General features: G+C 54.8%; 122 protein-coding genes, 1 pseudogene and 1 riboswitch (1 of these 124 only partly in view). Of the genes and pseudogenes, 32 read left to right on the top strand and 91 right to left on the bottom strand.

Annotated features, from left to right (window positions below; translation table 11 throughout):
• From uvrC to F1381_RS23435, 5 genes are all read right to left on the bottom strand, one after another.
• On the bottom strand, positions 1 to 1687 hold the 5' portion of the coding sequence (uvrC, locus tag F1381_RS23455) for an excinuclease ABC subunit UvrC (RefSeq protein WP_151737266.1). The gene continues 368 nt to the left of window position 1, outside the view; 1687 of the gene's 2055 nt are visible here — the first part of the coding sequence; the start codon lies at positions 1685 to 1687; its stop codon lies off the left edge, out of view.
• A gap of 132 nt (positions 1688 to 1819) precedes the next feature.
• A complete protein-coding gene (gene trxA / locus F1381_RS23450; RefSeq protein ID WP_151737265.1) occupies positions 1820 to 2137 on the bottom strand; it encodes a thioredoxin in 318 nt (105 codons plus the stop codon).
• A gap of 144 nt (positions 2138 to 2281) precedes the next feature.
• The gene (dnaI, locus tag F1381_RS23445; RefSeq protein ID WP_151737264.1) at positions 2282 to 3244 is read right to left on the bottom strand and encodes a primosomal protein DnaI; all 963 of its coding nucleotides are present in this window, start codon (positions 3242 to 3244) and stop codon (positions 2282 to 2284) included.
• Between the two features lie 21 nt (positions 3245 to 3265).
• Complete coding sequence (locus F1381_RS23440; protein ID WP_151737263.1) at positions 3266 to 4792, bottom strand: replication initiation and membrane attachment family protein; 1527 nt, start codon at positions 4790 to 4792, stop codon at positions 3266 to 3268.
• 220 nt (positions 4793 to 5012) lie between these two features.
• Positions 5013 to 5318 carry a YuiB family protein gene (locus tag F1381_RS23435; RefSeq protein ID WP_187355536.1) on the bottom strand — a complete coding sequence of 102 codons (306 nt, stop codon included), beginning with the start codon at positions 5316 to 5318 and terminating at the stop codon, positions 5013 to 5015.
• 242 nt (positions 5319 to 5560) lie between these two features.
• Between F1381_RS23435 and hemQ the strand changes: the two genes are divergently transcribed.
• The gene (gene hemQ / locus F1381_RS23430) at positions 5561 to 6310 is read left to right on the top strand and encodes a hydrogen peroxide-dependent heme synthase (protein ID WP_151737262.1); all 750 of its coding nucleotides are present in this window, start codon (positions 5561 to 5563) and stop codon (positions 6308 to 6310) included.
• 155 nt (positions 6311 to 6465) lie between these two features.
• Here hemQ and F1381_RS23425 read toward each other — a convergent pair whose 3' ends face one another.
• Positions 6466 to 6723 (bottom strand): hypothetical protein, encoded by a 258-nt coding sequence (locus F1381_RS23425; RefSeq protein WP_151737261.1) that lies wholly within the window; start codon positions 6721 to 6723, stop codon positions 6466 to 6468.
• A gap of 1 nt (position 6724) precedes the next feature.
• Positions 6725 to 7918 (bottom strand): NAD(P)/FAD-dependent oxidoreductase, encoded by a 1194-nt coding sequence (locus F1381_RS23420; RefSeq protein WP_151737260.1) that lies wholly within the window; start codon positions 7916 to 7918, stop codon positions 6725 to 6727.
• Positions 7919 to 8237: 319 nt separating this feature from the next.
• On the opposite strand from F1381_RS23420, the gene F1381_RS23415 reads away from it, so the two are divergent.
• Complete coding sequence (locus tag F1381_RS23415; RefSeq protein ID WP_151737318.1) at positions 8238 to 9212, top strand: NAD(P)/FAD-dependent oxidoreductase; 975 nt, start codon at positions 8238 to 8240, stop codon at positions 9210 to 9212.
• A gap of 122 nt (positions 9213 to 9334) precedes the next feature.
• On the opposite strand, the gene sda is transcribed toward F1381_RS23415, so the two are convergent.
• The 7 genes and pseudogenes from sda to F1381_RS29150 form a co-directional block, all read right to left on the bottom strand.
• Positions 9335 to 9478 (bottom strand): sporulation histidine kinase inhibitor Sda, encoded by a 144-nt coding sequence (gene sda / locus F1381_RS23410; protein ID WP_151737259.1) that lies wholly within the window; start codon positions 9476 to 9478, stop codon positions 9335 to 9337.
• 365 nt (positions 9479 to 9843) lie between these two features.
• Positions 9844 to 10506, bottom strand: coding sequence for a YheC/YheD family protein (locus F1381_RS23405; protein ID WP_151737258.1), 663 nt, complete (start codon positions 10504 to 10506; stop codon positions 9844 to 9846).
• 582 nt (positions 10507 to 11088) lie between these two features.
• Entirely contained in the window at positions 11089 to 11625 is a 537-nt protein-coding gene (locus F1381_RS23400) for a GNAT family N-acetyltransferase (RefSeq protein ID WP_151737257.1), read from the bottom strand.
• 285 nt (positions 11626 to 11910) lie between these two features.
• On the bottom strand, positions 11911 to 12279 hold the full coding sequence (locus F1381_RS23395; protein WP_151737256.1) for a hypothetical protein: 369 nt from the start codon (positions 12277 to 12279) through the stop codon (positions 11911 to 11913).
• A 120-nt stretch (positions 12280 to 12399) separates the two neighbouring features.
• Positions 12400 to 12498 (bottom strand): annotated as a pseudogene (locus F1381_RS28990) (iron-sulfur cluster assembly accessory protein); the annotation flags it as partial.
• A gap of 272 nt (positions 12499 to 12770) precedes the next feature.
• Positions 12771 to 12980: a hypothetical protein gene (locus tag F1381_RS23385; RefSeq protein ID WP_151737255.1), complete on the bottom strand. Its 210-nt coding sequence runs from the start codon at positions 12978 to 12980 to the stop codon at positions 12771 to 12773.
• A 4-nt stretch (positions 12981 to 12984) separates the two neighbouring features.
• Complete coding sequence (locus F1381_RS29150) at positions 12985 to 13110, bottom strand: stalk domain-containing protein (protein ID WP_151737254.1); 126 nt, start codon at positions 13108 to 13110, stop codon at positions 12985 to 12987.
• 144 nt (positions 13111 to 13254) lie between these two features.
• On the opposite strand from F1381_RS29150, the gene F1381_RS23375 reads away from it, so the two are divergent.
• The gene (locus F1381_RS23375; protein WP_151737253.1) at positions 13255 to 13479 is read left to right on the top strand and encodes a hypothetical protein; all 225 of its coding nucleotides are present in this window, start codon (positions 13255 to 13257) and stop codon (positions 13477 to 13479) included.
• A gap of 307 nt (positions 13480 to 13786) precedes the next feature.
• Here F1381_RS23375 and F1381_RS23365 read toward each other — a convergent pair whose 3' ends face one another.
• From F1381_RS23365 to F1381_RS28460, 38 genes are all read right to left on the bottom strand, one after another.
• Positions 13787 to 14323, bottom strand: a complete 537-nt coding sequence (locus F1381_RS23365; protein ID WP_151737251.1) for a hypothetical protein — start codon at positions 14321 to 14323, stop codon at positions 13787 to 13789.
• A gap of 109 nt (positions 14324 to 14432) precedes the next feature.
• Complete coding sequence (locus F1381_RS23360; protein WP_425495291.1) at positions 14433 to 16430, bottom strand: phage tail protein; 1998 nt, start codon at positions 16428 to 16430, stop codon at positions 14433 to 14435.
• A gap of 199 nt (positions 16431 to 16629) precedes the next feature.
• A complete protein-coding gene (locus F1381_RS23355) occupies positions 16630 to 18621 on the bottom strand; it encodes an SGNH/GDSL hydrolase family protein (RefSeq protein ID WP_151737249.1) in 1992 nt (663 codons plus the stop codon).
• 15 nt (positions 18622 to 18636) lie between these two features.
• Positions 18637 to 19434: a phage tail domain-containing protein gene (locus F1381_RS23350; RefSeq protein ID WP_151737248.1), complete on the bottom strand. Its 798-nt coding sequence runs from the start codon at positions 19432 to 19434 to the stop codon at positions 18637 to 18639.
• Positions 19434 to 23021 carry a hypothetical protein gene (locus tag F1381_RS23345; RefSeq protein ID WP_151737247.1) on the bottom strand — a complete coding sequence of 1196 codons (3588 nt, stop codon included), beginning with the start codon at positions 23019 to 23021 and terminating at the stop codon, positions 19434 to 19436. Before F1381_RS23345 ends, F1381_RS23350 begins: the two co-directional genes overlap by 1 nt.
• The gene (locus F1381_RS23340; protein WP_151737246.1) at positions 23018 to 23416 is read right to left on the bottom strand and encodes an HK97 gp10 family phage protein; all 399 of its coding nucleotides are present in this window, start codon (positions 23414 to 23416) and stop codon (positions 23018 to 23020) included. Before F1381_RS23340 ends, F1381_RS23345 begins: the two co-directional genes overlap by 4 nt.
• 6 nt (positions 23417 to 23422) lie before the next feature.
• The gene (locus tag F1381_RS23335) at positions 23423 to 23722 is read right to left on the bottom strand and encodes a hypothetical protein (RefSeq protein ID WP_151737245.1); all 300 of its coding nucleotides are present in this window, start codon (positions 23720 to 23722) and stop codon (positions 23423 to 23425) included.
• A 2-nt stretch (positions 23723 to 23724) separates the two neighbouring features.
• On the bottom strand, positions 23725 to 24147 hold the full coding sequence (locus tag F1381_RS23330) for a hypothetical protein (RefSeq protein WP_151737244.1): 423 nt from the start codon (positions 24145 to 24147) through the stop codon (positions 23725 to 23727).
• A gap of 56 nt (positions 24148 to 24203) precedes the next feature.
• A complete protein-coding gene (locus F1381_RS23325; RefSeq protein ID WP_151737243.1) occupies positions 24204 to 24734 on the bottom strand; it encodes a hypothetical protein in 531 nt (176 codons plus the stop codon).
• A gap of 56 nt (positions 24735 to 24790) precedes the next feature.
• Positions 24791 to 25168, bottom strand: coding sequence for a minor capsid protein (locus tag F1381_RS23320; protein WP_151737242.1), 378 nt, complete (start codon positions 25166 to 25168; stop codon positions 24791 to 24793).
• A complete protein-coding gene (locus F1381_RS23315) occupies positions 25168 to 25488 on the bottom strand; it encodes a hypothetical protein (protein ID WP_151737241.1) in 321 nt (106 codons plus the stop codon). The genes F1381_RS23320 and F1381_RS23315 overlap by 1 nt, the downstream gene beginning before the upstream one ends.
• Positions 25488 to 25883, bottom strand: coding sequence for a hypothetical protein (locus F1381_RS23310; RefSeq protein ID WP_151737240.1), 396 nt, complete (start codon positions 25881 to 25883; stop codon positions 25488 to 25490). The genes F1381_RS23315 and F1381_RS23310 overlap by 1 nt, the downstream gene beginning before the upstream one ends.
• Before the next feature lie 15 nt (positions 25884 to 25898).
• The gene (locus F1381_RS23305; RefSeq protein ID WP_151737239.1) at positions 25899 to 26123 is read right to left on the bottom strand and encodes a hypothetical protein; all 225 of its coding nucleotides are present in this window, start codon (positions 26121 to 26123) and stop codon (positions 25899 to 25901) included.
• A 17-nt stretch (positions 26124 to 26140) separates the two neighbouring features.
• Positions 26141 to 27067, bottom strand: a complete 927-nt coding sequence (locus F1381_RS23300; RefSeq protein WP_151737238.1) for a major capsid protein — start codon at positions 27065 to 27067, stop codon at positions 26141 to 26143.
• A gap of 57 nt (positions 27068 to 27124) precedes the next feature.
• Positions 27125 to 27772, bottom strand: coding sequence for a phage scaffolding protein (locus F1381_RS23295; protein ID WP_151737237.1), 648 nt, complete (start codon positions 27770 to 27772; stop codon positions 27125 to 27127).
• Positions 27773 to 27857: 85 nt separating this feature from the next.
• On the bottom strand, positions 27858 to 28694 hold the full coding sequence (locus tag F1381_RS23290; protein ID WP_151737236.1) for a phage minor capsid protein: 837 nt from the start codon (positions 28692 to 28694) through the stop codon (positions 27858 to 27860).
• On the bottom strand, positions 28694 to 30145 hold the full coding sequence (locus F1381_RS23285; RefSeq protein WP_151737235.1) for a phage portal protein: 1452 nt from the start codon (positions 30143 to 30145) through the stop codon (positions 28694 to 28696). Before F1381_RS23285 ends, F1381_RS23290 begins: the two co-directional genes overlap by 1 nt.
• Before the next feature lie 13 nt (positions 30146 to 30158).
• Positions 30159 to 31814 carry a phage terminase large subunit gene (gene terL / locus F1381_RS23280; RefSeq protein ID WP_343043462.1) on the bottom strand — a complete coding sequence of 552 codons (1656 nt, stop codon included), beginning with the start codon at positions 31812 to 31814 and terminating at the stop codon, positions 30159 to 30161.
• A gap of 208 nt (positions 31815 to 32022) precedes the next feature.
• The gene (locus F1381_RS23275; RefSeq protein WP_151737233.1) at positions 32023 to 32235 is read right to left on the bottom strand and encodes a hypothetical protein; all 213 of its coding nucleotides are present in this window, start codon (positions 32233 to 32235) and stop codon (positions 32023 to 32025) included.
• Between the two features lie 569 nt (positions 32236 to 32804).
• The gene (locus F1381_RS23270) at positions 32805 to 33206 is read right to left on the bottom strand and encodes a phBC6A51 family helix-turn-helix protein (RefSeq protein WP_151737232.1); all 402 of its coding nucleotides are present in this window, start codon (positions 33204 to 33206) and stop codon (positions 32805 to 32807) included.
• A gap of 112 nt (positions 33207 to 33318) precedes the next feature.
• Positions 33319 to 34704, bottom strand: a complete 1386-nt coding sequence (locus F1381_RS23265) for a TOTE conflict system archaeo-eukaryotic primase domain-containing protein (RefSeq protein ID WP_151737231.1) — start codon at positions 34702 to 34704, stop codon at positions 33319 to 33321.
• On the bottom strand, positions 34688 to 34885 hold the full coding sequence (locus tag F1381_RS23260) for a hypothetical protein (RefSeq protein WP_151737230.1): 198 nt from the start codon (positions 34883 to 34885) through the stop codon (positions 34688 to 34690). Before F1381_RS23260 ends, F1381_RS23265 begins: the two co-directional genes overlap by 17 nt.
• The gene (locus F1381_RS23255) at positions 34867 to 35550 is read right to left on the bottom strand and encodes a PDDEXK family nuclease (RefSeq protein ID WP_151737229.1); all 684 of its coding nucleotides are present in this window, start codon (positions 35548 to 35550) and stop codon (positions 34867 to 34869) included. The genes F1381_RS23260 and F1381_RS23255 overlap by 19 nt, the downstream gene beginning before the upstream one ends.
• A 139-nt stretch (positions 35551 to 35689) precedes the next feature.
• Positions 35690 to 36064 (bottom strand): alkaline phosphatase family protein, encoded by a 375-nt coding sequence (locus F1381_RS23250; protein WP_151737228.1) that lies wholly within the window; start codon positions 36062 to 36064, stop codon positions 35690 to 35692.
• Between the two features lie 65 nt (positions 36065 to 36129).
• Positions 36130 to 36969 carry a hypothetical protein gene (locus F1381_RS23245; protein ID WP_151737227.1) on the bottom strand — a complete coding sequence of 280 codons (840 nt, stop codon included), beginning with the start codon at positions 36967 to 36969 and terminating at the stop codon, positions 36130 to 36132.
• Between the two features lie 104 nt (positions 36970 to 37073).
• Complete coding sequence (locus tag F1381_RS23240; RefSeq protein WP_151737226.1) at positions 37074 to 37895, bottom strand: BRO family protein; 822 nt, start codon at positions 37893 to 37895, stop codon at positions 37074 to 37076.
• A 5-nt stretch (positions 37896 to 37900) separates the two neighbouring features.
• Positions 37901 to 38344, bottom strand: coding sequence for a hypothetical protein (locus F1381_RS23235; RefSeq protein WP_151737225.1), 444 nt, complete (start codon positions 38342 to 38344; stop codon positions 37901 to 37903).
• A 2-nt stretch (positions 38345 to 38346) separates the two neighbouring features.
• Entirely contained in the window at positions 38347 to 38772 is a 426-nt protein-coding gene (locus tag F1381_RS23230) for an RNA polymerase sigma factor sigma-70 region 4 domain-containing protein (protein WP_151737224.1), read from the bottom strand.
• 28 nt (positions 38773 to 38800) lie between these two features.
• On the bottom strand, positions 38801 to 39124 hold the full coding sequence (locus F1381_RS23225) for a hypothetical protein (RefSeq protein ID WP_151737223.1): 324 nt from the start codon (positions 39122 to 39124) through the stop codon (positions 38801 to 38803).
• A gap of 84 nt (positions 39125 to 39208) precedes the next feature.
• Positions 39209 to 39619: a hypothetical protein gene (locus F1381_RS23220; protein WP_151737222.1), complete on the bottom strand. Its 411-nt coding sequence runs from the start codon at positions 39617 to 39619 to the stop codon at positions 39209 to 39211.
• 712 nt (positions 39620 to 40331) lie between these two features.
• Positions 40332 to 40589: a hypothetical protein gene (locus tag F1381_RS23215; protein WP_151737221.1), complete on the bottom strand. Its 258-nt coding sequence runs from the start codon at positions 40587 to 40589 to the stop codon at positions 40332 to 40334.
• A gap of 152 nt (positions 40590 to 40741) precedes the next feature.
• The gene (locus tag F1381_RS23210; RefSeq protein WP_151737220.1) at positions 40742 to 41062 is read right to left on the bottom strand and encodes a hypothetical protein; all 321 of its coding nucleotides are present in this window, start codon (positions 41060 to 41062) and stop codon (positions 40742 to 40744) included.
• Positions 41040 to 41489, bottom strand: a complete 450-nt coding sequence (locus F1381_RS23205; RefSeq protein ID WP_151737219.1) for a hypothetical protein — start codon at positions 41487 to 41489, stop codon at positions 41040 to 41042. The genes F1381_RS23210 and F1381_RS23205 overlap by 23 nt, the downstream gene beginning before the upstream one ends.
• Before the next feature lie 113 nt (positions 41490 to 41602).
• A complete protein-coding gene (locus tag F1381_RS28465) occupies positions 41603 to 41770 on the bottom strand; it encodes a hypothetical protein (protein ID WP_187355535.1) in 168 nt (55 codons plus the stop codon).
• 13 nt (positions 41771 to 41783) lie between these two features.
• On the bottom strand, positions 41784 to 41954 hold the full coding sequence (locus F1381_RS23200; protein WP_222850479.1) for a hypothetical protein: 171 nt from the start codon (positions 41952 to 41954) through the stop codon (positions 41784 to 41786).
• A 137-nt stretch (positions 41955 to 42091) separates the two neighbouring features.
• Entirely contained in the window at positions 42092 to 42415 is a 324-nt protein-coding gene (locus tag F1381_RS23195) for a hypothetical protein (RefSeq protein WP_151737217.1), read from the bottom strand.
• Positions 42412 to 42903, bottom strand: coding sequence for a hypothetical protein (locus F1381_RS23190; RefSeq protein ID WP_151737216.1), 492 nt, complete (start codon positions 42901 to 42903; stop codon positions 42412 to 42414). Before F1381_RS23190 ends, F1381_RS23195 begins: the two co-directional genes overlap by 4 nt.
• Entirely contained in the window at positions 42900 to 43064 is a 165-nt protein-coding gene (locus tag F1381_RS28460; RefSeq protein WP_187355534.1) for a hypothetical protein, read from the bottom strand. The genes F1381_RS23190 and F1381_RS28460 overlap by 4 nt, the downstream gene beginning before the upstream one ends.
• Before the next feature lie 139 nt (positions 43065 to 43203).
• On the opposite strand from F1381_RS28460, the gene F1381_RS23185 reads away from it, so the two are divergent.
• Positions 43204 to 43413 carry a helix-turn-helix domain-containing protein gene (locus tag F1381_RS23185; RefSeq protein ID WP_222850478.1) on the top strand — a complete coding sequence of 70 codons (210 nt, stop codon included), beginning with the start codon at positions 43204 to 43206 and terminating at the stop codon, positions 43411 to 43413.
• Positions 43414 to 43772: 359 nt separating this feature from the next.
• Here F1381_RS23185 and F1381_RS23180 read toward each other — a convergent pair whose 3' ends face one another.
• Positions 43773 to 44720 (bottom strand): tyrosine-type recombinase/integrase, encoded by a 948-nt coding sequence (locus tag F1381_RS23180; RefSeq protein WP_187355533.1) that lies wholly within the window; start codon positions 44718 to 44720, stop codon positions 43773 to 43775.
• Between the two features lie 221 nt (positions 44721 to 44941).
• On the opposite strand from F1381_RS23180, the gene F1381_RS23175 reads away from it, so the two are divergent.
• From F1381_RS23175 to F1381_RS23165, 3 genes are all read left to right on the top strand, one after another.
• Positions 44942 to 45340 carry a YhjD family protein gene (locus F1381_RS23175; protein WP_151737214.1) on the top strand — a complete coding sequence of 133 codons (399 nt, stop codon included), beginning with the start codon at positions 44942 to 44944 and terminating at the stop codon, positions 45338 to 45340.
• A 74-nt stretch (positions 45341 to 45414) separates the two neighbouring features.
• Complete coding sequence (locus F1381_RS23170; RefSeq protein WP_246188165.1) at positions 45415 to 45609, top strand: hypothetical protein; 195 nt, start codon at positions 45415 to 45417, stop codon at positions 45607 to 45609.
• A gap of 409 nt (positions 45610 to 46018) precedes the next feature.
• Entirely contained in the window at positions 46019 to 47170 is a 1152-nt protein-coding gene (locus F1381_RS23165) for a DUF4062 domain-containing protein (protein WP_151737213.1), read from the top strand.
• Between the two features lie 135 nt (positions 47171 to 47305).
• Here F1381_RS23165 and F1381_RS23160 read toward each other — a convergent pair whose 3' ends face one another.
• A complete protein-coding gene (locus F1381_RS23160; protein WP_151737212.1) occupies positions 47306 to 48343 on the bottom strand; it encodes a tyrosine-type recombinase/integrase in 1038 nt (345 codons plus the stop codon).
• Between the two features lie 224 nt (positions 48344 to 48567).
• Complete coding sequence (locus F1381_RS23155) at positions 48568 to 48927, bottom strand: HesB/IscA family protein (protein ID WP_151737211.1); 360 nt, start codon at positions 48925 to 48927, stop codon at positions 48568 to 48570.
• Positions 48928 to 49560: 633 nt separating this feature from the next.
• Here F1381_RS23155 and mqnE point away from each other — a divergent pair.
• Both mqnE and F1381_RS23145 read left to right on the top strand, forming a co-directional pair.
• On the top strand, positions 49561 to 50667 hold the full coding sequence (gene mqnE / locus F1381_RS23150; protein ID WP_151737210.1) for an aminofutalosine synthase MqnE: 1107 nt from the start codon (positions 49561 to 49563) through the stop codon (positions 50665 to 50667).
• 48 nt (positions 50668 to 50715) lie between these two features.
• Entirely contained in the window at positions 50716 to 51777 is a 1062-nt protein-coding gene (locus F1381_RS23145) for an NAD(P)/FAD-dependent oxidoreductase (protein ID WP_151737209.1), read from the top strand.
• A gap of 182 nt (positions 51778 to 51959) precedes the next feature.
• Here the strand turns inward: F1381_RS23145 and F1381_RS23140 are convergent, their stop codons facing one another.
• Positions 51960 to 52214 carry a YuzB family protein gene (locus F1381_RS23140; protein WP_151737208.1) on the bottom strand — a complete coding sequence of 85 codons (255 nt, stop codon included), beginning with the start codon at positions 52212 to 52214 and terminating at the stop codon, positions 51960 to 51962.
• 83 nt (positions 52215 to 52297) lie between these two features.
• On the opposite strand from F1381_RS23140, the gene F1381_RS23135 reads away from it, so the two are divergent.
• The gene (locus tag F1381_RS23135; protein WP_151737207.1) at positions 52298 to 52546 is read left to right on the top strand and encodes a NifU family protein; all 249 of its coding nucleotides are present in this window, start codon (positions 52298 to 52300) and stop codon (positions 52544 to 52546) included.
• A 273-nt stretch (positions 52547 to 52819) separates the two neighbouring features.
• Here the strand turns inward: F1381_RS23135 and F1381_RS23130 are convergent, their stop codons facing one another.
• The 12 genes from F1381_RS23130 to F1381_RS23075 all read right to left on the bottom strand — a co-directional run bounded on the left by F1381_RS23130 (position 52820) and on the right by F1381_RS23075 (position 66009).
• On the bottom strand, positions 52820 to 53698 hold the full coding sequence (locus tag F1381_RS23130; RefSeq protein ID WP_151737206.1) for a MetQ/NlpA family ABC transporter substrate-binding protein: 879 nt from the start codon (positions 53696 to 53698) through the stop codon (positions 52820 to 52822).
• 53 nt (positions 53699 to 53751) lie between these two features.
• A complete protein-coding gene (locus F1381_RS23125) occupies positions 53752 to 54420 on the bottom strand; it encodes a methionine ABC transporter permease (RefSeq protein ID WP_151737205.1) in 669 nt (222 codons plus the stop codon).
• Complete coding sequence (locus tag F1381_RS23120) at positions 54417 to 55430, bottom strand: methionine ABC transporter ATP-binding protein (RefSeq protein WP_151737204.1); 1014 nt, start codon at positions 55428 to 55430, stop codon at positions 54417 to 54419. Before F1381_RS23120 ends, F1381_RS23125 begins: the two co-directional genes overlap by 4 nt.
• Before the next feature lie 111 nt (positions 55431 to 55541).
• A riboswitch (SAM riboswitch) is annotated at positions 55542 to 55684 on the bottom strand.
• Between the two features lie 100 nt (positions 55685 to 55784).
• Entirely contained in the window at positions 55785 to 56528 is a 744-nt protein-coding gene (locus tag F1381_RS23115) for a Cthe_2314 family HEPN domain-containing protein (RefSeq protein ID WP_151737203.1), read from the bottom strand.
• A gap of 49 nt (positions 56529 to 56577) precedes the next feature.
• Positions 56578 to 56922: a thioredoxin family protein gene (locus F1381_RS23110; protein WP_151737202.1), complete on the bottom strand. Its 345-nt coding sequence runs from the start codon at positions 56920 to 56922 to the stop codon at positions 56578 to 56580.
• Positions 56923 to 56962: 40 nt separating this feature from the next.
• Positions 56963 to 58588 carry a putative polysaccharide biosynthesis protein gene (locus tag F1381_RS23105; protein ID WP_151737201.1) on the bottom strand — a complete coding sequence of 542 codons (1626 nt, stop codon included), beginning with the start codon at positions 58586 to 58588 and terminating at the stop codon, positions 56963 to 56965.
• A gap of 26 nt (positions 58589 to 58614) precedes the next feature.
• Positions 58615 to 59100 (bottom strand): DUF456 domain-containing protein, encoded by a 486-nt coding sequence (locus F1381_RS23100; RefSeq protein WP_151737200.1) that lies wholly within the window; start codon positions 59098 to 59100, stop codon positions 58615 to 58617.
• 33 nt (positions 59101 to 59133) lie between these two features.
• Positions 59134 to 59913, bottom strand: a complete 780-nt coding sequence (locus F1381_RS23095; protein WP_151737199.1) for a Cof-type HAD-IIB family hydrolase — start codon at positions 59911 to 59913, stop codon at positions 59134 to 59136.
• Between the two features lie 44 nt (positions 59914 to 59957).
• Positions 59958 to 62093: a peptidoglycan D,D-transpeptidase FtsI family protein gene (locus F1381_RS23090; RefSeq protein WP_151737198.1), complete on the bottom strand. Its 2136-nt coding sequence runs from the start codon at positions 62091 to 62093 to the stop codon at positions 59958 to 59960.
• A 24-nt stretch (positions 62094 to 62117) separates the two neighbouring features.
• Entirely contained in the window at positions 62118 to 64196 is a 2079-nt protein-coding gene (locus tag F1381_RS23085; RefSeq protein WP_151737197.1) for a peptidoglycan D,D-transpeptidase FtsI family protein, read from the bottom strand.
• Positions 64197 to 64374: 178 nt separating this feature from the next.
• Positions 64375 to 65520, bottom strand: a complete 1146-nt coding sequence (locus tag F1381_RS23080; RefSeq protein WP_151737196.1) for a transglutaminase domain-containing protein — start codon at positions 65518 to 65520, stop codon at positions 64375 to 64377.
• Positions 65521 to 65562: 42 nt separating this feature from the next.
• Positions 65563 to 66009, bottom strand: a complete 447-nt coding sequence (locus F1381_RS23075) for a hypothetical protein (protein WP_151737195.1) — start codon at positions 66007 to 66009, stop codon at positions 65563 to 65565.
• Positions 66010 to 66264: 255 nt separating this feature from the next.
• Here F1381_RS23075 and F1381_RS23070 point away from each other — a divergent pair, with 255 nt between their 5' ends.
• Entirely contained in the window at positions 66265 to 67437 is a 1173-nt protein-coding gene (locus tag F1381_RS23070) for an MFS transporter (protein ID WP_151737194.1), read from the top strand.
• A gap of 258 nt (positions 67438 to 67695) precedes the next feature.
• Positions 67696 to 68052: a toprim domain-containing protein gene (locus F1381_RS23065; protein WP_151737193.1), complete on the top strand. Its 357-nt coding sequence runs from the start codon at positions 67696 to 67698 to the stop codon at positions 68050 to 68052.
• A gap of 87 nt (positions 68053 to 68139) precedes the next feature.
• Here the strand turns inward: F1381_RS23065 and cyoE are convergent, their stop codons facing one another.
• Entirely contained in the window at positions 68140 to 69069 is a 930-nt protein-coding gene (gene cyoE, locus F1381_RS23060) for a heme o synthase (RefSeq protein ID WP_151737192.1), read from the bottom strand.
• A gap of 258 nt (positions 69070 to 69327) precedes the next feature.
• On the opposite strand from cyoE, the gene F1381_RS23055 reads away from it, so the two are divergent.
• Positions 69328 to 70329, top strand: coding sequence for a metal-dependent hydrolase (locus F1381_RS23055; protein WP_151737191.1), 1002 nt, complete (start codon positions 69328 to 69330; stop codon positions 70327 to 70329).
• A gap of 146 nt (positions 70330 to 70475) precedes the next feature.
• Positions 70476 to 70670 carry a DUF5325 family protein gene (locus F1381_RS23050; protein ID WP_151737190.1) on the top strand — a complete coding sequence of 65 codons (195 nt, stop codon included), beginning with the start codon at positions 70476 to 70478 and terminating at the stop codon, positions 70668 to 70670.
• Here the strand turns inward: F1381_RS23050 and trpS are convergent.
• The gene (trpS, locus tag F1381_RS23045) at positions 70667 to 71656 is read right to left on the bottom strand and encodes a tryptophan--tRNA ligase (RefSeq protein ID WP_151737189.1); all 990 of its coding nucleotides are present in this window, start codon (positions 71654 to 71656) and stop codon (positions 70667 to 70669) included. The two genes, F1381_RS23050 and trpS, sit on opposite strands and share 4 nt — an antisense overlap.
• A gap of 457 nt (positions 71657 to 72113) precedes the next feature.
• On the opposite strand from trpS, the gene F1381_RS23040 reads away from it, so the two are divergent.
• Both F1381_RS23040 and F1381_RS23035 read left to right on the top strand, forming a co-directional pair.
• Positions 72114 to 73085: an aldose 1-epimerase gene (locus tag F1381_RS23040; RefSeq protein ID WP_151737188.1), complete on the top strand. Its 972-nt coding sequence runs from the start codon at positions 72114 to 72116 to the stop codon at positions 73083 to 73085.
• Between the two features lie 102 nt (positions 73086 to 73187).
• The gene (locus F1381_RS23035) at positions 73188 to 73424 is read left to right on the top strand and encodes an alpha/beta-type small acid-soluble spore protein (protein ID WP_150268944.1); all 237 of its coding nucleotides are present in this window, start codon (positions 73188 to 73190) and stop codon (positions 73422 to 73424) included.
• 117 nt (positions 73425 to 73541) lie between these two features.
• On the opposite strand, the gene F1381_RS23030 is transcribed toward F1381_RS23035, so the two are convergent.
• Together F1381_RS23030 and F1381_RS23025 are read right to left on the bottom strand one after the other, a co-directional pair.
• The gene (locus tag F1381_RS23030) at positions 73542 to 73958 is read right to left on the bottom strand and encodes an O-methyltransferase (RefSeq protein WP_151737187.1); all 417 of its coding nucleotides are present in this window, start codon (positions 73956 to 73958) and stop codon (positions 73542 to 73544) included.
• Between the two features lie 345 nt (positions 73959 to 74303).
• On the bottom strand, positions 74304 to 76103 hold the full coding sequence (locus F1381_RS23025) for a M3 family oligoendopeptidase (RefSeq protein ID WP_151737186.1): 1800 nt from the start codon (positions 76101 to 76103) through the stop codon (positions 74304 to 74306).
• Positions 76104 to 76218: 115 nt separating this feature from the next.
• On the opposite strand from F1381_RS23025, the gene F1381_RS23020 reads away from it, so the two are divergent.
• Positions 76219 to 76407 carry a YycC family protein gene (locus tag F1381_RS23020; RefSeq protein ID WP_151737185.1) on the top strand — a complete coding sequence of 63 codons (189 nt, stop codon included), beginning with the start codon at positions 76219 to 76221 and terminating at the stop codon, positions 76405 to 76407.
• Entirely contained in the window at positions 76404 to 76634 is a 231-nt protein-coding gene (locus F1381_RS23015) for a hypothetical protein (protein ID WP_151737184.1), read from the top strand. Before F1381_RS23020 ends, F1381_RS23015 begins: the two co-directional genes overlap by 4 nt.
• Before the next feature lie 99 nt (positions 76635 to 76733).
• On the opposite strand, the gene F1381_RS23010 is transcribed toward F1381_RS23015, so the two are convergent.
• A complete protein-coding gene (locus F1381_RS23010; RefSeq protein ID WP_151737183.1) occupies positions 76734 to 77432 on the bottom strand; it encodes a DUF2225 domain-containing protein in 699 nt (232 codons plus the stop codon).
• A 33-nt stretch (positions 77433 to 77465) separates the two neighbouring features.
• Positions 77466 to 77849 carry a globin domain-containing protein gene (locus F1381_RS23005; protein ID WP_151737182.1) on the bottom strand — a complete coding sequence of 128 codons (384 nt, stop codon included), beginning with the start codon at positions 77847 to 77849 and terminating at the stop codon, positions 77466 to 77468.
• A 510-nt stretch (positions 77850 to 78359) separates the two neighbouring features.
• Here F1381_RS23005 and ylbJ point away from each other — a divergent pair.
• From ylbJ to F1381_RS22985, 4 genes are all read left to right on the top strand, one after another.
• Complete coding sequence (gene ylbJ, locus F1381_RS23000; protein ID WP_151737181.1) at positions 78360 to 79601, top strand: sporulation integral membrane protein YlbJ; 1242 nt, start codon at positions 78360 to 78362, stop codon at positions 79599 to 79601.
• Between the two features lie 101 nt (positions 79602 to 79702).
• Positions 79703 to 80506, top strand: a complete 804-nt coding sequence (locus tag F1381_RS22995; protein ID WP_151737180.1) for an NAD kinase — start codon at positions 79703 to 79705, stop codon at positions 80504 to 80506.
• A 162-nt stretch (positions 80507 to 80668) separates the two neighbouring features.
• Complete coding sequence (locus F1381_RS22990; protein ID WP_187355532.1) at positions 80669 to 81835, top strand: copper amine oxidase N-terminal domain-containing protein; 1167 nt, start codon at positions 80669 to 80671, stop codon at positions 81833 to 81835.
• 38 nt (positions 81836 to 81873) lie between these two features.
• Entirely contained in the window at positions 81874 to 83313 is a 1440-nt protein-coding gene (locus F1381_RS22985; RefSeq protein ID WP_151737178.1) for a S41 family peptidase, read from the top strand.
• 77 nt (positions 83314 to 83390) lie between these two features.
• Here F1381_RS22985 and F1381_RS22980 read toward each other — a convergent pair whose 3' ends face one another.
• A complete protein-coding gene (locus tag F1381_RS22980) occupies positions 83391 to 83990 on the bottom strand; it encodes a YutD family protein (protein WP_151737177.1) in 600 nt (199 codons plus the stop codon).
• 365 nt (positions 83991 to 84355) lie between these two features.
• Between F1381_RS22980 and F1381_RS22975 the strand changes: the two genes are divergently transcribed.
• Entirely contained in the window at positions 84356 to 85441 is a 1086-nt protein-coding gene (locus tag F1381_RS22975) for a M23 family metallopeptidase (protein ID WP_151737176.1), read from the top strand.
• Between the two features lie 10 nt (positions 85442 to 85451).
• Here F1381_RS22975 and F1381_RS22970 read toward each other — a convergent pair whose 3' ends face one another.
• From F1381_RS22970 to F1381_RS22960, 4 genes are all read right to left on the bottom strand, one after another.
• Positions 85452 to 87152: an alpha amylase N-terminal ig-like domain-containing protein gene (locus F1381_RS22970; protein WP_151737175.1), complete on the bottom strand. Its 1701-nt coding sequence runs from the start codon at positions 87150 to 87152 to the stop codon at positions 85452 to 85454.
• 83 nt (positions 87153 to 87235) lie between these two features.
• Positions 87236 to 87460: a hypothetical protein gene (locus tag F1381_RS28455; RefSeq protein WP_187355531.1), complete on the bottom strand. Its 225-nt coding sequence runs from the start codon at positions 87458 to 87460 to the stop codon at positions 87236 to 87238.
• A gap of 170 nt (positions 87461 to 87630) precedes the next feature.
• The gene (locus F1381_RS22965) at positions 87631 to 88218 is read right to left on the bottom strand and encodes a hypothetical protein (RefSeq protein ID WP_151737174.1); all 588 of its coding nucleotides are present in this window, start codon (positions 88216 to 88218) and stop codon (positions 87631 to 87633) included.
• A gap of 19 nt (positions 88219 to 88237) precedes the next feature.
• The gene (locus F1381_RS22960) at positions 88238 to 88774 is read right to left on the bottom strand and encodes a hypothetical protein (RefSeq protein WP_151737173.1); all 537 of its coding nucleotides are present in this window, start codon (positions 88772 to 88774) and stop codon (positions 88238 to 88240) included.
• A gap of 276 nt (positions 88775 to 89050) precedes the next feature.
• Between F1381_RS22960 and F1381_RS28980 the strand changes: the two genes are divergently transcribed.
• From F1381_RS28980 to F1381_RS22940, 4 genes are all read left to right on the top strand, one after another.
• A complete protein-coding gene (locus F1381_RS28980) occupies positions 89051 to 90355 on the top strand; it encodes a DUF6385 domain-containing protein (RefSeq protein ID WP_246188164.1) in 1305 nt (434 codons plus the stop codon).
• Between the two features lie 159 nt (positions 90356 to 90514).
• Entirely contained in the window at positions 90515 to 92545 is a 2031-nt protein-coding gene (locus tag F1381_RS22950; RefSeq protein ID WP_281349950.1) for a glycosyltransferase, read from the top strand.
• Positions 92542 to 94170, top strand: coding sequence for a tetratricopeptide repeat-containing glycosyltransferase family 2 protein (locus F1381_RS22945; RefSeq protein WP_151737171.1), 1629 nt, complete (start codon positions 92542 to 92544; stop codon positions 94168 to 94170). The genes F1381_RS22950 and F1381_RS22945 overlap by 4 nt, the downstream gene beginning before the upstream one ends.
• Before the next feature lie 7 nt (positions 94171 to 94177).
• Entirely contained in the window at positions 94178 to 96343 is a 2166-nt protein-coding gene (locus F1381_RS22940) for a glycosyltransferase family 2 protein (RefSeq protein WP_151737170.1), read from the top strand.
• A 57-nt stretch (positions 96344 to 96400) separates the two neighbouring features.
• On the opposite strand, the gene yunB is transcribed toward F1381_RS22940, so the two are convergent.
• Positions 96401 to 97585 (bottom strand): sporulation protein YunB, encoded by a 1185-nt coding sequence (gene yunB, locus F1381_RS22935; RefSeq protein ID WP_343043458.1) that lies wholly within the window; start codon positions 97583 to 97585, stop codon positions 96401 to 96403.
• A gap of 265 nt (positions 97586 to 97850) precedes the next feature.
• Here yunB and F1381_RS22930 point away from each other — a divergent pair, with 265 nt between their 5' ends.
• Together F1381_RS22930 and F1381_RS22925 are read left to right on the top strand one after the other, a co-directional pair.
• Complete coding sequence (locus F1381_RS22930) at positions 97851 to 98831, top strand: TIR domain-containing protein (RefSeq protein WP_187355530.1); 981 nt, start codon at positions 97851 to 97853, stop codon at positions 98829 to 98831.
• Positions 98828 to 99013 (top strand): hypothetical protein, encoded by a 186-nt coding sequence (locus tag F1381_RS22925; RefSeq protein ID WP_151737168.1) that lies wholly within the window; start codon positions 98828 to 98830, stop codon positions 99011 to 99013. Before F1381_RS22930 ends, F1381_RS22925 begins: the two co-directional genes overlap by 4 nt.
• A 160-nt stretch (positions 99014 to 99173) precedes the next feature.
• On the opposite strand, the gene F1381_RS22920 is transcribed toward F1381_RS22925, so the two are convergent.
• The 4 genes from F1381_RS22920 to F1381_RS22905 form a co-directional block, all read right to left on the bottom strand.
• Positions 99174 to 99785, bottom strand: coding sequence for a TVP38/TMEM64 family protein (locus tag F1381_RS22920; protein ID WP_151737167.1), 612 nt, complete (start codon positions 99783 to 99785; stop codon positions 99174 to 99176).
• A 161-nt stretch (positions 99786 to 99946) separates the two neighbouring features.
• A complete protein-coding gene (locus F1381_RS22915; RefSeq protein ID WP_425495290.1) occupies positions 99947 to 100843 on the bottom strand; it encodes a glycine betaine ABC transporter substrate-binding protein in 897 nt (298 codons plus the stop codon).
• A 19-nt stretch (positions 100844 to 100862) separates the two neighbouring features.
• Positions 100863 to 101696 (bottom strand): ABC transporter permease, encoded by an 834-nt coding sequence (locus tag F1381_RS22910; RefSeq protein WP_151737166.1) that lies wholly within the window; start codon positions 101694 to 101696, stop codon positions 100863 to 100865.
• Positions 101683 to 102891 carry a quaternary amine ABC transporter ATP-binding protein gene (locus F1381_RS22905; RefSeq protein WP_151737165.1) on the bottom strand — a complete coding sequence of 403 codons (1209 nt, stop codon included), beginning with the start codon at positions 102889 to 102891 and terminating at the stop codon, positions 101683 to 101685. The genes F1381_RS22910 and F1381_RS22905 overlap by 14 nt, the downstream gene beginning before the upstream one ends.
• 256 nt (positions 102892 to 103147) lie before the next feature.
• Between F1381_RS22905 and F1381_RS22900 the strand changes: the two genes are divergently transcribed.
• Both F1381_RS22900 and F1381_RS22895 read left to right on the top strand, forming a co-directional pair.
• The gene (locus tag F1381_RS22900; protein ID WP_151737164.1) at positions 103148 to 103705 is read left to right on the top strand and encodes a GbsR/MarR family transcriptional regulator; all 558 of its coding nucleotides are present in this window, start codon (positions 103148 to 103150) and stop codon (positions 103703 to 103705) included.
• Positions 103706 to 103842: 137 nt separating this feature from the next.
• A complete protein-coding gene (locus F1381_RS22895; protein ID WP_151737163.1) occupies positions 103843 to 104865 on the top strand; it encodes a LacI family DNA-binding transcriptional regulator in 1023 nt (340 codons plus the stop codon).
• Between the two features lie 213 nt (positions 104866 to 105078).
• Here F1381_RS22895 and F1381_RS22890 read toward each other — a convergent pair whose 3' ends face one another.
• Both F1381_RS22890 and F1381_RS22885 read right to left on the bottom strand, forming a co-directional pair.
• Complete coding sequence (locus tag F1381_RS22890; protein WP_151737162.1) at positions 105079 to 106095, bottom strand: ketoacyl-ACP synthase III; 1017 nt, start codon at positions 106093 to 106095, stop codon at positions 105079 to 105081.
• 138 nt (positions 106096 to 106233) lie between these two features.
• Positions 106234 to 107082 (bottom strand): SDR family NAD(P)-dependent oxidoreductase, encoded by an 849-nt coding sequence (locus tag F1381_RS22885; protein ID WP_425495289.1) that lies wholly within the window; start codon positions 107080 to 107082, stop codon positions 106234 to 106236.
• Positions 107083 to 107259: 177 nt separating this feature from the next.
• Between F1381_RS22885 and F1381_RS22880 the strand changes: the two genes are divergently transcribed.
• Complete coding sequence (locus tag F1381_RS22880; RefSeq protein ID WP_151737161.1) at positions 107260 to 107760, top strand: MerR family transcriptional regulator; 501 nt, start codon at positions 107260 to 107262, stop codon at positions 107758 to 107760.
• 178 nt (positions 107761 to 107938) lie between these two features.
• On the opposite strand, the gene F1381_RS22875 is transcribed toward F1381_RS22880, so the two are convergent.
• From F1381_RS22875 to F1381_RS22855, 5 genes are all read right to left on the bottom strand, one after another.
• Entirely contained in the window at positions 107939 to 109288 is a 1350-nt protein-coding gene (locus F1381_RS22875) for a glycoside hydrolase family 28 protein (RefSeq protein WP_151737160.1), read from the bottom strand.
• 24 nt (positions 109289 to 109312) lie between these two features.
• Positions 109313 to 110410 (bottom strand): glycoside hydrolase family 88/105 protein, encoded by a 1098-nt coding sequence (locus F1381_RS22870; RefSeq protein WP_151737159.1) that lies wholly within the window; start codon positions 110408 to 110410, stop codon positions 109313 to 109315.
• 71 nt (positions 110411 to 110481) lie between these two features.
• A complete protein-coding gene (locus F1381_RS22865; protein ID WP_151737158.1) occupies positions 110482 to 111357 on the bottom strand; it encodes a carbohydrate ABC transporter permease in 876 nt (291 codons plus the stop codon).
• Between the two features lie 22 nt (positions 111358 to 111379).
• Positions 111380 to 112348 carry an ABC transporter permease gene (locus F1381_RS22860; protein ID WP_151737157.1) on the bottom strand — a complete coding sequence of 323 codons (969 nt, stop codon included), beginning with the start codon at positions 112346 to 112348 and terminating at the stop codon, positions 111380 to 111382.
• A 97-nt stretch (positions 112349 to 112445) separates the two neighbouring features.
• Entirely contained in the window at positions 112446 to 114017 is a 1572-nt protein-coding gene (locus tag F1381_RS22855) for an extracellular solute-binding protein (RefSeq protein ID WP_151737156.1), read from the bottom strand.
• Positions 114018 to 114561: the final 544 nt, after the last annotated feature.

Raw genomic sequence — 114561 nt, 5'->3', positions numbered from 1 at the left:
TGTGCTTGTCGTCCTTGACCAGCCCGCAGACCGGAATGAACAGGCCCAGTTCGTTCTGCAGAATATCGATGGCCGAGGAGATTTGCCCTTTGCCGCCATCGACTACAATCAGGTCGGGCAGCGGCAGGTTCTCCTTCAGCACCCGTTCATACCGCCGGCGGATCACCTCGCGCATCGTCTCGTAATCGTCCGGCCCCTGTACGGTGCGCACCTTATATTTGCGGTACTCTTTGCGCGCTGGCTTGCCGTCGATGAAGACCACCATCGCCGATACCGGATTGGCGCCCTGGGTATTCGAGTTATCGAACGCCTCGATCCGGCCGAGCGATTCGATGCCCAGCCGCTGTCCGAGGCCCATGGCTGCGCCAAGCGTACGTTCTTCATCCCGCTCAATTAAGCGGAATTTCTCATCCAGCGCGACGCGGCTGTTCTCGCAGGCCATACCGACCATCTGCTTCTTCAGCCCGCGCTGCGGCACAAGCACCTTGATGCCCAGCCATTGCTGCAGAGTCGCAGCGCCGCCCGCAGGATCAACACCGGCGGCGCTTTCGGCCTCAGACTGCGCTGCCGCATGATTCTCCTCATCAGCGTCTCCGGCCAGAAGCCCCGCTTCCCCGCCGGAGGACTCCTCCGCTGCAAAGGCCGCGCCCGACTGTGCGGGCTCCTGCGGCGCGGACAGCGCCGCTTCCACGGCAGCAGTGCCATCGGCATCGGCGCTCTCCTTGTCCGGCAGGCCGGAGCCTTCTCTCACGATATCCGGCAGCAGAATTTCCTGCGGCAGCGCCGGGTTCTCGCTGTAATACTGCGCCACATAGGACATGAAATCACTGTAGGCTTCCCCGTAGAACGGAAAAACGGAGGAATGCCGCTGAATCATTTTACCCTGGCGCATATAGAGAATCTGGACACACATCCAGCCTTTGTCCACGGCATAGCCGAAGACGTCCCGGTCCTTGCTGTCGGCCGTCGTAATCTTCTGCTTCTCCATCAGGGCATCGATATGGATGATCTGGTCGCGCAGCTCCTTGGCCCGTTCGAAGTACAGTTCTTCGGCGGCCTCCTGCATCTTCTGCTGCAGATCCTTCTTGACCGCCTCATGTCCTCCGCTCAGGAAGCCGGCGATGCTCTGCGTGATCTCTTCGTAAGCCGATTTCGGCACTTCCTTCTCACAGGGTGCCAGACACTGGCCCATGTGGTAGTAGAGGCAGACCTCCTTGGGCATCACGCCGCATTTGCGCAGCGGATACATCCGGTCCAGCAGCTTCTTCGTCTGCTGTGCGGCATATCCGTTCGGATAGGGTCCGAAATATTTGGCTTTATCTTTAACCACCCGGCGGGTCACTTCAAGGCGCGGATGGGCTTCATTCGTGATTTTGATATACGGGAACGTCTTGTCGTCCTTCAGCAGCACATTGTAGCGCGGCATATGCTTCTTAATCAGGTTGCACTCAAGGATAAGCGCCTCCATATTGCTGGAGGTAACGATATATTCGAAATCGGCAATGTTCGCCACAAGCCGCTGGGTCTTCCCGTTGTGGCTGCCGGTGAAATAGGAACGGACGCGGTTCTTCAGCACTTTCGCTTTGCCGACATAAATAATGGTGCCTTCCTGGTTCTTCATCAGATAGCACCCGGGCTGGTCAGGCAGCAGCGCCAGTTTGTTGCGGATATTATCCATGTAGTCCATGTTTTCTCCCCCACGCAGACTTTCGTTAGATGCAAGTAAAGTGTAACACATAAAGCGCCCCCGGATAAACCGGAGGCGCTGAAACCGAAAGAGACGTCAAAGCGTCTCCATCGTGATGCTCAAGCAGTGCTATTATTGGTGCTTGGCGACGATATTCTTGAGGGAGTCCTTGGAGTTCAGACCCACTACTTTATCGACAGGCTGGCCGTCTTTGAAGAAGATCAGCGTCGGAATGCTCATTACACCGAAGCGGGAAGCCGTTTCCGGATTCTCGTCGACATTCAGCTTAGCGATCTTGACGCTGTCGCCCAGTTCGCCGGAGAGCTCTTCCAGAATAGGGGCCAACATTTTGCAAGGACCGCACCAAGGCGCCCAGAAATCTACTACAACAGTCCCTTGACCTTCCACTTCGCCTGCGAAGGATTGGTCAGACACGTTAACGATAGCCATTATATTGTTCCTCCTTTGGATGGTACTCCTGATAATTGGTTCATGTAATATGATAACCATATACAACCACAGTATAACATAGATATGCTGTGTTTGTTAATATTTTAAGTGATTATATTGTATCCAATTTAATTGCCAAGACGACTAGGCGGAGCCGCCTTTCCCGCGTTGGTTCTCCCCGTGCAGCTGAATAACCTCGACAAACGGAGCAATCCGGTCCATCAGCCGCTGGCCCTTGTACACTTCTTCGCCGTCCTTGCTCGTAAAGCTTAAATGCTTGGCGAGTCCGTCCAGCGGATAGTTGGAGGTGTAGAAGGTGGGCTTGCGGTTCATCCGGTAATTCAGAATGGCACCCAGCACATGGTCGCGGGCCCACGGATTCAGATTCTCCGCGCCGATATCGTCAAAGATCAGCAGATCGCAATTCTTCAGCGTATCCACCGTCTCCTTGAGCTTCTGGTTATCCGTCATAATCAGCTTCAGTTCCTCGATGAAATCCGGCATATACACAATGACGCCTGTGTATCCGGATACTGCCAGCTCATGGAGCAGGTAGCACATCAGGAAGGTCTTGCCGGTTCCGAAGCTGCCGTGAATGTACAGGCCATGCTTGGACAGCCCGTTCTCCCTGATCTCATGGATGTAACGGAAGACTTCCTTCACCGCCGGAGCACGCCGCAGATCCTTGCCCATAATATCCACTTCGTCGTAGCCCCCGCTGAGCACCCGTTCATCTACATAGAAGCTCTGGATCCGTCTGCGGATCGCATCCTGACTGTCCTGGGCGACCTTCAGCTCACAGGCCGTCTTCCGCTCATATAAATCCGGCGTGCCGCCCACTGTCTCCACCGTAAGCTTGCTGTAATGTCCAGGGAAGTCATTCGGACACGCCGCCAGGCCCGGACAGTTCGCACAATGCCGGCTTTCTTCCACGTACTGGTATAATTTGCTCAGATTCAGGCGCAAGCGCGCTTCCTCCAGCTCGGGATGCTCCGCCTGCAGCTGCTTCACCAGCGGATGATTCAGAAGCTCCAGCTGCAGGTCGCGGGAACGCTGGCGCAGGGCGCTGTTATTCATGGAACGCAGCACTTCACCCATGGATTCCATGTTACCGTTCCCTCACTTTCTTTACTGCGTTTTGGTAACGCCTTTTTTCTTGCTGGCTTTGATGTCGGCGGCCATCTTCATCATGGCCGCGAACTCCTCCTCCGAGACCGCACCCGCCGTTCCGTCGTCGACGGAGATCGGGATCTCCGGCTTGGCCGGCCGGTTCCCTTTGGCGTAATTACGCTGGCGCGTTCCTCCGGCTCCGGCCGCAGCTCCTGCGCCTTTGCCCTTGACCTTGGACTGGTCGCGGATGTAACGCACGGCCTTCTCATAGGTGTTCACTTGCTTCATCAGCATATTCGAAGCGATCGCTTCGACGAAATTACGGTTCATCCGCTGTTCGCCGCTTGTTGCGGCCAGCGTCATCACGTAATGGATAAGCACATTGATGACTTCGCTCTTCAGCTTGTAATTCAGATTGATGTTATCGAAGATATCCAGCAGCTGCCCCGGAACCGTTCCCGGGAAGAAGGTCTGCAGCAGCCGGGTATAAGGCTCGTTGCGGAGCATCATATTATATTGGTGAATGTCGCATTTGGACATGAATTGCGGCGGTACTTCCACATAATATTCCATCTCGACCGATTGCTCCGGCGGAGCAATCGGCGGCTCTTCCTCGGCCGCGGAGCGTAGCGATACCACCTTGGCGGCGGCGATTTCCCGCTTCTCCTGACGTTTCAGCTCCTGGCGGAACTGCTGGCTGGCCTTATGCTGCAGCGTATCCAGAATCAATTCGCCGTCAGGAGCGAACACTCCATCCTCATCCAGCAGGCGGCTGACATCCTGCGTGTCCAGCCCGTATTTGCGGGCGATATAATTAATCATGCCCATCTGGGCGTGGTCAAAACGCAGCTTCTCGACGTGGGCCCGGTTCACCGATTCCCGCGGAAAGCGCAGAATGATATCGCTGTAGCCGATATTCGGCTCCTCTTGCAGGACCGGCTGGCGTACTGTGGCCACTTCGGCCAGCGCCTGCTCCAGCTCATAATCAATCACATGGGTATTCAGCTGAAAAATATCATAAAACGGTACAGAAATATTTTCTTTATTGAGCGAGCGGCGGCTCCATTCCTCTGGCTCCTTGCGCCAGAACTGTTCGCGCAGCGCCAGCACGGCGAATTTGCCGACCTTGTCCCGCAGCAGCAGGGTCAAATGCTGGGTTGCAAAGAATTCGGCCGGCCCCAGCGGTGGCAGCAGCTCGTACTCATACAGATAGTCGTCGGTTTCCGCCATATAGATCCGGCTGGTTGAAAGAAGTCCTACCGCTTCAAGCATGGAGGCCTGCTCCACCAGGAACTTGCGGCCCTTCTCGTTCGGCTCGATGCCCAGTGTAAGGAACAGCTTGCGCTGCTGCTCCGCTTCCGAGTATCCGATGCTCTCGGCCGGGACATGCTCAAAGAGCAGCCTGTACAAGCTGACGGCAAATGCCCCCACCATCGGCTGATATACCGATCCGAGCATCCGCCCGTCAAGGCTGCTGAGACCGAATTCGCGGGAAACGCAGTACCTGTGATGTTCCGTAAAATGATGCAGGTTGCTCATGCGCATCTGCGGTCTCCTCCCCCTTATCCATACGAATTCATACAGGTTTCTATTCTATCACAAAACACCCGTTCGGAAATGTAAAAAAAGAACCAAATCAGACGCTTTTTCCGGTAAATTCGACAGTTTGTTCAAGCTTGCGCATCTTTTGGCCCAATCATAAAACAACCCCACAATGCACAATGTGGGGCCTGACGCATGGGTGCTGAATCCGCTTCAGCCTTCATTAAAATAATCTGTAACCGGCCAGCCGCAGCTTGCGGATCGTCCAGCCGCTGAGTGCTGCCCCCGTAAAGCCGGTGAGTCCGATCAGCCAGTGAGCGGCGCTCAGGGCCGCCAGATGCTCGCCGAGCGTAAACGTCCGGTTCCAGAGGGCATACACCAGCACAGGCAGAATGACCAGCAGGTAGAGGTATACAGGCGCCCAAGTCATCCTCATCAGCATATTGAGTACGAACCCGATGCAGAACATCATAACAAAGAACAGCACGGCCAGCATTAATCCCGGAAGACCATCCACAAATACTGCCATCTCCTCTACTCTCTCTATAAAGAACCGCACATTCAGCAATAAGTAATAGATAGTTTACTAGAAAAAATGTAGCGAAGCAATGAACAGTCCTGGCTGCATGGCCGGAAATCCCCAAAACTACCCTGGGCGAAATTTGCTCTTGCCCTTTATGTTGCGCTAAAATAACAATGGATCATATGGCCGTTACATATTGCTGCATCCCGCTGAAATATACTTTACGAACCGTTTAAGGAGTGAATCACATGAGTGAAGCCGCTGTAACACTGGAAGGCTGGTATGCGCTGCATGATTTCCGCTCGCTGGATTGGACCGCCTGGACAAAGGCCGACGATGAAGAGCGCGCGGTTGCCCTGGAGGAGCTGCACCAGTTCATGAGCGAATGGGGACCGGTGGAGGAAGCCAAACAGGGAAGCTCGGCCGTATATACGATTGTCGGCCAGAAGGCTGATTTCGTCATGATGTTCCTGCGTGAAACGCTGGAAGATCTGAATAAGCTGGAAACTGCTTTTAACAAAACCGCCTTTGCGCAATATACAACCAAAGCTTACTCTTATGTCAGCATCGTTGAATTGAGCAATTACAATGCCGGGGGCGACGGCGGCGACCCGATGCAGAACCCGCATGTCGCTGCACGCCTTAAGCCAATCCTGCCGCAGGCGAAGCATATTTGCTTCTATCCGATGAATAAGAAACGCGAGCTTGCCGACAACTGGTACATGCTTGATATGGAGAAACGCAAAGAGCTGATGTATTCGCACGGCCTGATCGGACGCAGCTATGCCGGCAAGGTCAAGCAGATCATCACCGGTTCTGTCGGCTTTGATGACTGGGAATGGGGCGTGACCCTGTTCGCGGAGGATGCGCTGCAATTCAAGAAGCTGGTCTACGAAATGCGCTTTGACGAGGTCAGCGCCCGCTACGGCGAGTTCGGCCCCTTCTATGTTGGCAACCTGCTGACGGCAGAGTCGTTCGAGGAGCTGCTGAAGCTATAACAGCGGCCGGTATCCGCGGATACCGCGCCATTTATAAGACCGGCCCCCTCACCGGGGAAGTGGCTGCTTCACCAATAATAAAGAGAGAGCCTGGCAGTTCATACAACTGCCAGGCTCTCTCTTTATGTTATATCGCTTACTGCCGGTCGGGAGGTTCAGTCCTCGTCCCCGTCTTCACCGGTTGCCTTCAGGCTCTCCAGATACTCCGCCGTCGCGCGGTCGCGTGCCCGGCTCTTGTCCTTCAGCCGTTCAATGGCCGGCAGAATCAGAACATCGATTTCCTTCTGTACATGGTAAGCAAGGTCGTAACGGCTCTGGTCCTCCAGATAAGTACCGGCCTCAATCAGCCCGTTATAGCGGTCCAGTTCCTCGCGCGTCAGCAGTCCGCGTACCTGTACGCTGCAATGGCGCATCCTACAGGAACCTTCCTTTCTTCAAGACAAGCGAGACGCCGCCGATAATGAACAAATACCGCAAATCGACCAGCTTCTTCAGCTGGGCGGCGGTCCAGCCTTTGTACTTCTTGTCGCCGACTACGGCAATGCCCTGGCCTTTGCCGAGGGAGGCCACGGTTCCCTTGTTGCTGAACGCGAACTTCTTCGCCTGCTGGCTGCGGATCGCCGCCACCAGATTGTGCGCGCAGCATTCGCCCTGCTGCATGGCGATCTGTGCGGTCGGCGGATAAGGCCGGCCTTCGGGATTAATCATCAGCGAACCGTCGCCGATGATATAGATATTCTCATGGCCCGGCGCCCGCAGATACTCATCCACCTTCACGCGGCCGCGCATCGCTTCAAAGCCGGCCGCCTCAATCAGACGGTTGCCGCGGATGCCGCCCGTCCAGACGATGGTCGAGGCTTTGATCTCTTCACCGGTTGCCAGCACTACGCTGCCCGGCAGGCATTCCTTGATCGCTACGCCGATCTTGAAGGTGACGCCCTTCTTCGTCAGCACGGTCATCGCATGCTCCACCAGTTCCGGCGCGAAGCCCGGAAGCGCTGTGGGCGCGGCTTCAACATTGTAGATGTTCACCATGCTCGGATCCACATCGTATTCCTTGCACAGTGCCGGAATGCGGTCGGCCAGCTCAGCCACAAATTCAATGCCGCTGAAGCCCGCTCCGCCGACCACGAAGTTAATGTGCTCCTGGGCGTTGTTCTCATTCTTATACTTGGCAAACTGGTATTCGATATGTTCGCGAATCAGACGTACAGAATTAATGCTGCGGATCGTCAGCGCATATTTGTCGAGCCCCGGAATGCCGAAGGTCTCCGGCTCCCCGCCCAGCGCAATCACCAGGTAATCGTAGGATAGAGTTCCGTCTTCAAGAATAACCTTTTTCTGTTGGGTCCGGATTTCCTGCACGGATGATTTCACCAGGTCGATCTTAAACTCATCAATCAGCTTGGAGATCGACACGCGAGAATGTTCTATGCTGTCCGTTCCCGCCGCAGGCATGTGCAGGTGGGTAGTAAAATAATGGTATTCGTGGCGGTTCACCAGCGTTACATCCGCTTCATTATAATTCAAGGCTTTCTGCAGCCGCTGGGCGGTCAAAATACCTCCATATCCCGCGCCGAGGATAACAATTTTGGGAATACTGCTCATGGTCCGGCTCCTTCCAACAGGTGAATCTGTCTATGTGTTTAGTTTTTTTATATGTTTTTGTGAATTTATACACTTAATTTCGGAAGAAATTCCAATAAAACTTAAAGCAATTCCAAAATAACCATATCCATTGTAAACCTTAGTATCGTTTTAATCAAATATTATCATGCAAGAAACCGTCACAATTTTCCGCGCCGCTAAAGCCTTTGCAGCGGGGTCATTCAATGATTATAATGAGTAGGTACAACTAGTATGGCAAATTGAATATATCAACTCGGAGGTGTAATTTTACGTGACACTAGAGCAATCCGGCGTTCCTATGAGCGACCTTCTAATTATAGGCGGTGGCCCGGCCGGCATGTTTGCCGCCTTCTACGGCGGGATGCGCCAGGCATCGGTAACACTGATTGAGAGCATGCCCCAATTGGGCGGTCAGCTGGCTGCTCTCTATCCTGAAAAATATATTTACGACGTGGCCGGCTTCCCCAAGGTTACCGCCCAGGAACTGGTTAACAACCTCTCCCGGCAGATGGAGCTGTTCCAGTCCGATATCCGCCTGGAAGAGAAAGTAGTGGGTCTGGAGAAACGGGACGAGCGCCATTTCGTCGTAACTACCGATAAAGCCGAATACCACAGCAAGGCAGTAATTATTACGGCAGGCGTAGGCGCCTTTGAGCCCCGCCGGCTTGAATTGCCGGAAGCACCGCGTTTCGAGAAGGCGAACCTGCATTACTTCGTCAGCGACCTTAATGCCTTCCAGGGCAAGAAAGTGCTGATCAGCGGCGGCGGCGATTCCGCAGTCGACTGGGCGCTGATGCTGGAGCCGATCGCCGAGCAGGTCACCCTGATTCACCGCCGTGATAAATTCCGTGCGCATGAGCACAGCGTCGAGAAGCTGATGGCCTCCAAGGTGAATGTCATCACCCCTTCGGAGATTACCGAGCTGCACGGTGAAGAGTTCATTACCAAAGTTACTTTATCGAATATCAAGACCAAAGAAACCCAGGAGCTAGAAGTGGACAGCGTGATCGTCAACTTCGGCTTTGTATCCTCACTGGGACCGATCTCCGAATGGGGCATTGAGATCCAGAGCAACTCCATTGTGGTAGATTCCCGTATGGAAACAAACATTCCCGGAATTTATGCCGCCGGCGACATCACTACTTATCCCGGCAAGCTCAAGCTAATTGCCGTTGGCTTCGGCGAAGCGCCTACTGCGGTAAATAACGCCAAGGTATATATCGATCCTGAGGCCAAGCTGTCCCCTGGACACAGCAGCAGTCTCAAGCTGTAACACTAGGCACACACAATAAAAGGGTATCCTTTCAGGTTGATTATACTTCAACTGAAAAGATACCCTATTTGTTGTCCCTTGCGGTCTGCTCTATTTCAGCTGCAAAGGTGTACGCTGATCTTTTAATGAAGAACCGCATGAACTGGGAAGTGTAAGTTCCGTTTGCGAATTTCAGCGAGTAACAGAGCGATGAAATCATGCTCCAGTTGCAGCTCTATTGCTCTTTGATAAGAGTCAAGCAGCATCTCATCCGATAATTCAATCATAACGTTCACCTACCTTTCCTTTTCTGAATCTGATTCTATCATAACAAACTATCAATTATCGAACAAGCGTTCCTAATATCCACAAGCCCTTGTGGAAAATCTGTGCATAATTTGTTAGTAATGCCCACAAACCCGTTAGCATCACAGTGAACAATGGGGATAACAGTTATGCACAGGACGTTTGATTAATGTGTAACACATAAATATTTTTCAAAATGTTCATATATTTCATATTTATTAGAAATTATTTAGCCATATTACCTCTAATTACCTCAGATTGGGCATAACTAAACGCTATTCTAGCCTATTACTATAATTATCGTCAATGTTTAAAAATTGTTTAAATCATTATAGTCTTTGTTTTACTATTGTGGTCTTGTATTTACTTCCAGGATCCATATTCTCCCGCTGTGATCGACAGCGTAATCGAAGCCAAGCTCGCCGATCCCCGGGAAACGGCGTTCCAGAATTCCGATGCAGTGGATGGTCAGGCGGCGCATTTCCGATTTTTTGGCAGATGACTTGATGCTCGGAAGCGAATGCCGCAGGCCCTGACGGCAGCTCATCATGGTACCGCCCTTGCACAGATTGGTCACGAACAGTCCGGGACGGGCCAGCCTTCCGACCATAGAACGGAATTCCCAAACCCCATTGTTCTTCACCACTTTCACCCGGTAATCAATCGGTCTTCCAGCAATCCGCGCCAGCGTTATGCCCTGCTGAATCAAATATCTCCGTCTGACCTTCACCCTGTCCAGCGCACGCCGCATACTGCGGAAGTCCGAATATACCCGTGTGCTGTCCATAGAGGTAAAGCCGTATCCCCTTGTATCCCTGAACACCTTGATGACCCCGTACCCCCCGCCGCCCACCACCGGCTTAATCACCACATTGCCGTATATTCTCAGCATGCTAAGCAGTGCGGCCGCACTGTATGCCTTCGTTCTTGGAATGTAACCGGCAATCCGTGCATCGCTAAGCAGCGCCTCGGTTTTCAGCCATTTGCTGGCCAGTTGTCTTCCTGCCATCGTCCTCCCTCTCCTTTCGTTTATCCCAGCCTACTACCCTATAGATTACTCAGGAGAGGAGCCGCCTTCTTGTATGATTGTCCTTGTGTAAAGGCGTTCACGCCAAAAAAGGGCATATGGCTGCGGAGCCGTATGTCCCGGTTCATTCAAGCTGTTCGCAAGTGGCGGCACTTATCTTTGCTGGCTTTAAAGCTATATAAATTGAACTATTAAAATTCACATGAGATTAGTTCGTAACTGCGGGGAATGTTTGGACTTCCGGCCACTGCCCGTCCCCAGATTTCTTAATTATAACCGCTCTTAGCGGTTGAAATCCGGTGACAGCTTATGCTTCCGATGTGAGCTTTCCTCCGGAAAGCTTTTAGGCGGACGCTATCGCTCCTCTAGTTCCAAACTTCCCCTCCGCACTCCCATCTCTTTGTGTTGTTCTTTTGTTCAACTTATATAGTTTATTTTATGAAAATAAAACTTGCCGGCTTGTGCAGATGGACAGCTTCATCCGCATAATTGGGGCGAGGCATCATACTCACAGCTTGCGCTTGAACACCGCGGTTATTTCCCGCGAAGCGCCTCCCCCTTCCATTATTGTAGAATTCTATATTCATCCTCCAGAATTGCATACACCAGAGAGCTATGCCAGGTCTCTCCCTTCCGCCGGTGCTCGCGCAGCAGCCCTTCGCAGGTCATCCCCAGCTTTTGCATAACCTTGGCGGAACCGGTGTTGGCCGGACGGCAGGTGGCGAAGATGCGGTGCAGCCCAAGTTCGCCGAATCCGAAATGCAGCAAAGCCTCGCCTGCCTCGCTTGCATAGCCTTGTTTCCAATAGAGCGAATTAAAGCAATATCCGATCTCCCCCTGCCGGGGCTCACTGACATAGAGGCCGCAGCCGCCGATCAGTTGTCCGCTGTCCTTAAGAACCACGGCGAATTCAAAGCTTGTGCGCGGTTCCTGCCACTGCCATTCCTGTACCGTCCGGATGTAATCCGCGGTCTGCTCGCCCGTATTTGGCCCCCATAACATGTACTCCGTCACCGCCGGGTCTGAAGCATAACTATGTACCGCCCCGTAATCCTCGTCCGTAAATTCGCGGATCAGCAGGCGCTGGCTTTCCAGTTGCATAGCGGATCCCCCCTCTATGATTTGCCTGTATTAGTAACCTCCCGCTGCCCCACCTCACGACAGTATACCTGCCGGTCGTTAGCATCAAGGCTTCAAGCATCAAAGGTTGTTTCATATGTATCAGCATAAAAGCAAAATCGACGCCGGGCGACACAGTCCCGTATTTTGTCGGTGCCAGTCCGTTGACCATAACACGCTCGACCTGAACTTTGTCGTAATTTATCAATACCAGATGGCTTCTTACAGACAGACGAATTTACCATGCTGCCCGCTGATAATCTTTTTCTATTTAAGGATGCTAATGAGCGTTTTGCGTATAGCCAGACAGACACCGCCCAAAATGATGCCTGCAGTCACCGAAAGCATATAAACCAGTATCGACAAATTGACCTCACCGGCTGCATTTGTAATCAGGAAGGTTAAGACGAGAATGCCGGAGAACATCATAACGAGCCTGCCCCGGCTGATGATTTTAAACAGGAACAGCATCGACATCAAATAAGAAACCAGCATAATAAAGGAATAGCTCGCAGAGTTATCGTTGAATATTACCGCTTCCTGCAGCTTAAATAAATCAAACAAGGACACATAGATCATCCAACTGATTAGAATACCCACGGTTAATGCTACGGTTTCCTTACGATTTCGGGTCATCTCATCCCCCCACTCCGCTAAATAAAAAACCTCCCAAATGTGTCAACAGTCCTTCTGCACAATTCGGGAGGTTTAAGGGCAATTACAGGTACAGCAGCTATATAATTGAAAAACCGGCTTTTAGCAAGGCTCCGCGCTCGGATTCCCCGCTTCTTCCTTCGTACGGAACGACGACCCGCATCCACATGTTACTGTTGCATTCGGATTATGGATGGTGAATTTACGCTTAGCTGACGGTCGGCTAGAAACCGCGTCAGATCAACGTTTTTGAGCGTTGGCGACGGTTGTTAATCCGCCGAACAACTGTGGACTGCGCACCTCTACAGCGGCTAATCACGTTAACCGTATTGTACCGAAGTGGCGGCCGGATTGCAACGTCATGCGCGCGTTTCTTCTATTGTATATAAACGCAAAAATAGGCGCAGCCACTACGGAATCTATCCGCAATGACTGCGCTACACTTAGTTCCGCGAAATTCGCCTTCTCCTACGTTATTCCTCCGTCTTATCTGCGCCGCTGTCCGCCAGACCTTCCGCCAGCATATACGCAACGCACGCTCCGACTGCGCCAATCACGCCGGTCACCTGCAGCGCCACGCTCTCACCTGCGCCGGCTGCCGTAAGGACCGACGTTGCAAGCGCGGCCAGCAGCGCCCAGAACTTACGCGACGATAATTTACGCGCCCAATCGATCTTCTTCATTATATTACGCTCCCCTTTTCGTATTGGTTTCGACGCTCGCCGTCTTGCTCACGTTATCCCACGCAATGGCCGCGCCCATCTTGTCGGCCACCTCGCGCAGCGGAACGTATACGGCCCCGTCGATGAGCACGCCGTAACGTCCGTGAGCTCAGCGGCTGGATTCGCGAGGTCAACGGTTAACTCTAATAATGCGCGTGCTTTCATAAAATAGCCCCTTTCTCGGGAAGGACTAACGATCCCGATGTAGAAATATGGAAATTAAGGAGGTGAATCTATGTCAAATATTGATGTAAAACAAATAGCCCAAGAGATAAATGCGCGCTTGGAGCCGAAATATCGGGACTCGATTCTTCCCGCGTATAAAGCAGCGGCCGATGATGACGGAAAGATTAGCAGAACCGGCGTAATGACCGTTGAGATCGAAATGCTCCGTCAATACCTTGAGCTCTACGTTACAGAACTCGTCAGCGAAGTAGTGCGCCGGATTGACGAAGCTTAGCCGCCACGGCTTCCCGCATGGCAAACAGTTCCTCTACGGGAATTTTACGGTCAGTGTGCGCTTCGACCAGCATCGCTAGCTCCGTAACTTTCTCCGTAGATGGGCTTCGCTTAACCTCGCGTATCAGTTCGGTGATTTCGCTAAGCCACGCAGTATCGATTGTGACGCGGATTTCTTTTATGTTCTGCATCCGATATCCCTCCGTAAAATTAAAAGAGCCCCGCGCATATTAGCGTGAGACTCTTCGTGATATTTCATTAAATAATGCTTTCCGTATGCAAATCGTACACCACAGGTTAGACGTAGGTTATTCGCCGGCAGCGGCAAGTCGCGCTTTATCGGCGTCGAGCGCCTTCTGCATACCGCTAAGGCTGGTCTCTAACTCAGATATGCTTTTCTTTAGTCGCTGTTTTTCCGCGTCGTCAGTGCTCGCGGTGAACTTCGCTTGAGCCTGCGTCAGTTCCTCTCTCGTCAGCGAAATTCCACGTTCAAGCTTCGTAATTCGCGTTTGCAGTATTTCCCTTTCCGCCGCAGTGAGCGGAAGTGTAGGTGCAGGCGTCGTTTCTTCGGATACTGCAGGCGATGTCTCTACCGTTTCACCCAAAATGATCGTCTTCCCCTTTACTGTAAGATTCGCGCCGGTTGCTTCTGAGATCGCCCTTACTGGCGCGAAGGCCGTACCGTTAATGATAACGGCGTCCCCAATCTTCGTACCATCCGTTTTCAGGACCGTGAAAAGCCCCTCGACCTTTGCGCCTATAAGCGGCGATGATGCCGCTGCAAATCCGATGGAACTGCCAAACAGAAGCGCAGCCGCCGTAATACCGACAATCTTCTTTTTCATTTGCGAACCTCCTAAATTTGGTAAGTACCCCAAGTATAATCTAAGAGGTTCGCGTCAGAAAGACCTAATTACGACACACTGAAAGTCCCGCCCCAGTTAACCGCGCCGGCTATTCCGTGATTATGCGTTCCGAGATTAACGGTGTGTGTGTATGGCCTGCGTCTGCTTTCCCCGCAAGCGCAGCCTCAAGGGCTGCCACTCTCGCGTCCAATTGTTCGATTTCCGTACAGTTAACCAACGGAACATAGCTTAGGTCGAACGCATTAACCCCCGCACCTACCGACACCCTATTCGTTATCGGAAAGTCTTCAACCTCCGCATCTCCGCCAAGTACGACATTTGCGCCCGCAAGCACGAGGTTCGCCGGAGGAGTCGCCGTAATGTTGAGCTGCCCGTTACTGCCGCTGACCACGCCGCTCTTACTCCCGTCAGCTCCGTAATAGCGCATCTCCTGCGTGCCGAATCCGTCGTTCGTGTCGATGGAAATACGCCGAGTCCCAGCGCCGTCGAACGAACGGAATCCGGTGCCGTCGAGGATAATCCTGCGTGTAGTCGTATCCGTCCGTATGGTCGCGCCGATAATCTCCGTACCTCTTATCGTCCCATATGTGATGTCACCGTCTGCGAACGTCGAGGTCAGGATACTCGCGCTATTGGCGGTCAGTTTATTGAGTACGATATTGCCCGCCATGTCTAATCGCATTGGCGCGCTGTTAAAGTCCGCATGGCCGGCGCTGATTCCATTCGTGTTGATTTTGACGACGTCATTGCCGCTGCCGATTACGAGACTCACGAAGCTTCCGAGCTGTCCGCTGATTACTTCCGCGTTAATAAATTCGGCTGTAATCGCGGTACGTGCGGTCTCTCCGCCGTCTGTCGAAATGTAAATTCCGTTGGACGATAAGACTACGAGGTCATTCGCGTCGACCAACGACTGCAGCACGATCCCGCGCGTATCGTACTTGACCTCCGTTTTACTATCGTTGATCTCACGGACGGCCAGACGTGCAAATTCCTCGAACGCCTCCGCCCGAATCCGCCCGCCGCTGAACACGTTATCGACCGTCCGCCGCGTCGATTCCAGGTCCGCGATGATCTGCGCATAGTCCCGCCGCATGACGTTGGATAGCGTAACCTGCGCATGCTTGTCGCGGGCGAACGGGTACTCCGTCAGCTCCGTTATGCGCTCGGTGGTGTGCGCGAGTTCGAGGTCCGGATCGACCAGCGTAACAGTATCGCCGAGGCCCGGTTGCGCTTCGCTTGCGTCGAGCTTGTGCAAATCCGCTGCCGATACGGACACCTCAAGCGCAGGCACTTCGCGTTCTGCTAACCGTTTACGCGCAGCTTCGAGCAGTTTCAGCGGATCGGTAACATCCTGCTCCGTTAAGAGGTCGTCATAAAACGGTACGGTAGCGCTGGCCCATAGGCTCGCGTATTGACTGACGAGGTAATTAACGCGGATGATCCCGCCGGTGATTGCGTTCGGGTCGGCGGCCAGTAAGCGCGCCTGTTCATCCGCCGTTAATATCGACGCAGGCTGGCCGATCCATGTGCGCGAGTCCTTCATCTCCGCGTACAGCCGCGTACACAACGAGCCGCCGTCGTCCGCGTGCGAGGCGCTTACGATGTTCTTGCCAGCGCGGTATTGGAGCGTTGAATCCGCGTTTCCGATCTTCTTGCGCAGGTGAATCGTAAAGTTATCCGGCTCGACCTCCGCGCCGTATAGCGCGATGATTGCGTTCAGCGCTTCGAGACAATTACCGCTGCCGAACTCGTAGACGTCCGCAAGGTCGAACGCTGCGTCTACGGAAAAAGTGAAGCGCCCACCCGTTGCCGCCTGGATGAGCGCTGTTAACGTTGATATAGAAACTCCGTAAGCCTCCGTTATGTAGGACGCATACGGGAACTTGTAATCCGCGAGTTTAAACATTACGTGCGTACACGAGATTAGCGCGGTAAGCTTGCGGCCGTCGCGTTGGCGTTCGCGCTTGTTGATTACGTAATACTGGCCGCGCTCGTCCTTAACGTGGCCCTTTAGCGGCAGGCGTTCGCGGTAGTCTAGCGAAGCCATTGGGACCGCGAAGGTCAGCGAATAGTCTGCGTTGATGCGGCGGGTCCGGGCGGCGTCGGTCGCGGAGACTAGCGGGCCGAGCGGCGTGAGATGGCGGTCATATGCGAGTAATGACGTGATGGCGGCGTCCTCCTTTCGTTGAGTGAGCGTAAAAATGCGTAGCGTCCGCGCAGCAAAGAGCCCCGCGCGTGGGTGCGAAGGGCTTGCGTGTTAGTGCGCAGTATGGTCCTAATGCTCAGATGTGCTCGGCTACGTCGTCGTTGATAAAAACCTCTTTTATCCGCGCAATCTTTAGCCGATGTTTAAAGTCTGCATCTGACGGTGCTATGGCAGCCCCGTTCACCCCATTTAGCTTGATCCTTACAGTGTGCTTGCCCCGCCCTAGTCCCTTGTACAGATGGTTATGGAAAAAGTTCTCATAGTTGTGGTTTACGTAAGTATCGACACCGCTAGCAATTAGCAAGTTATCCACGTACACGTCGTACTTCCCGCCTGCTTGGTTGCCCAGCACCGTCAATTCAAGGGCATCCGAATAGATCGTAAACTCTAGACTGTCCTGATCGGTATCCGTGTAACTCCCGTATACTCCGAACTCTTTTAAGATGGTCCAAGTGCCGTTGTACTCGGTATTGCTAAACCCGTTCTGGTTGGCGAAAAACGGTTTGTCCGGTTGTGTCAGCCACGATACGCCTATGATATCAATGCTCCCCGATACGCACTGGAGTCTGACCAGTCTGTTGATTGGATTATCATTGTTATAAATATAGGACTGTACTCCCTCTGCCATCAGCGGACCGCCATAGACAACCCCATTGCCCAACGTGATCGGCGGCCAAGGGTCTAATCCGCTCTCTATAAGCACGTGCATCTCTGCCGTCAATCCGTTACCACTAAAGATAATGTCAAAGGCAAAGGCCTTTTCATTGCAAAATTCGACGTATTGACCTGCCGTAAGATGTACAGCCTGCAGCGTGGCTGACTGTCTATTATAAAACGGATTTTTGATGTCATAGGTCGAAGTAACCAATGTACCGGTATGACTAACCGGGCGTTGCAGCGCGCTGAAAAAAGGCATATTAGCATCTAAAGTGGTGCTCGATGTTGGCAGTATGCGCCTGGCTGGCAATGACCCTTGACCGTTGATATTAGCCCTCAAGCATTTGTCCAATACGCCAATAATTGTCTGCGCATACAACTCATGTCCCGGCTGGGCACAATGGATATCATCCGCTGTTAACTGATTGATCGTATGGTTCCCGGCAGTGATATCGTCAATAAACGCCTGACGAGTATCGGCGATTTCGAATCCAAGCGCGCTTGCCAGTTTAGTATAATCGGGCAGCAAATCGGCGTAAGCCGCTAAATTCGACCGGCGTGGGTTGGCGGTTGTCAGGATGACCTCAACTCCCGCAGCGCGGACCATTCGGAGAAAATTTTCCGTATAGGCTTTGTGGTCGGTGCCGCCGTTTGCTCCGATACTTACGATAACCAAGTCATAGTTCTCCTTGAAAAACGGGGCCATACCCAGATAAGGAGCATTAAAATTTTGGTTTTGATAAAACCCGTGATTGTACATCGGCCGCATCTCTGATGCAATTTGCGCGCACAGTAAGTGTGAGGTGTGACCCAGGATGGCGTAGTTTTGGACGTATTCTGCCGTCACTCCATAAAGATCGTGTAGATTGTATCCAAATGACGCGTACGTATGGTCAAGAAGCATCTGTACCCAGTTAACACCAGATCCAGACGGCACCGCCAAACTATCGCCCATAATGGCGATTCTAAGATTTTGTTTATTCTTTATCTTGAGTATCGTTTTAACCAGGTAGTTTACTTGCGCGGCATCCGCCAACTGCGCAGTAACTCCCTCATACTCCGCATTCAACCGATCGCCCAGCGTCGGATACGTTGTTCCGCTCACGCTCGCCCGCGCAGCCGCCGCTTCCGGCCCGCTATCTCCGCCGATGATCGCGCCATTAAGCTGTTCCTTTACGCTGTCAATCGCATCCTTCGCATTATCAACGCCAGCAACCGCACCGGCATACGTAATCGTTTCGGCCGCGTGCGCTACAACCGACGATTTATGCGTCGTAATGTCCGCCTGCGCTGTCGCGATCCTGCCGTCTTGCGCAGTCAAATCCGTTTCAATATCCGCAAAATTATCGTTATGTTTCGCCAGGTTCGCTAAGTCCAGCGCGCTAGTAATTACGCGTCTTACAAATCCCATCCGCAATCTCCTCCGTTAATACAAGTATTTATAGCGGTAGACAAACGCAATCGTCACGCTCAGACCCGCGCCGGTAACCGTAAATTCTGTCTCACCCGGCAGCAGCGCCGGAAACACTCCGTTGCTTATTCCGTAAGCATTCGCGCCATTCTTCCGCACAGTCTGCTTATCCGGTGCGCAATCGATCTCTACGACGTCAGAAGGCCCGGCCGATCCCGTCAGTACTATCGTAGACTCTCCGTCCGATAGCGATAGATTCGTCCACGCGCCGGTTATGCGGATCAACGGGTAGGCGTCGTTTGTGCCTGCGTTGTTTACCGTAAATGTCTGTCCGCTCGCCGTAATCGCGAACGCGTGATCCGTGTAAAAGTAGCCGTTGCCCACCGTAAGCCCTTCGCCGTAATAGTGCAGCGCGGTATCTTGCGCCGACTCCGGCCACGAATCGTTCATGCGCAGATTCACGTCGATTAAACGGCTTCCCGTCGCGCCGATCTGCAGCGTACCGGCGTAAACACAGCGGTATTTCTTATCGGGCATATCGTTAAATTCGAGCGATAACGTTCCGCGCCGCGAGTTGAATATCCGCGCTAGATTCGCCACGGTTGCGGAGTAATCAGCGGCCGACGACGTAATCTCGAACGTCAGGCCCAGCGGCCGCGCCCCGTAGTCAAATCCGTAATCGAGCACGCCGTCGCGCCCCGGAATCTTTACGGTATTTTCCTCCGTCTCCGGTAAAACAGGGAGACGACGCTCATAAAGCGCCGCCCCTACCGTTGATAACCATATTCCGTTTACATTAACGTCAAGTAACATCAGAACGTCTTCACCCCCGTTGCCTGAATCCGGCTGAATGCGCGCTGCCGTTCGTCATACAGCGCAGCCACGTCGAGTTTGTCGCCGAGCGTCACGTCATTAACGCTCATATCGATCTCGTTCGTGACGTAGACAGGCGCGGCCGGCTCGTTCGATACCGCTTTTGGCGCGGCAATCATCCGCCAGAGTTCCGCCTGCTGCTGCGGGTTCAGCACGATCTCGCCCGCGTGCGCCTGTACCGTAACGGCAGCGCCCCGCAGGCCCGCGATGATTCCGCCGTCCGCGAACGATTGCAGCTTCTGCCCACTGTCGGACGTAATCCCGTAGATATCGCGCAGCTCCTGGTTACGTGCGGCCAGGCGCGCCATTTCCGACGTATCGCCGGCCGACTTCGCAGCGGCCCATTGATTTTTATTAGCGTTGTACTCCGCAAGATCGGCGGCCTTCTGCGCGCTGGAAAGCTCGGACATCTTCGCCTTGTATTGTGTCAGGAACGTATCCAGGTCGGAGAGGATCGTCGCGTTTGCGCTGGCCGCTTCGGATACGCGGAACGCTTGGACGCCGGCTTCGAGCGCCTTAACGTCCGTGCTGTACGTCTCGAACGTATCAAGCAGCGCATCGTATTGGCGTTCGGTCCGGTCGCGCTCGGCGTCGAATGCGGATTCCTGCGTGTCACGCTCTTTTTCCAGCGCGGTCTTCTGCGCTTCGAGCTCGCGGGTCCGCAGTTCGCGGCTGTATTCGAGGACCATTCGGTCGCGTTCCTCGATCGCCTGTTCACGCTCGGCAATGCCCTCCGGCCCGACAGCGGAAGCCAGCTCGTCAATTCGCGCGTTCTTCTCGGCGAGTTCGGTCGCATAGTCGGCGTCGGAATATTGCTGCTGCTCCTTCGCCATCAGCTCGTCAATGGCGTCGATCTTTTCCTTTTGCGCGGCGAGGTAATCCTTCTTCCGCTTGTCAATCGCATCAAGGTCGGCCTTCTTCGCGTCGGATATGGCGTCTTTCTCCGCTTTAACCAGGTCTTCCGCGAGGTCGGCCGCTTTCTCCGCGAGGTCCTTCCGGGCTTCATATAGCGCCTTTTCCTCGGCTGCCGTGGCCGCGTTCAGGTCCTTGCGCGCTTGATAAATGGCTTCGTCCGCTGCCTTGTAAAACTCCGTATCCTTACCGTACTTATCGCGCAGCTTCGTCCACAAATACGTCCGCTGGTTCGCGACCTCGCGCTCCGTCTTGCCAGCGTTCTCCATGCGGCGGATTTCGGCGTCGATAAATTCGGAGGAAGCGTCGTAACGGTCCTGATCCGATTCGGCTGCGAGGCTCTTAAGCTGCAGCGTGAGGGATCGCGCGTCGTCAACGGATTCTTTGAGAAATTGCGCGTGCTTCTTTTTCAGCTCGTCGTATTTCTTAATCTGCGCGTCGGCCGTCAGGTTGTAGTATTCCGACACGTACTGTACCGTTTTGAGGTCGGCCTCGTACGCGGCTTTACGCGCTTCGGCAGCGAGTTCGGCCGGAGTCTTTCCGGTTTCCTTCTTCGGTTTATCCGGGTCCGGCGTAATCATATCCGAGTCAAACTCGACGATACCGTTCGCAACCTCGGCCGCAATCTTCTCCAGCTCGCGCGCAGTATCGGAGTATTTCTGCTGTTGGCGCAGCGCCTCATCGCGTTCTTTCTCGATTTGTGACGTGACATAGCCGCCGAAAACGATGCTGCTGACCGACGGCGTTTCGCCGCTTTTACGCGCTGCACCTTGCGCAACGGACTCCGCAAACGTATCCGCACGCGCTCCGGATACCTTACCCATGGCGGCGAGCAGCTTAGTGTAGTTGTCGATCTGCGCCTGGACCGACTTGGCTTGCGCTTCGGCTTCCGATTTCAGATTGTTGATGCGCGCGGTTACCTGCGCTGCCGCCGCGTCCGTAAACCGTTTATCCGTATCAATCTGCGAGAGGATTGTATCGATATTGCTCGCGCGTATGCGACCGTCTTCGCCCTGCTGCGCGTTAAGCTCCGGGTACTGTGCGATGAGCTTTTCGGTGATATCGACGAGCCGGCGCTGCTGGCTGGCGTCCAGTTCTTGCGCGGAGTTGAGCGTCTTAAATTCCGCAGCATACGCGCTCATTTCCTTAAGCGTCTGCTTCTTTGTTGCGAGCGCCTGGGCTTCCGCTTTGTCCTGATCGGAAAGTCCGATGACGCCCTGCTTGATAACGGCGTTCATTTCGCCGAGCTTGGCGGTCGCCTGCTCAACGCCGGAGTAACCGAGTCCTTTAAGCTTCGCGTCAACGTCCGCAAGGGCTTCGCTGATTTCGATAGCTTCGGACAGTAACGCCGGTGTACCCTCTCCGCGCGACTGGAGCGCCTCAATTTCGTTTAAGCGTTCCTGCAGCCGGGCCCGATCCTGTAATACCGGATTCAACTCTTCCGTCTTCGCCTTGAGCGTTTCGATGTCAGAGGCCGTGCGGTTGATAGGCGATTTTTCGAGCAGCGCGTTGAGCTCTTTCTGCGCGGCTATCGAGTCCTCCGTCGCTTTCTTGTCCGCAGCTTTGGCGGATTTAAGCGCCCCAAACGCAGCGGCCAGCGCACCAACGACGGTTATCGCAATGCCGAACGGACCGGTCGCGATGCCAAGAAACGCGGCAGCCGTCTTCACCGCGCCAAGTATCGCAGGCAGCGTCTTAAGCAGCGTCGCGGCCCCGGCCAGTACGGTGATGAACGCTAATACGCCGGCTGTTCCCGTTGCGAGTCCGGCCACAAGCGCTTTATTTTCGCTGACGAAATCGGCAAGACCGATAATCAGCGGAGTCAACGTATCGAGAACGCTTTGTACCGCTGGCGTGAACGCTTCGCCGAGCGCGACACTTGCGGCATTGGTCGCCTGTTCAAAACGCGCTTGAGAACCTGCGTATCCTTGCATCGCCCGGTCCGCATTACCTGCGAAGATTGCGCCTTCCCTGATAAATCCGTTATAAGCAGCCTGTATCTTCTGCGCTTCCGTCAGTTTTCCGGCGGTCGTACCGATTGATTTCGCGTACTCACTCTGCATAACAGATAGGTTCTTCGTGATACCGACGGCATCCGAAAGAACCGAGTTGCCGTTCTTGATCCCATCGAGTGACGCCTGAACCGCCTCGCCCATCGTATAAAAAGACTGACGATTATACGCAGCGCTGTCCGCGAGCGAGTTAATCAATTTCGTCGATTCGCCCAGGCCCAGCCCGGTCGATAACGCCGTTTTATACGCAGTCACCGCCTGTGTCAGCGTCAAGAACCCGCGCTGCGCGAGGTCCTGCGCTGCTTGCTGCGCGTCCTTCGTTTGCACGCCGAAGCCCTTAGCCACCGCGTTCAGGCCCATAAACGAGTTATAGAGCTTTGTGCTCGCGTCCACCGCCGACATCATTTCGCGGACAAGCTTCGTCAGGCCAGCGCCAGCACCTATACCGGCCAATGCGCCGCCCATACCGCGGAATCCGTCAGCGCTGCGCTTGCTTTGCGATTCGAGTTCGCTGATCTTCCGGCGGGCGTCTTCCATCTGCTTCTTAAAGTCCGCTGTCTCTACCGTAATGCGGGCGCGGATTTCGCCGACATTCGTTGTCATCGCATCGCCCTCCTAATGGCGTCCGCTATAAAGCGCTGGTAAAGGCGCTCGTTCGTCTGCAGCGGACTTGATAAAAACTTCGGTCGCGTGCCGGGCGTCGTCGGGTTCTTGTACTCGCCCATTTCGTGAACGCGCAAGGCGTAGTTGAACCGGATGCCAGAGCGCGAGGTTTCCGTTGCAGAGTAAAAGACCTCGCCGTAGACTCTACCGCTGCCGCTCGTTACTTCCCTGCCCGAGGTCATCCGCAGCGTTCCTTTGTCCAGCGGAGCGATATCGCGCGAGGTAGCGAGGAGATGATCGGTCGCGTCGTGTACGCCCTCAAGCGCACCGGCCACCATCCGCTCGGCCTTCTGCGCTAAGAATCCCGCGAGATTATCGTTCATATCGAATTTCATCCGTCCTCACCTCATCCCCGCGCGCATCATATCGCGTAATTGTTCGAAGCCCTTGCGGTCAAACTGCGGCTTATCCGGCGCGCTGAATCCGGCCGTCTGCTGCAGACTCTCTGCGTACTTGCGGTAGGCATCTACGTTCGTCGTCTGCGCCATCGTCGCCGTATTGAGATCGCTCAGCAATTCGCCGGCCTTAACGCGCTTATCCGCATCGAGCACGTCGAGCAGGTCCATCACGTAATAGCCGCGTTCAAACTCGGCCTGCGTCTTGCCCAACCGCACGGCCGCGTCGATCATAAACTCATCCAACGTTAGGCTGCGTCCTGGGCCGGCGCCGTCTGTTGCGCCAGGCTCAGAACGCTTTGCGCGTTTTTTAAGAGTCCGCCGAAATCGTTGACCTGCGCAACCTTGACGAAATACGCAAGCAGCTCGTCAGGCGAGGTATTGTCCGCGATCCATTCCGCCTCAATGCCGGTCAGTACCGCGACGATCTCTACGATCTCATCGAGCGCGTGATCGAGCGCGGCCAATACGTAGGCAATCCGGCTGCCCGGCTCCGTATAAAATGCGTTAACGATGAGCTGCGGCAGCGTCTGGACGGCCGCGAAAAGATCGCGCCATTGCGTGATTACGATCTTACGCACCTTGACCGTCTTAGGGTCCGGTCCATCTGCGCCAAAAATGACTGTATTCGGGTCGGTAGCTGCGGGGTTAGTACGTTTTAAAAACGCCATTCAATTCGCTCCCTTTGCGTAAAGTAAAAAGGCGAGCCGAAGCCCGCCCGCTGATATTACGGAGTTGCCGTGACCGTTTCGTCGCCGAGGATCAGGATTACGCTGTCCTCATCTGGAGTGGACCGGAGAGTGACGTTGGTAATCCGCTCGTTCTCGTTGTTGTACGAGTACGACAGGTCCGTCTCGCTATACGCCAGAGGCAGCGTAATCCAATAATCAGCGTCCGTCAGGTGGGCCAGCGGCTTGATTACGGCCTGTTTCGCGGTATCGATCAAATTCAGACCGACGCCTGTCTTAACGTTGACCTTCGTGCCGCCTGCGCCGGTAACGACTTCTGCGCCGGCCATGATCTTCGGAATTACGGTCAATTCGTACTCGCCAAACGGAACCGTTACGCTGACATTGCGGCCGGTGATACGCTTGCCTACGATGGTCTGGCCGGTCTGGTCCGTGAGTTGATCCCGGTATGTCGTTTCCGTAGTGAGTACGACGCCGCCGATCGTTGTCTCGAATTTAACGAGGTCTGCGCCGGTTCCGTATTCAACGATTGCCGGGCCGACTTCGATCTTGCTAAAATTTTGCCCCATTCATCGCGCCTCCTTTAAATTAAAAAGGCCGCCCGGTATCGGACAGCCTTGCGTTACTATGCGGTTGTAAACGTGAAATTGACGGAATATAGCGTCCTCGCGCTCTCGTCCGTCCCGAGATAAAACGGCGCGCTCTGTTCGGCTTCACTACGAATGACACGCGTTGTGCCGACCGCAAACTCCTGCCGGTTGTGCAGCGCATTGAAGAACGCGTACGCCTTCGCTTCGGCATCCGGTGACTTTTTCGCGCGGATAACGATCTGCACCGACGGCCGGCTCACGGATGACCACTCGTTCGGCGGCCGGCCTCCGTTGATTCGCGTATAAGCACAGTCGTCCGGATTGGCCGCTGCGAAATCGTTGCCGACGATGGTAATGCCGGTAACGAGCGTGCGCAGCAGCGCGTTAAGCTCCGCGATTGTAAATAGCGCCATTACACGCTCACCTCCGTTAGAATCGGTCGACCGCTGAAATCCCGTATCACGCTAATCGTTAATGGATCATAGGTCGTTACCGCGCCTAATTCGTTGGTAAACGTGAGCTTGTCGCTGATTCCGATTGCCGCGAGCTTATCGAAGAGAAACGCGCCGGTGCTGACGACTTCCTCTCCGTGCTGATTGCGTACGATCCGCACGCCCTCGTCAAATCGGCATTTCAGCGCGTAATCTTCTCCGTAAATGGGATCGCCGTAATCCGGGTCGTGGCCGCTTAGCGGTGATACGACGACGGTCTGACGCATAGGTACAATCGCCATTACAGTACCAGCCTCCCCGTTCGCCGGAGCGCCAGCTTAACGCCGTTCTCCGCGCCGATAAGGTCGAGCGCAGCCTGCGGTATATACTTCCGCGTGCTTCCGCCCGGCCCGTTGACCGCGCTGTCCTTAAAATTAACGGACACCTTGCCGCCGACCGACGTAGACACAACGCCTTTCTGCGCTATGCCCGCCGTGTCGCCGAATACCGTTGCCAATACGTTCGCGAACTCGTACACGGCCGCGTCCGGTATCGTATATTGCGGATAAAACCGAGCGAGATCGCGAGATGCGACGTTAACTATCCGTAGTTTTTTCGCCTCGTCTGCGCCGGCCCAATCGTCAATATCGATACAATTCGCGGAGATATACAGGTCCGCTCCCGTTACGTCTGCCATGCGTTACACCTCCGTTTATTTTGCGGAGGTTTTTGTACGTGGCCGGCGCTGTACCTGAGCAGGTTCCGACTGTTCCTCCGCTTGAGGACTCCCCTTTTCAAGGGCTTCCTCTGAATACCCATAATCTCGGACGAGCAGCCTGCGCAGATACTCGTCCTCTACCTCCGCCGCACCGTTAACAAACACGACTCCCGCCGTAACTCCTTCATAGCGCGGGTTTGGCGTCTTTACTACGACCATCTGCGCACCTCCTCGATTTAGACAATGATACCGGACAGACGAGCAGCAGACTTACCGTCAAACAAGGCAAGCCCGGTATAGAACTCGATGCGAGTACGGTAAACCGGTTTATCCTGGACTTCTCCAAGGTCAGTTACCATTACGCCGCCATTTGTAAGTCCCGACGCAAATTCGTCCGCGCCAAACTTAACGGCATAAATTGAAGTTGTATTCGTGGCGGTACCGGTTGTCTCGCTATGTCCGATGACCTTGTTTCCGTCTGCCTTATCGCCGGCGTCAAAAATAGGAACACCATTATACGCGGAAACCTGTCGGCCAAAAGCGTCGACGGTAGTTTCGTGGAAACCGAGCTTGCGCGCTATCGTGTTCAGACGGATCATAGTCTTCGAATCCATATACAAGGCGTCGGCCCGACCACGTGTTTGATACAGCAGCGCATCCAGCGCTTCCAAGAACGTGTCGTAGTTCGCTGCATCACCGATATTAAGACCATTCGTCGCAGCAGTAATTACCTGAGCACCTGTCAGACGCTTTTTCAGGCCATCGAAGGACTTCGAGTCAACAGCGATGTCTCCGTTAAAAAACGTGTCCTGGAACTTGTATGCAGCAGCCTTTGTCTTCAATGCGGTATGGACTGCGCGCTGGTCATTCAAATTTGACCGTGTCTGCTGAATGAACTTGTCAACGTCAGCGTCTCCGCCCATGATTGCCAAACTTTCCGTCAGTTGGTTGAGAGCTCCGGTCGACTCTGTATAAGCCTCGTTCACACCACGGAATGCGATTCCAGGCAGAGAATCCTCGCGATTATACGAATATGCGTTACCTTGAATCTCCATAAACGGCAGGTACTGCAGGATCGGCGCATTCTGGACAAACGTTTCAATTACGCCCTGCTGCAACGTGTTTTGCGAAAGCTTTGCAGATTCCAAAAGAGTTAATGCCATTTTTTTATTTCCCCCTAATTGATTGAATGATTAAATCAGACCGTGAAGCCTGCTAGGTTACTTACCTGTGCTTGAATAGCCGAGAGCCATCTTATCTCGCGCACCTAACGTTGAGACGTCCACTCTGCGGCTGCCGCCGTTCGTGTCTCCGCCAACTTGTCGAGAACCCGGCTTCACTTCCGCGACCAGGTACGCATTCTCCGCGATCAACGCCTCGACCGCTTCCTTCACGCCGGCCACGTTGCCTTCATCGTCCACGCTCGCGCCAGTCAAGTCCGCCAGTTTCAGCGCAGCCGCCAAGCGTTCGGCCGGCACGTTCTTCTCGCGCGCAAGCACCTTAAACTCAGCGTTGATCAAGCGCTGATTCGCGGCTGCGAGCGCTGCGGCCCCTTTGCCTTCGGCCTCCTGCGCTTTCTTCTCCGCAGCGTCTTTCTCCGCCTGCAGCCGTTCAGTCTCCGTGAGTTTCGCGGCCTCGCGCTCTGCCTCCGCCTGTTCCAGCGCGGTCAGCTTCGTTTTCAGCTCATCGTAATCAGCGAACTTCTTGCGCTCGCGCCCGAGTCGGTCCGCGATCAATGCGTCGAGCTCCGCCTGGGTGAACGTCTTCTCCGGCGCGGCAGGCGCTGGGTCCGGCGTCGGATCGGGGTCACCTTCCGCAAAGTGCTGCAGATTAAGCGCGTATCGAGAACGTTTCATTTCGTTTTCCATCGTGTTCCTCCATCCGCTTAAAGCCCGTCGGCTATCGAATAGCAAGCCGTTGCCTTTTAACGTCGGTAAACGTTCGGACGGGAGCCTATTGCTCCAGCAACTTCGGATCGCGCACCGGGGAAAGCGTGTGCCGGCATTGCGGGTGAAATAGGTCACGTCTTGAAATGTCGCCTACGAACGGATAGTCTCCGGGCGCGTCCGGCGTCAGTTTTACGATACGACCTTCCCACTCGCGGCATCTATCCGTTGCGCCGTGACGAGATACCCGCGCATAATAAGCGCCACGGCCGACCGCTTCGTTAACGGTAGCCTCCCGGTGCGTCGCGTTCATCTTCGTTCGCGTCACCATCTCGACGTAAACTTCCGGCCGCCACCGGCGCATAGCGCTATCCACTATCCCGGTCTCAACCGCGCTGCCGAGCGTTTGCCGCATCCGCTGTAGCAAGTCTGCGTTAAGCGTTCGCTGGCCGTTGATTCCGCGAGTAATGTTCGCGCGCATCGAATCGGCGGTGACTTGGCGGATGGCCTGCTTAACGCGGCGGTCGACGTTTTGCGTAACCGCGAGCAAGTCCGCCTGCGTATCCGCAACGGCCGACGCTACGAACTCGCGGTTTATTCTGTTAAACTTCGCAATCTTCTGCGCTTCCTCAAGCGTGTTGGCCGCGCCGAGATCGACGATTGCTCGCGCGATGCCGTCCGTGGCTGCCTGCGGTACGTAGCGTTCGACCCAGCCCGCCGACTCTTCGTTCAGGCCACGCAAAATAGCCGCAACCTCGGCGAGTGCGGCCTTCGCGTTGGCGCGGCTGATTGCGGTTAAGTCCAGGCGGGATAACTCGGACGAGATCGCGAGTAGCGATTGCTTGTACGCGCGGACGAGTAGCGCGACGCTGTAATCGTACGTTGGGTCCGGGATGACGGCCATTACGCAGCATCCTCGGCGTTAAATATCGAGGCGTCGACCGTACCCAGCGTCCTTGTCTCGTCTTCTTCGATTCGCTGAATCGCCTGCTGCGTCTGCGCATCGGTAAGCCCGTCGAGTCGCTTAATTGCGTCACTGACTGCGAGCGTCGGTTTTCCACCGGTGCGAATCTGTGCGATCTCCGCCTGTTCTCGTTCGTCGGTCGGCAGACCGTCCGCGAAAATAATGTGCGGTTTCGTTGGGCTATAGTCCAGTTCATCGCGGGACTGTGCGTGCTCCAAGAGCTGCGCGATAAATAAAGCATCAGTGAGCGCTCGATCAAAATACTGCCGTTTACGTGCAATTTTCGAAAGCAGCGGACCCATTCGATACTTTACGGCAAGCCCCGTCGCCCCGCTTGTACCCGCGTTTTCCTTCCCCAGCGCAACGGGAGGCATTTCCGCTATCGTCAATAGAGTATCTATGAGTGTGTCCAATTCCTTAAACGCTGCGTCAAGCTGTCCATCCCAGGTCACGTATGCCGGCGTTACTTCGTCCTTGCCTACAACTTCAAACACCTTTGCGAATGCGGCGCGCATCTGCGGATTCCCGTCCAGCCCTTCTTCAAGAATTCCGGCCGGAACCGTTAATATGGGGTCTGCGTGCTTATCCAAAATAGCCGCAATCTGCGTCAGCCGGTTATTAATCTCACGGAAGATAGCCTCATGCTCAGTAATATCGTCGATACCTTCCCAAGAATCGTCCAGCGCAAAGTTCGGAACGTGGACAACGAGGGGAATAGGTACTCCGGTCTGCTCGGCTTCTTCTGGAGCGTCAATCACGCCTGTAATCTTCCAAGAAGTAACCTCGCCGTTATGCGAGGAGCTTACGGCCATCTCGTACTTGGACGTGATTATCGACCCCGGCGCGTGGGTTTCGACATGCAGTTCCCACTTCGACACGTCGCCTGTAGCTACACATACCGGTACGGCAATGTGGTACTGGATCACGCGTTTCCGATCTCCGGGGAGTTCTTCCGGGAAGACATATGCGGCATTCTGCGCTTCTATCATTACACGGTAAGGGTCAAGAGTCTCCGGCAATACGCCACGATACCCCTGTGCCCACTTGATTTTATAGTACGAGTCGCCCCGGTAGGCATTTCCGTAGGCCATCTCGTAATTCGTAACGTTAAGCCCGTTATCCCTGACGATGCGGTCTACCGCTGTTTGCTCCGGTGATCCTTCCTCTCCGGCTCCGTATATCGGCGATTCTCCGAAGAGTAAGTCGGCCGCCTTCTTACATACCAGGTCCGCGTAGTTTGCGTAAATGTAATTGCGCCCATCACTCTCGACCATAGCTTTGATCCGCTTAATTAACTCTGCGTTCGTCGTCACGACGTCTCGGTTGTGTCGATAACGCTTGATGCGATCCTCATGCTCTTTAGGTGGGTACTGGCTACCTACTTCAAACAAACTCTTACCTCCTTTACAGGCCCTTCGGCTTTTTGTCCCATATACGTCCACGTCTCACATTTCCTCCGGCGGTTTCTACGGCTCCCGCTAAAGCGTCCGGTAAATCATCGTGCGTTCCAGAGGGGAACTGCTCCATCTGCTCGGCCATCAGCCGGTGCGATTTGCTGAAACGTAAAAAACCGCTCTCAATGAGCGGCTCCAATGACTCTATGCGTATTTCTTTCTTCGTCCTGCTGACAACAGGCTTAAGTCTCGTTGTCCCTATCTTCTCTTTTTGAAGACGTTCGCTTAACTGGCGGAACATATCGTGCTGCGCCCCGACTGTCTCAATAGAGAACGTCCTATGTCCGTAACGGCGGATAAGCTCAACCGCAGCCTCAAGCGCAACGTGCGCGGGGCATTTGCGGGCCCAGGCGTCGATAACGTACATAACCTGTGTCTGCCGGTGCTTGCCGATCGTAACAATTGCGTTGTAGTCTGACCGGTTGTTCTTTCCTTGCGCTATGTCCCAAAATGCGTAGAGGTCAAGCGGAAGTAACCGGCCGTTCTCATCGAGCAAGTCCGACTCGTCGTAATATCGAAATGTTTCCGGATTGAATATCGCGGACTCCTCGTCAATTGGGTTGTTCTGATACTCCGTGTTGAACGCTTTTGATCCGTTGTCCCACTTCCAGGTCATCAGCTTCCAAAGCGGCTGCACTTCGGGCCAGAGTACGGAAGCTCCCCGGTCCATTTCTGAACGATTCGCACTGTAAAATTCCTGTGCGCGACTTACACGTTCGGCGTCTTCCGCGTTCAAGTATATTTCCCGGCACTTGTCCCAGAGGTCAGTACGTTCGGGATCTTCGATCAACGCTTTATACAGCTCGGAGTTGAAATCCGAGCGCTTCATTACGGTTAACAGCAGCGCCTCTGCGTGAACCACCGTGCCCATATATACATAAGCCGTCTTCTTCCCTTTCGGGTCGCCTAGTGGAATGACCGTCTGAGTAAACCAGTCGCGCATTTCTTGGCGCAGCTTTGCCGTCGCAGCATTTGAGCGTATATCCTCCAAGTCATCGCAGATAATCAAGTCCGGCCGTACGCCGTCCCAGTTACGTCCGCGCAACGATTGATTTGTGGATGCCGCTTCGACTTTCGTAATCTGATGCGGACGGCCATTGGGCAGAGTCTCCCACGCAATAAATTCACTTGAATTGTCGCGAGGGTTTACACTCTTATTTATATGCAATAATTGTCCAAAATCGTTGCGAAGTTTCTCATTAGTTTTCAATTGATTCGCGATCCACTCAAGATTACCGGTGGAGACTGCGGGAGTTTCCGATATATTTATGATGTATTTTCGATGTCGGTAGACAATTTCGCGTGTGGGAAACGCGCGGGATAGATACGTAGATTTCGCGTGTGAACGCGGCGCTCCCCTTGCAATCTTGGCGTTTACTGTACGCATCGATACGTCGTCCATCGTTGCGCAGATTTCCTTGTGGAATGCGGGAGCCTCTTCAGTATCAGTTATGTCGAACCCGTCCCAATTACCTGAGTTGCCGGGATTGCGTGCCTCGCTAAAGTATTCAAGCGCGAAGAAAAGCAAATCCTCCTCCGCTCGGTGTATTCGTGAGAGTCGTTCGTGCTCGTCCAGGAGTTGCGCGAGCTCCGCCTCTTCCTCCAACGTCAGTATTGACGTGGACATCTCGTCGATCAGTGCGCCGACGCTCGCTATTAACTCCCCGCGCTCTGACCGGCCGAGCCAACGTCCGTTACTCCATGCAATAACCGCCCTCTCCTTTCGCTGATTTTGAGCGTGAAATTAGCGCCTTTGCTGCGTATCCTTCCGCTGATACTCCGGCGGGCTGAAACGCGCTAATTTGACGGTCATTTTACGTGGTTTTAAGCGCGGGACAATTGGCCGTGTATTCGACGGGATTGCCTGCGTGCGATTTAACGCTAATTCCGTAGTAGACCAACGCGTGCCCGTTATCGTAGGCGAACGAGGTCATACCGTCGTCGCTAACGAAAATGAATGCCGGCGTGCTCTCGAATACTAGCGCGGGCTTTCCGTCAACTTCCGTCCAGGTGTGCGCCTTGCCCATGCGGATACCTCCTTTGTAAAGTTCAAACGTATTTTTGCTGCGTGGATTTCTCCGACACGAAATGCGGGGCCTGCGAGGGGGTGCGGGGGAGGGCCGCCCCCTCACGTAAATACGTAAGACCACGCCTTAATCGTACACTTTACGTTATGCACCCAGTATGCAAGTACACCCTCATAAAACCCGGATTTTAGACTAAAGTAAAACACCTTGACACCCGCATAAACCCGCGCCATATCAACGTTTTCCTGCGGACATTTACGCCTGTATAAAACGGCGCTATTCACTGCATATTCACGCCCAGTTAACACGGCGTATAAACGCAGCAACCGCGCGGCCCGAACTCTTTATACGTAAGGATTACGCTGGTAATTTATACAGTCCGAGGAGACAACGTGCATAGCCGTTTATGCAGCGATATGCACGTCTCTTCCCTCGCCTAATGCGGCGGATTTGCGTTACTTTTCAAAAAATTCCGGAGGGCGCGCGTCCGGAGCCCGCAGCAGGCGAAAAAGGCCGCATGTCAACCGTAGTCAACTCGCAGCCTTCGCGTCCCTTCATTATATGGACCGTTATTCGTCCGCCTTTACAGCGTCCCGTCTCGCCTTGAACTCCGCGAGTTTCCGGTCTAATTCCGTCCGGTCCATCGCGCCTACGTCCGCCGTAATGACTTCGACCTGTTCCGTCAGCATCCCGTTCATGCGGACCAGGAGCTGCGCAGCGGCCGCGTTCCTATCCTGAATCGCAGCCTCCGCCATTGCGTCCACTACCTCCGGCAATCGATCGAGGGTATTGCGTGCAATCTGCCGCTTAAGCTCACGCTCAAACAGCGGGTCCTTAATCCAATCGTATACCGCCTGCCGGCTGACCTGCGCCTGCTCTGCGATCTCCGCCATCGTCTTTCCTCCACGCTTAGGCAGCGCCAGCCATTGAAGCGCGATAAGGTGATGCGCCTCTAATCGTTTTAGTGCCATGTCAATTCCTCCCGCAAATTAAATAGCGCCCGTCATACGCTCAGGCAGGGCGTACAACAGGCGCTTTATTATTGAGTGTACGATTTGCATATGGAAAGCATTAATTAGTGTCTTAAGACACCTTCAATAAATCAGTGTATTGTCTACGTGGTAATAGTGACCGTAATGTTGCGGCCTCGTAGAATTTGACAAGACACTCGGACAGGGCCGTCGCCGGCGTAACATCCATCTCTTCGCCATCTCTAGCCGTCATCATCCGGTATACGTTGGGTCGATTTCGGTTCGATCCGCCTACTCGTTGGTTGCGCCGTACGACCTCGATAATCTGTACCTCTTCGAGCTTCGGAACGTTACGCCAGGCTGTCACGCGATCCACTCCGGCAGCTTGCGCCATCTGGTCCAGCGTCATAAAGAACGTACCTGTCGCGCTCGCCCAACGCTTCGAATGTACCAACATCGCATACGCAAGCGCCTTATGGTTCTTGGACGGACACTTTCGTATGATCGCGTCAATCTCGCCGAAGCTGACCGTCATATCACGCTCGTATCCCGCCAGAGTCAGGTTCTTGTCGTATACGTAGTCAATGCATGCGCGCATGTCACGGGCACACTCATCGTCCGTAGCTTTGTAATAGGCACGGTCTTGCCGCTCTAACCACTCCGCCAGCATTTCGTAGGCATCAGCGCGGTCAACGCCGTTATGATTAAACAGGCGCGCAAGCAAAAGAAACGAACTATGGCGCTGTCCCGGTCCGGTCATCCCCTCGCTGTACCTTTCTGCGGCGTGTGTCAGCGAATAGCTTTCGTCCTGTGCATACGTCTCTAGCGGGCGATGCCGGCCAATAACGTCCTCCATCTCGCGAGCATCGTCAACCTCATACGCCAGGTCTTCACGGCGCACAATTGACGCGTGGTCCGTCTTCCGGATCGCAGCGAGGTAGGCGGCTGATTCTTCCGGACCCATGACGCGCAGCCCTTCCTCAACGCGGCAGAATCCGCAATAGTTGCCGGTCTTCTGGTGCGTTCCGAGCGGCAGCTTAACGCCTTGCTGCGCCGACGGTCGGAACTCAACCTCGCCACCATCGATGTTACGCGCTGCAGCCACGTCTAGAATGACGGAAAAGAATGACCGCGCGATTTCGATCGGCAGCGCCTTATCAAAAAATATATCAACGTGGTATCCTTTGTTGCCGCTATAGCTTACTGCGTAGTCATGAACGCCGACTGAATCAAGCGCAGTGGTTATCTTATACGTGACCCAGCGCGCAGTTTCCAGGCTCTGCGGGAAGTCAACATCAAACGTCATGAATCTCGTAAACTGCTGACCGGCGAAGATACCGACAGCGTAGCGGCCGTTTAAGTGTGCGTCCAGATGGTAGCGGCGCAGGGGCTTCGCGTGGTCTGTCACCGTCTTGTAATAACCACCGCCGAATTGCATCAAGTAATGACGGTTTTGAATGATATACAACTCAAACAGGCGGTCAATTACGTCCGGCAAGCGCTCCACCTCCGATCCGCACCCTATAGTATAGTAGTCCTCCTGACCGGATAACTTCAAAGAGGCCGCAGCGGTCGAGGTCGGCTGCGTACTCGTCGATTTCAGCGACGGGGATTCCAGTCATGGACGCCAGATCATCGTACGTTATCGGTATGTAGCCGTTTAACCCACGTCTTTCCATATTGCCGCCTCCTCTAGTTCCTCTTTGAGCCTGCCGATTATCTTTCCGATTTCTTCTGTGGTAACATCGTACTTTATGCGGACCATAGTCACTCCTAGCCGCGCACAATGCCTATCCTTCCGGCGGTCGAACTCCTGCTGGTATGCGAACTCCTGCGCCGATTTCCCCGGGTCTTGTCCGCTGAATGTTACAGGACGGTAGTGGTGGGGGCCGTCATATTCAATAAACGCCGCTGGTTGGCCGTCCTGACCTAACACGGCGAAATCAAAAAGGAGCGGTCGTCCGCTCGCTCCTATTACGCCTTTTTGTCGAACTTGAGTCCGGTAATCTAGCCTGTGCTTGCCGAGCCAATACCGTACCGTCTTCTCGCCTGCCGACTCCACATCGCTGTGATCGACGAGCACGTTAATATCGTACATGCATGCCGAGCAGAAGTCCTTACCATGCATACGGTCTCGAAAAACGTGGCACCACTTTCGCTTCCGTCCGACTTTCCCGCACGCATCACAAACGGGAGTAACCTCCCGTTCACATCCGCGAGGTAGATCGTCAACGGACACCTCAATTTCCTTTGCGCCAGGCTCAACGTTGTAGCCCTTATCCGTATAATACTGACGGTTCCTAAACGATGTACTCACGATTATCGTTTTCTCTATAACGGACAAGCTCGACCCCTCCCGGAAGATATTTACGACTGGGTGCGCGGAGTTTACCCGCGTCGTTCGTTCCCTTCATACTCGTAGGCAACTACGCACGCATAATGCAACCGTGGACCACATTTAGCGGTCCTACGCGTGCATTCGGTTAATCGCGGCCGCCGTCCTCTTCGTAACGATCAGTCTCGCGTTCAGTGCGGATAAGCTGCATTCTCTCTTCGGACATGAACGTGTACTTTGCGAGATCGTACTCGTGGCGGACCCACTCGGCCAGCTTATCCGCGAGGTGCTGCGGAACTTGCTTGCCGGTAATGTGCGTGTAGTACCCGCTGAGAGAACGAGCCGCCTCGTGCCGTTCCGCCATTGTTGGAGTAAAATTCGTCAGGCAGGCGACCGCCTCCGACAGGACGGCGTAGTTGTCCTTTCCGGGAACGAAGGCATCCGTAAAGAAATATCCCTTGTCCCATAGCGCGGTGACGTTTGCAAACTTTCCCTCGTTGATATATGCGATTGCTGCGCCCATATACATCCTCCTCGTCGTCTATTGTCAACTGGTGTACACTTACTTTTATATGTTAAAAGTGTCCATTATCCGGCCCTTTCCTGAGCCCGAATTAGGAGTTTTTTTAAGCTTCCCCCGGTCGTGCCGAGCCGACGCGCCATGTGCCGAGCCCTAATCTCGTAGTGACCGTGCTCATCCACCTTATACGAACGCAAATCCCCCGCAGCCAGGTCTTCCGTAATGAGCGCGTGCATCTGCGTTACGTATTCGCGCTGCCTCCGCGTCAGCCGGTCGAGCAACGCCGGTACATCTGCGTCCTCAACGTGGCGGTCGAAGACCATGCGCCAGGGCTGCGGCAGTCTCGGCGTGACGTACAGGCTGTAATACCCGCCAGAATCGCGCCTGCGTATAAGGCGGATAACGCCCGTCTGCTCCCGGTCAATGCGGCTGTATTCGGATAAGAAGGCGCGGCGCACATAGGTCACGATCTCGCCGACCGAACGCGCCTCCCCTGCGTCAACTCTCCCGTATGCGTGCCGCAGGGCCGGGATTATCACGGATTCCTCGTGCTCTCGATACTTACGCAGCGCGCGAAAGGCGAGCCCCAGCGCCTGAAACTCGGTCGGGCCGAGGTAGGCCAGAACGGTCTTCCACTCCGGAAGGTCCAGCGAGGGAAGCGCGTATATGTCGACGCCCACTCCCGATATGATGGCCGCGCGGTACTCCGGAAGTGCTGCCGGGTCGTACTTTGCCTCGTTCAGAAACGCGGACGTGCTCTTCTCCACCTGCGCCGCGACGCGAAGGTAGCACTCCTCGTCCTCATCGCGCGCCTCCTCGCGGCTAACGAAGGCCAGCGTCTTCCGGATGACGGTCTCGTCACCGTTGCCTTGGAACGCAGCCACGTCGAATTTGAATGACGTACTCATTTACGCCCCTCCCTTTTAGCGTTAAGGTGGTACGCTTAAAGTTCAGCATACCCCCCCCCCCCATTTTGTAGACGGTTCTTTGCGGTTTTGCAGAAAGCGTGTTTCTACGCGCTCATCCGCACATTCAAGGTAATTTGCGGTGTCGCTGTGCGTTTCACCTCGCGCCGTTTCGGAACCTTGCCGTCATGCTTGCGGTAGAGCTCAACGATGAAGTCGATGCCGGCCGGCGTAGCCTTGACGCTCTTGTTCAGCAGGTAGCCGCCGCGATAATACGGGATGATGCGGAAATACTGCTCATAACCTTTGCGCGGAGGGAAGCACTTGTCCACCTCGCGGCTGAACAGAACACCGTGCCCCTGCAGGAATTTCGTTAGGTCCGGCGCCTCAACTCCGCCAAGGAAGTGCTTACCGATCGTCGTGAACGCCGTTAGCCCCTCGCAGTCGAGGAACTCCGTGTACTTGTCTGCTTTCGGCTGGATAACGGCAACTTCCGCCTGCAGACGTTCACGCTCCTCCCTTTCGCTTTTAAGGTCCTGGAGCAAGGCAATCATAACGTCCGGATCGCGGAGCACCTCCTGCAATTTGGCCGGAGTGAGGTATGCTTCGTGCTTTCGCAGAGAGGGCGCTACCTCGTCGAACAACCAGCGCTCAAACTGCTCTGCCTCCGGGAGCTTCGATCGTGCAATGAGTCGGTAAACGTTACCCTCGCTTATGAACTTCATTTGCTGCGTACGTCCGAGGCTGTCGATGACTGGGCGAATCACCGACCCATCTTCCCGACAGTGCTGTCTAATTGCTGAGTGTGCGTCCTTGTACCCGAGCGCTGCCGCTACTTGCGTCGCCGCAAACATCTCCTTACTGTCAATAACGACCACCTGTACGCTGCCGAATCTCTCATGCGTGAACACCTTCGCTAATTGGTCCATTTATACTAGGCTCCTTTCGTATGTGCTTCGTATTCGTCATGCAGCCTTCCGAGTTCTACGTCCAAAGTGTCTATAGCCGCAAGGATGTCCGCCAACGCCTCTATAATTTTGTCAGCGTCCTTATTCCCGAGACCGCTCAATAACTTAAACAAGCAGTCACGGGAGCGTTGAGCAAGCCCAGCGTCACGCTCACACTCCAATTCCGCCTTATCCGCAAGGTGAAAGAGCGTCCGTACAAATGCCTGCGGGTTCTCAGTATAAGGAGACGCTGCCGCCTCCCCGAGAAAAAGCCGAAACAGCGCGAGGTCTGTTCCTCTTGTCGTTATTTCCTGCAGAACGATATCTCCGGTGCGTTCAGCGGTTACCGCCAACCCTGACCACGTAGTCAGAAACGCCTCCCTTGCGTCCCGTTCCCGCTCTAGCCTTGCGACCGCCTCATCCATCGCCATATTTACGCCGCCTCCTCGAAAACTTCGTATAATTGCTCCGACTCCGCCGAGCCGATGACGGTAGCGTAGACTTCCCCGTACTCCCAGCGCTTGTACACCTCCGTAATCTTCTCGATCGCGGAATCGATCAGCGCAGTCATTTCAGACGCTGGAACGCCGAGCGCCAAGGCCGCCTCTTTATGCGTCAGGCCGTCGCGGTAGACGCGCGTAATCGCTGCGGCTTCGCGTGCGGTCAAGCCGGCGGACCTCCCGGCCGCGTTCAAATCGATGAGGATATCGGCGGCGGCGTAATCTGCGTGATCTACACGCGCACGATGAACGGTCTCAAAGTCTCGGAGCAGGCACTTAACGCCGGCTGCCGTCTCCAAGTTGTATTTCGTCGAATAAGCGCGAGCTGCGGTTTCAGTATCGTACTTTACGGACCCCAATGCGCATTCCCCTTTTCGTTTAAATTTGTTATGCGGCGATTACGTCTATATCCCCGTGAGTATTGCGCACATTGACGTCTTGACCGTTCCGAACTCTCCGGATAAGCGCAACTCCTGCCGGCGTCACTCCGGTGTACCGCATAATGAACGGAGGCTCTGGCGTCTCGGTCACTTCGAACTCGTGAACGACAAAATACGTCGGAATGTAGCGCTGCAGCGGCAGGCCGAACTTGCGCAGGACCTTGCGCCGGTAAAGGAACTCGCGCATTGTACGCTCATCCCAGCCGAGTGCGAGCGCTGTTTGTCCGAGGGTAAACGTGTTCCCGAACATTGAAGCGTTGGGCGGACTCATTGGGTCACCTCCTCTCCGGGCATCTATGGCCCCATTACGGAGCCGCGCAGTCCTGCGTCCGACTAAGACGCGATAACATGTGATTTACGCTCCAACCTGCAACTCTTCCGCGGCGATCAAGTCCTCGATTTCCTGCCGCATCTCAAACATCCGGTAGATGCCGAGCCCGTTCTCGATCTCAAGCAGCGGCGCGATACGCTCCTTTAAGCTGCGGAATCTGTCCGGAAGTTGCAGCAGCGTCATTGCGATCCCTGCGCGCGATCCCTTCATTATTTCGATGTCCTCTTGCCGCTCCAGCTCCATTCCCTGAGCCCCGTTTAAGGTAGCGCAGAAGCCGGCGAACATACCGTCAATCACGAGGATATTGAGAATCCGGAGGCTGCATAAATCCAGCGCGCCAGCACTTTCTGCCGCCGAAACCTCGTCCCACTTTCCGCTTCTCATATTCGGCCAGCCTTCGAGAAATTCGCGGGTCTTCCCATTCATTACCGTCATAATCAATCGCTCCCTTTTCGTTTGGTTTTTGGTTTATAGTTAAGCGGTCATGCCGCTCTCTACCTACTTCAACAACTCCGCAGGCCGTTCCGCACACCTACTGTGACAATATTATTGGAACCGCTGGTCCACGTTTCGCACATCTCTATATGGTATAACGTAGCTAATGCGCTGCCCGCACACGTCCGGCGAAAATAATCTCCGCGCTCACTAGCTACGTAACCGGCCGGCAGTCTTTCGCACACCTCTCGTAAATAAAGACGACGCCCGAATCAATTCCGCACACCTCTACAATGTAAGTCGCCGGAAATTTAGCGGCTGCACACTTGATATGACGTAAGCCGACTGCGGACTGTACAATTGCCGAAAAAATGTCCTCACTGTATTCTTCGAAATGAGCACCGGCTCCCGCACCTCCTACTGTATATAGGGACAAAAATTCTTCGGTTTGGGACATCGCCGGAAAAATTTCTAAAAACAATATTTGAATCATGAAACCGACCGAATGGACGTTCGTATTACATACCATAAAGAAACGGACAACCCCCGGTGCCTGAACCGTGTGCACCCGGCCGGGAGTGTCCGCAAAAGAGTCGCAAGCATTTGGCGCTACTTGCGCTGTTACACGAAGTACCGCCTGGCGATCCTCCGGCTGCAACCGGCAGGCGCGGCGTGTGTGGTCCGTCGATGTTGGCGCAAAGACGGTCCGTCGTTAGATGTGGAGCTGCAGCTTGTGTTCCATGTGTCTAATTGAACCATCATATTCGGGGTTCTCGAAAACGGCCCCGAAGCATTCACTTATTACGGCGACAGCCTCCTGCGTTGATTGCGCGACATTGAGGCAATTTGCTTCGCGTTCCTGTTCTCCGGTGCTTCTGTGTTCTAGCGCTCTGGACATGAAGAATACGCAGGCCATCTTTAGACCGATAGTTACCTCGGCAGCTTTTGCTTTATCCATTGTCAAAATCATACATACACTCCCTTATTAGATTTAGTTAGCCAAGCCGCACACCCTGCGGCCGCAATTGAATTTCAGCCCACGTATCGTTGACCTCGCGGATGTACAGTCTGCGACGGTCTTTACGGGCGAGTCTACGCGAATACTTCATTGGTGACAACCTCCTATGGTATGGGCAACTCTTCGGGACAATCAAGACGCGTCACAAGCTTAATCAAAAGGTGCAGCGCCGGCATATCGACCAGATAGCGCGCAAGCTTCGTCAGCGGCATCGTATTCAGCAGCGGCAAGTCAGCGCCCACGACGCGGTAGGTTCCCGGTTCGTCTGCGATTGGCTCAACGATCCCGAGCGCGGCGTTGCCCGATTCCAAACGGTAAAGCGCGGCGGTGTCCGTTACCATAATCCCCCTATATTTCTCCGGCTCCATGCCGGTTCCCTCACCCTCCGGAATCCACCGGACTTTAACACGCGGGTACAAACTCATAGGCGGCAGCCTCCTTTACTGCTGACGGGATGAAAAAGCCGATTTCTTGAAGCTGCGCGGTCGATAGTGGCGGGGTAATCCCTACGTCCGCATTACCGGAGATTCCGGCGATTTTAGCGAGGGCCTTGCGGGGTATAACGAGGTTCTGTTTGGTGCGTGGAAGGTGGACGAAATAAATCGAGCGATCAGCGGCGTCGGCGGAGAATGCGCGGAAATACTTGACGCTATCTTCCGGAGCCGCGAAGCCAAACGCTTCAAACTGCGCTGGGGTTACGAGCAGAAACCCGTCATTAGCGTGCATGTCGACGTCCGGTAGGATGCCGAAGAAGAAGTCGGCCGGCACCGCGATTTGCTCAAGTACATGCGTTACGACGAAGTGACGGTCGAGACGCGGCTGACGGTGGAACGAAATTTCAATCAAGGCCATACGTGAAACCCTCCCTATGATGGTCTATATAAGTGCGGTAACCCGCGACCGGGCAATCCCGGTTTCAACCCGCACCGCTGCGGGCCCAAGGCGCAAACGCGCTCATCAGGCGGTTAATAATCGGACTGCTCATATATGCAACGCGCTTCGTCCACCGTTTTAAAGTCGAACTCCGTGTGGACAGCGCCGACAACCGTTTTGATCTGATCGTGCGTCCAGCCCTTGCGCGTCAGTGCCGCGACGATGTAGCCGAGGCAGGCGTTATTACTCCATTCGTCCATTCGTTTCACCTCGCTATATCATGTGGAAATCGTACTGCTGGCCCCGGTAGGTCAGCGCAACCTGCGTAAGAAACGCCCAGGCGGTCATACCCTGCAGCCGCGTGATGATCTCGTCAGCCCGATGCCCCAGCTCTGGGGTTTCGGCAAGCGTAATGACGGCGGTACTGCGGTCCTCGATGTACAACGCGTCCTGTACGTGGTCGACACGGACGAGGAACAAGCGGCCGTCCTACGCGTATACGGCGTGGTTACGATCGGCAAGCCATCCGGTCACGATCCGGTAGTCCGTTCCGCCGAAATGGTCGATAATGGCGATCGGCTTCATAGCGTCAGCCCCAATTCAAGCAGCGGCGCGGCAACGATGTCACGTACGATAAAGTCCAGTGCAGTCATACCGGCCCACCGCTCAATCAGCGCCGGGATCACAGCGGCAGTTACGTTACCCGCGAGGATAATGCCGGCGTCGTCGTTGCTGGCGGTGTAATAATCCGGATCGACTTCGCTGCGCCGGACCTCATGCGCCCATAGCAGTCCGTCCGAGACGAAGATCGCGCGGTCTTCTCCGATAAGGTAGGCGTCCAGCGTTTCGGACTGTGGCGGCTCGTCGTCCGCGTCGTAAATGAAGATTAGCGTTATCGGCTTCATGCTGCGCCCTCCTGACTGCGCCGGACCATCGCCGCTAAAAGGTCCGTGGCGGACATATCGGCAATCCGGTCGAAGATGGCAACGTCGTCGACAGGGAGTTGAAAGCCTACCGCGTCAATCCCGCCCTGTGATACGTACTCGCTACCGCGACGACTAACACGGCCGAGAACAACGGTCTTGTATTCTGCGTCAATATAAAACGCGTGATCGGCGTCGACCAGTACGCCAGGGTATTCGTCGCGGACGTAACCGTCAATTGGATCGTTAAGCTCGTTGACTACTGTGATCCGCCCGTCTTTCTCCTCAGCCGGCCGGATCTCAATGCGATGCGCCCAATATTCGTCGGCGCAGCCGCTACTGTCCGCGATTGCAACGCAGCCCTCCGATTCGCCTTCGTAAGTTCCCTCGCGCCACTCGCCCGGATTCTCGTAAAACGCGCTGCTCTTGCGCCACTCAATGCGCTGGCCGATCGTGAAAACTTCGCTCATAATACGAGTTCCTTTACTGCGATTGCTGCGAGGGCAACGGCAAGTTTGAGCGCGCCCCATACGGCGGCTTTGAGATTGGCGCGACGGTTACGGACGGCGGTGGGCGACAAGGCCGAAGAAGTATCTATGGTTGCGGGAATGATTACGATATAGCTGGGCATTTTTGAAACCTCCTGTTATTTTATACGTATATTCGTATATCCTGTTGCCCTTATACTATACGTATATTCGTATAATGTCAACAATCAATTTACGACGTGTTTTTCTTTGGGTATAATGGGTTCAAGGACGGTGAATACGTTGCGGAAAGTACGCGTTAAAGTGGAGGAAGTTCTTCGCGAAAGAGGAATCACACAAACCGAGTTGGCGGGAATGGCAAAGATGCGCCAGGCTTCTATAAGCGAGCTGTCCAACAATATGCGAAACAGCATCAATAGAGAGCACCTCGCAAAAATTGCTGATGCCCTTGAGATAGACGACATTTCTGAGTTGCTTGAAATCGTGAAGTAGTCATACATAAACGAAGAGGACCGCGCCGAATAATGGCCGGTCTTTTTACGTGGAATTGGCGGCAAATTAGCGCCTTACGCCCGTACCCTTACGCTAACCCTCGGAAGGGCCTAGCGAGGCGGATACGCGGCAGGATTCACTTGATGTTGCGGCCTGGATTGTTGCTCGCCCGGTCTCGGACCGGTACTTTCGTCGATACGCTTCTACACACAGATTTCGCCATGCGCAGGTATCCTAGCTACAAGGGTGGCTTGGCCCCTCCCTTGGTTGGACTTGCACCAACTAGATAATGCGTGCCTCTGGGCACGCAACGCAGAAAAAGCCGGTCGGCCCTAACGTGGGCTTTCCGGCTGTTTGCGTTAATTGAATATCGAACTAACTGGCGAAAATTTATCGTGCTGTTTCGATATGTCCGCCTGAAACATCTCCGTATATAACTGCGCCATGTGTAACGACTTATGCCCCATAATCCGCATAAGGCTAACCACGTCTCCACCGTTAAGCACGTAGTTCCTGGCGAATGTATAGCGCAGAGTATGGCATGACACGCGGACCCCTTTAATTCCGGCGATCTTACTGTAGTCCGATATGTCCTCTTGAATCGTGCGCCTTTTGAGCGGCTGGCCATCCACGTTCAAGAAGAAATTAGACGTTTCGCTTTCACCACGTAGTTCCATATATTCGCGCATATGAACCGCAAGTGAATCGCTAAACGGCACTAGCCTTTCTTTTCGCCCCTTTCCGAGTATTTTAATAACGCGTTCCTGCCAGTATATATCGTTATCTCCGAATGTCAGCGTTTCCTCTAACCGTATCCCGGTATCGAGAATCAAGAGCATGAACACGTAATTTCGATAGCCGACGGGCGTCGAACGGTTGGGCACGTTTATTAGCGCTTCCACTTGATCGCGACTTAGTGTTCGCAATACGCGTTTTTCTTCTGCGAGGTTATCGATCATCTCCATAGGATTTTTCGTCAAATAGCCGGCGCTGCATAGGAAATTGAACAAGGCCCGCAAGCTGCGTATGTATTTGTTGATCGTCGGTGCGCTGTTACCCTCGTCCAGTCTGGTCTGTATGAACTCTTGAATGTCCTCAACGATGATATCGTCAATTTTCCCGATACAGTTTTCGTCTAGAAAATCGCTGAACTTATTCAAAGCCTGGCTGTACGAATTTACCGTATTCCCAGTCAAGTTCTTGAGTTTCCGTGATTTAATAAACAGGGCGGCGGCCGCGTGCATGTCTGGCATTTCCTTTTTCTCTCGCGCCTCAATTATTAAACGCCGTTTCTCTTTGTAATCCATATGTGTAACCTCCCCATTGTGTCTCCGAAAGGCTACCACATATCTATAAATAGAAAAAGAGATTGATCCATGTATGTATTCGGCCAGAGTTTGATTATATATTCTTTCTGGCCGGGTATTCAGACAATGGGTTCTTGGCATTGAAAGAATTCCCTTTGAATAAATGTGGATATACAGCGTATAATTACGTACATACGTTCCCACTAACGGAGGTGTCTACGATGTCAGACGAAGAAAATACGTTATTACGCGATTACATACTATTCCCGCAACTCACGGCGTCCGTCCAACGCAGCCTCGACGATCTTGAGCGCAAGCCGAACGTACTCAACCGCATGTACGTCGCGTCCGGCACGTACTTACTGCGCAAGATCACGGAGGATTTACGCGAGAACCGCCTAGCGCTGAACCGCGCGGGCCTACGGATTACGCGGACCGCCGAGCTGAACGGTCTTATTCACGTTGAATTTACGCGGAAAGGCGGCGCAGGTCATCCGGAGACATACGCGGTGGCCCGCGATGTTCTACGTGATGAGAGGCGCGCACGGATGGCGCAGTATATTGCGGAGTTTGGCGTTGTGGTTAAAGAGACGGCCAATTCCGTCCACCAGCACAAATAAGCGCCAATTCCCCGGAAGGAACTGGCGCGAATCGTGGCGAATATTAACGTAGCATATAACGAAAGGACTGCGCTATGACACGTTTTATGAAGCCGCTGGTATCGAACGTTCAACTGTATACGGCGCAGATGGAGCGCCTGCCGATCGTCATATTTGTCGGTAATGAACTCGTGGGCAGCGGAGTTATCGAAGGCATTTCGGACATAGCGGTTAAGGTGCGGGGAAAGTATCACCTACGCGCTATGTGTACGTTTAAGTACGCGAGTTAATAGGTGCGGAGTATGGCGGGCCGATCGAGAAGTATACGCCGATTAGTGTGAAGGTGGCCGGCGCGTACTATATGCGTGAAGTTTACGTTATTACTGCATAGGGAGGTGGGCTAATGGCAGGCCAGAATTTACGGGAAGCTATCGAAAAAATGTCTGAGAACGACGTAAAAGACACTCTCTACCGGCTTTTTTGCGAAGATTGAGCGCATCGGAAGTAATCATTATACCAAAGAAGATACGTACCGAGATATCAAAAAATTATACATAGAGAAAATTGCAGGACCACGTATATTCAGAGACTAAACGACATAGAACGCCTTCTTGTGCGCAGGGGGAGGCCTGAACTGTGCTACAATAATAAAGATAGAGTGGTGAAGGATTACTTATATCCTAAAAAGGGGATGGGTATATGTCAAAGAAGTTACAGGTTTTTATTTCCTCAACGTTTACTGATCTGCAGGAAGAGAGACAAGCAGCAGTTGAGGCTGTTCTTAAGTCCGGTCATATTCCCGCAGGAATGGAACTATTTCGTTCCGGCGATCAGTCTCAAAAGGATACAATAACAAAATGGATCGAAGAATCCGATGTGTACCTACTGATTTTAGGAGGCCGGTACGGTTCTATTGAGGAAACTACCGGAAAAAGCTATACGCATTGGGAGTACGACTTGGCTGGAGAATTAAATAAACCTAGATTTGCAGTCGTAATTTCCTCTGATTCCCTTCAAAAGAAAGTTAAAAAAGCCGGAAAATCAGTTATTGAAATCGAAAATGCTTCAAAATATGAAAATTTCAAGTCAAATGTACTATCTAAAGTATCTCAATTTTTCGAGGATACTAAGGACATACAGATAGCAATAATGCAGACTCTGAATGAGCTTACCAAAGATAAAAACCTCTATGGTTGGGTATCAGGTAAGGCAGTTCAAAGTAGTGAGGAATACGCTACATTAATGTTGAGTTATAAAAAAGAGATCGATAAGCTCACCAGTGAGAACGAGAAACTAAAGCATTTACTCCAAGAAACAGTGCACAAAGATCGTCAAATACAAACTGATCCTCCAGAGATAACAGATAGGCTAGAAAAAGTATTAGAGTTGCTGGGTGCCTCATTTATCAGCTCTTATAGAGGAATTGGCTGGGAAATAACTTCAGAAGAAAGTGATGGAGAAAGTGAAGAAGAAGACGGAAGTGATTCTTCTATGATAAACCTTCAATACCCACCCTCAAGTTATTCACCGTACTATATATTTACTCCAAATAAACAGTTTTATCAAAAATTACTCATTGTAAAAGAAATTACACTAGAAGAGTTCAATGAAACCTTGTCTGAGATACGTGTTTTAATTCACAGTTATAAGCATGCAGAAGGAGTTCCGGTCCACTTTGTAATCGCCATTCCTGGAGATCACGGTGACTTGCAAGATATTTCAGATAAATTTCTAATGCGAGCTGTGAAGCTTGAACAAATCACCTCTGAAGTTGAGCTAAAAATTGAAATCTGGGATGAAAATGTAATATCGTATTTCGAAGATAATCTAGGGTTAACAGTTAGTTTTTAATTAGTCGCATTAAAAGATTGATTCAATTGGAAATGTTTAGAGCAGTATGAGTCGTGTTCTACAGCTATGTGCATGTCTCTTATGTGAAAAGAAATAGGACAAGCTGTCTGCATAAAACTGCTTGTCCTATTTCTTTTAATTATTTCGTTTCTTTATGAACCGGCTTAGCGGCGAGTTTTCATCGTGGCTCTTACGTACATCTTGCGTATCCATCTGTATGTAGCGCCGCATCGTGCGAATATCAGACCATCCGCCCATTTTCTGCAAAGTAAACGGATCGGCTCCGTTAAGAATCATTCCGCGTGCCCAAGTATGCCGGTAGACGTGTGCGGTCATCTTCTTACCGGATATGCCCGCCTTTTCTCCGTAATACTTGAGGCGCTTCGTATAGTTATTCGCGGCCAACGGCTCTCCGAACGATGACATGAATATGCGGTCCGTCGTGAAGAACTGGCGGTTCTCTTCGATAAGCTGTAGCAGTAGTTTTGCAGAGTGCCCGGATATAGGAACCATTCTCGGTTTTCTGTTCTTGTTCATCTCAGCCGGCAAAACGATGAAGCGCGTCTGAAAGTCGATATAGGACACCCGTAAATTCAACATTTCAGAGATGCGAAGGCCGGAATCCAGCATCAAAATAATGCCCACAAAATCCCGAAACCCCACGAAATCCCTTCGGTCCGGTTGCGCTAGTATCGCCTTTACCTCTTCGTCTGTCAAGCAGTTCGTAAGATCGACATCTTGACGCAGCAGCTTCACTTTAGCTAACGGATTATCGTCGATAAGGTCATCGCGTTCGAGTTGATTAAAAATCGCCTTCAACGTGCGCAGCCGGATATTAACCGTCGTGTCCGCTAGACCTATCCGCTGATTTCCCACGTTAATATTCTTGTGTCCCTCATAGCGCTGCTGATCGTATTTCATATACGAGACATGATCCCGGATAATTCCCGGCGACAGATCGCTTACGTTCACTATTTCCGGGTGCTTATCTCGCAGCCAATTCATAAAGTACCCGTAATGCTTCTCGTAATCTTTCAGCGTTCGACCGCGTAGCCCCTCCGCCTTCTTAGCGGCAGTCGCGAATACAATCGCCTGCTCCAGCGATATGTCCGGCTTACCCTGTAGTGTGCGCGCCCCGTTCGGAACCTTACGCGTTTTCTTATTCAGCGCCAACAAAAACGACCTCCAATACGTAATAGTCATCGTGACTATAGCGCAGTAGAGGCCGTAATCCACAACCCTGAAACGCGTATTCTAGGGTTGTTAACGTTCCGTATCCGGGGTTGTTAACGCTCAATTTCACCGTGTAATCCGCAATCCCAAACGGCCGTTAGCGGGTAGCTGGCGTATCGGCTTCCGTTCAGATCAACGGAGGAAAAACCGCGATATATCGCCTCTTAGCAAGGCTCCGCGCTTGGATTCCCCGCTTCTTCCTTCGTACGGAACGACGACCCGCATCCACATGTTACTGTTGCATTCGGATTATGGATGGTGAACCCGCCCGTCATGCCGGATTCTTCGAAGTCGATCTCCAGTCCGTTCAGGTAACGGATATCGTCCTTGGTTACAACCACCTTCACACCCTGCACATCCATGTACACATCCTGCTCGGTTTCGTTGTCGTCAAAGCCCATGGCGTACGAGAAGCCGCTGCAGCCGCCCGCCGTTACACCCAGACGCAAGAACATATTGGGAACTTCCTGCTGCGCCAGCATTTCTTTAATTTGCTCCGCTGCTGTTTCGGTAATATTAATCATGAGAATACCTCCTCGAAATAAGTGGTGGGACCTTGTCAACAAAACAAAGGGATTTTATACCTCTAAATTTAGCCGCTAGGCTAATTTTAGCGGATTAGTGGTTTCCTGCCTCTAATTTAACAAAGTTGCGACCATCCAGCCGTTTCTGTGAAATTAGGAGGAGTTATTACCACTATATTCATAAACCGAAAAGAACATAAGAACTAGAGGGAGTTTTTCCCGCTAATTGGCTATGGCTGTTTCTGCAACTGTATCCCCGAAGCCACTCCGCTGCAGCTACCGGCAGCCGTTCGACTCCAGTGTGCCATACAACTGCCCTTCAGGATAAAAGTTACCTTCTATATAAAATTAAGCCGTATAGCATTAAGTATACTCCACTCTTCCGCCGCCCTCAAGTCATAACTGCACCGTCCGGCAAGAGGTCATGCCAATTTTCCTCTTCCTGTTAACCCTCCGGCGGCGGTTGCTCACCTGTGACGGGAGGGTTATAATATAGGATGCGACAGAGGTAAAAATTCGGAAAATTGTCACGGAGGCTCCTGCCGCCCTAATTATTTTATACTGACGGCGGCGATTGTTGCCGGAACATTCTCGCGGGTGCTATTGCCTCGCTAACCCCCAGGAGGAATTTCTATGTCTACACTCATCACGCCCCACACCGATACCAGAATGGCGAGTATTATTGAGAAGGTTCGCGGCGGCGAACGGTTAAATCTAGAGGACGGCGTTTATTTATATGAGAGCAACGATCTGCTGACCATCGGCCAGCTGGCCGATGAGGTGAACCGGCGCAAGAACGGCGATAAGGTGTATTTTATTGAGAATATGAGCTTGTACTTCACCAATGTATGCGAATCCCGCTGCGCATTCTGCAATTTCCGCAAGGATGCCGGGGAAGAAGGCGCCTATACGCTTTCCGGCCAGGAAATGGTCGATTATGTGAAGCAGCATATTCATCCGGGCGTACGCGAGTTCCATATCGTCGGCGGCCATAATGATAAGGTGCCCTTTCAATATTATGTTGATTCCCTGAGAGCGCTAAACGAAGCTTTCCCTGAAGTGACGCTGAAGGCGTATACAGCAGCTGAGATTGACTTCTTCACCCGGATCAGCGGGCTCAGTATCCGCGAAGTGCTGGAAGCGCTGCGCGCGGCGGGACTCCAGAGCCTGACCGGCGGCGGGGCAGAAATCCTGTCCGACCATTACCGCAAAAAAATGCATGTCGACAAAGCCGGCGTCGCCGAATATTTGGAGGTGCACCGGGTCGCCCACCAGCTCGGGATGAAGACTCATACCACCATGCTGTACGGCTCGATTGAATCGCGTGAGGACCGGGTCCGCCATATGCTGCAAATCCGCGACCTGCAGGACGAGACCGGCGGCTTCATGGTGTTCATTCCGCTGTCGATGCAGCCGAAGAACAAGAACGCGGGCATTATGCGCCGCAACTCCGCTTTTGAAGATCTGAAGACCATAGCGGTCAGCCGCCTGATGCTGGATAACTTCGATCACATTAAAGCATATTTCATCAATATCGGCCCCCAGCTGACCCAGGTGGCGCTTAGCTTCGGCGCATCCGATGTGCACGGAACCATCCTCAAGGAGCGGATCAGCCACGCGGCCGGAGCGCTCACACCGGAAGGACTCACCCGCGATGAGCTGATCTGGCTGGTCAAGGGCGCCGGTAAAATACCGGTTGAACGCGATACTTTCTATAACGAGATTAAAGTTTACGAATAGCCAGCTCGCCTGTTCCTAAAGCCATAATCGGAAAGGAAGATCGGTCTTATGAGAACATTGCTCGTGCTCGGCGGCGGCTACGGCGGCCTTGCCCTTATTCAGAAATTGCTGGATAGCCATCTCCCCCATGATGTGGAAATTGTATTAGTTGACCGGATGCCGTTCCAGGGCATCAAGACGGAGTATTACGCACTGGCCGCCGGGACGGCGGCGGAACATGAACTGCGCATCTCCTTCCCTTCCCATCCCCGGCTCCGCGTCCTCTACGGCGAAGTCGGAGCCATTGACCTGGAGGGCCGGCTGGTCCTGCTGACCTCGGGCGAACCAGTGCCTTATGATATGCTGGCCATTGCCCTCGGCTGCACGGACAACTACCACAGCATCCCCGGTGCCGAGCTGTACACATGCAGCATCCAGAGCATGGCCAGCACGCGGGAAACCTACCGCCGGCTGAACGACGTGAAGCCGTACGGGACGGTCAATATCGTCGGTGGCGGGCTGAGCGGCGTGGAAATCGCCGCCGAGCTGCGGGAAAGCCGCCCTGATCTGAACATCACCATTCTCGACCGGGGAGAACGCGTATTGTCCGCGTTTCCGGCCAAGCTGTCCCGGTATGTCGAAGAATGGTTCAGCGAACATCATGTGCAGACGGTAGGGCATGTGTCCGTTTCCCATGTGGAGCCGGATGCAGTGTTCAACGGCAACGAGGCGGTTCCCGGCGATGTGACGGTATGGACGGCCGGTATTCAGCCGGTGAAGGCCGTGCAGCAGCTGGAGCTGCCGAAGGACCGCGGCGGCCGGCTAATCGTCGGCCAGTATTACAATCTGCCCGATTATCCCGAAGTTTATGTTATCGGGGACTGTGCCAGCCTTCCCTTTGCGCCGAGCGCCCAAGCGGCGGAAGCTCAGGGGGAGCAGGTGGCGCATATTTTGAAAGCGCTTTGGCGCGGGGAGACGCCGCGGCTTCATGCCATCAAGCTGAAGGGGACGCTCGGCTCGCTCGGCAAGAATTCTGGCTTTGGCTTAATGGGCAAGCGGACAGTGATGGGCCGTGTCCCCCGGTTACTGAAGAGCGGCGTGCTGTGGATGTCTAAGCGGCATTACGGGTAAAAAAATTCCCCACAAAGTGAAGTCTATACGCTGAAGCTGACTCAGGTACTTTGCGGGGACCCCGACCATCAGCCCCACAAAGTGAGGCCAATACGCTGAAGCTGACTCAGGTACTTGCGGGGACCCCAAACAGACAGAAGGCGCCGCAACGGCTGTTAAGCCATTGCGGCGCCTTCTGCTGTCTAATCGATCTCGAGGCTGTCCCAAGCCTCCTGCTCCTTGATATAGGCGGCAATCGCTTCCTCCAGCTCTTCCGGAGTCTCGGCGGCAATGATCTCGCCGTCCACCATGGCGAACGGCCGCAAATAGCACTCGCCGCAATTATTCAGACAGCCGTATTCTACGACATCATATTCCGGGTTCTGCTCCAGCTTCTCTTTGAGCTGCAGCGTGCCGGAGCCCAGATTGCTGGCACAAAATTCAATGATTGGTCTCATAATGATCTCCCCATATTGGTGTGAACCATTTTATTTTTTAGCTTTTTGTACTATAATAAACGTACGAAAGGAGTGAATGAGAAATGAGTGAGAATACACAAAGCGCAACCATGTACGATGAAGTACTGGAAGTTCTTGATAAACTTCGTCCGTTCCTGCAACGCGACGGCGGCGACGTAGAACTCGTCGATGTAGAAGACGGTATCGTTAAGCTGAAACTGATGGGTGCCTGCGGCAGCTGCCCAAGCTCCACCATCACGCTGAAGGCCGGTATCGAGCGCGCCCTTTTCGAAGAAGTGGAAGGCGTGGAAGAAGTCGTTCAAGTATTCTAATTTCTTAAACATATCCCGGCCTTCTGGTTCCAGAAGAGCCGGGATTTTTCTTTTATTTCTCCTGTTCGCGGGCCCCCGCAAAGGTTCCGGATTAAGCTTCGGAAGCATCTGCTTCACTTTGTGGGGATGAACTTTGCCGGGATTATTTCAGTATAGTGATTTACCTGAGCCAAGGCAACCCGCAGCGGTTATCTGCGGACGCAAATAAAAAGGGCGCTGAAGAACCGGACGGCTCTTCAACACCCTTTTTTCGATTTATGCGCTCCTGGCGGTTTAGAACGCCGGAACTACTGCACCTTCGTATTGCTCTTCGATGAAGGCTTTCGCTTCCGGCGAAGTCAGCGCAGCGGCCAGCTTCTGGATGGCATCCGAGTCCTTGTTGTCCGGACGGGCAACCAGGATGTTGGCGTAAGGGGAATCCCCGCCTTCAATAAACAGCGCATCCTTAGTTGGAACAAGGTCTGCTTCCAGCGCGAAGTTGGTGTTGATCAGCGCCAGATCCACTTCATCCAGTTGACGCGGCAGCATGGCGGCATCCAGCTCGATAATTTCCAGGTTCTTCGGATTCTCCGTAATGTCGGCTTTGGTCGTAGCGATGTTCGTATCATCCTTCAGGGTGATCAGGCCGTTCTTGGCCAGCAGGATCAGCGCGCGTCCGCCGTTAGTGGCATCATTCGGAATGGCAACCTTTGCACCGTCAGCCAGTTCATCGATGGATTTAATCTTCTTGGAGTAAGCACCGAACGGTTCAACGTGAACAGCGACTACTGCCTGCAGGTCTGTTCCGTTGTTCTTGTTCTGGTCGTCCAGGTAAGGCTGATGCTGGAAGAAGTTCGCGTCGAGCTGCTTCTCGGCCAGCTGTACGTTCGGCTGTACATAATCGCTGAATTCCTTGATTTCAAGCGTAATGCCCTGGGCTTCAAGCAGCGGAGCGATCGCTTTGAGGATTTCGGCATGCGGCACCGGAGAAGCGCCTACCACCAGGGTGACCGGATCGGCAGCCGGTTCAGTCGTCGGCTCAGCGGATGCTTCCGTGGTTGGGGCATTGGTGGCCGCAGAGTTTGTGGCATTGCCGGCATTATTGTTGTTTCCGCAAGCAGCCAGCACCATCACCAGCGTCAGGCTAAACAGCGTAAGCAGAACTTTTTTCAATTGTAACTCCCCCTCTAATCATTATGTTTGTATGAATAAGGCTCTATAATACCTTATTTCCGGGTAAAAAATTTCACCAGCCGGTCGCCGGCGATCTGCAGCAGCTGCACCAGCACCACCATGAAGATGACCGAAATGATCATTACTTCCTTCTCATAACGGTAGTAGCCGTAACGGATGGCCAAGTCGCCCAATCCGCCGCCGCCGACCATACCAGACATGGCTGTATACGAGACCAGGGTAACCAGCGTAATCGTAATTCCGGCAAGCAGGCCTGGACGGGCCTCGGGCAGAAGGACACGCATTACAATCTGCAGTGTCGATGCTCCCATTCCTTGCGCCGCTTCAATCACGCCCCGGTCCACCTCGCGCAGCGAGGTTTCCACCAGCCGGGCGAAGAACGGTGCCGCTCCGATGACCAGCGCGGGAATCGTACCCAGTACACCGATGGCTGTACCGACAATCGCCTTGCTGACCGGGATCAGCGCCACCATCAGAATGATGAACGGTACAGACCGTAAAATGTTGACGACAAACGATAATACCGAGTAAACAACCCTGATAAACATGTTATTTGATCTGCCACTTAAATATAACACAATTCCGAGTGGTAAACCAAGAATAATTGTGAATATTCCTGAATAAAGTAACATTTTTAACGTAGCAATCGTGGCATCCTGCATTTCCTGCCAGTCGATGGCACTGAAATCAAGTCCGCTCATCGGGTCAGCACCTCCACATCGAGCCCCTGTGCAGTCAATTCGGCAATCGTGGAGTCAACGGCAGCAGCTTCTCCCTCGAAACGGACGACAAGCTGGCCGTAAGGCACATCTTTAATCGTTGAAATCGTTCCCTGCAGGATGGCGAAGTTAACGCCCGTACCCCGGGCTACATGGGAAAGCGTGGACTCATACGTCTTCTCGCCGAGGAACGTGATCTTCACCGCTTTGCCAAGCTCGCCCGAAGCGAGCGCCGCCTGCAGCGGACTGTCCTGCTGGGTTTCACTGCGGATGAACTCTTTGGTGACTTCATGCTGCGGCTTCAGGAAGACTTTGGCCACCTCGCCCTGCTCCACAATGCCTCCGCCGTGAATGACCGCCACCCGGTCGCAAATGCTTTGAATCACATGCATTTCATGGGTAATCAGCACGATTGTCAGGTTCAATTTGCGATTGATATCCAGCAGCAGCCGCAGAATGGAGTCCGTCGTCTGCGGGTCCAGTGCCGAGGTCGCCTCGTCGCAGAGCAGTACATGCGGATTGCTCGCCAGGGCGCGGGCAATGCCGACCCGCTGCTTCTGACCGCCGGACAGCTGCGCCGGATATTTGTTCCGGTGTTCTTCCAGCCCGACCAGGCTTAAGAGCTCCCGCACCTTGTCTTCAATTTGCGCCTTTGTCAGCTTCATCAGCCGCAGCGGAAAGGCAATATTGTCATAGACCGTAGCGGACGACAGCAGATTGAAGTGCTGATAGATCATGCCGATCTTGCGGCGCTGCTCCTGCAGCTGGGAACGGCTAAGCCGGGTAAGGTCCACACCGTCCACCCACACTTCTCCGTCCGTCGGCCGCTCCAGCAGGTTAATGCAGCGGATCAGCGTACTTTTGCCCGCACCGGAATGGCCGATGACGCCAAAGATTTCCCCTTTGCGGATCGACAGGTCCAGATTGGACAGCGCCGTAGCCGCCTTCCGGCCCTTTCCGTAAACCTTGGTAATTCCTTTTAATTCAATCAACCCGGTTGTCCCTCCCCTTACACCATACTTCTAATGAACAAGCTGGAACAATAAAAGCCTCCCGCGATCATTGCAGATCGCAAGAGGCTCTGTGCGTATATTAACATTGCCGTCTCATCTGCCAACGACCGCATCACCTATGCGGCATTGTAGGAATTAGCACCATGACATTCAGGTACAGGCTGGCATCAGCTTGTATCCAAATCGGTTGCCGGGCTTCATCGGGCCTGTCCCTCCGCCGCTCTCGATAAGAATAAATATGAAATTAATTACCGCCGCATGGAAGTAATGCAAGCCTAAGTATAGATAGTTTCCCGGTCTTTGTCAAAGGGAAGTTTTTACTGCGGCAAAGCTTTAGTGTTTGTTTGTTTTGGCCTTGCTGCGGTCCGCCGCGGAGGCCGGCCAATGCTTCAGGCTGTACCGGTAAGATGCCAGCAATGATTTGCATACCATGTCGAGTCCCTGCTGCAGATCTTCCAGGTGAGCGTCGAGGTCTTCCAGTTGGATTTTGTCATGCAGTCCTTGGTGCCGCTGCCACAGATCGTCCTGCATTTCCGCATTCATATAATGAATTTCGCTATTGCGGCGTTTACGCAGATTCTGCAGCGGGTCGCGGTAAGCATCCTTAATACGGTCCAGCTCATCAGCCAGGGGCAGATGCTCGTCCAGCAGACGGAACTGGCGAAGCACCGTAAAGTAGGAGAAGTGGGCTTTGGTCTGGGACGTGTTCAGTCCATACATCGTGTTCAGCACCGTCCCCAGCTTGTCGAGCAGCGAGAAGACACGGATAAAGCCATTTTTATAAAAATAAACATAACGCGCATACTCGCCCTGCTCCTCTACGGACATATCATCGACGGCACCGGCCTTCACCGACCGCCGGAAATGTCTGGCCGCAAACAGGCTTTGCTCCAGCTCGTCAAGCGAGCTAATCAGCCCCCTCGTCCAAATCTCCAGCTTGCGGAAATCATGGCTCTGATCCTCATGGGCATTCATTTCCTTGCGCAGCATGGATGCAGCCCTGGCCATGTGATCCATGGCCTCGGCCAGCACGCCGCTGTTGACGCGGGGATCCTCCCCCAGTAGTATCCGCAGCATGCCTGCTCCTCCTCCATTCATGGGTCCAAAACGGTGAAATCCTCAGCGGCTACTTCTGCAGAGCTCCGTAAACCTCCAGCGCCCTGTCGAGGAAATTCTCGATTTCTTCACGCGATTTACGCAGCTTGTTGACAAAGCGGACCAGCTCCCGGCCATCCGCATAAGCCACGAAGCTGGGAATGCCGAGGATGTTCTGCTCCTGGCTCACATCGCCTACTTGCTCCACGTCGACCTCGATCAGGGTAAGCCGGTCTGCATAGCTGCTTTCCACTTCCGGCATGAAGGGATCGATAAATTTGCAGTCCCCGCACCAGTCGGCTTTGAAGACAGCCACGGTCAGGCGGGAGGACTCGATTGCCGCAGCGAACTCAGCGGGGGAAGCGATTTTATTCATGAGATGGTCATTCCTTTCCTGATATATAGAGTATGAAGCCTTATTCTCCCGTACGGACGCGTGCGGGCTGCAGTCTCATCAGCGGGTTCAGCAGCTTCTGCAGCGCACGCGGATAACCGGCGATTTCCTGGCGGCTGAATACGCCAAGAACGACCAGCAGTACCAGATAAATCACCACTACAGCACCGCCCACGATGAGACAGGTGATCAGAAAGGCCAATCTGTCCGGCATCATGTGCGTGAGCAGGGTTCCCGCCTCGTTCAGGCCGTAACCGATGCCGCCAGCGGCCAGCACCGCTACGACAAAGCCGCCCCAGCGCTTGCCCATGATATCAAACGGCACGATGGTCTTCAGCATCCGCAAATTGAGATAGGTAATGACGAGGAAGCAGAGCGCCGTTGCCCCGATAATCCCGTAAATACCGAACACGCGGCTAAGCAGGAAGCTGCCCGCCAGCTTGACCAGGATTCCCGCGAACACATAATACATGGAAATCCGCGATTTGCCCATGCCGAGCAGAATCGAGTTGGTGGTCATCATCGTGATCTGGAAGATGGTCCCCAGCGTCAGCATAGCGATGATGCCGCTGCCGCCCAGATCGCTGAAGAGCAGGCCGTTCACCGAGTTTGCGGCCACTACCAAAGCAAGCACAATCGGCGTACCGGTCAGAATCGAGATGCGCAGCGCCAGCGTAACCTGCCGCTGCAGATGCTGCTCGTCCTTGCGGGCAAAAGCCGCAGAGATGATCGGGATCAGCGACGTGCTGAGCGCGATGGAGAGCACCGGCGGGATTCCTGCCACGCTCTGCGCCCGTATCCCAAAAATCCCCAGCTGGCGCGTCGCCTCGGCCAGGCCGATCTGCCCGTCGAGGAGCGGTACAATCAGTGAATTGTCAATAAAATTGACTACCGGAACGGTTACAGAGGAGAGAACAATCGGAATGGATAACGTAAAAATATCTTTATAAATGCCCAGCAGCGGAAGCTTCGCCTGGTTCCGGTCGTAAAGTGTCTGCTGCTCTTCGGAACGGCGCAGCTTCAGCGTATAGTAAAGCATAACGGCGAATGCGCCGATGCTGCCAAACACGCTGCCGAAAGAAGCGCCTGCGGCCATCCAGGTGTTATCGTGTCCTTGGCGCAGCAGGATATACGCCAGCAGAATCCCCGTCGAGACGCGGGCGATCTGTTCAATAATCTGCGAGATCCCTCCGGCCATCATATTGTTGCGGCCCTGGAAATAGCCGCGCATAATGGCAATGGTCGGAAAGAGCAGCAGCGCCGGGGCAATGGCGCGGATGGCCAGCGCACTCTCCGGCACCTTGGTAGACTCGGCATAATAAGGCGCCGCTATGTATAGAATGGCGCTCATCAGCACGCCTACGATGGCGGAGAAAATCAATGCCGCCCGGTACACCTGCTGCGCTTCATGGGGCCGGTTCAACGCATAACGTTCCGACACCATTTTGCTGAGCGTACTGGGGATACCTGCCGTAGCCAGCGGCAGCAGCATCAGATATACCGTGTTAGAAATATTAAATGAGGCATTGCCGACATCATTGAACAGATGCTCCAGCGGCACCTTCTGGGCCAACCCCAGCACGCGGGCGACGAGCGCCGCCGCGGCCAGAATCAGTGTACCTTTAACAAAAGATTCTTTCTTGGACAAACCAGTTCGCCTTCTTCACGATTTATTTAATATAGGCCGATCCAGATGAAGAAGAGGATGACCATTGCAACCTGCAGCACAATCTTGACCACCGTGCTGCTGAACAGGCCCAGGAGCGAGCCAAAGCTGACCTTGACGGCTTTACCCGGCCGGGAGCCGGCAATCATTTCTCCAACAAAGGCACCGATAAACGGACCAATAATCAGACCAAAGGCCGGAATCAGAAACGGTCCGATGATCAGGCCGATTGTGCTGCCGATCACCGAATGGCGTGAACCGCCGAATTTCTTGACTCCCCACGCCCCCACCACATAATCCGCCACGAAGAGGACGATCACAATCAGCGTCTGAACAGTCCAGAATACGAACCCGAAAGAGCTGAACGAGAAGAACCAGCCGTACACGAAAAAGGCCAGATAAATCGCCAGTGCACCCGGCAGAATCGGATATACCGCACCGGCCAGGCCAACCACAAATAACAGAATAATCAGAAACCAGCCCAGAATCGTCATTTGATTCCCTCCAACTTTTTTGTCAGGGTAACTTTATTCCGTTATACGCAAGGCATCCGTTTCCGCTTCATTTCCGGTCAGAATATACTTCCGGATCACCTCGGCGATGCCGTCTTCATTGTTCGAGGCGGTCACGACATCGGCTTCCTGCTTGACGGTCTCCTGGGCATTGCCCATCGCCACGCCGAGGCCGGCCTGCTGGATGGCCGACAGATCGTTCAGGCTGTCGCCCACTGCAACGACCTGCGACATCTCTACCCCAAGCAGCTTGCATACCTCGCGGATGCCGGATGCCTTGTTGACGCCCAGCGGATTGATCTCCAGATTCTGCGGCGAGGAGTTCGTAATCTCCAGTCCGCCCATGTCCTGCAGCCGCAGCAGCAATTGGTGGCGGATCTCATGGTCCTCGGTGGAATAGCCGAATTTCAGCCATTCCCGTCCCTCAATATTGCCGTCCCAGTTGCGCTTGTTATACACTTCGTCCACCGAATAGGCCCAGTACCATACGCCAAATTCCTGAGCCAGGTTGTACATCTGTTGAACCAGCGCCGGATCCATCAGCGAACGACGGTACAGCTCATAAGGCGCGCGCCATACCTCACTGCCGTTGACCATAATCATCGGTGTCTTCAGCCCCAGTTGTTCGGCATAGGGCATGGCGCTGCGCGAAGCGCGGCCGGTCGACAGGCAGACATGCACGCCTGCATCGACCGCTTTCTTGATCCACTCCACCGTAAGCGGAGTAATGATCTGTTCATCATTCAGCAGGGTCCCATCCATATCCAGGGCAAGCAGGCGGTATTTGGCAGTCATCTGCCATCCCTCCATTCTATGTGTTCTATCTAAAAATCCCAAGATCAGTTACCGTTGTTTGCAGCGTCCGCATTCTCCGCCTGTCCGGCTGTACCGTTCTCAGCACCGTCTGCGTTGTTCTCCAGGCTCTTCTTCGGTACCCCGTCCAGACCGTATTCCCAATCGTAAGCGTCAAAAATTTTACGCGCCACCGGTGCGGCACTGTTCGAGCCGAAGCCCCCTTCGGGGATTACTACGGCAACGGCCAGCTTCGGATTCTCCCGCGGAGCGAAGGCGATAAAGACCCCGTTGTCGGCCAGTTCCTTACGCCCCTTCACATAATACTCCTGCTGGGAGGTACCGGTCTTACGGGCAAAATCATACTCAAAATCAGAGAAGGCCGTAACGTCACTGTTCATGCCCTTCTTGATCTCCTTCCAGTAAGACTCGTCGAAGGAGGTGGCCGCATCGAGCACCTCGCGGTTAAATTCCTTGACGACGTTGCCTTCCGGGTCCGTAATCTTGCTGACGAGCTGCGGCTTGATGCGAATGCCTTCATTCGCCAGCGTTGTAGCGTACTGGGCCAGCTGCAGCACGGTGTAGCTGCCCTGCTGGCCGAAGGAGGCGTAGACCAGCGCCGCCTGGGCGCTGCCTGCGGCCTTCGTATTCGTATAGTTGATCTGTCCCAGATATTCGTTGGGCAGACCGCTTTTGGTAGATACGCCGAGCCCGAATTCCTTCATGTACTGATCCCAGATTTCAATGCCCTTGCTCTGGTACTCTTCGTACAGCTTCTTGCCGACCATATCCACCATGAACGCGTTGGACGACTTCTCAATCGCCCGCGAAGGGTCCATTAAACCGTAGACGTGCCCGGAGGAATTCCGCACGGAAGAGGCGTCATTTTTACCGAAATAGGCAATCCCTCTGTCCTGATAAGTGCTCGTCGTGCTGAAAAAGCCTTCGTTAAGCCCGATCAGCACACTGAGCGGCTTGATGGTTGAACCGAGCAGAACCGTTGAACCGAACCCGTTGCCGGACATCCCGGAGGAATACGGTGTAATTGTACCGTTCTGATAATTACCCATAATTTTGTTCCAGACTTCAGTATCCATCTTCTCTGCAGTCCACACATTGGTATCGTAGTCCGGCATGCTGGCCATCGCCACCACATTTCCGGTGTCCACTTCCATCGCGACCGCGTAGCCGGTCAATGCGTCGGGATGTGTTTTGCCCTGCACCGGATGGGTATGCAGCCAATCAATCTGGTCGAGAATCGCCTGCTCGGTCTTCATCTGAATATCCTTGTTGATCGTCATCCAGACATCGTTGCCTTTGACCGGAGGCACAACTTCCTCTACCTGCTCAGCCATATTCTGCGGATTGACCGAGATCACCTGATACCCGTTCTTGCCGCGCAGCTCACGCTGATATTGCAGCTCCAGGCCGTCATAGCCGACGAACTCGTCGTCTTTGTAATTCAGCCCCGGATCGGCATCAATCTTCTTCATGGCGTTCGCAATATTCTTGTAAATATTGAGTGTACCCGAGGACTTGAACGGCTTGATATAACCTACCGTCTGCACCGCCACCGTGTCTTTGTCATAATGACGGATGCTCTCTTCCACAATCTCAATCCCCGGATACTCCGCCTTGTGCTCCATGAAATACGCCACTTCCGCTTCGGTCAGATCCGCTTTGATCCGCCGGGCCATGAAACCGGAATATTTCTTGAAATACAGGTCCATCGAATCAATGACATCCTCTTCGGTCAGCTTCACCCCGTTCGGGTCGCCGTATTGATTGAATTCAGCCACCAGCCGGGACGCCAGCTCATTGGCATTGGCCTCGGCTTCGGGAGACAGCGTCGTCTTGCCCGTTGCTTTATCGGTAACTTTGGAGGTGTATTGCGTAGTCAATGTAATGTACAAAGACTGTACCGGGGTCGAATAGGCAATCGGTTCTCCGCCGGCCGCCTTGATTTCTCCGCGGACCGCCGCGAGCGGCACGTTCTTGGTGTCACGGCTCGTCTCCACTTCCGTAAGCGTAGGGCCTTCGACAAACTGTAAGACGGCAAGACGGATGATAATGACACAGAAGATCAGAAACGTGCCGAAAAAGAACACGTTGATCCGCAGGCCTAAAGTGCTCTTGGTGCTGTTCTCCTCTGTGGGTGCGGCCTGCTTGCGGAAAAGACTCACTGCTTTCACTCCTTGTCTTAGTTGTTATTGTTCCGTTTCGGCTGTATCCGGAGATGCCGGCAGATTCTTCTTCGGGATGCCGTCCAGACCGTATTCCCAGTCATAGGCGTCGAAGATCTTACGTGCGACCGGAGCGGCACTGTTCGAACCGAAGCCGCCCTCGGGGATGATGACCGCTACAGCCAGCTTAGGCTCCTCGCGGGGCGCATAGGCAATGAACACTCCGTTGTCCCGTACAGCTTTGCCCGCGATCATTTCCGAGGTGCCGGTCTTGCGCGCGAAATCGTAAGGGAAGTCCTCAAAGGCGCTGACCTTTGTGTTCATCCCCTGTTTGATTACTTTCCAATAGGCGGAGGCAAATTCGATCCGGTCCAGTACTTCACGGCCGAACGCCTGCACTGTCTTGCCTTTGCTGTCCGTAATTCTGCTGACCAGCTGCGGCTTGATGCGTTCGCCCTCGTTGGCCAGCGTCGCTGTATACTGGGCCAATTGCAGCGCCGTGTATCCGCCTTTCTGGCCGAAGGAAGCATGGACCAGCGCCGCCTGGGAGCTTCCTGCCTCCTCAATCTTAAGATGATCGCGGATTCCGCTCTTCTCCCCGGGCAGCCCGCTTCCGGTGGTGATGCCGAGGCCGAAGGCTTTCATATATTGATCCCAGATTTCCACGCCCGCATCGCCGTACTTCCGGAACATCGGATTGCCGACCATATCGACCATGAACGTATTGGAGGATTCCTGAATGGCTTTCGCCGGGCTCAGGGGACCTGTCCCGTGACCGCTGGCATTGCGCACGGAAGAGTTGTTGTCCCTGCCGAAATAAGCAATCCCTTTATCCGGATAGGTGTACGTCGTCCCGAAGAAGCCCTCCTTCAGCCCGATCAGTACGCTTAGCGGCTTAATGGTGGAGCCCATATATATGATCGAGCCCAGACCGTTCCCCGATCTTCCCGAGGTCGTATCCGTAATGGTGCCATTCAAATAATTATTCATAATTTTATTCCATACTTTGGGGTCCAGTGTGCCGGACGACCATATATTCGTGTCGTAATCCGGCATGCTCGCCATGGCGACGATGTTTCCTGTATCGACTTCCATCGCTACGGCATAACCCGTGAGTGCATCGGGATGGGTCTTTCCCTGCACCGGATGCGTATGCAGCCAATCGATCTGGTCCAGAATGGCCTGCTCGGTCTTCAACTGAATACTCTTGTTGATGGTCAGCCAGATATCGTTGCCCTTAACGGGAGGTACGGATTCCAGTACCTCCTCCGCCATATTCTGCGGGGTGACCGAAACGGTCTGATAGCCGTTCTTGCCGCGCAGCTCCCGCTGGTACTGCCGCTCCAGCCCGTCGAAGCCGACAAATTCATCCTCTTTATAGACCAGGCCGGGATCGGCGTCCTGCTTCTTCATCGCACTGCGGATATTCTGATACATCGCCAGCTCTTCGGTCGATTTGAAGAGCTTGACGTACCCGACAGTCTGCACGGCCACCGTATCCTTGTCGTAATGCCTTGTGGATTCCTCAACGATGGTCAAGCCCGGATATTGCTCCTTGTGCTCCATGAAGTAGGCGACCTCTTTGTTGGAGAGGCCGGCTTTGATCCGGCGCGGGACATAGCCGAGCGAGGTGCGGAAATTCAGATCAAGCGCATCAATAACATCCGCAGATGTCATCTGTACACCTGCAGGGTCCCCGTACTTTCCGAACACTTCGGCCAGACGGCCGGCCAGCGATTGCGTATTGGCCACCGCTGCGGCGGTGAATTCATATTGATTCGTTTCTTTATTCTTCGCCTTGGCGGTATATTCTGAAGTCAGCGTAATATAAAGCGATTGAACCGGTGTAGAATAAGCCAGCCTCTCCCCGGCGGCGGCATAGATGACGCCGCGGCTCGCCGACAAAGGCACCGTCTTAGTCTCCCTGCTGACCTCTTCTTCCGATAAAGTCGGTCCTTCGACAAATTGAATAACAGCCAGACGGACAATGATGACGCAGAAAATCGTAAAGGTGCCGAAGAAAAACAAATTGACGCGCAGCGCAAGCGAGCCGCGGCCCGCCGCCTGGTCCGGCTGAGACCCCGGATGATCGAACCATTTCACAGGCAATTCGCTCCTAATAAATCAAAGTAAGCGTGCCTTCCTTCAATTCATGTTCCCTCTCACCGCTGCCGGAAGTTACGCTTTATCATAGTGCTGATGACTCCCGGAATTCTGCATACACGCAGCGAACGGGATCATCAGTTATTGTACCATATCGGCCAAGGCTTGCGCCTGTTTGTCACAGCACGTTCTCTTTCACATGGGTTTCGGCAAAATCCTGATTATTGAACCAGTCTCCGCTGCCCGCCCAGGTGGCGTCCAGCGGAATCCACTTCTCTTTCTCGCTTAGATACACTTCGTTCCAGGCATGCGCCCCAGAGCCCCCTTGACCGTCATAGCCCAGCCCCGTAACAACGCGGACCTGCAATCCTTGCGAACGGGCCATGACCGCATAAAGCCGGGCGTAATCGATGCAGACGCCCAGCTTCGTATCGAATGTGTCCTGAGGCGACTGCTCCTTCCAGACCCGGTTCTGCACATAGTTCTCGGCCTTGTCATAATCATAGGCAATCCGCGACCCGACCCAGTCGTACAGCAGCCGCGCTTTCTCCTCGTCGCTTCCCGCCGCGCCGGCGATATCAGCCGCCGCCCCTTCAATATCGGGCGAAATCGCATGGTCAATGACTTCATATTTGCGCCGGAGAATGTCATTCATCTCCGCGCTGACGGCTTCAGTCAGTACGGGCAGCTTCCCCCGTACCTGTTCGGCCCCCAGCGGCTCGAACACCGCTGCCGCACTCTGGCGGTACAGCGGCGAGGACTCCACATAGCGGCTGAAGCCGCTGTCCGGATTCAGCGCTACGCCCAAGTACAGGATAAACACCAGGACCAACCCCCGGACAAGCCCGATGCCGAAGCCGATAACCGCTCCGCTCAGGCGGCTGGCCGGCGTGATTCTCCGCTCGCCCCAGCCCTTTGAGCGGCGGGGCAAAGACAGCGGCAGCAGCATGAGCAGAAGCCCGAGTATGAGACGGATCAGCAGGTAGGCCAGCAGCAGGATCAGCAGAAACCGCACGACCGGTGATCCTGCAAGTACGGACACAGCCGTATAGTAGACCTGCTGCCAGCCGCTCAGCGTTTCGTCCGGAAGCTGCACGCCTTCGGCCCAGCTCCCGGCCGCCGGTGACATATACACTGCGGCCGGAACGGCCAGGGCCAGCGAAGCCGCGGCAAGCAGGCCGCTGCCCAGCAGGCCGAACAACCCTCCAGCCGCCCGGGCGAACCCCCGGCTCCAGCCCTGCACCAGCGAGAAGAGCACGACAAGCAGCAGGATGATGGTGATTACGTCAATTTCTCCAATGCTGTCCATCCAGCGGTTCAGCATGTCTTCTCCTCCTTTTCCAGCTTCTAGCTGCAGAACTTACAGTTAACTTCCGGCTCCGTTCTTGCGGGCCTCATCAATAAAAGCCTTGGTCGTATCGGTTACGCTCCATTGTCCGAGACTGACGCCGCGGAAGATGACCTCCACCTTATCGTTGCCCGCAGCGCCCTTCACTTCCAGATTTGGCGTTGTAATGGTATAGGTGCCGTCTCCGGCCGAGGTATACTTCGCTTCCTTCGCTTCACTGAGCATCATCTCCTGGGCTTCGCTCTTCAGTGTGTTTACCGTGCTGTCCGTCACTTTATTCACAGCGTCCCCGATCTGCTCCATCGTTACACCGCTGTAGATGAACAGACCGGCGACAATGACGATGACAATCGCCCATTTCAATACGGTTTTGACCAGATTAATTACGGCAAAAAGCAGTACGAGAGCAATTACGATGACCAGCCAGTTCTCTCTGATAAACTGCGACCAAACTTCCGGATCCATCAAATTCATAACACCCCTGTCGTTAATTTCATCAACCAAGAGACCGCCAGTCTCTTAAGACTTCAATACTATCATTATTATACATGAATGACTTCTTTAATAAACTCGGGGACCTATTCTGCAATATTAAATATAAATGGGTATAAGCCCCCAAAAGTTCACGTACAGTACAAGTAGGCCTGTATCACCCATAATCCCTAAGCGCCTGCCTGTTGCGCGAAGCGCAGGCGGCCGGCCATTTCGGAGGTGTATCCCGTGAAGACTGCATTATGGCTGTACCTGTTTCTCTTTCTCGCTTTCTTCGATCTGCATGCACAGTACCCCATTCTGACGCCGTTCGCCATCTCTCTGGGGGCAGGGCCGGCGTTTATCGGCTGGATGATGGGCATGTATTCACTGACCCATCTTCCGGGCAATCTCATGGCCGGCGTCCTTGTCGACAAGAACGGCAGCCGCCGCTACATTGTCTTCTCGCTGGTGGCAGCCGGCTGTATTCTGCTGCTGCAGGCACATGCGCAGCTCCCGTGGCATCTGCTGCTGCTGCGGGCGGCCAGCGGCTTTGCGCTCGCTTTCCTCTCGCCGGCCTGCATGACGCTGCTGGCCTCGCTCTCCTCCGACCCGGCGACCCAGGGCAAATATATGTCCGGCCACGGCATCATCCACACGCTGGCCTCGGTCGTCTCGCCCGCCGCCGGCGCCTTCATCGTGCACCGGGCCGGATATTCCGGCACCTTCGCCACGCTCGGCTGGCTGCTGATCGCCACCGGTGTCATGGCCTTCTTCAGCGTCCCGCGCCACGCTGCCGCCGGAGTGAAGCTGAAGAAAGCGGAGCCACCGCAGGAGCAGCCCGGCACCCTGGAGCCCGCCTCTCTTCGCGTGTCCAAACGTTACTTTCTGCTGCCTTTCTTCGTTTCCTGCTCTCAAGGGGTGCTGTTCTTCGAGCTGCCGCTCTCCCAGGGCGCTGACGGAATCGTCTCGACCGGCATTCTGCTCTCGCTGATGAGCATTGGCGCACTGGTAACGCTCAGCCTGCTCTTTCTGAACCGCCTGGCACCCGGCGTACGCATCACCTTTGCGCTGCTCGCCATGGCGCTGCTCTTCTTCGCGCTCGCCGCCTGGGAGGCAATTCCCGCAAGCATTCTGCTGTTTCTGCTGGGCGCGGCCAAAGGAGTGCTCTTTCCGGCGATGGCCTCACTCTTCATCAGCCTGGGAGGCAGCGGGAAGATGGGGCGCATCTTCTCGTTCCAGTCGATCGCCATGTCGCTGGGTGCCTTTGCCGGTCCCGTCATCGCCGGACAGCTGCGGCAAAGCGTCTCCCCCTACTTCATCGCCTTTGTGCTGCTGATGACCGCCCTGCTGCTGCTTCCGCCAAAAAGCACCGGCCATGCTCCGCGTTATCACGCCGATTTGAACAGCCATGCCGCATGACAGCTGTGAAATAACCTTACAGACCGAAAGCTCAGCGCTTGCAGCCTGAATCACCTGTGCTCCCAGAGCATGGGTGATTTTTTTAATCCGCGAACATATCCGTTTACGACATTTCCCGGGGAATGATGACAACGCAGCTCCGCTGTTAATTCCGGAGTATATTAGATAAAATAACTATAAGCCAGACCAGCAATGGACGAAGCGAAGTTGCAGCCCTGCATAAATCAATATCACACAAACACGCGGAGGTGACGGAAGATGTCCATTACAATCATCGTCGAAGGCAAAAACGACCGCAGCCGGCTGCGCCGACTGCTGACGGATGAGGTCGAGATTCTGTGCACATTCGGAACATTAAACACACTGAAGCTGGATTCGCTGCGGCGCAAGATCGGTGACAGCGAGGTATACCTCTATATGGATAACGACAGCTCCGGCAAGAAAATCCGCGGCGTACTAAGCGATGCCTTTCCTGATGCCGTTCACATCTATACCAGACGGGGATATGCGGGCGTCGAAGGTACTCCGGATGAATACAACATAACCCAGTTAGAAAAAGCGGGGCTGGAGGAGTTCATCATTTACCCTGCACCCTCCCCCTTTATGGAGCGCTAGCCATGATTCACCAAAAAAAACGCCTAGACGCCCAAGCCTGAAAGCGGCTGGAGCGGCAAGGCGTTCGTTCTGTAAAGCTTAACCAGCTTAACCGTGAATGGTGTTGAGTACAAGCACGATCAAACTGACGGTCAGGTAATTAATGGAGAAGAAGAAATTTTTCTTGGCCCAGGCGTCGTCATCCTTCGCCTTGAAGCCGGACACCGTCAGATACAGCCAAGCCAGTGACAGCGCCGCCGAGATCACCAGGTAAAAGATTCCGGCATAATCATACATGTACATCAGCACCGGAACCGGCAGCAGCAGTGCCACATACGGAATCATCTGCAGCTTCGTGCGGCGCACGCCTTTGACGACCGGCAGCAGCGGGAAACCCGCAGCCCGGTATTCTTCCTTACGCCGGATGCCGAGCGCCCAGAAGTGCGGCGGCTGCCACAGGAAGAGCATCGCGAACAGCAGCCAGGCCCCCAGGTCGACCCGGCCGGTAACGGCTACATACCCGATGACCGGAGGCATCGCGCCGGAAATGGCACCGACCGAGGTGCTCCACGTTGAGGTCCGTTTTAGCCAGAGCGTATAAATTACGACGTATACTAACATGCCGACAATGCCGAAGAGGCCGGCCAGCACACCCGAGAAAGCGAACAACACGCCCAGACCGGCAATGCCCAGGACGATGGCGTAGATCAGCACCGTTCCCGGTTTCAGTCTTCCCGTAGGAAGTCCGCGCTCGCGGGTCCGTTCCATTTTCATATCCAGATCGCGGTCAAAATAATTGTTAAACACACAGGCCGAAGCCATCACAAGCATCGTTCCGAGCAGGGTAAGGAGTAATTTGCCGTAATTGACATCCCACCCTGAAGCTACCCAATACCCCGCAAATGCGGCAATCAGATTGGACCGGATAATTCCCGGCTTAGCCACCGTAATAAAATCGCGCCAGCTCGCACCTTCCGGCGATTTGGCTGACATGGATGCGGAATCGGAAGAAGCATGATAACTGATTTGATTGTCCACGTTCACTGTTCCTCCTTCAAGAGACTTCTTAACGTTCCGCCAGAGCCGGAATACCGGCTTGAAACGAAAATTCGATTAAAATTCCCGTTCGCTGTTAACTTTATCATATCAAAATCGAAAAACCTTTGACAATCATTGACCTTAATGTTCATCATTTTGACAATTACGTGACGACAATTCATTGACGAATCCATTAATAACTCCATGCAAATTTGGGTAGTAATTAATAGAGAACTTCCGTACAAAGGAGATCTGACCATGGATACCGCTACACATTTCGTTATGGGCCTTGGCCTCGCCGGACTTTCCAGCGTCGATCCCGCCGTCGCTGCAGAACCCCGGCTCGCCGCAGCGGTACTGGTCGCCACGGTGCTGGCCTCTCAGGCGCCGGACGCCGACACGGCGCTGCGGCTGAAGAAGAACAACGCGCTGTATATCCGTAATCACCGGGGAATTACCCATTCCCTGCCATTCCTGGTGCTGTGGCCGCTATTGATTACCGCCGTCATCGGACCACTGTTCGGCTTCCTCGGCCCGGACCCGCTGAGCCATATCGCACTGTGGAGCTTTATCGGCGTGGCCGTGCATGTCTTCAGCGACCTGTTCAACACTTACGGCACACAGGCGGCCAGGCCTTTCACAGAGAAATGGATCGCCTGGAACATTATTCACATTTTTGACCCCTTTATCTTCGGAAGCCATGCTGCGGCCCTTATTCTCTGGGTCACCGGCCTGGCGCCCCCGGCGCCTATCTTCATTACGCTTTACGCCGGCATTGTCGCTTATTATGTCTGGCGGACGTTCGTGCATGCACAGATTACGCGCAATCTCCGCAAGAAGGATGTGCACCATGAGGCCGGGGACCGTTATCAGGTCATCCCGACGATCTCGCCGACGCGCTGGAATGTCGTTAAGGCGAAGCCGGACGGCAGCTATAATATCGGGTTCTTAAACAACGGGCGATTGGAGTGGTTCAAGCATGCGGTATGCTCTACCCATCCTGCCGTCGAGCACTCCAAGGCCCATCCCGACATTCAGGCCTTTCTATATTTCACATCGTACGCCGTGGCCGAAGTTGAGGAATTGCCCTCCGGTTATATTGTACGCTGGGGAGATGTCCGTTATTTACACCGCAAGCAATTCCCTTTTGTCGCCGTGCTGGCAATGGACCACAGCTATCATCCGCTCGGTTCATATGTAGGGTGGCTCAGCAGCGAGAAGCTGGATGAACGCTTTGCGGTTGATCCAAGCCCGCAATGATGGACTTGACGGCTGTCCCCTGATACGGCACAATCACTATAAAGCGTTTACATCCTGCCTTGCAGGCAAAGAACCCGGAGCGCTGACAAGCGCTTCCGGGTTCTTGTTGTGGATGAAAAACCGCCAGCAGAAAGGAAGAATGCCGCATGGGCAAGGGTCTCTCGCTTTGGTTTGCCGTTTCTTCAATTGCACTGCTTACCGCAGCTTCCATCTCCATCAGCTTCAATATCTGGCTGGTCCTGCTGTTCAGCCTGCTGTGCGTGCTCAATATCGGCTGGGGCTTTATTCTTAAAGCCCGGCTAAGACGCAAGCGGGAAGACGGCGCAGGACAGAAGGCTTAACGCAGCGGCAGGAACCCCATCCGTTCCTTGACGCCCGCCAGCGTTGCAGAAGCAACGCTGCGGGCCTGCTCTGCGCCCTGGGCCAGGATATCCGGCAGCGTGCCGGAGCTGCGGATTTCACGGTATCTCTCCTGAATCGGCTCGAGCGTCGAAACGAGCAGCTCGCCGAGGTTCTTCTTGAATCCACCGTACATCTGGCCTTCGTATTGATCGGCGATTCTCTGCAGGGTCATTCCCGAGCATTCGGCATAAATGCTCATCAGATTACTGATTTCAGGCTTGTTCGCCGGATCGTAGACAACTTCGCGGCCGGAGTCGGTTGTAGCCCGGCTGATCTTTTTGCGGATGACATCCGGCGGATCAAGCAGCGCAATGTAGCTCCCGGCGTTCGGATTGCTCTTGCTCATCTTCTTGCTGGCGTCATCCAACGACATGATCCGTGCGCCTACCTGCGGGATATACGGCTCCGGCACTGTGAAGAATTCACCGAACCGGTGGTTGAACCGTGCCGCCAGATCGCGGGTTAATTCCAGATGCTGCTTCTGATCTTCGCCGACCGGCACCAGATCTGCATTATAGACGAGAATGTCCGCCGCCATCAGCGAAGGGTAGACGAACAGTCCTGCTCCAACGGAATCCTTGCCGGAGGATTTGTCTTTGAATTGGGTCATCCGCTCCAGCTCACCCATGGCTGTCAGCGTCGTCAGCATCCAGCCAAGCTCCGCATGCTGCGGAACATGGGACTGCATGTATACGCGTGCCACCTTGGGATCGATGCCGGCTGCAAGATACAGCGCGGCCACGGCTTCGGAATTCTCGCGCAGTGCAGCCGGGTCCTGGGCGACTGTGATGGCATGCAGGTCCACCACCATGAAATAACATTCATATTCCTTTTGCAGCTTGACGAAATTTTTAATGGCTCCGATATAGTTGCCAAGCGTCAGCGAGCCGCTCGGCTGGATACCGGACAATACCTTTTTAGTCATGTTAAACCCCTCCATCGTTCTCTTTCACCGAATCCATGACAACAACAAAAAGGCCACACATCCGCAAGGGACGTGTGACCGTGGTGCCACCCTCATTCGCTGATTCATCGTGATTTTCCATAGAAAATTTACTATGATCAGCCTTGGCTTCCGTAACGGGGAAGTGCCGGCCGGTCTACCGGACTGAAAGCTCAAGTCCTGTTCAACTCGGCGCTCAAGGGTCCATTCAGTCAAGATACGCTGCTTGGCTCGCATCCTCCGCCAGCTTTCTGAAAGCGCATTCCCCACTTACTTGTCCCTGTCATCACGTTGACATGATTGGTTGCACTAATCATATGATGTTACACGGGTTGTTGTCAAATCGGATGTTCCCGCAAGCGGAAAATCTGTTATGATTGATTATATTTCATGGGTTGATCCGCAGCAGTTCAAGTAACATAAAAGGAGCATGAAATTTATGAAACAGGTGACTAAAGGACGCTGGAACGGTTATGATACATACATTTTGCATAGCCAGGAGCTTGAAGTCACGCTTTTGCCGCGGCTTGGCAACAATGTGATCGCGCTCCGCGATCTCCTCCAGGAGCGGGACATCCTCCGTTCGCCCGAGGAGAGCGAGCTCGAGTATTATACTGCGAAGCCGTACCACTTCGGCATTCCGCTGCTGATCCCCCCCGGACGTCTCCGCCAGGGGAGCTTCAGCTATGAGGGAGCAGACTATCAGTTCACGCCGAATTCAGGCGCCCATCACATCCACGGCCTGCACCGGACACAAGGCTGGTGTGTCAGCGATATTGAAGAGGACGAGGAGGGCTGTGCGGTTGTCACCGAATTTCTGACAGAGAATGATCCCGGCTGGATGGAGCAATTTCCTGTGCCGCTGAAGCTGGAAATGTCGTTCCGGCTGCAGAATTCGTCACTCAAGCAGACGCTGAAGGTGACTCACCTGGGCGGTACCCGCGTACCCTTCGGCATCGGCTACCACAGCTGGTTTAATATTGACGGGCAGCCTGAACGCTGGCAGCTGATTCTTCCGGCCCAAGGTGTCTATGAGCTGGATAACGACCTGCTGCCGAGCGGACGCCTGCTGCCGCTTGGCCCGCTGGAGTCCCTGAATGGCGGCATGCCCCTGCAAGGTGCCGATCTCGATACCATCCTGCGGATTGCCGAGAGCAGTCCGGCGGAAGCCGTTATGCTGCGTGAGGACGGATATGGTCTGCGTTATTCGGCCGACAAGGATTACTTCCGCCACTGGGTGGTCTATACGAAAGGGACAGCCGACCGTTTCCTGTGCATTGAGCCCTATACCTGGCTGCCGGATGCCCCCAATCTCCCCGGGGATGCCTCCTTTACAGGGCTGATCCCCTTGGATCCGGGACAGACGGTAGTACTGCGCACCTCTATCGACCTGATCTATCCGCAGCCCTGAAGGATGCCTATAATTACCACCCTTCAAAACTTCCGAACCCGTGCATGAAATCTTCCGTACGCGCCCATACTATCTTCACAACGGGCGAAGGAGGTGACAAACATGGGTCAAGCAGGTCAATCCGGTCGTAGCAGCCGTTCTAATAACCTGGTCGTTCCCCAAGCAACAGCAGCGTTGCAACAGCTGAAATTTGAAGCAGCGCAGGAGCTTGGCGTAACCATCCCGCAAGACGGTTATTACGGCAACTACACTTCCCGCGAGACTGGTTCTCTGGGGGGTTATATCACCAAACGTCTTGTACAGCTGGCTGAACAGCAACTCTCCGGCCGCGTACAGTAGCCTGATCTTTTAACCGATTTGTATCCGCCGGACGTTCACCCGGCGGAGTAGTTTTCCCGCCCGCACAGTGCTTTTCTACGGAAAAGTGCCGCGCGGGTTTTTGCTTTTGGCAGAGAATCATGATTTATATAACTGTTCCGGACCCTCGGATATCTGTGATTGACGCGGGTAGCGGATCATCAGATTGGCCATATTGTAATTGGACTCCAGTGTGGCATCGACCATAACCATACCCTGGCGGAGGGCAAAATCGTAGGCGATCTCCCCGTGGGTCCAGCGGCGTTTGTAGTTTAGGCTCTCCAGCGCCATGAGGCGAAAAGCAGACTGCTGCTCCGGGCTAAGCCCGTTTTTGTCTTCAGTAAAGGTGCCGCTGCGTCCTCTGAGCGGATTATGGCGAATGCCGAACTTGCCGATGGCATTGTTGCGGATTTGTATGAATACAGTGCCCGAGGTCAGGCCGGACAACTCCTCCTGCAGTTCCTTGAATACCAGATCGATCTGTCTTGCCAATGATAGCTGTTCCGTACTTAACATGAGCTTCCTCCTAAAGGGTTCGAGTTTCTTTAAGGTACAGGGTAGTATGTATGCATTTAAACGATGCCGGTCAATAACGGCGAGCATATATATGTAAGGCTTAAGACTCATTATAGAAGACTCGGTTTTCTCATTCAACATTATTCAACATAATTGGGTTCTTATTACTATATATGCGTAATTTTCATGTTAAAATCTCAACTTTTTACATATCTATCGACCGTAATCGACATATAAGACCATAAAAAAAGCTCCCATCGGGAGCTTTTTGCGCGTTAATACCAATTATTCACAGGATAAGCCGGACCAATGTTTTAAGCATTTGTCTCAGTTTTGACAAATTTCTCAGGCGTACTCCTTCGTCATCTCCAAGAATTCTTCAATATCTTTAACAATCAGTTTCACCGCTCCCTGCCAGAATTCCGGCTGGCCCAGATCGACTCCAAGATGCTTCTGGACGAGATCCTCCAGCGTCATCACCCCTGTATCGCGCAACAGCTGATCGTATTTCTCGGCAAAAGAAGACCCTTCCTGCAGCGCCAGACGGTACAAGCCCGTGCTGAACATGTATCCCACGGTATACGGGAAGTTGTAGAACGGCACATCGGTGCTGTAGAAATGCAGCTTGGCAGCCCAGAAATGCGGATGGTATTCGGAGAGCACTCCGCAGAACGCTTCCTTCTGCGCTTCCACCATCAGCTCGGACAATTCGCCGGCATTCAGCAGGCCCTGCTTCCGCTTCTCGTAGAACCGGGTTTCGAACAGGAAGCGGGCATGAATGTTCATAAAGAACGCTACGCTGTTCTGGATCTTCACTTCCAGCAAGGCCAGCTTTTCTTCCGGAGTCACAGCGGCCTTGACCTGGGCATCGGCGACAATCATCTCCGCGAACGTTGACGCCGTCTCGGCCACGTTCATGGCATAATTCTGGTTAAAGTACGGCTGGTCATCCAGCAAATAGGAATGATATGCATGGCCAAGCTCATGCGCCAGTGTCGAAACATTGGACGGCGTACCGCTGTAGGTCATAAAAATGCGCGATTCCTTGCTTTCCGGAAAGGAAACGCAGAATCCGCCGGGACGTTTGCCCGGACGGTCTTCAACCTCAATCCAGTTGTTGTCGAAAGCATGCTCGGCAAATTCCGCCATCTTAGGACTGAACTTGCGGAATTGTGCAATAATGTCGTTCGCCGCCTGATCATAGGAGATTTTGCCGGAAGTCTGGCCGACAGGCGCTTCGACATCTACCCAGGCCAGCGATTCCAGTCCCAGCACCTTGGCCTTGCGCTGCAGATAAGCGACCAGATGAGGCTTGCTGTCAGTGATCACCTTCCACATCACATCCAGCGTCTGACGCGACATCCGGTTGATCGCCAGCGGCTCCTTCAGCACATCTCCCCAGCCCCGGGCGTTGTACAGCTTGATCCGGAATCCGGCAAGATGATTAAGGGTGTCTGCACAATAATCAGCTGCCGCCCCCCAGGCTTCTTCCCATTTACGGAACATCTCCCGCCGTACGGCTGCATCCGGGTTATCCAGTGTATTGAAGGCTTGGCCGACAGACAGCATCCGCGTGCCGTCCTCGTCCTCATACGGAATCTGAATGCCGCCGACGATGGTATCGTAATGTTCCCCCCAGGCGTGATATCCGTCTACGGCCAGCTCAAGCGCCAGACTCTCCAGCTCGGGACTCAGCTTCTCCCGGGCCATGGCACGGCTCTCACTGAGCACGAAGGCAATCGGGGCAATTTCCGGACGGGCCATCCAGACGTTCCAGACATCATCCGCCGTCTGAGCCAGGACATTGTCGAATTTAGAGCTGATGCCCTGATAGGCCGCCCGCATACCGTTAACTTTGGAAGATAGCCGCACGGCCCCCTTGTCCTGCTGGTCCTGCGCTCCAAGACAGCCGGTAAATTCAGCAGCCTGGATCAGTCGTGCGGCACAGCTTTGCAGCAGCTCCAACGTGGCGTCCAGCGCTGAAGTCTCTTCTCCGCTCAGCGGAGGGGTACTGACTTCAACGCGGCTCCGTAAGGTCTCCAGATCGTTCTCCAGCTTCAGCAGAAACTCGGCAAGCTGCGGAGAAGCGGAGCCCCCCGCAAAGATAGAATCAAGATCCCAGGTAAGCGATAAAGATGATTTCATACAGTTTACACTCCTTCAAAATCAACGTGGGTTTACTTTGTAATTGTCATGCAGCCATGGTAAAGTAGTTGGCAGAAACACTCTAGCACCAATCCGTTAAAGGAGGGCATTACAAGTGGGTCCACTGAAAATTTCCCCTGAAACAGCCATAACCTTGTCCAAACAGCTTGGCGTTCCTCTGGAACACCTGATGCATATGCCTCAACACATACTGCTGCAGAAAATTGCCGAATTGTCGAAGAAGGAAGGCACAGGAGAGGACAGCAACGCCGGAACGCCCGGAACTGCCCGGGAAGAAGAATGATTCCTTTCAGTCATGCCTGGCCTTATGACCAATTTCAAGGGGACCTGTATGTACAGTATTGCCCCTTCTGCAGTAAGGAACATGTACTGCTGCCCATGAAACCGCAAGAGCTGAAGAGCGTACGGGAAGGCAAGAAGAAGCTGCTCGTCTTCCCGTGCTGCGGAGCCAGTCTGAGCGTCATCGACAGCGACGGGGATTATTTGCTGTTCGACCGCGCCGTACGCTAGGTGCAGCATCGATCCCCTCTCCGCCGTAAAGCGCGGGCCGAGATTATTCTCTGCCCGCGCTTTGTTTTTGTTACACGTTTCTTTCGGTTCACCGGCTCTCTATACAGGCAGCCCTTCCGGACCGGCATCGTCGCCGCGCATCTGTTCCCGCAGGACCGTCCATTGCTCCCTTGCGCCCCGGATCATTGCGGCGTCTGTAATCCGCTGGTCGTTGACCACCCGGGAGAACCAGCGCACAGCATCGTTAAATTCTCCGACGCGCCGGCTCAGCTCCCCGATCAGAAACATCAGGCGTGCATCGTTTCCGCCCAGCAGGTCCGTTTCAAAGACCCGGATATACTCCTCCAGCGCGTAGCGAAGGAAGCGCTGCTCCTGCTGCGTATTACCAGTGTAACGGTACATCCAGGCGATATGGTGAAGAATCGAGGCAAGGATACGCTCCTTATCGTTGATGCTTTGCGCACAGATCAGCGCCAGCTTGTACGTCTCCAGCGCCGCAGCCCAGTCGCGCTTGCCGCCGAAATCACGCGAAACCCAGCGCTTTCCGACCTGCTCAAAAAAACCCTGGCGCTGCACTTCGCTCAGCTTGTCGGCTGAATTCTCTGTAGAGGCAAAGCCGCAATTCGGACAGACCCGCACAACATAATAGTCTGGGTTCTCATCCTTGTAATAGGAACAGAAATCGGCATCGCGGCGGATCGCCTTTTTGAGGCTTGGCCGTACCCGTGAGGTTGTAAATTCAGACTCGCAAATGCTGCATGTGACTTTAATCGAGTAGAGCGGTACTAATTCTGGCAAATGCCTTCATCCTTTCAAAGGGCGGATTCCGTTCTACCCCTCGTTCGTGTTGACAAAATGATGCGCCGGTCCCGAAAGGCGGTTAAGCACCACGGAGCGCAGAGGCTCAGCGATTCCGGTGTCCTCCAGCGCTTCACGCATGCAGGCCAGCCATTCCTCCGCACGCTCCGGTGTGATGGGGACATGCATATGCCTGGCCCGCATCATCGGATGTCCATGCTGTTCCGAAAAGAGTGCAGGCCCGCCGAAGAACTGGCTCAAGAATTGATACTGCTTCTCCATAACAGGAGTAATATCGGCCGGGAACAGCGGCCCTAGCCCCGGGTGACGCTGCACTTTGGCATAGAAGGTCTCCACCAGACGGGTTAACCCTTCCGCTCCCCCCAGGTTGACATACAGGCTCTCGTTAGGATTCATCGGTTATCCCCAGCTTCCATACATATTTGCGGTTCTACTTTATTTATTATACACAAAATATCCCCCGGAATCTTGTAGCCCCGTAAAGTGATGTTCAGGACAAGGCGGACAAAACAAAAAAGCGCTGAACAGAAAGTTTCAGCGCTTTAAGCTTATTAATAGGTCCGGAATTCCTCATCACCGGGCGGGACGAGCGAGGACCGGATGACATATACAAAAGCACAAACCAGAACTCCGGCAACAACACTCATCACCATCACTCCATCCCTGTTTTATTCCTAAAAAAAGGTGTGCGTTATATACATCCATCATACCATAAATACCGCAAAAATACAGTGATTCCTGCAAGCGGTTTCTCCTTTTTTTTGACATATCAGAAAGTATATATTCGGGGTCCCCGCAAAGTACCTGAGTCAGCTTCCATGTAAAAGCTCCACTTTGTGGGGTTATTTTGTGCTGTTTGTCCTATATGCCGCATAACCTAGTGGCATAGACCGGGAGGCGTTGTCCATGTCCTTGAAGAAATGTGCCGGCCTGCTGCTGGGTGCCGGATTTGCCTGCTGTATGCTGCTGATGCTGTTCCATCCGGGAAGCTCTCTTGCTGCCGCTCTGCGCGGATTATCCATCTGGTGGGATGTTCTGTTTCCTTCGCTGTTCCCATTCTTCGTCATCTCGGAACTGATGCTGGGCTTCGGTGTAGTCCATCTGCTGGGCGCCCTGCTCGACCCGCTCATGCGTCCGCTCTTTAATATCCCCGGCACCGGGGGCTTTGTTGCAGCCATGGGGTATGTGTCGGGATATCCTGTAGGCGCCCGGCTGACCGCGAAGCTGCGCGAGCAGGGAATGATCAGCAGAGTGGAAGGTGAGCGGCTGGTTGCTGCCACCACTTCCTCCGATCCGATCTTTCTGCTGGGAGCCGTATCGGTCGGATTCTTCCGCGATGCTTCGCTGGGCCTGACGCTGGCCCTCGCCCATTACGGCGGCGGCCTTATCGTCGGGCTCCTGATGGCCTTTCATGGCCGGCGGGACGATGCGGAAGAGAAAGCCAAGGGACAGCAGCAGTCCGCAGTATCTGCCGAAGGCGGGCGGCTGCGCACCGCGCTCCGCGCAATGGCCGAGGCACGGGCCAAGGACGGCCGCAGTCTCGGCGAATTGCTCAGAGGGGCGGTGCAATCTTCGCTGCAGCTTATTATTGTCGTAGGCGGACTGGTTGTATTCTTCAATGTACTGATGGAGCTGCTGGCCCGCACTGGCATCCTGACCGTGCTCTTCGGAGGGATCGCTCAGGTGCTTCCTTTGGCCGGAATTCCGCCGGAGCTGTCAGCGGCGCTGGGCAGCGGTCTGTTCGAGGTCACGATCGGCGCGCGCTCCGCCGGAGGTGCGGCGCTGTCGATACCGCTGGAATACAAAGCAGCGGCTGCTGCCTTCATCCTGTCCTGGGGCGGCCTGTCTGTGCACGCCCAGGTGGCCAGCATCCTGAATGGAACCGGGCTCCGCTACTGGCCGTTTCTGGCAGCACGCCTGGTCCACGCTCTTCTGGCGGGGGGCCTGCTGCTGCTGCTCTGGAAGCCGCTGCGTTCCATGGACGCCCTGCAGGGCCCATGGAACGCCCTGCCCGCAGCCGCCGGTCTGTCCCCGGCAGCCGGCTTGGCCGCCGGCCTGGGGCTGCTGGCAGTGCTGCTGGCAGCGGCGATGCTGCTGGCCCTGTTCGCCGCCGCACTCCGCGGTGCCGACAAGGCCGGGCGGCGCTAGGCTGCCCCAACTTCATTTTTGAGCAGTTAAAATATTGTGTTCCGCTTCAAGATTGATTATGATCGGTGTATCACAGAAAGTACAAAGGGGCTTGGCACATCTTGAGATATTATGTTCTGGACCGCGGTGACGAGCTGTCCATCTCGCTTGCGGAGCAATTCCACCGGCTTGCGGCAAAGCGCAATCTGCAGCTGGATGCCGAGTCTCCGCAAATTGTCATATCCATCGGCGGCGACGGGACAATGCTGCATGCTTTTCATACCTTTATCGATCAAATTCCCAATCTGGCGTTCGTCGGTGTCCATACCGGCCACCTGGGCTTCTATGCCGACTGGCAGGCGGAAGAGCTCCCGACGCTGGTCGATTATATTTGCGGGGTGAACGACCTGGGGCCGCATAAGCCGCGAATGGTGAAATACCCGCTGCTCGAGCTTGAGATCCACAAGAAATCCGGTTCTTCCTCCCATATCGCACTGAATGAATTCACGCTCAAGGGCGTGGACGGCACTGTTGTGATTCAAGTCGATATCAACGATGTGACCTTCGAGATGTTCCGGGGCGACGGCCTGTGCATTTCGACACCGTCGGGAAGCACCGCCTACAACAAGAGTCTGGGCGGAGCGATGGTGCACCCTACCATCGAGGCGCTGCAGATTGCCGAAATCGCTTCGATTAATAACCGGGTATTCCGTACAATGGGTTCACCGCTGCTGCTGCCGAAGCACCACCATTGCGATATCTTCTCGCGCAAGGAGCAACGGCTGCTGCTCACCGTCGATCATAACAACATATCTGTCGATGATCTGGTCTCCGTGCGCTGCCAGGTATCCGACAAAAAAATAACCTTCGCCAGATACCGGCCTTTTCCGTTCTGGAGCCGCGTCCGCGAAGCTTTTCTGATCTAGGCCATGTCCATGCGGGGATGATTTTTCGTTCCCGTTTTTCTTTTCCTCATTTTTACATATCACAGGCTTGCCGCTTACATGAAATGATAGACAGGTTAAAAATGCAGGTGGTATAATGAACCTATTTTACATAGTGCTGCTAATTATAAAGGAGAGAACATGTTGAAGAGATTATTTTCCCTGCTGGCGGTCAGCGTACTCGCGCTTATCCTTGCCGTTCCGGTCTTGGCGGCAGAGAAGCCGATTGCGGTTTCCATTAATGGCAGCAATGTCGCTTTTCCTGCGGGTACCCCCTATTTAAGCAATAATTCTGTGCTGGTTCCCTTCCGCGCCGTGTTCGAGAAGCTCGGACTGAACGTTCTGTGGGACGCGAAGAGCGGCACCGTCACCGGTAAAGGCAACGATCTGACCATCACCCTCAAGGTAGGCAGTACCCGGGCCACGGTCGACAGCATCGTCAAGAAACTGACCGTAGCCCCCGTCACCAAAGCAGGTACGACCTACGTTCCGCTGCGGTTCATCGCCGAGGCTACCGGAGGCACCGCCGTCTGGAATGCCTCCACCCGAAGCGTGGTCATCGAGACTCCCGTATCCAAAGCCTCCGACGAGGCGGCAATTACGGGTGTAATCCGGTTAGCGAATCAATATTATAACGATAAGAAGGCAAGCGCCTTTTACGGGCTGATTGATTTGGCAGAGGGCAAAGCAGAGGCCATTGCCGACCTGGAGGATACCTTTTCGGCTTATGACCTCAAGGTGTCCATCGATCATCTGAAAGTGTTGAGTATTGACGGAGACGAAGCAAGCGTCTATACCGAGGAGACTTCCGTCCGCACCGGCGGCTATTATTTGCCGGATCAGAAATATACCTATTTATATACCTTAACGCGTGCCAACGGAAGCTGGAGAATTTATGATATGGAGCTGCAGGATTCTTCCGTCCTGTTGACCCGTGAGCAAGGCATGGCTGCCGCTCCAGTGGCGCAGGGCGATGAAGCCGTCATCAAGGATCTGGTGACGAAATATTACCAGAGCATGAATACGGAGAACGCGGACGGCGTACTGGCGCTGCAGACCTCTTACGGGGAGTACGAAGCGGATTACAAAGCGGATTTGCAGGAATTTTTTAACGAATACAATTTCAGCTACGCCCTGAACAATTCCAACATTTATTACTATACTTCCGATGAAGCTGCCGTATATACAGAGGTTACCCTCAAGGATACCGAATCGGGAGAAAGCTATGAACAGACCCTCATCTTTATCATGTACAAAGAGAACGGTATCTGGAAAATCGACGATTATTATAATGCCGGAGCGGAAAATTAGTCCCTGGCCCAAATCCATCATAAAGGACGTATGCAACCATGAAATCCGTTAAATTGATCAGCGCAGTGCTCAGCGGCGCTCTGGCGATGTCCCTCGCCTTCGCTCCTGCGGCGCTGGCCGAAGAAAGCGCTGAGGCCACTTCGTCCAAGACCAAACTGATCAACGAAGTGCTCGAATACCTGGAGTATTATAATATTGAGGGAATGGATCAGGACACCCTGATCCGCGGTGCCATTGACGGTATGGTCAACACGCTCGACGACCCCTACAGCATGTACTTCAGCAGCGAAGAAGCCGCAGAGTTCGAGCACCAGGTGGACCTTGAATATGTCGGCATCGGCATAGTGCTCATTTCTACTCCAAGCGAACTGTATATTGAAGAGGTTATGCCCGGCTCTCCTGCGGAGCAGTCCGGACTGAAACGCGGAGATTCCATTCTGAAGATAAACGGAGTTCCTCTTGCTGAGCTGGAGGGCGACGAACTGAGCGGCACCTCCGGCACGAAAGTTACACTCCTTGTGCAGCGCGGGGGCACGACCAAGAGCTTCAGCGTCACACGGGGGGAGATCGCAACCGACTCCGTGACCAGCAAGCTGCTCGGAAAGAACATCGCTTATATTTCCATCAGCGGATTCACTGAAGATGCTGATGAAGACTTTACCGCCGAACTGGCCAAAATGCGTGCAGCCGGCATGAAATCACTTGTGCTGGACCTGCGGGACAATACCGGCGGCTACATGGATACCGCCAAGAATATCGCCTCCCAGTTCATCGACAACGGCGTCATGCTTTATTTCTCCGATGCAGGCGGGCAACTGGTGCCGGAAATGATTACCGGCGGCACGAAGATCGGCGTGCCTGTCGTTATCCTGACCAACGAATATACGGCCAGCGCTTCCGAAGCGTTGACCGGAGCGCTGCGCGACAACAAGCTCGCTACCATTGTCGGCACCCGTACTTATGGCAAGGGACGGATTCAAAGCCTGCTGCCGATGAGCAACGGTGATATGCTTAAGCTGACAACCATGAAATATTTCACTCCTAGCAAAGAGGATTTCAACCATATCGGGCTGGCCCCGGACATTGAGGTTCAAGGCAAAACCGCACAGCTGGTAACGGCACTGCAGATCGCAGGATTAAGCGGTATTACGCTTTCAGGAGATCAGCATATTCTCGATGTCAACGGAACTCCGTTTGCCGGGAATGTCGGCTTGCTGAAGCAGAACAACAAGATCTACGCTTCGGCCCGCGTGCTTGCCGCATTAACTGAAAGCGACCTGGCATGGGATGCCAAGAACAAGAAGGTGGTGCTGACAACAGGTGCCGGTAAGGCCTTCGGCTTCACCTTAGCCTCAAAGGATGCCGTATCGGTAAACGGTGAAACCCTGATTGAGCTGGGAGCCTTCAAGAAGAAGTTCCCGGCACTTACCTGGAGCTACAATGCCGCCCAGAACACCCTGAAATTATCCGTTCAATAATCTATCGCGTTTAAAATTAGAAGCTGTCCATTCAGCCTGAACAGGCTGAATGGACAGCTTCTTTGACGTTCTTATCTTCAATTTTGCGGCGGGTTCGGTTGCGTGTTCGGCTGGTTTTGCTGGTTCTGCTGGTTTTGCTGGTTTTGCGCAGACCGGTTGCCGCCTTTTTTAGGGTGGCCGTCGCGGTTCCGGTGATTCCGCCCGTGATGCTCGCGGGCAGGCCGGTCTTTGCCGCCATGCTCCTTGCCTCCGGCTTCTTTGGTTTTGCCGGCCGGCCGCTGCCGCTGTTCTCTGACCGGAGCGGCGGGTTCGCCGCTTTCCTGCTCTGACTCGGCCGCAGCGGAATTCTCCTTCTCCACCGGGTCCTTCAGCAGAATATCTCTTTCGCTGCTGTCCTTCGGCATCTCCTTCATCTTCTGCAATACAAAGTAGGCGCAGCCGAAATTACAATATTCATTAATATAATCCACCATGCCCGAAATGGCCGTATCACGGTTCACCTTAGGGTGATTGTCCCGGAAAAAGCCCTTCAACCGCAGCTGGCTGTAGCCCCAATCCCCGATAATATAGTCATACCGGTCAAGCACCTCGCTGTACCTGCCGCGGAATGCTTCAGGGTTCCAGCCGTCCTTGTGATCGACCACAAGTTCGTAGCCCTTTCCACCTATAACGATCAAGCGTATGTCGCCTGCCTTTCTTGATGATTTGCATAACGCAGTTGTATGCGCCCTCTGCTCTCTCTATAAAGGCGCGTGACCCTCCGGCGGATAGTCCCTCTGCGGGCGCAGATGCTTCAGCGAAGACTGCAGTAGTTATTGTCCTATCGTCAATATATCACAATCTGCGGCCCGCAGGTCACCCATCCCCTGTAAAATTCCATCTCATCCGGATATACTGCCTCATATTATAGCATGCGAACGGGCGGTTTTCCTGTTTTTGTGAGAATCGGCTAAACGCTGCGGATAAAAAGTCCTTTTTTGTTTCAATCTAAGGTAAAGCACTGTGCTTATAAAGTACACCCTGGACTTAGGAGGTCGTTCTCATGCTGGCCCTTGTAAAACATATTGCAAAATGGAGTGTTCTGCTCTGCTTGTCTGCAGCCGCACTGTTATGGGGGGCCGGTCATCCGGAACCGGCGGCTGCGTCGGCTGGCGGAAGCCATGCAGCCCCTGCTGCATCCGGCGGCGCCATGGCCGACAAGGAGCAGCTATATGCTGCACGCAAAGCGCTGTATGAGCAGATGAGCGCCGCCACGGGTATCCCCTGGTTCCGTTATGCCGCCATTGATCAGTATGAACGGACCATCGCCAAAAAGAAAACGGCGGCCGCCGACAGCGCGCCGTCCGGACGGCTCACCGCCATTGCTGTCCCTGCACCGGTATGGGCCGGGCCGCTGAACCCGGACCAGGAAGATAAGAACCCGAAATCCATCAGCTTCTTCAGCGGATTCGGGCGGGATGGCTCGGGAGACGGCTTAGCCGACCCCGAGAATGATATTGATGCCCTCTACAGTATGGCCGCCCATTTGCGCAAATACGGCGATGCTCCGAGCGATTTCAGCATCGGGGTGTGGGAATATTATCATAATGGCCGCGCTGCTCAACGGGTCGGCCAGTTCGCCAAGCTGTATGAGCATTTCGGGCGGCTGAATCTGACCGGCAGCGCCTTTCCGCTGCCGGTCGGAAACAGCTACGCCTACCGCAGTACCTGGGGCAGCGGCCGCAGCTGGGGCGGGGCCCGCATTCATGAAGGCACCGACCTGTTCGCGCCGCATGGTATGACGGTGCGCAGCACCTGCTTCGGCATCGTCGAGACCAAAGGCTGGAACCGCTATGGCGGCTGGCGGGTCGGCATCAGGGACATTGACAACCGGTACCATTACTACGCACATCTGTCGGGCTATGAAAAATCATTGTCACGGGGAGATATCGTCACTCCCGGACAGACGGTGGGCTGGGTGGGCAGCTCCGGCTACGGCAGTCCCGGTACCCAAGGCAAATTCCCGCCGCACCTGCATTACGGCATTTACCGTGACCGGGGCATTACGGAATGGGCTTTTGACCCGTATCCGCTGCTGAAGCAATGGGAGAACCAGGAGCGGCGTTCGCTGCGGAAACACAAGCGGTAATGATACCTTCTTACCGGAGCATCAGGCAACCGAAAGGTTCGACCTCTACTAACATGCGTCCAGAGTTGCGGAGCGTCACGCCGCTCAGCAGATCCGTCACGGCATTCGTGTCGCTGCGGAAGCTGTCCACCGCGATCTGGTATGTGTTCGGCGAGTTGTTGATCACCAGCCCGACCCGCTCTTGTTCACTACGCCGCACATAACCGATGACACCACGCGCTTCATCCGTGAACCAGGGGCGGAAGGAGCCGGTGCGCAGCACTGCATGCTCTTTGCGGAGCGCGATCAGCCGGCGGTACCATTCGTAAAGCCCGGCCTGCTGCTCCTCCTCCCGCCACAGCATCGGCTTGCGGCAATGCGGATCGGTTGCCCCCTCCATACCGACTTCATCTCCGTAATAGATCATCGGCATGCCGATGTAGGTCATTTGAAAGAATACGGCCAGCATCATCCGGCGGATACCGGTCTGCTCATGGTCCCAGCCTCTTCCGCCCTCCTTGCAGGCGGTCAAGAAGCGCAGCGTATCATGGCTCCCCAGCAGCTGGAACATCGCTGAATTAGCCTGGTCATTGCACAGCGCCTCCGTATGGAGAAGCTGCTCCATGAAGCGTGCGGGCCCGACCGACTGCTCGGCGAAAAATTCCAGGATCGCATCGCGCAGCACGTAATTCATCCCGCCGTCGAACTGGTCTCCCCGCAGCCATGGCCCCGAGGCGTGCATCACCTCACCGATGATGAGCAGCTCCGGAAATTCCGCTTTAAGTTCACTGCGGAAACGGCGCCAGAACAGCGGGTCCACCTCATTGGCAACATCCAGTCTCCATCCGTCAATGCCGGTCTCACGCACCCAATATTTGGCCACCTCAATCATATAGTCGGCTACTTCCGGGTGATTCATATTCAGCTTAGGCATATGATATTCGGCCTTGGCAAAAGTCTCATAGCTCGGTACCGGCTGCTGCACCACCGGGAACGAGTGGATATGGAACCAGTCCCTATACCGGGAATTCTCACCTTGCCCGAGCACATCACGGAACGCAAAGAAAGTATCTCCCGAGTGGTTAAACACCGCGTCCAGCATCACCCGGATGCCCTGAAGATGGGCCTGCAAGACCAGTTCCCGCAGATCCTCGGTGCTCCCGAAGGCCGGGTCAATTGTATAATAATCTGTAGTGTTGTACTTATGCTCCGAGGGCGATTCGAAAATAGGCGTCATATAAACCACGTTTACGCCCAATGCATGCAGATAAGGAAGCTTTGCGGTGATTCCCTTTAAAGTACCGTTGTTGAAGCTGCTGGGGTAAATCTGATAGACAATGGCATCTCCGCTCCAGGAGGGCAGCTCCAGCGCCTTGGGCCGGTGCATATACGCATATTGAAAAGACCCCGCCCACTCCCGGTTCTCGGACATGCCTCTCTCCCCATACCACTGGTATTCGCCCGCTGTGTTCTTCAAATAGAAAAGATACCGGCACTTCCCCGTCTCTGTCCGGATAATGGCTTCATGGATTTCATAGGCGCCGGCGGAGCCGACAACCTCCATGGTCTGCGGAACCTCGCGGCCGGGCGGGTCATAGCGGTCCGAATGCAGCACGGTACAGGACAGTCCGCAGCCATTCTGTACAAACAAGCGCAGCTTAAGACAGCCGGGTCCGGCCGGGTAAGCAAAAGGATCCTCCGAAGTGTGATAAACGAACCAATGTGTTGGCATAGTTACATTCTCCTATCTGCGGTGGAACAAGTTTCCACACTTAATATATACGGCGCTCCGCCATCTCCAGTAATCTACAGATCTCAAACATCTCCAGAGAAACCGGTTTCCCTTTGTTGAAAGTACCATTCCTGTGCAGTTATTGTCAATGAAAAGGCATATCCGGACATGCCAAAAAGACCCGCAAAGGCTCTTCCATAGAGCCGATTCAGGTGCTGGCTGTGCGGAATCCCCCCAAATGTAACTGGAAAATAGTCCGATTTTCGCACACTAATGTTGTCCGTATTTAATGATTTCAGTCCTTTCATTCGATTATCGGCACTTAATTTGGACAGTATTGGTTTATAGATGTGTATTTAGATGGCGATTGTCCAATTTAACGACGGTCAGCGGATGGGCAAGCCTCCTTCATGTCCTCGTCAGAGGCTTGCCGTCTAGTACAGGACATCCGGATACGCTTTGCGGGGAACCTCCCACCTTAAGCCGGGCTTTCCCACCAGGCCAGACTGACGGCGGAAGTAATGGTCAGACCGATGGCGGAGCTTGAAGAGGTGACATTGGCGGAGAGCGCACTGCCGGGAGGAAGCACAATGCTTCCGGAAAAAGTTTGCGAGAACGTTCCCGGAGCCAGCTGGTAGGAATAAAGCACCGTTCCCCCGCTGATTGCCGCAGTCGAAGATTGAGTCGTAGCACTGCTGGCGGCAGAGCTCCCAAGATTGTTGTTCACCGGTGTCAGCACAGCGGGAGAAGTTAAAGTGCCGCCGCGCACGATGCTGAAGGTGCCCGACATATTGGACAGCAGTGACGAGCCTCCAATGCTGCCGCTGATCCGTGAGATATAAAGCGTCCTGCCGCTGCCTGCCGGGTTGGCGATGCGTATGGAAGAAATCGCCGAGATTAGGGCAAGCACCACTGTTGCCGAAGCGGAGGCATTCGTTGAATACAGCACCGTATTCTGCGCAGCATTCATTTCGGGAGGCGCTGAAATATCCGGCGTCAGATAAGAATTAGTCATTTCCACATATACCGGCTGGTCCTCGCCGTTAAAAACGGTATTATTGGGCATTCGTTCGCCCTCCCTTCCATCAGGCTTCCCACCAGTTGATGCTTCCCGTCGCCGCTGAGCTGCCGGAGGCAATCGTCATGGTAAGTGTAACCGAACTGCCGGGCGGAACAATAATCCGGCCGTTCAAATCGACAATCGTCGGGCCTGGGGCCAGCAGCAGCGCGATCAATGTCGCAGGACTGCCGGTAGGTGCCGCCGTAGCCGTACGGACCGTCATGACACTGGCGGTTGCACTGCCGAAATTAAAATTAACAGGTGCAGTCGTTGCGCCTGTGACTGTCGCGTTTCTTAAAAGGGATAGCGTCACCGCCGAGGCCGCAGAGCTCCCGGTGACTCTGGAGACGTATGCCGTCCGGCCGCTGCCCGCCGGGTTAGACAACTGAATGACAAGCGGTGCGGCAGTAGTCACTGTAGAAGCAAACGGCGCGGAGAACAGCAAGCCGGCTAACGCGGCATCCGCTTCCGGAGAGTTATCGATGGCGGGTGAGATGTAAGTATTGACCTGCTCCGTATAGAGCGGCCCGCTGCTCTGATTAAAAATTGCCTCATTGGGCATGGCTTCATCCTCCATTTCTCTCAGCATATTCTTATCGTATGCGCCGCCGGTTGACAGGTTGTTCGGTAATCCGCATATTTTTGCCGGCTGCGCCCGGTCATTCTCTTAATATCCTCATATATTGGTATCACACCATTCGCGAATGGTTCCAAAACGTACAGGCTTTCCGCTTGTTTTTGTGCATGAAGACCCAGACGAGGTATCCTGGGTCTTTTTATGAGCAAGTCTACTGATGACAAATCTATATAAGTTGAACAAAAGAAAGGGTGAATCAGCTTGCCGAATTTCAGTTCATTCCAAACCAACCCGGATAATCTGCGTGCGCTTATTTTCGGGCGGGATCCTTCAACCTCTACCGATCTGCCCTTACTGACCGATCCCAGCGGCAATTTAACCACAGTTATCCTGGGGGGCACCATCACCAGCGTACTTGGCACCACGATCACCGCCGGTACGTTGTCCTCGGTCGGCTCGGTCGACACACTGCTGGATGGCACTATTACCAGCGTGCTCGGCGCAACCATTACCGCCGGTACGTTGTCCTCGGTCGGCTCGGTCGGCACACTGCTGGGTGGCACGATCACCAGCGTACTCGGGGCAACTATTACCGCCGGTACGTTGTCCTCGGTCGGCTCGGTCGGCACACTGCTGGGTGGCACGATCACCAGCGTACTTGGAGCTACGATTACCGCCGGTACCTTGTCCGCTGTGGGTACACTGTTAGGCGGAACCATTACTAGCGTATTAGGCGCTACGATCACTGCCGGTACGTTGTCCTCGGTCGGCTCGGTCGGCACACTGCTGGATGGCACGATCACCAGCGTACTCGGGGCCACCATTACCGCCGGTACCTTGTCCGCTGTAGGCACATTGTTAGGCGGCACGATCACCAGCGTGCTTGGAGCTACGATTACCGCCGGTACCCTGTCCTCGGTCGGCTCGGTCGGCACACTGCTGGATGGCACCATTACCAGCGTGCTCGGCGCAACCATCACTGCCGGTACGCTATCTGCTGTAGGTACATTGTTAGGCGGCACGATCACCAGCGTGCTCGGCGCAACCATCACTGCCGGTACGCTATCCGCTGTAGGTGCATTGTTAGGCGGCACGATCACCAGCGTGCTTGGAGCTACGATTACCGCCGGTACCCTGTCCTCGGTCGGCTCGGTCGGCACGTTGCTGGATGGCACGATCACCAGCGTACTCGGGGCCACCATTACCGCCGGTACGCTGGACAGCGTAACGTTTATTTCGCAGCGCAGCTTCGTGGAGGAGAGCTTTATCGGCATTCCTACCGCTGACGCGTATACTCCGCTTCCGGCACAAACGACCAGTGTCCTCGGCACCTATTCCTACTTCGTCGTGAACACCGGGGCGAATCCGGTCAATACGCGGGTGGAGATCAGCGCGGATGGAACGAACTACTTTATCGACACAACCGGAGATAACCCTTTGCCTGCCGGTTCTGTCGACGTCATTGTTCCGGCCCGGTTCCTGAAATACACCCGTCTCTCCTACCAGTCGGCCACACCGGGTGCCGCCTCTGCAATCAATGTCATTTTCGATGCGCAGGGAACGTAACGTCAGCTTTTTTCATAAATTAAAGAATCATACCTTGGGCAAAAGAGTGCATGGCCCCCATGTGCTCTTTGCCTGCGTACACAGGGTGCGGTTTCCCGCGCCGTCCCGCTTCAACCGCATTTTATCCGGCAGAACCGCCTAGGAGGAAGGAGCGTGCTTATGCCTACACTCGGAGTACATCTGATCGTCAAAAATGAAGCGGACCTCCTGCGCCAATGTCTTGACAGCCTGGCCGGCGCAGACGAAATCATCGTCGTGGATACCGGCTCCACGGATAACACCGTAGAGGTGGCCCGGTCCTATGGCACCCATGTGCTGCACTTTGAATGGAACGATAATTTCTCGGAGGCGCGCAATGCAGGACTGGCCCGTGCCGCCACCGATTGGATACTGGTCCTGGATGCCGATGAACAGTTACAGACAAGGGTTGCGGATATCCGGGCAATCCTCCGGAGTACGGAGTCAACCGCTTTTACCGTCCTCATTGACAATTGGGTAGGCACGAGGGCAGAAGATCGCGTAACCCACAGAAGCGTGCGGCTATTCCGCAACGGATTGGGCTACCGCTACCAAGGGATCATCCACGAAGGAGCCGACGCTTCCATCATTGAACGCACAGGACTGCACTCCATCGCGGACAGCGCTGTCCAGATTGTTCATTTCGGCTATCTCCCCGGACTTATGGCCGCCAAAAATAAAAGCGGACGCAACGAAGAGCTGCTGCGCCGCGCCCTGGCCAAAGATCCCGGCAATGCATTTTACAGCTACAACCTGGCCGTGGTCTGCTGCCGGGCCGGACGCACCGACGAAGCGGAAAAGCTGCTGCGCCGCGCACTCGTCCAGGCTCCCGCACAAGCCTCCTTCCGTCCCTCCATGGTCCGCGATCTTTGCAAAATATACCTGTCCGCAGGCAAGCTGAGGGAAATCGACGGCCTGCTAGTACGCGAGCTGGAACGTTACCCGGACTATCCCGATCTGCAGCTGCTTCAGGGACAATCCCGGGAGCAGCAGGGACAGCTGGAAATGGCCTTTCAGCATTATCAGCAGGCGGAAGCTCTCTCGGTTGGGAATGTGCCGCAGGGCAAATACGTCAGCGAGGCCGGCAGTGCGACTTATCGTCCGCTTGGCCGAATGGGCGGCATTGCCGCCCGGATGGGCAAGTGGGAGGAGGCCGCGAGACTGTATTACCGGGCGCTTCAGCAGCACCCCCTTTACCTGGAGGCATTGTGCGGAATTTCCGAAGCTTTTCAGCGCCTGGATGTGCCGGAGGCGGACATTGCGGCGCTGCTGCAGACGCTGGTTCCGCCGGAGCAGTCTGCCGGAAGAGCAGCTATTGTTAGCGCCTTGTACGATACCGGGGCTTATGATGCCATCACGCGGCTGGAGCAAAATCTTTATCCGCTGGAGCCGGAGACCGCTCCGCTGTTCATCTCGGCGCTGCTCGCCGCCGGTAAGCCGCAGGAAGCGGACGAGACGCTGGAGAGAAGCATGAACACGCTGTTCACTGACAGGGACAAGGCAGAGCTGCCGCGCAGTCTTTGGCTGCTGCAGCTCCTGTGCCGCTGGGAGCTGGCGGGGGCAGTTGTACTGCAAGAGGCCCCGGACCGCTCTGCATGGCTGCGTGCCGGAGCAGAGCGTCTGGAACAGCACCTTGGGCAACAGGCGGCGAATACCGCCCCCTCAGCAGGCCACTGCTCCGAAATCGCCTCCGAGCTGATCCGCTTATCCGTCAAGCTGCACCTTTACCCGCTCGCTTCCGCTTTGGCTGAAGCCTATCCCGCCTGCCTGCAGGAACTGGCCGGGGCGCTTTATCTGGAAGGCCGGCGGGCCGGGGCCGGGGAGCTGTTCATCCGGCTGGCCGAGGCCGGGCGTTTACAGGGCGGCAGCGCTTTTTATCTGGGAGAAATGCTTTTTGACAAGGGTCATTATACGCAGGCTGCGGATTGCTTCCGGCAAGCGGCGGAGACGGAGCCGGGCGTTGAGGCGGCACGGATCGGCTTGTCGCTGTGTTTGCTCCATCAGGCCAAACAAGAACTGGAGCAGGCGCTTCAGCCCGAACATGAGCATCCGGCCCATTCACCGCTGCGCGAAGACCTCGCGGGGATCGGCAATGCGATTGCCCAGTTGAACCGCGTGCCCTGGCATACTGAGTGGAGCTGCCATCAGCTCCGGGGAGGAAGCAAGCCATGAAGAAGCTGCCGCGCAAGCCGCTGATTTCCCTGTGCATGATTGTTAAAAATGAAGCAGAAACGCTCGCCGGATGCTTAAACAGCGTTCGCGGCGTGGCTGACGAGATCATCGTGGTCGATACCGGCTCCACCGATGCCACACCGCAGATTGCCCGGGAATACGGCGCAAGGCTTGTGAAGTTCCCCTGGAACGGCGACTTCGCCGCCGCCCGCAATGCCGGGCTGGAACGGGCCCGGGGAGCCTGGATTCTGGTGCTCGATGCCGATGAGGAGCTGGAGGCAGACAGCCGGGAGGAGCTGCTGATCTGTGCGCAGCATACGGAGTATGAAGCTTTTTTCCTGCGGATTCATAATCACCGGGGACTGAGCCGTCTCTCGCCAACCATTACGGTCAATCCGATCCTGCGGATGTTCCGCAACCGGCCGGAGTACCGCTTTACCGGCATTATCCATGAGCAGATCGCCAGTGTCATTGTCGGGACCAGACCTGAGGCGGCGATGCATCTGACCTCGGCCGTGATTCATCACTACGGATATGCCGACGGCGTTGTGGCCCGGAAGGACAAAATCAGCCGCAATCTCCGGCTGCTTGAGGAGCAGTTGAAGCAGGAACCGGGCGACGGGTTCCATCATTACAATATGGCCGTCGAATATATGCGCCTGGGCGAGTATGATCCGGCCCTGCACCATATTGCGGAATCGCTGAAGCTGTCGGAGGCCGGTACCAGCTATGTTCACCTCTTATATAAATATAAGGTCCGGTGTCACCTGGCGCTGGGCGGACTTCCTTCCGCACTCTCCGTCTGCAGGGAGGGACTCACCCTGTTCCCGGATTATACCGATCTGCACCATCTGCTGGGCGTACTGCTGATGCAGGGCGGAGCATTCGCTGCAGCAGGAAGGTCGCTCCGCGAAGCGCTGCGCATCGGCGCGTCCCCCCCGGCTTACCATACGGAAGCCGGGTATGGCAGCTATCTTACGCTGGCCGCACTCGGGCAGCTGTCCCAGGAGACCGGTGAAATCAGCGACGCCGTGGCCTGCTATATACAGGCGGCGCGGCTGCACCCCGAGCCCTGGCCGCTGCTCGCCCGGCTCGTGCGGACGCTGAAATGCGCAGGCCGGGAACATGAAATCCCCGGCTGGCTGGCCCGGCATCTGCCGGAGATGTGGGCGGCAGAGCGCCCGCGCATCCTAGAACTGCTGCTGCGGGACGGCTGCTTTGCAGCAGCGGCCTCTGTCTGTCGTGCGGAGCTCGACGGCGGAGATGGCAGCGTAAGCAGCGGAAATATAGATACTGCTGACGGCGGAGAAGATCAGCGCGGTACGGCAGGGGCAGACAACAGCTGCACAGACAGCAGCGGCAAGCCTGACGCAGTAATTGTGCGGCTGGCCAGCCTGCTGCAAGACTGCCTGGATAAAGCTGAGCCGCTGACCCGGGAAGACATCCTTGCACTGCTGGATGGGGCGGCACCGGACCGGCCGCCGGACCGGCCGTCCATCCGGCAAAGCCGGGCCTGGCTGCTGCTGGCCGACCGCGCGCTTGCCGGGGTGCCCGCCGCTTCCGCCTACGCTGCGGCGGCGGCCAGAGCCCGGCTGATCCTGCCGCTGCCGGGCTCCGGGGAGTAAGGCACGGATGGCCGACCGCGTCCCCGACCTCTCGCTGTGCATGATCGTCAAGAACGAGGCACGCCACCTGGAGCGGTGTCTGTCCTCCGTGCAGGGACTGGTGGCCGAGATCATTGTAGCCGACACCGGCTCCCGCGACGACAGCCGGGACATCGCCCGAAGCTATGGAGCGCAGGTAATAAACATCCCCTGGGAGGAGGATTTCGCCAAGGCGCGAAACCGCAGCCTCCGGGCGGCTACCCGCTCCTGGATTCTGGTGCTCGATGCCGATGAAGCCGCCGGGGACTGGGAGCCGGAGGCGCTGCGCCTGCTGCTGGATTCCCGGCAGGCCGATGGTTATTTCCTGCCCTTCATCCACTATGTGGGCGGTCAGGCCGAGGGGCAATATGTCACCGACAATATCTGCCGGCTGTTCCGCAACGATGAACGGATCCGCTTCACCGGCAGCATTCATGAGGAGGCCGCCAGCAGCATATGGGCGCTGCCGGGCGGCCATATCGCTTTTGCCCAGCTGCCGGTCCACCATTACGGCTACCTGGAGCGTGAACTGCAGCAGAAAGATAAAGCGAACCGCAATCTGCAGCTGATCCATGCGGCGCTGGCAGCCGATCCGCACAGCGGTATGCTCCGTTATGCCCTGGGTGCGGAATACTACCAGCTCGGGCAATACAGCGGGGCGGCTGATCAGCTTCTGCCGCTGCTGCCCGGCCTTTCGCCGGACTCGGGCTATGCCGCCGACCTCTATTTGAAGACCGCTTACGCCCTGCAGGCTTGCGGCCGCCGCGAAGAAGCAGGGACAGTATATCAGAGTGGCCTGTCACTGTTCCCTGACTTCACGGATCTGCTGGAGAGCAGAGCGATTATGCTGCTGGAGGAGGGCAGCTTGCAGGAGCCCTACAAGCTGCTGCTGCAGGCGCTCGCCAGCGGAAATACCGCGCACAAATACCCGTCATCCGCCGGAAGCGGCGAAGAACGCACCCGGCTGCTGGCGGGCCAGGTATGCGAGCGGCTGTTTCTGTTCCCGGAGGCGCTGGAGCATTACGGGCAGGCGGTCCGCTATAAGCCGGAGCATCCCGCCGCCTGGGAGGCGCTATTAGCGCTCAGCCTGCTGGCGGGAGAGCAGGAGCGGCTCACCGAGCTGACCCGGTCCTGCCGCGCCAGACTGCCGGCCGCGCTGCTCGGCCGGCTCGTGCCCGCTGCGCTGAACGCCCGCGCCTTCGGCTGGCTCGCAGCGCTTGCAGCGGCGCCGCAGCTGCCTGCGGCCGTGCGCCGCATCCTGGTCCTCCTGCCGGAGCTCGCCGGGCAGGAGGACCAGGCCCGCCGGGCAGCCGCCAAGCTGGAGCGGCTGCGGGAAGAGCGCCCGGGGCAGCCGGACATCTCCGGCTACCTGTGGGCCTGGGCCTGCCGCGCCGGGGACCGCGCGGCTGAAGCGCAGCGGCTCGCGGAGCTGGCCGCGCTCCGTCCGGGCCTCGCCGCAGTCGGCCGCCTCCTGCGGGCAGGCCCGGAAGCGGCCGGCGCTCCGCCGCCGGCCGACCTGGCCTATGCCGCGCAGCTGCTGCTGCAGGTCGCGGCCTGGGAGGCGCTGCTCGCCTTGGCCGAGCGCGCACCGCAGCTGCGCTGGAGCGGGCTGCCCCAGCCGCTCTGGTGCGGCCTGCTCGCCGCGCCGCCCGGCGTGCGGCAGAGGTGGTGCAGGCTGACAGCCAGGCATGCCGGCGGGAAGTCTGCAGGGGCAGCACCCAAGCCTTCACCGGATCGGGGCGCACAGCTCCATGACCTGCTCCGCATGGATGCAAGCGCCCGCGCTCCGGGACATTTGTTCGACGATGCCGCGGCCAGCTCTCCTATCCTGTCACTAACGGAAGCAAGCCAGACTCCTTCCGGCCCGGCTGGCCCCTGTGCGGCGGCAGAGCCCCCGGGCCCAGCCGAATGGCTGCTGCAGGCCGCTGTGGCCGCTTCCTGCGGCCTGCCTGCCCCGCTGCCTGCGGCAACCGAACGCGCGCTGCACAGCTCCGGCAGCCGGGCGGCGCGGACCGGCCTGGCCTACCGCAAGCTGCAGCTCGCAGCAGCCGCCTGCCCGCAAGGCTTGCCGGCAGGCGGCATCCCCTGGCCGCTGCTGGCCAGGCACGCGCTTCTGGAAGAGAGGCAGCTTCAGGCGCGCAGCAATCCTAAATAGAAAACGGCAGTCCAGGACATGAAAGCTGTCCGGACTGCCGCTTTTTATAACAATGGCTTATTCTCCTCCGCCGACCCCGCTCCCCTCGCCTGCATTCCCGCCCTCCGGAACTGCGGGCGCATTGCCGCCGGAAGCCGGAGACTCGTGATTCTGCTCTCCGCCGCCGGGAGCAGTGCCGCCGTCCTCTTTGCCCGTACCTGCTCCGCCGTTCGGCGCCGTTTCCGTAACGGCAGGTGCAGGTGCAGGAATGGCGATGCCCGGGGCAGAGGCGCTGTTGTCGCCTACCGGCTGGCCCTGATTGTCGTAATAGTACATCGGCACATCTCCGACCACCATCAGATAAGAGACGGGAATCTCCGTGTCCACCACCTGCGGCTCCATATCAAAAGGGATAACGACCGCCACCTCGGTCACAATGTGGATATACACCTCGACCAGAATCATATTGATGCCGGCATTCTTCTGGCGGGTGTTCAGTTCCACCTTTACAGCGCCCTGCGGCTCTATCTTGATCGGCACATCGGGTCCGAAGGAAGCGATCAGCGGGCTGCCAAGCGCCTGGCCGAGGGGAATATGCTCCGTGCGGTTGTGGAGCTCCTGGAGCGTCGTCTGAATGACTTCAGCCGCTTGTGAAGTAATCCGCATATGCTCCTTATAGTTCAGCATGAAGCCTGATATCTTGCCGTCGTTGTCGCTTTTCCAGTCGATCAGCGCTTCCGCATTTCCCTCATCTGCAACCTGGGATGTAATCGCCTTGTTGATCGACTCCGTGGCAATCTGCTTGACCCGGATTTGCGCCAGATGAACGATCGGCGGCCGCAAATGCCGTTCCACATAGCGCAATCCCAGCATGAAGCTGAGTACGAGCAGCAGACCGGCAATCAGCCAGAATCTGCGGCGTCTGCGCGGCTTATGTACTCGCACGCCATAAATAGGCTGGGCTGCTTTTGCCTTCCCTGATCCCTGCCAGCCCGTTAACGTCCCGCTTCCCGGCTGCCCCGGTCCGGGGCGCTGTACCGCAGGACCGATTCCGGCAGCCTTGCGGCTCTGGCGTCCCGGCCGCGCTTTAAACGCCGGAGAGCGCCGCAGCGGACCCATCAGCGGCGTCCGTGCCGGCCTGGACCGGAATGCCGCGCTCCGCTTGGCCTGCGGGCCGCCGCTCCAGCTGATCTTCGGCAGCCGCAGACGGCCCAGGTCCGGCAGTATGGCCCTGCGGCTTCCCCATTTACGCATTCTCCCCATGAACCGTACTCCCTCCGATTCCCGCGGCCAAGCCGCCGCTTGCTTACTATAAGGTATTCGGAGGTGCTAAATAATACTACTGTTATCTCCGCGCAAAGCAAAGAGGCCCTATTCTATCAAGCCCTTGCAACCTATTCTCCATAAAGATAGAAATATGGTAGAATTTGTTGAATCTTCATTGTATAATTTTCTCATTATTGAGATAATTCCCACTTTCAGCTTAAATAGCTCTGTCATTGAAAATATTTTGACAAGGAGTCATCCAATGGCTAATTCAAAGCCGAGGCTATTTATCGGATCATCTACTGAATCAAAACCCTACGCTGTTGCCGTCATGCGTGAATTACAACGTTATGCTGAAATAAATCCTTGGTTTGCTAATGTTTTCAAAGTAAATAATGCTACTATGGATGACTTAGAAACACAGATAGACCATAATGATTTTGCTGTTTTTGTTTTTGGTCCTGATGATGTTGTAGATTTCCGGGGAAAAAGAGTGTTGGCTCCGCGGGACAATACGATCTTTGAGCTGGAATTATTTTGGGGTCATCTGAGAAGAGAACGTGTATTTTACATTGTTCCCATGGAATCAAGAAAATTATATCAAGATGCAGAAATTACCGAATTTCACATTCCTTCTGATCTTCATGGATTGACCTTCATTACATATGATACACGCCAGAAGAATATGGACGCAGCAGTTGTAACTGCATGTGATACGATCCGGCAAAAAATAGATGAACTCGGCCAATTTGTAAACCCGGCACATCAGTCATTAATCAGTTTTCTGACGCAATTTAGCAAGGATCTGCTCTCGGATCCTGGACGGAAGTTTGATTACTTATATGAAGCAATCCGGACCGCTTACGACACTAAAGCCTTTGCCAATGCTAAGGTTTCGGGAGCAGCCGTTTGGGCTGTAGAGGGGGCAGACGGGATAAGACAGGTCGCCGGAAATGTGGGGCGCGGTAGATTTTACAGCTTTACGGATTATAAATCGGGCAGTACTACTAAACCATTGGTAGTGGATGTTTACCTAACCGGAACAGAACAAGCCATGCTCTACAAGAAAACGGGCGTTGCGAGCGTTTTTTTACTGTGTTATCCTGTTGCTAAGGAGCTAGTCGTTACCATTCACCTTACCATTAATGGAGCTATGGCGGCTACACGCATTGAAAGCCTGATGAACGAGAATGTGGAGCTAATGAGTTCGATCAACTATATATTTGGAGGAGATGTAACATGAACAGTAAAAACATCCGAAAAGGTTACCAAAATGCTTCTGTTCAGGGAATCAATCTCTCAAACAAAATAGTGGTTGACAGGGTATTAGCCCCTACGTTAGGACCTGGGAATGACACTGACGGTATTGTCGTCCTGAAAAGGAAAGCCGAGTATAAACGTCCTGCAATGTTAGGTCGAACATAATTTACGGTATCTCAGAACGGGTCAGGACAACTCCTGATCCGTTTCTTTATGCAAAGACCTGCTTATAGGTTTTGCCCTTTGTACTCTCCCCCGCAAAAAAAGACGCTCCCCCCGGCAACCGCCGCAAGAAACGTCCCTCACTTCCTGATTATGATCAGAATTATTGCATCCGGCTGCGCTTGTCTTCCTGCAGATGTCCCCAATGGCGGCGGACAAATACGGCCAGCAGAACGGCGGCGAACACAGCGTACCAGCCCAGGAACCCGGCCCACTCCTCCCGGGGCACAATCAGCGTCGAGCCGATCGTTCCGAACAGCCAGATATAGGAGAGATTGCCGAGCACGGTGCCCCAGATGTTGGAGGACACCTTAATCGGGGAGACCGCAGCCATAAAGTTAATCACATTGCTGGGCACAATCGGCACAGTCCGCAGCAGCAGCAGCGTCCAGATCCCGTAACGGTCCAGATATTTCTGCCATTTGTCGTACCGCGTCAGCTTGGAGCGCATTTTCGTGTCGAACCAGTTGTACAGGTACCGCCGGAACAGAAAATAGACCAGGATCGCCCCGACATTGCAGGCCACCCAGCTGACCAGCATCCCGCCGATCACGCCGAACTCCGACACATGCAGCACGATCAGGATGGCGAGCGGAAACAGTCCGAACAGACTCTGAATCACGGTCAGCGGAAAGGTGGCAAGCACGATATAAGGCCCGCTCAGCCCCAGCGTCTGCAGCAGCCAGTCGATCCACCCGTTGATCGTTTCAGTCATGGGGAAACTCCTCTCTGATCCTCCTATCCCCATGGAAAAACACCCCTGACGGGGTGTTTTTAAACGGAGTCGGTTTTCTCTTTATCATATCATATCCGTGGACCCGGTGTAAAAAGAACCGGCTTGCCGTTTCCTGCCGCTAATCCTGCTCAGTAAACCGGTTATTCCGACGCAGTTTCTCCCGCAGCAATCCAGGCATCGACCTTAGCGGCATTGGCTTCTACCCAGCTCTTGGCCGCTTCCTCCGGCGATGCTCCGCCCTGAATCTCGACCATTACCTGGGCCATATCATCGGCTGTCCACTCGAAGTTATCGAGGAAAGCATAGACTTCCGGCATATCCTCCTGCAGTCCTTGACGGACCATGGTGTGGATCTGCTCGGCTCCGCCGTACGTGCCCTGCGGATCTTCAAGATATTTCAGATCCATATTGGCAAACATCCAGTGCGGCGTCCAGCCGGTCACAACGATCGGCTCATTGTTGTCATACGCCTTTTGCAGCTCCTGGGCCATTGCCGCGGAGGAGCTTTCCAGCAGGGTATAATTATCCAGCGCATAGTCGCTGATCGCCTGTTCGGTAGCCATCATGATGCCGGCACCAGGTTCAATCCCTACAATGGTGTTGTCCAGCGAAGCGGCTACATCGGCTTTCTTCAGGTCCTCAATGGAGGTAATGTCCATGTAGGCCGGAACCGCAAGCCCGGTCTTGGTGCCATCCAGGTTGGGACCCAGGTCCGTGACTTGATCGCCGTATTTCTCAATATAGGAAGCGTGGGTGCTCGGCAGCCATGCGGCTACCATCGCGTCGGCGCTGCCGTCAGCAATCCCGGCCCACATCGGGCCGGCATCAACCTGCAGCATCTCCACCTTCGCGTTCAGCTTCGTCTCCAGCACTTCCTTAACTACATTGGAGCTGGCGATCTCCGAATCCCAGGCCACATAGGCCAGCTTGACCGTATCCCCCTTGGCATCATTAGCGGACGAACATGCGGACAATACGCCCACACCCAGCGCCAGGGTCAGAATTCCGAGACTTCTCTTCATTTTAGTTGTTTTCATGGTTAGAAACACTCTCCTGTCATGATTTTTTGGGTTTAACCAGGTTTTGCGTCAGACGGTCGAGCAAAATGGCGACGATGACAATCGCGATGCCCGCTTCAAAGCCGGCACCCGTCTTGGCCTGCGAGACCGCACGGTAGACATAGGCACCGACGCCCTGGGCGCCGATCATTGAAGAAATGACGACCATCGACAGCGACAGCATGATGGTCTGGTTAATCCCCGCCATAATCGTCGGCAGGGCAATCGGCAGCTGCAGCTTGAACAGCTTCTGCCGCGCGGTGGAGCCGAATGCATCAGCCGCCTCGACCAGCTCGGTAGACACCTGGCGGATGCCCAGGTTGGTCATACGGATCGTGGGCGGAATCGCAAAAATAATCGAAGCGATGACGCCGGGCACCACGCCCAGCGAGAAGAACGATACTGCCGGCAGCAGGTATACGAAAGCCGGCATGGTCTGCATAAAGTCCAGAATTGGTGTAACAATATTCTGCACAGTCCTGCTCTGGGCGCACAGTATGCCGAGCGGCACACCGATCAGCACAGCCAGCACGGATGCCGTCAGCACCAGCGCCAGCGACTGCATCGACGGGTCCCACAGGCCCAGATTGTCGATCAGCAGCAGTCCGATGACAGCGAACAGTGCCATTTTCCACTTGCCGATCCAGTAGGCCAGCGCTGCGATAATCAGCGTCAGCACGATGGCGGGCAGGAAGGTCAGTGCGGCTTCAATACCGCCGACCATCCCGCCGATTACGGCATGTATAAAGTCAAAGAACGGACCGAAATACGTGGTCAGCCAATCCTCCAGCCACTCCACGCCCTGTCCGATCGGAATTTTAGGCAAATTCACGGCTTACTCCCCCTTCCGGAACGGCATTGCCCGCAAGCGCGGACAGCACCGCACCTTTAATGACAATTCCCTTCAGCTTGTCGGCGCTGTCGACCACCGCCACCGGCAGGTGGGCCTGCGACATCAGCTCGAACAGATCGTTCAACAGCGTATCCGGATGAGCACGGGGAATCTCCCGCCGCATCACTTCCAGAATCGTCTTGTTCTCCTTCAGCGCCTGGGAGGCATCCTCAGCGGTAATGACACCCTGCAGCTTCATTTCCTGATCGACCACATACAAGCTCGAGACGCCGCCCTCGCGCATCAGCTGCAGCGCTACGCGGGGACCGCGTTCCGGCCGGATCAGTTCCGGCTGGCGCATGACGTGGGATGCGGTCAGCACCTTGGACAAATCGACGTCCTCGACGAACCGCTCGACATATTTGTTGGCCGGCTGGATGAGGATCTCTTCCGGTGTGCCGATCTGCACAATGACGCCGTCCTTCATCAGGGCGATCCGGTCGCCGATGCGCAGCGCCTCGTCCAGATCATGGGTGATGAAGATGATCGTCTTCTTCACCCGGGTCTGCAGCTCCAGCAGCTCCTGCTGCATATCCTTGCGGATCAGCGGGTCCAGCGCGCTGAACGCTTCATCCATCAGCAGGATGTCCGGGTCGTTGGCCAGCCCTCTGGCGAGGCCTACCCGCTGCTGCATCCCGCCGCTCAGCTGATCGGGGCGGTGGTTCTCCCAGCCCTTCAGCCCGACAAGCTCCAGCGCCTCCATGGCGCGGCGGGTCCGTTCTTTTTTATCGACACCCTGCACTTCAAGGCCGTACTCGGCGTTCGCCAGCACCGTGCGGTGCGGGAACAGCCCGAACTTCTGAAACACCATACCAATATTTTTACGCCGGAACCGGCGCAGCTCCTCGGGATTCATCTTGACGACATCCTGGTCCTTGAACAGCACCTGTCCTCCCGTCGGCTCAATCAGGCGGTTAAGCAGACGCACGAGCGTCGATTTACCGCTGCCCGACAATCCCATAATGACAAAAATTTCGCCTTCCTCAATACGGAAGCTGGCTTTGTTGACGCCGACCGTAAGCTTGGCTTCGCGGGCGATTTTCTCTTTGGACCACCCTTGCTCTAGTAATGGAAGCGCCCGTCCCGCATCGTGCCCGAATACTTTGGTAAGCTCTTTTACCTCGATAATTGCCATGCTGACCTCCTTCTTCCTCTCTATAGTTCAGGTTGCTTTGCTGTTAACAGTGTAACGAACTTATGAAAAGTAAGGCAAAACGCATATACGCTAAAAATTTAGTGTACAGTTTTAACTTTACGTACTTTACATAAAGAATACTCTGTTTTACGCCAAATTCCGTCCGGAGCACATTCTTTACTTCTATGAAGGGTTGTGATTACAATACATACTAGAGGTTTGCAGTCATTTTAAGCCTATCCTCAGGAGGGACATCATGAACGATTTAGAAGGGCTTGCGCCCGCGCAAATAGAGAGAATCAGCAAAGCCCGGGAGCGGGTCATCGATTCCATCGGCAAGAACATGGATTTATACGGAATTACCTTATCCATCGGGCATTTATACGGGTATATGTATTTTAATCAAGGTCCCATGACACTGGATGAAATGAGCCGCACCATGGGCATGAGCAAAACCTCGATGAGCACCGGCGTACGCACACTGCTCGATCTGAAGATGATCGACAAGGTATGGGGCAAGGGCACCCGCAAGGATCTGTTTGAGGTGGAGCCGGACTGGTACCGCAATTTCAGCGACTATTTCTCGATTAAATGGCGCAAAGCGGTGGAAGGAAACATGACTGCGCTCGCTAAATCGCTGGAAGAAATCAAACAGATGCAGGGCGATTACGCAGACGATGCCGCTGTCATGAAACTGCTCACAACCGACCAGGTTAAAATTGACGAAGCGATTAAATATTACCGTTGGCTGCTGAAGCTGATCGAGGCACTGGAGACCGGCAAGATCTTTGATCTGATTCCCAAAGAAGAATAGTTTAGAAGGATAAAGGCCATGAACCCCGTCATTTCAGGGAACATGGCCTTTATTATGTCCGGAATGGCCGGATTGACTTGGCCCGGGAAGATGAATAGACTGAAATGGATAGGATTTGCAGCGGAAGGTGGCTTGGCATGGGGGTTAATATCAAGACGATTGCCGAAATGGCGGGGGTGTCCGTCTCGACGGTCTCGAAGATTATGAACAATTACAGCGATGTCTCGGACAAAACAAAGCAGCGGGTATGGGAGATTATTCACCAGACCGGCTATTCGCCTACGAGCTCCGCCAAGACGCTGGCCTCGAAGAAATCGAGCCTGATCGGCGTTATTTTTGCCGGGGAGCTGAATGTGGAGTTTACGCACCCGTTTTTTGTTGAGGTGCTGAACGCCTTTAAGAAGCAGATGGGCATGCTCGGCTATGATCTGATCTTCTTCTCCAATGAGAAAATGTTCAGCGGCGGCGATTACTACGCCCGCTGCCGGCACTTCCAGGTGGACGGCTGCGTCATTATTTCCGGCGAGAACATGGAGCCGGCCATCCGCGAGCTTGACCTCAGTGATATCCCCTGTATCGGTGTCGATCTGGAGCTGACCGGCGGCAAGTCCGGCTATGTCATGTCCGACAATGCACAGATCGCCGCGAAGGTTGTCGAGCATTTCTATCTGCTTGGCCACCGTGACCTCGGCTTTATCGGCAGCACGGCCGATTCAGAAATCTCGCAGCAGCGGGAAGCCGGGTACGCCAAGGCGATCACGGGCTTCGGCCTTACGCCGCAGCCCGAATGGTTCGTGCACGGCGACGACTTCTTCGAGCACAGCGGCTATGCCGCCATGTCGCGCCTACTGGAGCGCGGGAGCCTGCCGCGGGCGGTGTTCGCCGCCTCCGACCTGCTGGCCCTCGGGGCCATCCGCGCCCTGCGGGAGCGCGGGTTGCGCGTCCCCGAGGATGTCGCCATCGCCGGCTGCGACGACATCGAGGCCAGCAGATACACGACTCCGGCACTGACCACCGTGCGCCAGAACAAGGAGCGGCTCGGCGTGCTCGCCGCGCACATGCTGTACGACCTGATCAACGGCCAGTCGGAGGGCGGCTCGTACGTCGTCGAGCCGGCCCTCGTCGTGCGCGAATCATGCGGCAGCGGGGCGTTGGGCTGAACCGTAAGCCCGTTTAGCTGAGGGGCAGACCGCGGCAGGCCATCGTCCAGGACAACGGCGTAGATGAAGCGCCGATTATGCGCCTCAGGCGTATGCGCGTTTTGGTGCAGGTACCGTCTGCCTGGAAACCAGTCTCAAGATCACTGTCCCTCTACTCATTCACTCTCCGCTCCTCTGCGCATCTGGCCCTTCTGCTCTTCCGCTCCTGTTCTCCTATAAGGGTTCCGGCACACTCACCTGCGGGTCAAGTGACAGCTTCAGCAGTTGGCCGGCATGCGTTAATCCCGCACCGAAGCCGTACAGCAGCACCTGCTGGCCATTTTGGACTTTACACGCGCGGATACCCAGGTCCAGCGCAAGCGGAATGCTTGCCGCCGAAGTGTTGCCGAAGTACTCCAGACTATAAAGTGTCTTCTCCAATGGATACCCCAGCTTGTCGCACACCGGCTCAAGGATCCGCAGATTGGCGCTGTGCGGAATCAGCCAATTAACTTCCTCTATGGCTGCACCGGAACGGGCCAAGGTCTGTTCTACTCCCTGCGGCACCGTCCGCACCGCCCAGCGGAACACCTCGCGGCCATTCTGCACCAGCTTGCCCGTATCCGTAAGCCGAACTTCATTGACCGTGCTTGCCAGGCCAGTGCGGTACACATGCTGGGCGCCGCCTCCGTCGCTGCCCAGATGAAATCCCCGGAAATCATCCGGCTCCCCTTCCTCTTTGGCCTCCACCAGCACCGCCCCCGCCCCGTCGCCAAACAGAATGCAGGTGCTGCGGTCACTGTAATCCGTAATTTTAGACAACGCGTCTGCTCCCACAACCAGTACACACCGGTGCAGTCCTGAAGCAATGTAGGCATGCGCGGTATGCAGGGCATATACAAAGCCGGCGCACGCTGCGCTCATATCGAGCACTCCAGCCGATGTTGGAATCCCTAACCGGTGCTGCAGGATCGACGCTACCGAGGGAAAAGGAAAATCCGGTGTACTGGTTGCTACCAGCACCATATCGATCTCCGCAGCGGACTTGCCGTAACGCCGGAACAAATCCGCTGCGGCAGCAACACATAAATCACTGGTGAACTCCTCCGGCCGGCTGATCCGCCGCTCGCGGATTCCAGTCCGCTGGACAATCCACTCATCGCTTGTCTCTACAATCTGCTCCAAGTCGCTGTTAGTCAGCTTGCGGGCAGGGACATACGATCCTATGGCCGTTATTCTGGCACCTTGCACTGCAATCACCTCATATTTAGTATCTAGTATTAGTATCTGGTACTAATATTACTTGATTGCCGTCTCCTTGCCAAGTGAAGCCAGAGGAAAACAACCTGCCAAATTCAACTACTAACGGTTTCAGGAACCGCAAAGACATCATTTTATGGCCAGAAACTCTTGCTCGTAAATTGCCTGAAGCCTTTCCAGAACAGCACGCGCCTGACTGGTATATTTTAATGGTTCAATCCGGCCCTTCTGCACAAACACACCGGTCTCATTGCGGTGTTTCCCAACGGCGCCGTCATACAGCTGGGCGGCGCCGTAAGCGGGCGGAGAGAAAAACAGCTTCATCAACGGCTTAACCAATAGGGGCAGCCCGGACTCCTTGCCTTTTCTCAGCGTGTTGTTACCGCCCGGGTCTACACTGCGGATCATGATCTCTTCCTGGGCAAGCTGCGGTCCGATGGCCTGAGTCCATAGGGAAAGCGCGAGCTTTGAGGTGGCATATGGACCAAGCAGTTTCCGGAAGGATTTAGGGCGCTCCAGGATTTCGACACTAAACTCTTTAGAAAATTTTAGCGCTGAGGATGAGGTGTTAATCACTGTTTTTAAGGCCCCCTTTCTAATGAGCTCCTTCACTTCCATTAGGATAATATACGGAACAACCGTCATCAGCTCGTAATGCTGTTCGCGCCCTTGTCTGGAATAACGCAGCTCGGGAAAGGACCCGCCGGCGTTGTTAAACAGAATATCGATACGCTGCTCCGTGTGTTTTATTTCCTCCAAGGACCTCTTCAGACCAGCATAATCGGCAAGGTCGGCCGTTTTATAGATCCGCAGCTTTCCATTCTTAATAGCCCCCTGAATGCCCGATTCTTCTGCCGGAAAATCAGAACGGTTCAAAGCCACCACCTGCCAATCCTCTGAAAGCAGCTTCCGCGTCAATTCCAGCCCGATCCCGGCGTTCGCGCCTGTAATCATAGCAATATGCTTATTCATTTTCATTGTAAGCCTCCTTCGGCCAGTGGATTGTTCTTCCTGATAGCGCACATTCTATAACTTGGAGCCGACTCCAAGTCAAGACGCAGGAAATCAAAGCTATTCTCAGGAAAAAGAGGCTTGACTTGGAGCCAGCTTCCCTATTTATAATGTACGCAACACTAAACTCCCGGAGGGGATCGGATGAAGGACGATCAGACTTTTACAATCAAGCAAACCGCAGAGCAGACCGGAATTTCGGAGGACACAATCCGTTATTACGAAAAAATTGCATTGTTATCCCGGGCAGACCGCAAGGATAACGGACACCGCGTCTACCGCCAGGAGGACATCCGTACGATCCGGCTGCTAGGATGCCTGAAAAAAACAGGAATGCCGCTGGAGGAAATGCGCCCCTTTCTGGCAGTCTCCTCCGAGGCCGACCCGGCGGAGCATCCCGAACTGGTAGAGCACTTAAGGAGTCACCGGGAGAATATCGTCAGTCAAATCGCCTCTTTGCAGCAGATCGTCGATTTCATCGACATGAAGCTGGAGGAGGGGAGCTTACGGCAGGATTGCACGAATGAAATTCAGACGAATGCCACCGGACAAATGAAAGGCCATCCGAAGACTAAAGCCGTCTCCCCTGATCAGATGAGTTATTTTGCCGCACCGGCCAAAGCGGACAAATTACAGACCTCTTAAGCCAGGCTCAATAATGCTCACCGTACTAATCGGGTCGCTTAGCATGAGCATGTGCGTGTTTCAGATGGGATTTGGAGGGCCGAAGGAAGCCTTTATACGCAAAAATGCTGCGGCCATCAAAGGCCGCAGCTTCTCCAACAACACCCGATTCATTTTCCCCAATTCCAAAGCAAACCCGTTATCTTCGTGCTGCTTCTCCGTTCCGCTCCTCCAGCAGCGACTCGGGCTTTGCCGTATTCCTGGAGCGGCAGGCGATCAGCTCGACGCTGTCGCCGTTCTCGACATTGAAGGCCGGCCCTTCGTGGTTCTCCACCGTTACATTCTGAAAAAGAATGTCCCGCACATTGCCCATGACGAAGCCGCGCCGCTTCATATCCTCAAGCCCGGTCATCATATCCGGCTGGCCGGGTACAGCATCCTCTGCCATCGAAATATCAATGTTGGTGAAGGACATTTCCGACACATACTGTTCCGGCAGACCATACAGGAAGCCTGCGGCGGCATGGACATTGCGGGCGGTAATATTGGCGTAATGAATGCGCCGGAACAGCGGCGTTTCCTCCGTTACGGGATACGGCTCTTTGTCCCACACGTATTTCTCTTTGCCGCGCGGTCCGCAGTGGTAGTAGAGATTGGCCGTGAAGGGACAGAGGACGCCGTCCATGACGATATTGCTGACGCGGATATCCTCAATGATGCCGCCGCGACCGCGCCGGGATTTCATGCGGATGCCGCGGTCCGTCTGCTTGAAGATGCAGTTGGTGATCGTGACATTGCGGATGCTTCCGCTCATTTCGCTGCCCAGCACTACCCCGCCGTGGCCATGCTGCATGGTGCAGTTGGCAATGGTAATGTTCTCGCACGGAATCCGTTCCTCCGTGTCCTCCGTTCCGGCCTTAATCGCGATGCAGTCGTCGCCGACATCGATGTGACAGCCCGTAATGCGCACACCATTGCAGGACTCCGGATTAATTCCGTCCGTATTCGGCGAATCCGCCGGATTCAGAATGTTAATATTGTCCACCGCCACATTGCGGCACAGAATCGGATTCACTGTCCAGCTCGGCGAGTTCAGCAGCGTCACATCCCGGAGGGTCACCCGCTCGCAATCATAGAAGCCGATCAGCGTGGGGCGGGGATATTCCAGCTCCTCCGGATGGTGGCGGTGCTTCTCCCACCAGGGTGCACCATTTCCATTGAGCGTCCCGCTGCCGGTGACCGAGACATTGACCAGCTCCGAGCCGAATATACACGGAGAGTGAACCTGCCGCTGCACCCCTTCCCATCTTGCCTCAAGCGGCGGATAATCCGCCGGATCGGTGCTGAACGACAGCACCGCACCCGGACTTAAATGCAGCTCGATATTGCTGCGGAGCCGGATCGCCCCTGTGATATACGTTCCCGCCGGAACAACCACCGTTCCGCCGCCGGCCTGATCCGCCGCAGCGATGGCAGCCGCTATGGCTCCGGTTGCCGGCACCGTGCTGCCTTTCAGCGCTCCGTAATCTGCGATGTTAAACACCGGCATTCCTCCTTATGCTAATTTCCGCAGTTATCTTCCGTACAGCCTGGCCATTTCCACGCAGGCCATGACCAGCGCCCCCACCCCGTGCAGGTCATTGGCGACCTTCGGGCGGGTGGCATAATTCTCGTAATCTCCGGCTGAAGTGCCGATACAGATATCCGGCAGAATAAGCCTGCCGTAATCATCCTGCTTCAGTACCCGGATCAGACCTTCATAACCGATGTGGGCCGCATTAGCAGCTCCCGGCGGGGCGATGCCCCGGTTGACAGCCTTGGCGAGCGTGTATACGAACAGGCAGGAGCCCGAAGTCTCCAGCCAGTTATCCGGCCGGTCGCCTTTGTCGGTCACCTGGTACCACAGCCCGCTCTCCTTATCCTGATAGCGGATCAGAGCCGCCGTGAATCCGGCCAATTCCCGGGACAGCTCCTCATGTCCCGGCTCATCTTCCGGCAGCAAATCGAGAAATTGTGAGACCGCCAGCCCATACCAGCCGAGCGAACGGCTCCAGAATTCCGGTGAACAGCCTGTATCCGGGTCCGCCCACGGCATGCGCCGGCTCTCATCCCAGGCATGGTACAGCAGGCCGGTGGCTTCATCCTTCATATGCTTCCGCATCAGCCGCTCCTGCTCCAGCACAGTCTTCCGCAGTTCCGCTTCCCCGAAGGCATCCGCATATTTCAGCGAGAATACCCCGGCCATATACAATCCGTCCAGCCACATTTGATACGGATATTTATCCTTGTGCCAATATCCGCCCTCCGAAGTGCGGTTGACTGTCTGCAGCAGACGCCGCAGCTTCCCGGCGGCAATCCGGTATTTCGCTAAGCCCGTCAGCCGGTACAGAGTGATCAGGAGCTGGCCGGCCTGTACGGCATCCAGCTCATCGCGGGAAAAATACAGATTTCCGTGATCGTCGACCAGACCATCCACATATTCACGGATATAATGGATGTACCGTTCCTCCTGAACCTCTTCCCACAGCAGTTCCATGCCGCACAGAAACACCCCTTGATGGTAATGCCAGCGATGCGCTGGCGGGAGCTCCCCCGCCTGGTACGTATTCATGAGAGAATCACAGGCTCTGCGCGCCCAATCCATAGGTGCCTTCGGCAAACTGCCAATCATCCGGGCCTCCCCTTTCCGAAATCAAATCATACGAACCCCAATCCGCAAGCCGGCGGCACAGCCGCCGGAGATTAACCTTTCATGGAACCGAGCAGCGCACCCTTGGCAAAATGCTTTTGCAGGAACGGATACACCATCAGGATCGGCAGCGTAGCTACCACGATAACGGCCATCTTGATCGTCTGATCCGGCGGCGGTACCGTCGCATCCAGCGACGAGCTGTAATCCATGCCGCTGGCGAGTACGACTATCTGTCTCAAGAGCACCTGGATCGGCCATTTGGTGCTTTCGTCCAGATAAAGAATGGCACTCATGTACGTGTTCCAGTACGTAACGGCGTAGAACAAGGAAATCGTGGCAATCGAGGGCAGCGAGAGCGGCAGTACAATGCGGAACAGGATGCCGAAGTCGTTGCAGCCGTCGATTTTGGCCGATTCCTCCAGCCCGTCAGGGATGTTCTGGAAGAAGTTCTTGAGAATAATCATGTTAAACGCACTGATCGCCGACGGCAGAATAAGCGCCGCATACGAGTTGATCAGGCCCATTTCCTTGACGACCAGGAAGGTCGGGATCATCCCGCCGTGGAACAGCATCGTAAAGACGACGAGGAAGTTGACTACATTGCGTCCGTCGAGGTCTCTGCGGGCCAGGGCGTAGGCCATCAGCGCAGTGATGAACATACTGAAGGCCGTACCGATCAGAGTAACGCCGATAGACACCCCGAGCGCCCGGAAAATCGTATTGGTTGAAAAAATAAACTCATACGCCTCAAAGCTCCAAACCTTCGGAATCAGCACGAATTTATTGGCTGCCAGTTCGGCGCTGGTGGTGAAAGAGCCAGCCACCACGTGGATGAACGGCAGCACCGTAATCAGCGCGATCAGGGCCAGCAGCGTAAAGTTGACGGCGGCGAACACTCTCCCGCCTATCGTTCTGTCTTCTACCATTTCTTTGAACCTCCCGCTTCCCTTAATAAACGCCTTCTTCGCCCATTTTCTTGGAGATCCGGTTGACGGTCATAACCATAATGAGCCCTACAATCGACTTAAAGAAGCCGATGGCCGTACTGTAACTGAATTGCCCTTGCTGCATCCCTGCAGTGTAAACATACGTATCGATAATTTCCGCCACTTGACGGTTCATGGAGTTCAGCATCAGGTAGACATGCTCGAATCCGAGATCCAGCACGGAACCGATTTTCAGAATCAGCAAAGTAATAATGACGCTGCGGATCGCCGGAAGTGTAATATGCCATACCTGACGCAGTCTTCCTGCACCGTCCATACGCGCGGCTTCATACAGCCCCGGGTCGACCGCGGCAATCGCCGCGAGGTAGATAATGGTTCCCCAGCCCGCTTCGCGCCAGATCACTTGGATAATATAGAGCGGCCTGAACCAGCCGGGATTGAGCAGAAAGTTGACTTTCTCAAACCCGAAGAAGACCAGCAGCTCATTGATAATCCCGCCGTCCATCGTGACCATAACGTAGGTGATGGAGACCACGATAACCCAGGACATAAAGTGCGGCAGATACACCAGTGTCTGAAACGTTCTTTTGAAAAAGCTGCCCCGGAGTTCATTCAGCATGAGCGCCAGAATAATGGGCACCGGAAAATAAAAGATGATATTCATACCGAACAGAATCAGCGTATTCTTCAAAATATTCAGGAAATCCGGTTCACTGAACAGGCGGCGGAACTGCTCCAGACCCACCCAATCACTGCCCATAATTCCCTGGTAGGGCTTGTAATCCTGAAACGAGATGACCAGGCCGTACATCGGCAAATACTTGAAAATCAGAAAATACAGCACTCCCGGCAAAAGCATGATATACAGCAGCTTGTTCCTCCACAGCCGCTTTTTAAGCTCGCCGTTACGCTTGCGGGCTTTCGGCGTCAGGTCCGGAATCACGCCGGGCTTAGCGGTGGCTTCCTGCATGGCTCTCTTCCTTTCTGTTTCAAATCTTCTATATACCAGCGGGAAGACCGGGCCCGCAACCGGCAGGTCAGGCCTTCCCATGATTCAGAGCTTATTATTACTTCTTGTAGGCTGCGTTGTACTCTTCGATAATCTTGTCACCGCCGCGGCTCTTCCAGTTCTCTACTTCCTTCTCGAAGCCGGCTTTGTCGAGCTGGCCATAGATGTAGTTGTAAGTCGCATCGGTAATGATCTGCTGCAATTCAACGCCCTTGGTGGTGTAGGTTTCGGAATCCAGTGCAGCCGTAGGATCGGCGACACCGACTTTTACATTCTCCAGAACCAGTTCTTCGGCATGAATACGGCCAGGCAGCACGTTGTATGCTTGGTACATGCCGTTGGTTTCGTATTCTCCGATAACACTATCCTTGTAACCCTTAACTTCACGTTCAGTCAGTTCTTTGTTATCAGAAGCCTTCGCTTTGCCGTCTTCCACGGTGTAGTGAGTGCCTTCGATACCCCAATACATCAGGTTGGCGACTTCCGGCGTCATCATTTTGTCAAAGAAGGCCAGAATGCTCTTCAGTTCGGCTTCATCCTTAACCGCCGATTTCGGGAACAGCACCACGTTGTTGTAGCCCGGAATCATCCACTGCGCGAACTTGCCGTTCGGGCTGGCGACCATACTGTGCGTATCCAGTACGGCATCCGGAACGTTCTTGATCAGGTCCTTGTTCAGGGAGTCAATATCCTGCATGGAACCGCCGATGTACAGGCCGGCTTTACCGCTGGTGAACATATTTACGGCATCCGTCTTACTGGTAGCCGCGAAGTCCTGATTCATGTATCCGCCTTCACGAAGCTTTTTGAAGAATTCCATGGTGTCGATGTATTGCGGGAAGGTAAACTCCGGCTGGAGCTGGCCGTCCTTCTCACCCCAGTTGTTCGGTGTTTCGAACCAGGAGGAGACGGTTTTGAAAGCGCCATACGTAAGCTCGTTGCGGTCCACGATACCGATCGTGTCCTTCTTGCCGTTACCGTCCGGGTCCTGCTCGGTGAACGCTTTAGCCATGGCGAACAGCTCATCCACATTGGCCGGAGCCTTCAGGCCCAGCTTGTCGGCCCAGTCTTTACGGTAGATAATCCCTTGACGTGCAAGCGGACGTCCGATATAGAGTGTGTAGAGCTTGCCATCCACCTTCGTATTGTTGAGGATTTCCGGTTTGAGCTTGTTGAGGTTAGGGAATTCCGTCAGGTACGGTCCGATCTCCCAGAACTGGCCGTCCTTGATCGCTTCTTTCATCTGGACGAAGGTTGTCTGGTTCTTCAGATAGGTGACCTGCGGCAGTGAGCCGGTGGCGAACGAGGAATTCAGCTTCTCTTCGTACGTATCCGCCGGGAAGAATTGATAGGTCAGCTTCGTATTGGTCAGCTTCTCTACTTCTGTCTTAATCGTATCCGGCGGTGTTTCCGAGATGTTCAACGGGAGCATGATCTTGATCTCTGTCGGCTTGGCCGGCTCGGCCGACTCGGCCGGTTTCTCTGTGGCGGCTGTGTCGGTTCCGCTGTTAGCAGCCGGTTCTTTTGTCGCTTCCGCCGCATTGCCACCATTGTTGTTGTTACCGCACGCTGCCAGCATGCTCATTGTCAGCAGCGCGGACAGGAGCAGGGTGAAGGATTTTTTCTTCATACCTTTGTTGACCTCCGTTTTGACTTGTATTGGTTACACGCTTCACACTACAGGCCAAATCCGGTTACGAAAACAATCATTTACCCAGAAAGCCGCGCCACGCTTGGGGGCCTGAGCAAATGATTATCGGGTGAGCGGGGTGATCATTGGGAAGGTGCCGGGGCCTGGGCGGCCCATGGGCTGCTGCGGGGAGTGTTCGGGCCTGCGGCCGCTGTTGTCTGCGGATGTTATCGTTTGGAACGATTACAGGGTGAACATCCGCAGACAAAGGCGGACGCTGCCGCTCCTCCGGCTCCAAACTCCCCCTCCGCCCAACTGTATGGGCCCCGAAGAATTAGTTTGCTTTCGGCACACTAATTCATCACTTAATGCTCTTTCACCAGTTATAGTTGGATTTCGGCACACTAATTCGGGCCGAAACTCTACGAGACGGTAAACAAGCTTGAATTAAGTGGTGATTATCCACTAGCGTTGCATTAACCCTGACATGTAATTAGATGCTGTTTATTAAAGTATCTAAAGGGATGTTTTTACATTTGTTTTT

Origin of the sequence: Paenibacillus tengchongensis (assembly GCF_008973665.1) — a bacterium.
Classification (GTDB): Bacteria; Bacillota; Bacilli; order Paenibacillales; family Paenibacillaceae; genus Paenibacillus_AQ; species Paenibacillus_AQ tengchongensis.
Note: the sequence above shows the minus strand (reverse complement) of the source record. Positions and strands in the feature narration are given on the sequence as shown.

Coding starts and splice junctions, on each gene's coding strand:
- trxA (WP_151737265.1), bottom strand. CDS start 2,137: ATGGCTATCGTTAACGTGTCTGACCAATCCTTCGCAGGCGAAGTGGAA.
- dnaI (WP_151737264.1), bottom strand. CDS start 3,244: ATGGAATCCATGGGTGAAGTGCTGCGTTCCATGAATAACAGCGCCCTG.
- F1381_RS23440 (WP_151737263.1), bottom strand. CDS start 4,792: ATGCGCATGAGCAACCTGCATCATTTTACGGAACATCACAGGTACTGC.
- F1381_RS23435 (WP_187355536.1), bottom strand. CDS start 5,318: ATGGCAGTATTTGTGGATGGTCTTCCGGGATTAATGCTGGCCGTGCTG.
- hemQ (WP_151737262.1), top strand. CDS start 5,561: ATGAGTGAAGCCGCTGTAACACTGGAAGGCTGGTATGCGCTGCATGAT.
- F1381_RS23425 (WP_151737261.1), bottom strand. CDS start 6,723: ATGCGCCATTGCAGCGTACAGGTACGCGGACTGCTGACGCGCGAGGAA.
- F1381_RS23420 (WP_151737260.1), bottom strand. CDS start 7,918: ATGAGCAGTATTCCCAAAATTGTTATCCTCGGCGCGGGATATGGAGGT.
- F1381_RS23415 (WP_151737318.1), top strand. CDS start 8,238: ATGAGCGACCTTCTAATTATAGGCGGTGGCCCGGCCGGCATGTTTGCC.
- sda (WP_151737259.1), bottom strand. CDS start 9,478: ATGATTGAATTATCGGATGAGATGCTGCTTGACTCTTATCAAAGAGCA.
- F1381_RS23405 (WP_151737258.1), bottom strand. CDS start 10,506: ATGGCAGGAAGACAACTGGCCAGCAAATGGCTGAAAACCGAGGCGCTG.
- F1381_RS23400 (WP_151737257.1), bottom strand. CDS start 11,625: ATGCAACTGGAAAGCCAGCGCCTGCTGATCCGCGAATTTACGGACGAG.
- F1381_RS23395 (WP_151737256.1), bottom strand. CDS start 12,279: ATGACCCGAAATCGTAAGGAAACCGTAGCATTAACCGTGGGTATTCTA.
- F1381_RS23385 (WP_151737255.1), bottom strand. CDS start 12,980: ATGAAGAAGATCGATTGGGCGCGTAAATTATCGTCGCGTAAGTTCTGG.
- F1381_RS23375 (WP_151737253.1), top strand. CDS start 13,255: ATGTCAAATATTGATGTAAAACAAATAGCCCAAGAGATAAATGCGCGC.
- F1381_RS23365 (WP_151737251.1), bottom strand. CDS start 14,323: ATGAAAAAGAAGATTGTCGGTATTACGGCGGCTGCGCTTCTGTTTGGC.
- F1381_RS23355 (WP_151737249.1), bottom strand. CDS start 18,621: ATGGGATTTGTAAGACGCGTAATTACTAGCGCGCTGGACTTAGCGAAC.
- F1381_RS23350 (WP_151737248.1), bottom strand. CDS start 19,434: ATGTTACTTGACGTTAATGTAAACGGAATATGGTTATCAACGGTAGGG.
- F1381_RS23345 (WP_151737247.1), bottom strand. CDS start 23,021: ATGACAACGAATGTCGGCGAAATCCGCGCCCGCATTACGGTAGAGACA.
- F1381_RS23340 (WP_151737246.1), bottom strand. CDS start 23,416: ATGAAATTCGATATGAACGATAATCTCGCGGGATTCTTAGCGCAGAAG.
- F1381_RS23330 (WP_151737244.1), bottom strand. CDS start 24,147: ATGGCGTTTTTAAAACGTACTAACCCCGCAGCTACCGACCCGAATACA.
- F1381_RS23325 (WP_151737243.1), bottom strand. CDS start 24,734: ATGGGGCAAAATTTTAGCAAGATCGAAGTCGGCCCGGCAATCGTTGAA.
- F1381_RS23320 (WP_151737242.1), bottom strand. CDS start 25,168: ATGGCGCTATTTACAATCGCGGAGCTTAACGCGCTGCTGCGCACGCTC.
- F1381_RS23315 (WP_151737241.1), bottom strand. CDS start 25,488: ATGGCGATTGTACCTATGCGTCAGACCGTCGTCGTATCACCGCTAAGC.
- F1381_RS23310 (WP_151737240.1), bottom strand. CDS start 25,883: ATGGCAGACGTAACGGGAGCGGACCTGTATATCTCCGCGAATTGTATC.
- F1381_RS23305 (WP_151737239.1), bottom strand. CDS start 26,123: ATGGTCGTAGTAAAGACGCCAAACCCGCGCTATGAAGGAGTTACGGCG.
- F1381_RS23300 (WP_151737238.1), bottom strand. CDS start 27,067: ATGGCATTAACTCTTTTGGAATCTGCAAAGCTTTCGCAAAACACGTTG.
- F1381_RS23295 (WP_151737237.1), bottom strand. CDS start 27,772: ATGGAAAACGAAATGAAACGTTCTCGATACGCGCTTAATCTGCAGCAC.
- F1381_RS23290 (WP_151737236.1), bottom strand. CDS start 28,694: ATGGCCGTCATCCCGGACCCAACGTACGATTACAGCGTCGCGCTACTC.
- F1381_RS23275 (WP_151737233.1), bottom strand. CDS start 32,235: ATGGGCAAGGCGCACACCTGGACGGAAGTTGACGGAAAGCCCGCGCTA.
- F1381_RS23270 (WP_151737232.1), bottom strand. CDS start 33,206: ATGGCACTAAAACGATTAGAGGCGCATCACCTTATCGCGCTTCAATGG.
- F1381_RS23260 (WP_151737230.1), bottom strand. CDS start 34,885: ATGGAAAGACGTGGGTTAAACGGCTACATACCGATAACGTACGATGAT.
- F1381_RS23250 (WP_151737228.1), bottom strand. CDS start 36,064: ATGGGCGCAGCAATCGCATATATCAACGAGGGAAAGTTTGCAAACGTC.
- F1381_RS23245 (WP_151737227.1), bottom strand. CDS start 36,969: ATGAGTACGTCATTCAAATTCGACGTGGCTGCGTTCCAAGGCAACGGT.
- F1381_RS23240 (WP_151737226.1), bottom strand. CDS start 37,895: ATGGACCAATTAGCGAAGGTGTTCACGCATGAGAGATTCGGCAGCGTA.
- F1381_RS23235 (WP_151737225.1), bottom strand. CDS start 38,344: ATGGCGATGGATGAGGCGGTCGCAAGGCTAGAGCGGGAACGGGACGCA.
- F1381_RS23225 (WP_151737223.1), bottom strand. CDS start 39,124: ATGAGTCCGCCCAACGCTTCAATGTTCGGGAACACGTTTACCCTCGGA.
- F1381_RS23220 (WP_151737222.1), bottom strand. CDS start 39,619: ATGACGGTAATGAATGGGAAGACCCGCGAATTTCTCGAAGGCTGGCCG.
- F1381_RS23215 (WP_151737221.1), bottom strand. CDS start 40,589: ATGATTTTGACAATGGATAAAGCAAAAGCTGCCGAGGTAACTATCGGT.
- F1381_RS23210 (WP_151737220.1), bottom strand. CDS start 41,062: ATGAGTTTGTACCCGCGTGTTAAAGTCCGGTGGATTCCGGAGGGTGAG.
- F1381_RS23205 (WP_151737219.1), bottom strand. CDS start 41,489: ATGGCCTTGATTGAAATTTCGTTCCACCGTCAGCCGCGTCTCGACCGT.
- F1381_RS28465 (WP_187355535.1), bottom strand. CDS start 41,770: ATGGACGAATGGAGTAATAACGCCTGCCTCGGCTACATCGTCGCGGCA.
- F1381_RS23195 (WP_151737217.1), bottom strand. CDS start 42,415: ATGAAGCCGATAACGCTAATCTTCATTTACGACGCGGACGACGAGCCG.
- F1381_RS23190 (WP_151737216.1), bottom strand. CDS start 42,903: ATGAGCGAAGTTTTCACGATCGGCCAGCGCATTGAGTGGCGCAAGAGC.
- F1381_RS28460 (WP_187355534.1), bottom strand. CDS start 43,064: ATGCCCAGCTATATCGTAATCATTCCCGCAACCATAGATACTTCTTCG.
- F1381_RS23180 (WP_187355533.1), bottom strand. CDS start 44,720: ATGGATTACAAAGAGAAACGGCGTTTAATAATTGAGGCGCGAGAGAAA.
- F1381_RS23175 (WP_151737214.1), top strand. CDS start 44,942: ATGTCAGACGAAGAAAATACGTTATTACGCGATTACATACTATTCCCG.
- F1381_RS23170 (WP_246188165.1), top strand. CDS start 45,415: ATGACACGTTTTATGAAGCCGCTGGTATCGAACGTTCAACTGTATACG.
- F1381_RS23165 (WP_151737213.1), top strand. CDS start 46,019: ATGTCAAAGAAGTTACAGGTTTTTATTTCCTCAACGTTTACTGATCTG.
- F1381_RS23155 (WP_151737211.1), bottom strand. CDS start 48,927: ATGATTAATATTACCGAAACAGCAGCGGAGCAAATTAAAGAAATGCTG.
- mqnE (WP_151737210.1), top strand. CDS start 49,561: ATGTCTACACTCATCACGCCCCACACCGATACCAGAATGGCGAGTATT.
- F1381_RS23145 (WP_151737209.1), top strand. CDS start 50,716: ATGAGAACATTGCTCGTGCTCGGCGGCGGCTACGGCGGCCTTGCCCTT.
- F1381_RS23140 (WP_151737208.1), bottom strand. CDS start 52,214: ATGAGACCAATCATTGAATTTTGTGCCAGCAATCTGGGCTCCGGCACG.
- F1381_RS23135 (WP_151737207.1), top strand. CDS start 52,298: ATGAGTGAGAATACACAAAGCGCAACCATGTACGATGAAGTACTGGAA.
- F1381_RS23125 (WP_151737205.1), bottom strand. CDS start 54,420: ATGAGCGGACTTGATTTCAGTGCCATCGACTGGCAGGAAATGCAGGAT.
- F1381_RS23115 (WP_151737203.1), bottom strand. CDS start 56,528: ATGCTGCGGATACTACTGGGGGAGGATCCCCGCGTCAACAGCGGCGTG.
- F1381_RS23110 (WP_151737202.1), bottom strand. CDS start 56,922: ATGAATAAAATCGCTTCCCCCGCTGAGTTCGCTGCGGCAATCGAGTCC.
- F1381_RS23100 (WP_151737200.1), bottom strand. CDS start 59,100: ATGACGATTCTGGGCTGGTTTCTGATTATTCTGTTATTTGTGGTTGGC.
- F1381_RS23095 (WP_151737199.1), bottom strand. CDS start 59,913: ATGACTGCCAAATACCGCCTGCTTGCCCTGGATATGGATGGGACCCTG.
- F1381_RS23080 (WP_151737196.1), bottom strand. CDS start 65,520: ATGCTGAACCGCTGGATGGACAGCATTGGAGAAATTGACGTAATCACC.
- F1381_RS23075 (WP_151737195.1), bottom strand. CDS start 66,009: ATGGATCCGGAAGTTTGGTCGCAGTTTATCAGAGAGAACTGGCTGGTC.
- F1381_RS23065 (WP_151737193.1), top strand. CDS start 67,696: ATGTCCATTACAATCATCGTCGAAGGCAAAAACGACCGCAGCCGGCTG.
- F1381_RS23055 (WP_151737191.1), top strand. CDS start 69,328: ATGGATACCGCTACACATTTCGTTATGGGCCTTGGCCTCGCCGGACTT.
- F1381_RS23050 (WP_151737190.1), top strand. CDS start 70,476: ATGGGCAAGGGTCTCTCGCTTTGGTTTGCCGTTTCTTCAATTGCACTG.
- trpS (WP_151737189.1), bottom strand. CDS start 71,656: ATGACTAAAAAGGTATTGTCCGGTATCCAGCCGAGCGGCTCGCTGACG.
- F1381_RS23040 (WP_151737188.1), top strand. CDS start 72,114: ATGAAACAGGTGACTAAAGGACGCTGGAACGGTTATGATACATACATT.
- F1381_RS23035 (WP_150268944.1), top strand. CDS start 73,188: ATGGGTCAAGCAGGTCAATCCGGTCGTAGCAGCCGTTCTAATAACCTG.
- F1381_RS23030 (WP_151737187.1), bottom strand. CDS start 73,958: ATGTTAAGTACGGAACAGCTATCATTGGCAAGACAGATCGATCTGGTA.
- F1381_RS23025 (WP_151737186.1), bottom strand. CDS start 76,103: ATGAAATCATCTTTATCGCTTACCTGGGATCTTGATTCTATCTTTGCG.
- F1381_RS23015 (WP_151737184.1), top strand. CDS start 76,404: ATGATTCCTTTCAGTCATGCCTGGCCTTATGACCAATTTCAAGGGGAC.
- F1381_RS23005 (WP_151737182.1), bottom strand. CDS start 77,849: ATGAATCCTAACGAGAGCCTGTATGTCAACCTGGGGGGAGCGGAAGGG.
- ylbJ (WP_151737181.1), top strand. CDS start 78,360: ATGTCCTTGAAGAAATGTGCCGGCCTGCTGCTGGGTGCCGGATTTGCC.
- F1381_RS22985 (WP_151737178.1), top strand. CDS start 81,874: ATGAAATCCGTTAAATTGATCAGCGCAGTGCTCAGCGGCGCTCTGGCG.
- F1381_RS22975 (WP_151737176.1), top strand. CDS start 84,356: ATGCTGGCCCTTGTAAAACATATTGCAAAATGGAGTGTTCTGCTCTGC.
- F1381_RS22970 (WP_151737175.1), bottom strand. CDS start 87,152: ATGCCAACACATTGGTTCGTTTATCACACTTCGGAGGATCCTTTTGCT.
- F1381_RS28455 (WP_187355531.1), bottom strand. CDS start 87,460: ATGAAAGGACTGAAATCATTAAATACGGACAACATTAGTGTGCGAAAA.
- F1381_RS22965 (WP_151737174.1), bottom strand. CDS start 88,218: ATGCCCAATAATACCGTTTTTAACGGCGAGGACCAGCCGGTATATGTG.
- F1381_RS22960 (WP_151737173.1), bottom strand. CDS start 88,774: ATGCCCAATGAGGCAATTTTTAATCAGAGCAGCGGGCCGCTCTATACG.
- F1381_RS22950 (WP_281349950.1), top strand. CDS start 90,515: ATGCCTACACTCGGAGTACATCTGATCGTCAAAAATGAAGCGGACCTC.
- F1381_RS22945 (WP_151737171.1), top strand. CDS start 92,542: ATGAAGAAGCTGCCGCGCAAGCCGCTGATTTCCCTGTGCATGATTGTT.
- F1381_RS22940 (WP_151737170.1), top strand. CDS start 94,178: ATGGCCGACCGCGTCCCCGACCTCTCGCTGTGCATGATCGTCAAGAAC.
- yunB (WP_343043458.1), bottom strand. CDS start 97,585: ATGGGGAGAATGCGTAAATGGGGAAGCCGCAGGGCCATACTGCCGGAC.
- F1381_RS22930 (WP_187355530.1), top strand. CDS start 97,851: ATGGCTAATTCAAAGCCGAGGCTATTTATCGGATCATCTACTGAATCA.
- F1381_RS22925 (WP_151737168.1), top strand. CDS start 98,828: ATGAACAGTAAAAACATCCGAAAAGGTTACCAAAATGCTTCTGTTCAG.
- F1381_RS22920 (WP_151737167.1), bottom strand. CDS start 99,785: ATGACTGAAACGATCAACGGGTGGATCGACTGGCTGCTGCAGACGCTG.
- F1381_RS22915 (WP_425495290.1), bottom strand. CDS start 100,843: ATGAAAACAACTAAAATGAAGAGAAGTCTCGGAATTCTGACCCTGGCG.
- F1381_RS22905 (WP_151737165.1), bottom strand. CDS start 102,891: ATGGCAATTATCGAGGTAAAAGAGCTTACCAAAGTATTCGGGCACGAT.
- F1381_RS22900 (WP_151737164.1), top strand. CDS start 103,148: ATGAACGATTTAGAAGGGCTTGCGCCCGCGCAAATAGAGAGAATCAGC.
- F1381_RS22895 (WP_151737163.1), top strand. CDS start 103,843: ATGGGGGTTAATATCAAGACGATTGCCGAAATGGCGGGGGTGTCCGTC.
- F1381_RS22885 (WP_425495289.1), bottom strand. CDS start 107,082: ATGAAAATGAATAAGCATATTGCTATGATTACAGGCGCGAACGCCGGG.
- F1381_RS22880 (WP_151737161.1), top strand. CDS start 107,260: ATGAAGGACGATCAGACTTTTACAATCAAGCAAACCGCAGAGCAGACC.
- F1381_RS22875 (WP_151737160.1), bottom strand. CDS start 109,288: ATGCCGGTGTTTAACATCGCAGATTACGGAGCGCTGAAAGGCAGCACG.
- F1381_RS22870 (WP_151737159.1), bottom strand. CDS start 110,410: ATGATTGGCAGTTTGCCGAAGGCACCTATGGATTGGGCGCGCAGAGCC.
- F1381_RS22865 (WP_151737158.1), bottom strand. CDS start 111,357: ATGGTAGAAGACAGAACGATAGGCGGGAGAGTGTTCGCCGCCGTCAAC.
- F1381_RS22860 (WP_151737157.1), bottom strand. CDS start 112,348: ATGCAGGAAGCCACCGCTAAGCCCGGCGTGATTCCGGACCTGACGCCG.
- F1381_RS22855 (WP_151737156.1), bottom strand. CDS start 114,017: ATGAAGAAAAAATCCTTCACCCTGCTCCTGTCCGCGCTGCTGACAATG.